Raw genomic sequence first — 115,343 nt, 5'->3', positions numbered from 1 at the left:
GCATTGGCAGCCTGGTCGAGATCGGCATCCGGCATGATGACCATGTGGTTCTTGGCGCCGCCGAAGCACTGGGCGCGCTTGCCGTTCATCGCGGCAGTGCCGTAGACATAGCGCGCGATCGGCGTCGAGCCGACGAAGGAAACAGCGGAAATATCTGGGTGCGTCAGGATCGCATCGACCGCGCCCTTGTCGCCATTGACCACGTTGAGCACACCGGCAGGCAGACCGGCCTCGATCATCAGTTCGGCGAGCCGGATCGGCACGGACGGGTCACGCTCCGACGGCTTCAGGATGAAGGCGTTGCCGCAAGCGATCGCCGGCGCGAACATCCACATCGGGATCATGGCCGGGAAGTTGAACGGGGTAATCCCGGCACCGATGCCGACGGCCTGGCGGATCGAGTACATGTCGATGCCCGGACCGGCGCCCTCGGTGAACTCGCTCTTCTGGAGATGCGGAACCCCGATGACGAATTCGCAAACCTCAAGGCCGCGAACGATATCGCCCTTGGCATCTTCGATCGTCTTGCCGTGCTCGCGCGAAAGGATTTCGGCCAGCTCGTTCATGTTTTCGTTGAGAAGCTGGACGAATTTCATGAAAACGCGGGCGCGGCGCTGCGGATTGGTGGCAGCCCACTTCGGCTGTGCCGCCTTCGCGCTTTCGACCGCTGCGGCGAGTTCCGCGTCGCTTGCAAGCGCCACGGTTCCCTGAGCCTCACCGGTCGCAGGGTTGAAGATGTTGCTGGTACGGCCGCTTTTGCCGGCGACGCGCTCGCCGTTAATGAAATGTCCGATTTCGTACATTGGATGCTCCTCCTGGTCTTGATCGTGGGCACATGATCGCACTACGATTTCAACAATTCAATTTCCGAAATTCAGGAACCGTTGTGCAAAAATTGAAGCCCATGGGGACAGCAGCATGGACTGGGACGATGTCAGAGTATTTCTCGCGGTAGCGCGAACGGGGCAAATTCTCGCCGCCTCGAAGAGGCTCGGCATCAATCACGCCACCCTCAGCCGCCGGGTGACGGCGCTTGAGGAAACACTGAAAACGAGGCTTCTCGTCCGGCGTCCGAACGGCTGCGAGCTGACGGCCGAAGGCGAAGTCTTCCTTGCCGCCGCCGAGCGCATGGAAACCGAGATGCTCGCGGCGCAGTCGCTGATCGGCCGGATCGACACGGCGATCGCCGGCACCGTACGCATCGGCGCGCCCGACGGTTTCGGCGTCTCCTTTCTTGCGCCGCGTCTTGGGGCGCTTACGGCGCGCTACCCGGAACTGAAGCTCCAGCTCGTTCCGGTGCCGCGCTCCTTCTCGCTTTCACAGCGCGAAGCCGACATCGCGATCACCATCGAGCGCCCGGAACAGGGACGTCTCGTTTCGTCCAAGCTGACCGATTATACACTGGGGCTTTACGCATCGGCAGATTATCTTGCCCGCCATGGCACGCCTCGAACGATCGACGATCTCAAGGACCATCGCCGCATCGGCTATGTCGAAGACCTGATCTTCACACCGTCGCTCAATTTTTCCGCCGAAATCATGCGCAGCTGGGATGCTTCTTTCGAGATTTCCAGCGCAACGGGACAGACGGAAGCCGTCCGTTCCAGCGCCGGAATCGGCATCCTGCACAACTACATTGCCCGCCAGGTTCCCGAGCTCAAACGGATCCTGCCGGGAACGACCATCCGGCGCGCCTATTGGACGACCTATCACGAAAGCGCGCGCGATCTCGTGCGCGTGCGCACGGTCGTGTCGTTTCTCCAGGAGCTGGTAGCCGCGGAGCATCAGTTTTTCGTCTAGGTGCAGAGCCAGTTGAGTGCATGCCTCGGCATGCGTTGCAGGGGCCGGGTACGGCGACATCCAGAACGTTACCCAAAAGGACGATGTGACAGGACAGAGCCAATCTGCTATTTAGAACAACCTAAAATTGCCAGGCCTTAGATGAGAAATTCCATCCTTAACCCGCAAACACAACGTTAAGCCGGGGCCACCCCCGGCATGGGGGAAACATGGCCACGGTTACCTACTCCTTCCCAGGCGGAATATATCCCAACCAATACAACCCGCCGATCGCGGGATTCGATTACAACGGGTCCTTCGCCGAATTGGTCGACATGCACACGGCCTTGCGCATCAGCGCAAGCAGCACACAGGTGCTTTTCGGGCTGGGCAACGGCCTGAAATTAAAGCTTGTCGGCACAGGGTTCGCGTTCGACGCCGGCGGATATCCGATCGGCGGGACGATCTCTTCCATCCAGCTGCTGCAAAACAACGGAACGACGCTCGTCCAGACAGTCAGCGGCCTGAGTCTGTCGCTCGAACTGTTCCAAAACGCTGCCACAGGATTTGACAGATGGGGACTGGAAGGGTGGCTTCTGAACAAAGCTGACACGGTCAACGGCTCTGCCGGAGACGACTCGATGCAGGGCCGCGGCGGCAATGACGTTTTAAACGGCAATAACGGCCATGATTTCATATGCGGGGGCGAGGGCGATGACACGTATAACGGCGGCCTTGGCTTTGATGTCCTCAGTTTCGACGACGCCTACTTCACGCCCTCAGCTGTTCGCGGCATCAGTTTGAACGCATCCACCGGGACGGTGATCGACCCTTACGGCTTCTCCGAGACGTTCAGCAATTTCGAGGAGTTTCGCGGCACGCAATTCGCCGACACGTTTGTCGGGTCTGCGTTAGCCGAAGAATTCATGGGGCTTGGCGGAAGGGACACGATCAACGGCGGCGGCGGTGTCGACACAGTCCGATATCACAGGGACACCAACAGAGGCGGCAACCTCGGCGTCAACGTGAATCTCACCACCGGAGTAGCCAAGGATGGTTTCGGCACGCAGGACACATTGACGAACATCGAGAACGTGCGCGGGACTGATTTCGCCGATACGATCGTTGGTAATTCCGTTTCAAACTTTCTCAGAGGCCAGGCAGGCAACGATTCGCTCAATGGCGCCGGCGGTGCCGATGAAATGCGGGGCGGCCAAGGAAACGACATCTACGTGGTAGATAGCACCGGCGACATCATCGACGAGAACGCCGACAGCGGTGCCGGCGCGGATACGGTTCGCTCATCGATATCTTTTAATCTCGGTAACGCCGCCGTCATCAGAGGCAGCGTCGAAAATCTCGCCCTGCTTGGAACCGGCAACATCAGCGGCGCCGGGAATGGCTTGAACAATGCGTTGACCGGGAACACCGGCAACAACAGTCTTAATGGCGGCGCTGGCAACGACCTGATTAACGGCGGGCTCGGCAACGATGTCCTGACCGGTTCTACCGGTCTGGACACGTTTTTCTTCAACACCGCGCTCAATGCCACGACCAACGTCGACACGGTCAATGGGTTCACCGTGGCGGACGACACCATCCGGCTGGAAAACGCCATTTTCACAGCGATTGTCGGTACCGGCGCACTGACGGCGGCGCAGTTCGTCGCGAATACAACGGGCCTTGCTGCCGACGCCAACGACCGGATCATCTATGAGAGCGACACCGGAAAGCTGCTCTACGACAGCAACGGAAATGCGGCCGGTGGATCCGTTCACTTTGCGACGATCGGAACGAGTCTCGCGCTCACTGCAGCCGATTTTTTCATCGTCTGAGATCGCAGCGGGCGCGGTTTCTCTGCGCCCGTTGCTAAATCAAGAAATTCTGCGGAATTTCATCGCCCACATGTTCGCAAGCGAGACGTTCCGGGACTGCGCAGTGCGATGCGCCACGGTCCACATGATGCGGAACGACTTTTGATTGGAAGGCGACAGGTCGAGTTGAAGAAAAATGGTACGGTTGGGTGGTCTCGAACCACCGACCTCAGGTGCCACAAACCTGCGCTCTAACCAACTGAGCTACAACCGCACTCGGGATGCGACATGTGTCGCTTGGCGGCTCACATACGGGCACTGCCGCTGATTTGCAAGCCTTAACTTCAGATTATCCAGCAAAAAGACCGGAAGGCAAGCCACCCGGTCTTCGCATCGATTCCGATGGATACGGCGCCGTCGATCAGGCCTTCTTGAAGTTCGACATTGCCTTTTCGGCGGCGTCCTTGCCCGGCTTGGCAACGTTCTCGGCGACCTTCTTCGTCGCTTCCTGCATGGTCTTCGCCTGCTCGACGGCAAGCTCGGCCTGCTTGCGGATGAACGTCGTCTGGAGTTCGACCAGCTCCGAAAGCGACTTCACGCCGAGCAGCGCTTCCATGTGCGAAAGGGAGTTCTCGGCATTGGTGCGGAGTGCATCGATGGCCTTGAGACCGAGTTCGATGGTGCCGGTCTGAGCGCTCTCAACCGTCGCTTCCACGGTCTTGGTTGCTTCTTCGGCAGCGGTCTTCATCTTGGCGTAAGCATCCTTCGACTGCGCGGCGCCCTTTTCGGCGAACTCGCGGAAGCTGTCGGCAAACTTGGCCGGATCGAAGGAGGAAAGGGAAAATGCGTCGTCGGTCTTCTTGGTAGCCATGATATGCGCTCCTTGGTGTGGCCCTCTTCAGAGGCGCCGATTGGTGATGCCGCTTATATAAGCGATTCCTTTGTGCATTGCAACAAAAATTGTGCATTGCACAAATCCCAGACCTATTAACCTTGCGCGGCAAAAGGCGTTGCCGACGCCGCGCCTTTGCTGGACCCTCGCAGATGGGCCGGGTATTAATAGACTGTTAACGCGCAAGCGATCCGTCAATAGGCCTGCCCATGCCCGAGAGACAGTATCCCTTCATCGACATTGCCGTGCATGCACGGGTGCGCGATCATTTTGCCAAGGGGGATGCGTCTGTCCTGTTTTCGAGGGATCTCGGCCGCGTCCTGTGGGCCAACGACCAGGGCGCGAGCCTGTTCGGCATCGCCTCCGTCTACGATTTCATCGATGCTGCTCTCGATGCGAACGATCTCTCGCTTCGCCAGCTGCGTGCAGCAGCAACGCAGCTTTCAGCGGTCGGCGACCGCCGGCAACTGCTGGTTCGGATATCCTCCGGCTTCCGGCGCTTGCCCCTAAATGCGTCCGTGGAACTGATCCGCATCCGGCCGGGTGAAGATGCGGTGCTCTTCACCACGCCGCATAACGGGAAGGCATTGACGACCGAGGAGCGGGCCGCCCGGATGATCGCAGGCCTCGACGGGCCGGACACGCATATGGCCGTGCTCGACGGCGACGGCGCGATCCTTGCGCAGTCTTCCGGTTTCGATGAACTGGGACTGTCAGAGGAGGTTCGCCGCACACTCGTCTCGGACGTCGCGCGCGATAGAGACCGGCTGATCAAGCGTCCGGTCCTGACCAGGAAGGGCGAGCTTCCCGCTGCCATCGGCAAGATATCCGACCACCCGGCCCTGCACCTTCTGTTCGCGGTGGAAGCCGCTTTTGAGGATCTCGATGCCGAAACGGCACCGGAAGGAGCAGACAACGACCTGCCATCGCCGATAGAAAGCGTCGATCAATCTGCCGCCGACGACCTGCCGCCGAAGGAGGAGCCGCGCCCGGAACTCGCGGGCACGGCGACAGTACCGACGGACGCGGAGCAGGATGCGAATGATCGTGCGGGCGCGCCGGACGATCAAGGTGAATTGGCGCTTGGGACCGACGAAACGACACCAGCCCCCGCGGAGCCTGTCAACCCCGATGAGCCTGCCGCGGCAACCGAGCCCACCGCAAAGCGCGACGATGCGGGCGAGAACCATGCTCCCGACTTTGCCTTCACGCCCGGCGGCCGTGCCGTCCGCTTCGTCTGGAAAATAGACGCGGAAGGGCGATTCAGCGAGATCTCGGAGGAGTTTGCCTCGGCCGTCGGCCCCAAGGCTGCCGATGTGATCGGCGAGACATTTGCCGATCTCGCTCACCGCTATGACCTCGATCCCGACCATCGGATCGGCGAACTCCTGCGCCGGCGCGACACCTGGTCGGGCAAGACGATTCTCTGGCCGGTCGAGGGAACGAGCCTGAAGGTGCCGGTCGACCTCGCCGCACTTCCCACCTATTCGCGGTCCCGGGAATTCGACGGCTTCCGCGGCTTCGGCATCGTCCGGGTCGCAGACGCGGTCATCGACGAAAGGGCCAGCGGGATGGACCTCGGCCGCACCGCCGAGCTTCGGCCGGCCGGCCCGCCCCCGAAGAGCGAGGACGAGATCACCGCTCATGGTGAGCGGACGGAGACCGGTTCCGACGTCGCGGCCGCCGACGAGGCGCCCGATCGCGACGAGAAATGGGTGGACTTTGACTCCGCAACGGATTCGGCCGTGCCGGAAGATCCCTTCCACGGCGAGCGTCCGGCACTGCGCGTCGCGGACACGCCCGAGCGCCCATCATCCGGCAAGGTCGTGGACCTCGACGAGCGCAGGCCGGGGACGGCCGGGACCCTGACGCGAGGCGAACAAGCCGCATTTCGCGAAATTGCGCGACAGCTCGGCGAACATTTCGGAACACCCGCTGAGAACGAGGACATCGAGAAACCGGCCCCCGCATCCTCGCCAAAGGAGACGCCCTCGAGCGCCATAGCCGACGCCAAGGAGAGAGACGAAGCGGAAGCAATCGTCGAGCAGGGTAAAGTGGCGCCTTCAGCCGACGATGAAGCGCTTCCTGGCTCGCGCCCTGCCGTCGGCATGAGCAGCGAGATCCTCGACCGCCTGCCTGTCGGTCTTCTCGTCCACTACGGCGACGAGTTGCTGCATGCCAATCCGGAATTCCTGCGACTGACGGGGTATCGCGATCTTGAGAGCTTCTCGCGGGAAGGCGGCCTTGACGCGCTCTTCGCCCACGGCGACGACATCGTCGATGAGCCGGACGGCACGATGACGCTGATCCGCCAGAACGGACAGCTTGCATCGGTGAACGCGCATCTTCATTCGATCCGATGGGAAGGGAAAAGCGCGCTCATGCTGGCACTCGCCCCGGCGAGCGGGAATGACAGTGCAGAAGCGGCACGTGACGACGACGGAACGGCGGGCGAAGCAAGCCGCCTGCGGATGCAAATCGACGAACTCCGCTCCATTCTGGAGACTGCGACCGACGGCGTCGTCATCCTCGGGCAGGAAGGCGACGTGCGGACGATGAACGGCTCGGCGAGCGCGCTCTTCAACTACGACGAAGCCGAGATCCGCGGGAAGCCTTTCGCGGCACTCTTCGCTCATGAGAGCCAGAAGGCGGTGCTCGACTATTTGCAGGGTCTTGCCGGCCATGGCGTCGCGAGCGTGCTCAACGACGGCCGCGAAGTCATCGGCCGCGAGGCGAATGGTGGCTTCATTCCTTTGTTCATGACCATCGGGCGACTTTCTTCGTCCAACGGCTACTGTGCCGTCATCCGCGACATCACGCAGTGGAAGCGGACCGAGGAGGAACTGCGCAACGCCAAGCGCGCCGCAGAAACGGCCAACGCGCACAAGACGGAGTTCCTGGCAAGGGTAAGCCATGAGATCCGCACGCCGCTGAACGCCATCATCGGTTTTTCCGACATGATGGCGAGCGAGCATTTTGGCCCGGTCGGGCATCCCCGCTACATCGAATATGCCGGGGACATCGGCCGCTCCGGCAGGCACGTCCTCGACATCGTCAACGATCTGCTCGACATCTCCAAAATCGAAGCCGGCGAGATGGATCTCGATTTCAGTGCCGTGGATATCAATGATGCGGTTTCCGAGGCCGTGTCGCTGGTACAGCCGCAGGCCAACAGCCAGCGCGTGATCATCCGCACCTCGCTCTCGGCGTCGGTTCCGACGGTCGTCGCGGACGGCCGATCCATCAAGCAGATCGCGCTCAATATCCTTGCGAACGCCATCCGCTTTACCCCGTCCGGTGGCCAGATCGTCGTCTCGACCTCCTACGAGGCGAACGGAAGCGTCATCCTGCGGATCCGCGACACCGGGATCGGCATGACGCGCAGCGAACTCGATCAGGCGATGAAGCCCTTCCGTCAGGTAACGACCGGCGGGCGCAAGCGCGGTGACGGCACCGGCCTCGGTCTGCCGCTGACCAAGGCCATGACCGAGGCGAACCGCGCACAGTTCTCGATCAACTCCACGCCGAACGAAGGCACGCTCGTCGAAATTTCCTTCCCATCGCAACGCGTCTTGGCGAACTGAGGACGAATGCTGTAAGGAAATGTTGACTCGCGGGAGCCAGTTTGCCGGTTCCGGCCAGCCGTTACCTTGCCGCTTCGCCTCGGAACAGATCGCTTGCAGTCCACATCCAAGAGCTTCAGAAGACGCTATGCCCGTTCCGGAGCGGGCCTTGGTCATCCGTTGCTCGCAATCTGGGCCGTGCTCGCCTCGGTGATCGTGCTGATGCCGATGCTCGCCATCGGCTGGCTTGCCGTTTCCGGCGGCAGCGCCGATTGGCCGCATCTTGTCGCGAACGTCATCCCGCGCGCAACGGGGCGAACGCTGCTGCTCGTCGCGCTGACGGGTGCAGCAACAGCTGTTATCGGCATCCTGACCGCATGGCTGGTGGCGAGCTGCGAATTTCCGTTGCGCCGCTTCCTTTCTGCCGCCCTCGTGCTGCCGCTTGCGATACCCGCCTACCTCGCGGCCTATGCCTTCGGCGAACTCCTCACCTTCACCGGTCCGGTCCAGGGCCTGATCCGGCTCGTCTTCGGATTCCAGACGAGCCGGGACTACTGGTTTCCGGACGTGCGCTCGCTCGGCGGCGCGGTGCTCGTGCTGAGCTCGGTGCTCTATCCTTATATCTATCTCGCCTGCCGCTCGATGTTCCTGATGCAGGGGCGCGCGGCCGCAGACGTTGCGCGCACGCTCGGCGCCGGCCCGCTCAAAGTGTTCTTCCGGATCCAGATCCCGATGGCACGGCCTGCCATCATGATCGGCCTGACGCTCGTCGCCATGGAAACACTGAACGACATCGGAGCGGTCGAGTTCCTGGGCGTCCAGACGCTGACCTTCTCGATTTTCGATACCTGGCTTAACCGCGGCAGCCTGGCCGGCGCCGCACAGATTGCCTGTATCATGCTGCTCTTCGTCGTCGCCCTGATGATGGTCGAGCGCGCCGCCCGTCGCAGGCAGCGCTTCTCCAGCCAGAAGACAACGGCCGCCGTCCACGATCTTGCGAGGCTTACACTGTCGGGCTGGAAAAAATGGGCGGCAACGATCGCCTGCCTGCTGCCGGTACTCTCCGGCTTCGGCGTCCCCTTCTTCATTCTCGGAAATTACGCGCTGAAACGCCTGGATCAGTTTTTGGCCTCGCGCCTCCTGAACGCGCTCTTGCACAGCATCCTGGTTTCCGCCCTGACAGCGCTCGTCGCGGTGCTTCTGGGATTTGTGCTTGCCTATGCCGCCCGCACCGGGCGTTCACGAACCACGGAAGCAGCCGGGCGTTTGGCGTCCTTCGGCTATGGCGTGCCCGGTACGGTTCTCGCGATCGGCGTGCTCTTTCCGCTGGCAGCACTCGACAACGCTGTCGATGCGCAAATGAGAGACACGTTCGGATTTTCGACCGGCCTCCTGATGAGCGGCACCGGCTTTGCCATCGTCTACGCCTGTACGGTCCGCTTCCTAACAATGGCGGAAGGCACACTCGAAGCCGGTTTCCAGAAACTGTCGCCGCATCTCGACATGGCTGCGCGCGCGCTCGGACGTACGAGCGGCCAGACGCTGCGGACGGTACTCCTGCCGATGATGCGCCCGGCCGTGCTGACGGCGGCCCTGCTCGTTTTCATCGAGACAATGAAGGAACTCTCGGCAACGATCATGCTGAGACCCTTCAACTTCAACACACTCGCCACTCTGGTCTACGAGGACGCGTCGCGCGCCAAGGTCGAAGATGCCTCCGTCGCGGCGATGATCATCGTCATCGCCGGCATGATCCCGGTGATCCTGGTGTCGAGATCGCTGGAACGCCGTTCCTGATGGTCGCAGCGGATGGCGGCCGCTCGCAAGCAAGGCAGACAAAAAAAGAGGCAGCCGAAAGCCGCCTCTGAAGTCAATGCTAACCAACAAATGCTCGAGAAAAGGTGACATCATGTCTGCGGCAACATCGCTGCTGCGGCACCGGCCCTTGACTGGTCGGCCTCAAGTTGGTTCGACCATGCACCCCCAAATGTAAACAAGATCTTACTTTTTGATCCGACAATCTTACGCAGTGGCACGCAACTCCGACGTTTTGGTTAATTCGCGGGACGCGAACTGGTTAACGCGCGATCGCATGACCGGCCCATTGGACAGCAAGACGGGAAGGCGCAGAAGCCGCCGTCCCGCTCGAACAGTCACCTTTTCAATGCATCGAGCCCGGCAAACAGCTCTAGCGCCTCCGGGTTCGCAAGCGCTTCCTTGTTCTTGACCGGTCGGCCATGCACGACGTCGCGAACGGCAAGCTCGACGATCTTGCCCGATTTCGTCCGCGGAATATCGGCGACGGCAATGATCTTCGCAGGCACGTGACGCGGAGAAGCGCCGGTGCGGATGCGGCTCTTGATCGCCTTCGTCAGTTCGTCGGTCAATTCCACACCCGGCGCCAGCCGGACGAAGAGGATGACCCGGACGTCGTCCTCCCAATCCTGGCCGATGCACAGCGCCTCGGCGACCTCTTCCATCTGCTCGACCTGATTATAGATCTCCGCCGTACCGATCCGCACGCCACCCGGATTGAGCGTCGCGTCGGAACGACCATGAATGATGATGCCGCCATGCGCCGTCCATTCGGCAAAATCGCCATGGCACCAGACGTTGTCGAAGCGCTCGAAATAGGCCGCGCGGTACTTGGCGCCCTCGGGATCGTTCCAGAACATGATCGGCATCGACGGAAAGGCCCGGGTGCAAACAAGTTCCCCTTTCTCGCCGCGCACGGATTGGCCCTCGTCGTTCCAGACGTCCATGGCAAGCCCCAGGCCGGGGCCTTGGATTTCGCCGCGCCAGACCGGCTTCAGGGGATTGCCGAGCACGAAGCAGGATACGATGTCGGTGCCGCCGGAGATCGAAGCGAGTTGGACGTCCGACTTGATGCCCTCGTAGACGAACGAAAAACCTTCCGGAGAAAGCGGCGAGCCGGTCGACGTCAACAGGCGGAGCGTCGACAGGTCATGCGTGCTCACCGGCGTGAAGCCGCCCTTGCGCACGGCGTCGATGTATTTCGCCGACGTGCCGAAAATCGCGAACCGTTCCTCTGCCGCATAGTCGAAGAGTACGTTGCCATCCGGATAGAAGGGCGAGCCGTCGAAGAGGCAGAGCGTGGCGCCTGCTGCCAGACCCGATGCCAGCCAGTTCCACATCATCCAGCCGCAGGTGGTGAAGTAGAAGAGCCTCTCGCCTTCCTTCAAGCCGCAGTGGAAGCGGTGTTCCTTGAGGTGCTGCAGCAAGGTTCCGCCTGCAGAATGCACGATGCATTTCGGCACGCCGGTGGTACCGGAGGAAAACAGAATGTAGAGCGGATGGCTGAATGACAGCCGCTCGAACGCCAGCGGCTTCACGTCGAAGGGGGCGATGAAATCGGCCAGCGTGACGCCGCCTTCGGTGGTCGCCGCCACCGAGGCGCTGTCACCCGCATAAGGAACAATGACGGTCGGCACGCCCAGCGTGGCGGCGACGGCGCGCACCTTGCCGGCGACGTCCTGTCGCTTGCCGTTGTACCAGTAGCCGTCACAGGCGATGAACAGTTTCGGGCCGATCTGGCCAAAGCGGTCGAGAACACCCTGCTCGCCGAAATCGGGCGAACAGGACGACCAGATGGCGCCGATCGAAGCGGTCGCCAGCATCAGTGCGATCGTCTCTGGCATGTTCGGCATCATCGCAGCGACGCGGTCACCGCTGCCGATGCCCTTGGCCTTCATTGCCTGCTGCAGGCGCGACACCAGGGCGCGCAAATCGTCCCAGGAAAGACGATAGCCGGCCTTGTCCTCACCTCGAAAGACCAGCGCGTCGCCATCACCGCTCTTGCGCAGCAGGTTCTCGGCGAAATTCAGCGTTGCATCGGGAAAGAAGCGGGCATCGAGCATCCGCTCGCCATTGATGAGCGCCCTTTTCCCGCGGTCGCCAACAACCCCGCAATAGTCCCAGACCGCGGTCCAGAAGTCGCCTCGCTCGGCCACGGACCAGTCATGGAAAGCGTCGTAGTCGGCAAAACTCCGGCCGAAACGTTGCCCGCACCACGCCATGAATTGCGCCATCGGGCTTCGCTCGAGAATCTCGGCGCCAGGAACCCACAAAGGTCGATCTGCTTGCATGCTCTCCTCCACTCCTCTGCGTGTTTCTATACCATGCTGCAACGCAAAATAAACAGCACGGGCCCAGGTTCGGCATCGTGATGACGACATTTCCATGCCAGCCGCATTTGCTTTCTCCAAGCCGAAGGCCTATCCAGACGGCTTGACCCGAGAGGCAACGGCAATCCGACCGAAATGACGAGACAAATCCTGCAGATATTGCGCAGTTCCGGCCTCTGGTCGCGGATCGGCCGCCGCCACCTCGTCTGGTCCGCCGCGATCGGCGTCGGCCTCGCCATTGCCTATAACGCCGCGCTGCCGCTGGTCATTTCGACCACCGATGCCCGCGCGACGATGGAACGAATGCTCGACGCCTGGTCGGGCGGCAAAAGCAGGATTGGAGGCGAACCCGAAGTCCGGTTCTGGCCGGAGCCTGAACTCACTCTGCCCGAGGCAACGATCGAATCGAACGAGCCCAATCCGCGCCCGCTTGCACATATCGGCCGCATCACTGCATCCTTCAGCCTGCTAGCAGCCCTTCGCGGCGAGCAGGAACTGGACGATATCCGCTTCGTCGATCCGGTCGTCACCATCGAGCGCGCCGCCGACGGAACGGTCAACTGGAAACGGCCGCACTGGCTCAGTCTCGCCGAAACGACGACCGAGGAAGATACACCCTTCGGCAACATAACGATCGAAAACGGGCGGGTACGGATCCTCGACCAAATGGCCGAAGGTGGCCTGGACATCGACATTCCGGCCATTTCCGGAACTGTCAAATGGCCATCCTTTGCCGAGCGCATCAGCGCACAGCTTTCGACGAACATCGGCGGCGAGGCGATTGACTGGGCGCTGATCTGCGACCAACCGCTGGCCCTCTTTGCCGGCGGCAATGCGTCGCTCAGGACCTCGCTGACCTCTGCCCCGTTGACCTTCTCCTTCGAAGGTATCGGTAATCTTTCAATGTATCCCTTTGCCTCCGGCCATCTGCAGGCATCGGCCCCCTCGCTGTCAGCGCTTCTCGCCTGGTATCGAGGCGGTTCATCGGAAATGCTTCCTGCGGGTGCTTTCAGCATCGACGCCATGGTGGCGACCGGCGAGAAAACGCTCAAGCTCGATGATCTGCAACTTGCGGTGGGTGGCGCCACCGCAACTGGCGTCCTGGACGTGGCGTTTCCCACCGACGACACGCCGCGTGTCGAAGGAACGCTCGCCTTCGACAGCATCGATCTCAACGGCCTCAGCTTCCCGAGTGCGAAGCCTGCGGACGCAAACGCCCCCCAATGGCGGATGGCGGAAAACCTGACCGGCGTCTGGCGCGCAGATGTGCGGCTTTCTTCGCAGGAAGTGCTCGTCGGTCCGCTGCACCTCACCGACGTAGCAGCCGGTGTCATGATCAACGGCAGCCGGGCATCGCTCGACATCGGCGACAGTACCTACGCAAACGGTGTTCTCAGCGGCCGCTTGGTGCTCTCGAACAAGGGGCTGGAACATGGCGGCAGGCTGCAGATGAGCCTCAAGGATGCCGACTTTGCGGCCGTACTTGAGAGTTTCGGCCTGAAAGGCCCAACACCGAGCGGCAGGGGCACGCTCACCCTCGACCTTGCGACGGACCAAGCCGTTTGGGCGACCGGCGCTGCCGATCTCTCGGGCAACCTGACTCTCTCGCTGGCAAATGGCAGCCTCGCCGGATTCGATGTGAATGCTTTCATCGATCTCATCCGAAGGGGGGAGTTCTTTTCTCTGTCGCAGGCAAGTGCCGGGGTGTTCGACTTCCAGGCGGCCGAGATTGACGCCACCTTCGGCGGCGGGGTGGCCCGGCTGAACCGCGCGAATTTCGCCGGACCGTCCGGTAGCCTGTCGGTCACTGGCGTCATCCCTAATCGCACAGGAAGCCTCGCACTCGCCGGAATGCTGGAAAACACGGAGACGACCAACCAACCGCTGCGTTTCTTCGTCGGTGGGTCGTGGCCGAATGCGGTCATCTCGCCGCTCTCCGTCCTCGTTGAGCCGCAATAGGCCCAAGCGTCAAGACCACTGCCCATGCAGCATTTCAATTTACCGCCGCGACCTTTGCGCGTCTGAAAAGACGCACGGTGCTGTAGGCGATCAGCCGACCATCGCAAATGCGGCGCGCTCGTCCCTCTCCCGCTGCACCTCTCGACGCTTCGTCACGATCGACGCGACGAGCACGCCAAGCGCGACGACGCCGATCAGGATCGTGCAGATCGCGTTGATTTCCGGCGTTACCCCGAGGCGCACCTGGCTATAGATCTTCATCGGCAGAGTGGTGGCACCAGGCCCGGTCGTGAAGCTCGAAATCACCAGGTCGTCGAGCGACAGGGTGAAGGCAAGCACCCAGCCCGAAAAAACCGCCGGCGAAATCACCGGCAGCGTGATTGCGAAAAACGTCCTCACCGGCGTCGCGCCGAGATCGAGCGCTGCCTCCTCGATCGACTGGTCGAAGCTCAAGAGACGCGACTGAACAACCACCGCGACGAAGCACATGGTGAACGTGATGTGGGCGAGCGTGATCGTCCAGAAGCCACGATCGAACCCGATGGCGACGAACAACAGCAGCAGTGACAGGCCGGTGATCACCTCCGGCATTACCAGCGGCGCGTAGACCATGCCGGAAAACAGCACCCGGCCGCGAAAGCGTGTGTAGCGCACGAGTGCCAGCGCCGCCAGCGTTCCAAGCACCGTCGCGCAGGTCGCCGACAGCAGCCCGACGCGAATGGTGACCCAGGCTGCATCAAGCAGGGCCTGGTTGTGCCAGAGCTGGGCGTACCATCGCGTCGAAAAGCCAGCCCAGACAGTGACGAGTTTCGACTCGTTGAACGAGAAAATCACCAGAAGCACGATCGGCAGGTAAAGGAAGCCGAAGCCGAGGACGACCGAGACGATGTTGAAGCGCGACCATTTTGTCATCGTCTATCTCCCCTCGCTGTCGGCCTTCGCCTGCACGTTCTGGAAGTAGACGATCGGGAGCACCAGGATGAGCAGGAGGATCGTGGCCACCGCCGAGGAAACCGGCCAGTCGCGATTGGCATTGAATTCGTTCCACAGCGTCTTGCCGATCATGAGGGTCTCCGATCCGCCGAGCAGGTCCGGGATGACGAACTCGCCAACCGCCGGAATGAAGACCAGCAGGCAGCCGGCCACGACGCCCGCAAGCGACAGCGGGAACGTTACCCGCCAGAAGGCGGTGATCGGCGTGCAGCCGAGGTCTTGGGCCGCCTCCGTCAGCGTCTGATCCATCTTCTCGAGTGCCGAATAGATCGGCAGTACCATGAAAGGGAGATAGGAATAGACGATGCCTATGTAGATCGCCCAGTTGGTGTTGAGGATGATGAGCGGCTGATCGATGACGCCGATGGTAATCAGGAACTGATTGAGCAAGCCTTCCGGTTTCAGGATCGCGATCCAGGCATAGACCCGGATCAGGAAGCTCGTCCAGAAGGGCAGGATCACCAGCATCAACAGCGTCGGACGGATGGAACGCGGCGCCTGTGCCATTCCGTAAGCGATCGGATAGCCAATCAGAAGCGTCAGGAAAGTGGAAACGGCGGCGATGACGACGCTCGAAACATAGGCGTTGAAATAGAGTACGTCCTCGGTCAGCCAGATATAGTTGTCGAGGGAAAACTCGCGCACTCCCTCGAGGATGCCCGAAAGGCCGTCGGCCAGATCGAAGACCGGCGTATAGGGCGGCATGGCGACTGCCGTCTGCGAAAGCGAGATGCGGAAGACGATGAAAAAGGGAATGAGAAAGAAAAAGAGCAGCCAGGCATAGGGAATGATGATGACCAGGCGGCTGACGAAGGCTGACGCAATTTTTGCCATGGCTTCAATCCTTCAACACCACGCCCGCGTCTTCGCTGAACGAGACCCACACCTGCTGGTCATAGCCAAGCGGATCCTCGACGGCGCGCATGGCATTCAGCGACGATGCCTTGATGACCTTGCCGTCCTTCAAGCGAATGTGGAAGACCGTCATGTCGCCCAGATAGCCGATGTCCCAGATCTCGCCTTCGGCTGCGTTGAGCGGCGCGTGGGCAGGCGCCTGCCGGGTGACCCGGATCTTTTCCGGCCGAACGGCAACGGCAGCCTTGGCTCCCGTCGACAGCTTCTCCGGCGACGCCATGCGGATCGGAACGCCACCCGCCGTCTCGACGCGAACCCTGCCCTCTTCCGCCGCGGCAACCGTGCCGTCAAAAATGTTCACGTCGCCGATGAAGTCCGCGACGAAGCGCGAATTCGGCGCCTCATAGATTTCCGCCGGCGTCGCCACCTGAATGACATTGCCGTGGCTCATGACGGCGATGCGGTCGGCCATGGTCATGGCCTCTTCCTGGTCATGGGTGACGATGACGAAGGTCAGGCCCAATTCCTGCTGCAGGTCCATCAACTCGAACTGGGTTTCCTCGCGCAGCTTCTTGTCGAGAGCGCCCAGCGGCTCGTCGAGCAACAGCACCTTCGGGCGCTTGGCAAGTGAGCGGGCGAGCGCCACGCGCTGGCGCTGGCCGCCGGAAAGCTGGTGCGGCTTGCGCTTGGCGAATTTCTCGAGCTTGACGAGCTTCAGCATCTGCGCAACGCGCTCGGCAATGTCCGGCTTTGCCATGCCGTCCTGTTTCAGACCGAAGGCGATGTTGCTTTCGACTGTCATGTGCGGAAACAGCGCGTAGGACTGGAACATCATGTTGACGGGTCGTCGATACGGCGGAATGCCCGCGAGATTCTGGCCATCGAGAATGATCTCGCCCGACGTCGGCTGCTCGAAGCCGGCAAGCATGCGCAGCAACGTCGATTTTCCGCAGCCCGAGGCACCCAGAAGCGCGAAAAACTCCCGGGTGTAGATGTTCAGCGAAAGGTCGTCGACGGCGGTGAAGTCTCCGAACTTCTTGGTTACGTTCTTGAAGGAAATGAATGGTTTGGAGGCCGGATCCGCCCATGGGGCGAAGGACCGCCGGATACTGCCAAGAGACTTCATCGTCTATCCCCAAATGACACCGCCGATGGGCGCACGGTCCCCACCTCGATGCCCATCGCAATCTTACCCCGAGCGGGAGCCGGGCCAAAAACAACGCCACGTCTTTCCCCGTCCCGCTCCAAAAAAATTGCCCGGATCTTGGGGCCGGGCAATTCGCTTCTGGTCTTACTGGCCGGTGACGACCTTGGTCCAGAGCCGGGTCAACACCCGCTGCTCCTTGGGCTCGAAAGGCGTGATGGTGAACAGCTTCTGCATCACCTCGTCCGACGGATAGATAGCCGTGTCCTCCAAGACTTCCTTGTCCAGGAACTGCTGAGAAGCCTTGTTGCCATTGGCATAGAAGACATAGTTCGAGGCCTTGGCAATGACCTCCGGTTTCATCATGTAATTGATGAACTCATGCGCTTCGGCAACATGCGGCGCGTCGGCGGGAATCGCCAGCATGTCGAACCACATCTGCGCGCCTTGCGCCGGGATCGAATAATCGACCGTCACGCCGGCTTTCGCTTCCGCAGCACGGTCCCGTGCCTGGAAGATATCGCCGGAGAAGCCGACGGCCAGGCAGATATCACCGTTTGCGAGCGCGTTGATGTATTCGGACGAGTGGAACTTGCGGACGTAGGGGCGGATGCTCGTCAGCAGTTCCGCGGCCTTTTCGAGTTCAGCCGTCTCGTGGCTGTCGGGGTCGAGTCCAAGATAGGCAAGCGCCGAGGGGACGACGTCGGTCGGGGAGTCGAGGACATGGATGCCGCAATCCTTGAATTTCGCAGCCAGTTCGGGCTTGAAGATGACATCCCAGTTCGGCTTCTCGTCCGTGCCCAGGATTTCCTTCATCTTGTCGACATTGTAGCCGATGCCCGTGGTGCCCCACATGTAGTCGACGGCATATTCGTTGCCGGGATCGTACTTCGCCGTACGCTCCATGATGACGTTCCACATGTTCGGCAGGTTCGGGAGCTTCGACTTGTCGAGTTTCTGGAAGACGCCGGCCGCGATTTGGCGCTGCAGGAAATACGCCGTCGGCACCACGACGTCGTAGCCGGAGCCGCCGGCAAGCAGTTTCGTCTCCAGGATTTCGTTGGAATCGAAGACGTCGTAGACCACCTTGATGCCGGTCTCTTTGGTGAAGTCCTCGAGAATGCTGCTGTCGATATAGTCCGACCAGTTGTAGACGTTGACGACCCGCTCCTGCGCGGAAGCGAGCATGGTCGATCCCGCCAGGGCGGCGGCGGCCAGTGTTGCGATCACGATTTTGGACATTCGTTCCCTCTTTATTATCGGTTCTCGACAAGAGCCGCTGAGCCCTGCGAGCCAGCCGATCTTGATCGGTCCGGAGCCGAGGTTAGGCATCTTTCTCGCCAACCTCAAGCGCTTTCGCTCGGGATTCAGGCACGATCCCGTGTCTAATGCATTTTGGCAAGCGCAAGCAAAAACGGGCACTTATGACGGTGCGCCTACAGCGCCGCGCGTCTTACCAGACGCGCGAAGGACGCTGTACCACTTTGAATGCTGCATGTTTTTATCCTCAAATCGGCTGCGATTTAAGGAAACATGCAGTTGGACACCCTGTGCCAAGCAGAGACGACCTGCGCGTTAACCATCGCGCAAACATGCCGACTCACGGGCCGCGTTTACGATTGATTAACCTTAGTGGAAGTGCAAGTTTGCCCGCGGTTGTGTATCAGCGTCCGGACCACGTCATGAGCGAGCGAAACCGCAGGATCGATCCGAGGGAATTGAAACGCCTCTCGGTTCTGCAGCCGAGAAAAACACTGACGGCAATCGCCACGGACTGGGCCATCATAACGGCGGCGATCACCGTCAGCGAATATGCCGGCAATATCCTCGTCTACGTGATCGCCATCGCCGTGATCGCCGGGCGAATGCACGCTTTCGGCTGCATGGTGCACGAGGCTGCCCACTACCGCATCATCCGCGATCGCAAGCTCAGCGACTGGATGAGCGACATTCTGCTGGCCTGGCCGGTGCTGGCAACCGTTGACGGTTATCGCCAGAACCATCTTGCCCATCACCGGCACGCCAACACCGATGACGACCCGGACTGGGTCGCGAAGCGCGACCTGGCACAATTTACCTTCCCGCAGAAACTGGCACGCGGCATTGCGCAACTGCTCGGCTATCTCGTCGCGGTGAATTCGGTTCGCGACCTCATTCACATGGCCAAGAGGATCTCGAAGACGGATCGCTCGACACCGGCCTACAAAGCGCTGCGGCTTGGTTTCTACCTTTCGGCCGCTGTCGTTTTCACGGCCCTCGGCATCTGGCGCGAATTCGTCCTCTACTGGCTCGCGCCCTTCTTCACCTTCTTCTGCCTGTTTCTTTATGTCCGCAGCGTCGCCGAACACTTCGGCAGCATGGATTACGGCGACGAACTGACGAGTTCGCGCACTGTCTATCCGTACGCCTGGGAGAAGCTCTTCTTCGCTCCGCACAACATCAACTACCACCTCGAGCACCACCTCTATCCCGGCGTGCCTTACTACAACCTGCCGGAACTGCACGCGATCCTGATGCGAAACAAGGCCTATGCGGAGAAGGCCCACATCACCCGTGGCTATACCACCGGGCTCGCCGCGGAATGCTTCGCGCCCGAGGCGCCGCTGTTGCCCAATCAGCACCCGGCCAGTTACTAGCCGACTACTGAAAATCGAAAACGCTGAGGCCTGTCGCCATCTCGTCGAGGCCGAGCGGGCGGGTTACAGGTGGTTCGGCGCGCGCCAGACAGCCTTGCCGCTCGCAGAGGCGGCAGGCTGCACCGACGGGTACAGGCGGCATCCGCGAAGCACCGTAGACGACTTCCTCCGAAAAGCCGGCATCACAGCCGATCAGCAGCGCCGTGCGCCTCACCCGCTCCTGAAAGCCCGCTTGCGGTCCGTCGAGCGTCCGCGAAACGACAAGGTACTCGCTGCCCTCGGGCATTTCGACGCGGTCGACGAGAACCTGGCCGGGCACGGCGAAGGCGGCATGGATGTTGAGCTTGGGACAGGCGCCGCCGAAGCGGGCACCAGGAAAGCCAAGCGCGCCCGCGCGGCGCAGCCGATGGCCGGCATTGTCGATCTCCATAAGGAAAAACGGGATGCCCGCGGCGCCGGGGCGCTGCAACATCGTCAGTCGATTGGCCGCCTGTTCGAAGGACACCTGAAAGCGGGATCGCAAGATATCGATGTCGTATTTCGCGCGCTGCGCCGCTGCTAGAAACGCTTGATAGGGCATCATCAAGGCATGGGCGGCATAGCGCGCGAGTTCGAAGCGACCGATGCGGCGCGCCTCGGCGGTCGAGAAGCGGAATTGCTGCAGCTCGGCGTCGATCGCCTCGTGGCAGGCGATCGACGCCACTTCCATGGCGATTTCCCGCGTCTGGTCGAAAGGCGACAGGCGTTCGGAAATAAAGAGCCGCATCGAGTGCCGGTCGAAACGGCGACGCAGGTTCGGCATGGCGTGCATCGGCAGCGTTCTGACGACGAGGCCATGCTCCTTCTTGAGCCAGGCCTTCAGCGCTCCAGTGAGATCGTCTCCGGGCGAAAGCGCGGCGTGAAACGCCTCCATGGCCTCCTCGATCCGCGCGAAATGATTGGGCCGCGACTCGAACGCCTCGCGCATCTCATCGATCGGCAGCCGCGTGCCCGAAAGCGCCGCCATGTGCCCCTGTCCCGCCAGGAGATCGGCGAGATCCTTCAGGCGTGACGCCTGCTCGCGATAGGCACGATAAAGCTTGACGATGCCTCCGGAGGCGTTGGGCGCCGCTTCGGCAATTTCGATCAGTTCCTGATCACCAGGCAGTTCGCCGGCCAGGAGCGGATCGGCGAATACCTCACGCAACTGCGCAAGACCGCCACCGCTTTCGCCCTGCAACTCGTCGAGGTCCACCTTATAGACCGAGGAGAGCTTGAGAAGAAGCTGCACCGTCAGCGGCCGCTGATTGCGCTCGATGAGATTCAGGTAGGAAGGGGAGATGCCGAGCGCCTCCGCCATCGCCGTCTGCGTCAACTGAAGACCATTGCGAATACGTCTGACGCGCGGCCCGGCGAAGATCTTGTTTTCGGCCATTTGTAACTCCCTTTACAAATCCGGCTCGGTAATCGCTTTGACATTTTTTACAAATTTACCGATTTCCACTGTCAAACACAAGACAAGATAACCCTTTTGAATTCGGCATATATGCGTTTTCCGTGGCGTTCTCATGCACTGCAATGTAAAAAAAGTCACATGATCTTATGACCAAGACGGGCGTGAGACCAAAGTCGAAGAGCTATCTGTTTTTACGAGGAGGCAAGAATGACTGATTTTTACAAACTGATTCCCGGCGCGCCGCAGGGACGTTTCGACGGTATCCAGCGACCCTATACCGCCGAAGATGTAAAGCGGCTGCGGGGATCGGTGGAAATCCGTTATTCTCTTGCCGAGATGGGTGCCAACCGCCTCTGGAAGCTCATCCATGACGAGGATTTCGTCAATGCGCTTGGCGCGCTTTCCGGCAACCAGGCCATGCAGATGGTTCGCGCCGGCTTGAAGGCGATCTATCTCTCCGGCTGGCAGGTCGCCGCCGACGCCAACACGGCCTCGGCGATGTATCCGGACCAGTCGCTCTATCCCGCCAATGCGGCACCGGAATTGGCGAAGCGTATCAACCGCACGCTGCAGCGCGCCGATCAGATCGAGACCGCCGAAGGCAAGGGCCTCTCGGTCGACACCTGGTTCGCGCCGATCGTTGCCGACGCCGAAGCGGGCTTCGGCGGGCCGTTGAACGCCTTCGAGATTATGAAGGCCTTCATCGAGGCTGGTGCGGCAGGTGTCCACTACGAGGATCAGCTTGCGTCGGAAAAGAAATGCGGCCATCTCGGCGGCAAAGTGCTGATCCCGACCGCCGCGCATATCCGCAACCTGAACGCCGCGCGGCTTGCCGCCGACGTCATGGGAACGCCAACGCTCGTCATCGCCCGCACCGATGCGGAAGCGGCGAAGCTGCTCACCTCGGACATCGACGAGCGCGACCGGCCGTTCGTCGACTACGATGCCGGCCGCACGGTTGAGGGCTTCTATCAGGTAAGGAACGGCATCGAGCCCTGCATTGCGCGCGCCGTCGCCTATGCGCCGCATTGCGACCTCATCTGGTGCGAAACCTCGAAGCCGGATCTGGAGCAGGCGCGCAAATTCGCCGAAGGCGTACACAAGGCGCATCCGGGCAAGCTGCTCGCCTACAATTGCTCGCCATCTTTCAACTGGAAGAAGAACCTCGACGATGCGACGATCGCCAAGTTCCAGCGCGAGCTTGGAGCAATGGGCTACAAGTTCCAGTTCATCACGCTCGCCGGCTTCCATCAGTTGAACTACGGCATGTTCGAGCTTGCGCGCGGTTACAAGGACCGCCAGATGGCCGCCTATTCGGAGTTGCAGGAAGCGGAATTCGCAGCCGAGGCCAACGGCTACACCGCAACCAAACACCAGCGCGAGGTCGGCACCGGCTACTTCGATGCCGTATCGCTGGCGATCACCGGCGGCCAGTCGTCGACCACCGCCATGAAGGAATCGACCGAGCACGACCAGTTCCGCCCGGCAGCAGAATGAAAGACGCAGAATGAAAGCCGGGGCGCGCGGCATCCCTGCCCGTCGCGCGCCCCGGAAATAACAGAACCTCGAACGGAAAGCGGGACGCAGTGCCCCGCATCCGGCTCTAACCTCCGAAGGAGCAACGCCAATGACAGTACAGACACGCGTCAAGGAACGGGCCGAGGAACAGTCGTCGGCCATGACCCCGGACCAGCAGGCGGCGATCCGCATGGTCGCGAACGACCTGCATCGGCTCAATCAGTCGGTCATGAAGGCGGTCGACGCCGGGGTTTCGGTTGAGCTCGTGCGCTCGGCACGCCATCATGGTGGCGAAGGCAACTGGGGCGACCTGCTCATTCCGGTCATCGTCACACAAGGACGGTCGTGATGTTCGAACTGGCGGCAGTCGCGCTCGTCCTCACGCTTTCGGGCATCTACTGGCATGGCGCGCTGCCCGGCAGACAGCGGATTCCCGTAGCGGTCTTCCGCAGTCGAAGCCGGCCGGGTAGCCGCTCCCGTTAAGAGACTAGATCGCCGACCAACTGCAAAGTCGGCCGGTGGTCCTTTGCGGTGCTACATTGATGAGGTTCGCCGCGGGCGCTTGCCGGCAAACAGGTCCACGTGGCTGCGCAGCAATCGCGTCATCCGGTCGACCACAGTGCGGATTTCCCGCCGGTGTCGGTCCTCGTTGTTCATGACAATCCACTGCCGATGTCTGAGCGGCTCTATTTCCTCGCCTGCGCGCTCGAGCAGCGGATCGAGATCGCCGACAAAGCAGGGCAGAACCGCCCTTCCCGCCCCGGCACGCGCGAGATCGAGCAAGGACCGGGGGCGACCGACCGTCGCAACGATGCGGCCGGCCGCCTGGTCGTGCGGCCAGCGCAGATAGGCCGAGATCGCCTCTTCCTCCGCAACCGCGACCCAGCGCTCGGGCCCGCCGCCGGGCGCATTCTTCTGCCGGTAGGCAGCGTAGGCCACTTCGCCGATCAAGCGCGACGCCAGATAAGTCTCTTGCGGCTCGAAGGCGCGAATGCCGATATCGCTCTCCCGATAGGCAAGATTCGCCCGCGCCTCCCCGATCGAAAGCGATATGGCAAAGGCGTCGCGCTCGGTGCAGATCGCCGGAAAATTTTCCGCGATCAACCACGCATTCCACGTTCCGGCCGCGATCCGCACGACCGGCATCCCCTCGCCTTCCTTTTGCCAGCTCTCAACCTTGCGTGCCGCCGCCTCCATTTCCTGCAATTGCTCGAACAGGAGGCGTCCGTCGGCGGTCAGCACGTAGCCAGTCTGGCTGCGCACGAAGAGCGAGCGCCCGGTACACTCCTCGATCTCCAGCATCCGGCGGCCAATGGTTGCCGGACTCAAGCCGGTCACCTGCGCCGCACCGGTCAGGCCGCCGGCACGCGCCACAGTCATGAAACAACGGTAGATGTCCCAATCCATGTTTTTCATGGCTGAAAGACATATGGGGAATTGAGCTGTATGTAAAACAGTTTTGAATGCATAAAAAAGGAGATGCCCGAAACGAGGAGCATCACCATGGACCTGATGGCAATGGCCTTTCTATTCGACATGCTTTCCAAGAACCGCCGCTGGGACGAGGCCCTCGGGCCGCGCCGGCCGCAGCGCAAGGCCCTCATGGGCCGCCTGTTTTCCGCAATCACCCGGAAGTCGCCGCCGGAAAAATGCCGCACAGGCTGCGGCCCGGTTTGAGGGCTTCGCACCGCGGGCGACCCCAAATGACAACGCCGTGCGCCCGGTCGAGCGCACGGCGTTCGGTCTGTGCATTGCCGCAGGCGCGCAGGCCCGCCGCGGCTGGTCGCTACCGCTCAGGCGGCGCGGTAGGTTTGGCCGGTCGCCACTTCCGGCTCCAGCCGGAATTGCTCGACGAGCATCATCAGCGTATCCGCCTGGCTTGCGAGTGCGCGGCTGGTGGCCGTCGCTTCCTCGACCATCGATGCATTCTGCTGGGTCATCTGATCCATCTGGTTGACGGAGCCGTTGACCTCGTTCAGCGCCGCCGCCTGGTCGCGGCTCGCCGTTGCGATCATTTCCACATGCTGGCTGACGGAGACGATCTGGGCGCTGATCGAAGCAAGCACCGCGCCGGTCTCCTTGACGAGATGAGAGCCGGAATTGACCTCTTCGGTCGACTTGTTGATCAGCCCCTTGATTTCCCGCGCCGCCTCGGCGGACCGCTGCGCCAGTTCCCGGACCTCCTGCGCGACGACGGCAAAGCCCTTGCCCGCCTCGCCGGCGCGTGCCGCCTCGATGCCGGCGTTCAGGGCCAAGAGGTTGGTCTGGAAGGCGATGTCGTCGATGACCTCGATGATCTGCTCGATCTGGCGTGAGGCCTCTTCGATGCGGCCCATCGCGGCGATGGCGTTGGTGACCACCGTCGCCGAGCTGTCGGCGCTCTTCTTGGTCTGCGAAACGGCGAGGTTCGCCTCATGTGCGCGCTCTGCCGAGGAACGCACGGTCACCGTGATCTGGTCGACTGCGGCCGCGGTCTCCTCGAGCGAAGCCGCTTGGGCTTCCGTGCGCTTGGAGAGCGAGTCGGCCGAATGATGCATGTCCGCGCCGCTCTGCTGGATCGCCTGGGCGTTCGTCCGGATCTGGGCGAGCGTATCCTGAAGCCGGATGAGCGATCCGTTGAAATCCGTGCGCAGCTGCTCGAGCCGACCGTGGAAGGGTACCTCGATCTGGTGCGAGAGATCGCCTTGCGCCAGACGTCCGAGGCCGGCGGCGAGTTCGCTGACCGCAAGATCGATCTGCCGGTCCAGCTCGCGCTTCTCGGCGTCGTTGCGGCTGCGTTCCGCTTCGGCACGAGCGCGCTGCTCTTCGCTTTCCGCCTCGATGCGCACCTTGGAAAGGGCGTTTTCCTTGAACACGCCGAGGGCGCGCGCCATGTCGCCGATTTCGTCGCGCCGCGCGTCGCCGTCGATCGCCGTATCGAGCACGCCGTCGGCAAGGCGGCGCATGGCGGCGGTGATCTGTCCGATCGGTTTCTTCAGCGTCAGCGTCAGCGCGATACCGGCGAGCAATGCGATGATGACGCCGCCGACGGTCGCAGCAACGGAGATCTGGTTCGCTTCGTCTCGTTCGGTACCGGCCGCGACTTTCTGCTGTTCGGCGAACTCCGTCAGATCACCCCAGATCTCGTTGATCGATTCACCGGCAGCATTGAACTCGGAGTTGCGCTTGTCGGAACTCGCGACCAGCGCAACACTATCTTTCTTCATTACGTCGAGGATCGACAGAAGGGCATCCGATGTCGTTTCGAAGAAGCTCATTCCGGTGGCGACGCCGCGCAGGGTCGTCAAATTGGCCTGAACGGCAAGGAACTTATCCAGAAGTCTCTTGCGATTTTCCTCGGTCGAGCTGCCGAGGAAGGCCGCCGCGGCGATCTGGATATCGGTGATCGACGTGGAGAGCCTGCGCGTTGCGGTCAGCACGGATTCGGTGCTCGCAATCTTTTCGTCGAGCTCGCTGAAGATCTGGGTAGCTTCGCGCATCTTGCCGACGGAGGCGGCTTCGAGGCGGAAGCTCGCGGTGCGGAAGCGATCGACGTACTTCGAAATGCTGCCCAGTGTTTCGGGTCCGACCGGGGCCTTGATCAGAGAGCCGATCTCGCTCGAGGCTGAATTCACGGTGTCGGCGAGGGACTTTTCGCCCTTCGGCAGCAAGGTGAAGATCTCGCGCTGCGTGCGGCCGACCATCGGGAAGCGATCCTTGACCTGCTTCAGCTTCTCTTCGACCGTGGTCGCCTTGGCAACCTCCGTGCCGAACTCCGCGAAGAAGCGGCCGGCGCGAAGGAGCTTTTCGGCGTTCCGGAGCATCGTCTTCGCCGCGTTCTCGTCCTTGCGCACGGCATATTGCAGCCGGTTCGTCTCTTCATTGATCTTCGATTGCTCGGCCACCAGGCGCTCGATATTGGCCGTCGTGGCCGCGCGCAGCTCCTGCTCGCCGACATGCAGCGTCCAAAGACCCTCGATACGCGCCTCGATATCGCTGGTCGCGGCGATCGCAGCGGTCAGCTCGTCCTGCCCGTTCTGGCCGGCAACCTGTGCGGCGGTATCAGCGAGGATGTCCTTCTGCGCAGCGATCGTGGCGCGAACCGCATCGCGGCTTTCCTCGGTCGTCTTGTACAGGAAGTTATTCATCCCGGCGTAGACGTCCTTGAAGCCGCTCAGCGTTTGCAGGACGCTGTTTGAAATCTCCATGCGCCCCTGCAGCAGGCCCGATGCGTAGAGGCCGGTGATGCCGACAGCCGAGATGCTGACGACAAACGGCAGGATGAAGAACAGAACCTTCGTCTGAATCTTGAACCGGGCAAGAATTCTATCAATGAACATTGAAAACACCTTGGCTCGCAGCTCGCGTTTCGCTTCCCCCGATGGCCCGACGTACCGCCCCAAGCGATTGCTTGCGGAGGAACAGCCACCCGATGCGCAAACAGGCTGATGTTTTTCGGGAAATCATGCGGCGCACGCCGCTAGTCCGCCGGCAATCATTGCGGGGCCCACGCTGCCTCTTACTGCATATTTCCTTTGCGCGTCTGAAAGACGCGCGGCGCTGTAAGGCGGCGAGGCCCTGACGGGACTCACTCGGGCGCCATAGTCAATTTGAACGATTAAGATTTGTATAAGCGGCCGGCGGTTTTGACGCGGCGATGGGGCGAGGACGATTTTGCGACAACGGGCACGCGGTTTCGGCCGGATCACAGGCGCCGCAGTTTAGATCAGGTAAACGCGCTTCACCTGGAAGGCGCTTCCGCCCTCCTGACCTGCATTCAGAACGCGGCGAACGTCGCGAAGGTCACAATGAGAAAGAGGGCGATAACAGCACCGAAAGCAATGAGCTCATGGTGGAAGTGGCTCTGCTCGGTCCGGGCAATCGCAACAGCGCGGGGACGGCGGCGTGAGTGGGGCATGGCATCCTGTCCTTGTCCTGCAGTGCCGCACGTTTTCCGACGCACAAAGGACACTGCAACCCTTGAATTGCTGGCAGCCAACCCGGCTACCATACGCATCATGGTGCCCTCATCCTGCGGCCAAGGAAAGTCCATGAAATGGAAACAGTGTGGTTTCCGTTTAGGGACCGCCCCCAGTCCTGTGCAGGCCGTGCAGCCATGAATTCAGGTTCAGCCATTTCCGTTAACAATGGCTGAAAAGGCAAATCACCAATTCTTCCGCATGGTCACACCTCTTGACCGGTGGCGAAACCGGAGGCCCAGGCCCATTGGAAATTGTAGCCGCCTAGCCATCCGGTGACATCGACGCATTCGCCGATGAAATAAAGCCCCGGAACTTCCCTCGCCTGCATCGTTCGGGAATCCAGCGCGCGGGTATCGACCCCGCCGAGTGTAACTTCGGCGGTCCTGTAGCCCTCCGACCCGGCGGGCTTCAGCGTCCAGTTCTGGATGGAAGCCGACAGCGCGTCGATGGCCTTGTCGGAAAGGTCGGCGAGCATCCGTCCCGCCAGCTTTGCTTCTTCCGCAAAGAACTGCGCCAGCCGTCGCGGCAGGATGTCGGCCAAGGCGGTATGCGCAGCCTGGCGCCCGTTCGTTCGGCGCATTCCCTTGAGAATAGACGCGATATCGATGTCCGGCATCAGCCGCAGGACGATCTCCGCGCCCTCCCGCCAATAGGAGGAGATCTGCAGGATGGCGGGTCCGCTCAAGCCGCGGTGGGTGAGCAACACCGCTTCGCGGAAGGCGGCCTTGCCGCAGCGCGCCTCTGCATCGGCGGCAACGCCGGCCAGTTCGCCGATCTTTTCCAGTTGCGCCGGATCGAGGGTCAACGGAACCAATGCAGGCCGCGTTTCGACGATCGGCAGACCGAATTGTTCGGCGATCCTGTAGGCAAAACCCGTGGCACCCATTTTCGGAATCGACTTGCCGCCGCTTGCGACCACCAGTGACGCGGCCTCGACGGGTCCATCATTGGTTGTCACCCGGAAGCCGGATGCAACTCTCTCGATTGCCGAGATCGCCGTTGCAAGCCGGAGCGCCACGCCCGCCTCCTGCATCTCGGCAAGCAGCATGCGGATGATGTCCTTCGCCGAATGATCGCAGAAGAGCTGCCCAAGCGTCTTCTCATGCCATGCAATGCCGTGCCGCTCGACCAGCGCGACGAAGTCCTGCGGCCGGTAGCGTGCCAGCGCCGACTTGCAGAAATGCGGGTTCTCGGAGAGGAAGTTCTTCGGTCCGGCGTGAATATTGGTGAAGTTGCAGCGGCCGCCGCCGGAGATGCGGATCTTCTCGCCGGGTGCCTTGGCGTGATCGAGCACGAGCACGCGGCGTCCGCGTTTTCCCGCTTCGATCGCGCACATCATGCCGGCGGCACCCGCGCCAATGACCACCACGTCGTGTTTTTCTGCCACGGAAGACCCTTTTCGCGTTTCAGCCTTCCTTCCCGAGGGCGGAACCAAAAGTCAATCGCGAACCGCCGAAGCCGCTCTAGCCAATCGCCAAACTCCGGGTATGATGCGCAATCCGAAGCCAAAACCGGTGATTTATGCCCTCCAAGAGAAGTGTCGCCCAACAAGCAGCAAAGATCAGCAAAAGTTCGAAAATACCCGCCGCCCTGCATTCGCCGCGAGGCGTGAAGACCTGGAAGGAAGCGGTCGACTGGCTCAGGATCCGCGGCATTGAAGACATCGAGTGCATCACGCCCGACCTTGCCGGCGTACCGCGCGGCAAGATGATGCCGACCTCCAAGTTCACCTCGAACACCTCGCTCGCTCTGCCCTCGGCGATCTACCGTCATACGATTTCCGGCGAATATCCCGACGAAACCGACCAGTTCCGCTACGATTCGCGCGACAGCGACATCAAGCTACTGCCCGATCTTTCGACCCTTTCTATTGTTCCTTGGGAGTCCGACCCGACGGCGCAGGTGATCTGCGACATCGTCGGCTCGCAGGGCGAGCAGATCAACTATACGCCGCGCAACGTATTGAAACGCGTGGTCGACCTCTACCGCCAGAAGGGATGGAAGCCGGTCGTCGCGCCCGAGATCGAATTCTATCTCGTCGCCCAGAACGACGATCCGGACTATCCGCTGCGTCCGCCGAAGGGCCGCTCCGGCCGCTCGATTCTCGGCGGCCAGGGCTATTCGATCGCCGGCATCAACGAATTCGACGAACTGATCGACGATATCTACCACTTCTCCGAAAAGCAGGGCCTCGAGATCGATACCCTCATTCACGAAGAGGGACCGGCGCAACTCGAAATCAACCTCAGGCACGGCGACCCGATCGAGCTTGCCGACCAGGTTTTCCTGTTCAAGCGGACAATTCGCGAAGCGGCACTGAAGCACGGCATCTACGCGACCTTCATGGCGAAGCCGATGCAGGGCCAGCCCGGCTCGGCGATGCACATTCACCAGTCGGTCGTCGAGATCAACACCGGTCGCAACCTCTTCTCGAATGTGAACGGATCGCCATCGAAGGAGTTCTTCTCCTTTATCGGCGGCATGCAGCATTACGTGCCGCGGACGCTGGCGATGATGGCGCCCTACGTGAACTCCTACCGGCGACTGACCCCCGACATGTCGGCGCCGGTAAACACCGCCTGGGGTTACGACAACCGGACGACGGCGTTCCGCATCCCTGTCTCGGATGCGGCGGCCCGACGCATCGAGAACCGCCTGCCGAGTTCGGACGCCAATCCCTATCTGGCGCTCGCGGCCTCGCTCGGCTGCGGCTATCTCGGCATCATCGAGGGCCTGCAGCCTACGCCGCCGACCGAGGACACCGCCAACGAAGGCGAAATCGATCTGCCGCGCGGCTTGCTCGAGGCCGTGTCGCTGCTTGAATCCGCACCTTCGCTCGCCGACGTCTTCACGCCCGAATTCATCGCCATCTATGCCGGCGTGAAGCGTGGCGAATTCGAGACCTTCATGCAGGTCATCAGTCCGTGGGAACGCGAATTCCTGCTTCTGAACGTCTGACCGAAAGGCGCCCTCATGCCCTGGCAAAGCCCGATCTCGCCCGGAATTTCCTGGTATGAGGCGACGATCCCTGAGCGTCCGGTCTATCCAGCGCTGGCAGGTTCGCGGAAAACCGGCGTCGCCATCGTCGGTGGCGGCTACACGGGTCTCCAAGCCGCCTACAATCTCGCGAAAAGCGGAACAGACGTCACGTTGATCGATGCCTGCCGTTTCGGCGACGGCGCCTCGGGTCGCAACGGCGGCCAGTGCGGCACCGGCCAGCGCGCATGGGCGGAGGACATGGAGGAGGCGCTCGGCCGCGAGCGTGCCAAGCTGCTGTTCGAGATGGCGGAAAACGCCAAGCGCTACCTCCTGGACTTCGCCGGCGACCACGGAATCGACATCGAATTCGTGCCGGGGCAGCTTTCCGTCGGCCACAAGAAAAGTCTCGAGAACGACTACCGCCGCCATGTCGAGGCGATGGCGGAGCGTTTCGGATATCCGCACCTCTCCTTCATGGAACGCGACGAGACCGCAAGCCGGCTCGGATCGCACCATTATCACTTCGGCATCCGCGACACCGGCACCGGGCACATCCACCCGATGAAACTGCTCGTCGGCCTTGCAACGCATGCGGCCCGTGCCGGCGCCAGCCTCCACGAGCAGACGAAGGCGCTGAAGATCGAGAAAAAGGGGGCCGCGGTCGTCATCGACACCGATCGCGGCGCGATCACCGCCGACCGGGCGTTGATCGCCTGCAATGCCTATATCGGCAACCTGGAGCCCGTGACCGCCAGCCACGTCATGCCTATCCGCTCGTTCATCGGCGCGACAAAGGTCCTGTCCGGCCATCCGGATGTGCTGCCCGGCGGCGAATCGGTCGACGATTCCCGTTTCGTCGTGCGCTATTTCCGCAAATCGAAAGACGGTCGGCTGCTCTTCGGCGGACGCGAAGCCTATACGGCCGACAATCCACGCGACATTTCAAGCCACATCCGCCGACAGATCAGCGAGGTCTATCCGGCACTCGCGAACGTCGAGATCACCCACGCCTGGGGCGGTTCGGTCGGCATCACCATACCGCGCCAGCCCTTCTGCAGGGAGGTCATGCCCGGGGTCACGAGCATCGGCGGCTATTCCGGACACGGCGTCATGCTGTCCAACTATTGCGGCAAGCTCTATGCTGACTTGGTCTTGGGGAAACAGACGGAGCTGGATCTTCTCAAGGCCTTGAAAATACCAGCTTTCCCGGGCGGAACGCGATTCCGTTCGGCGCTGCTGTTTCTCGCGCTCAGCTGGTATGCTTTGCGCGACCGGTTCTAAAAAGCCGCGTGCGGCGCATTTTGTTGCGTCGCACCCTAGCCTTTTTAAATCGATTAGATTATACCTCCCCTGACCTGAAAGAGATCGAGATATCCCATGAGCAGCCAGATCATTCCCGTTGACCCGTTTGACTATGTGGTGTTCGGGGGCACCGGCGATCTTGCAGAGCGCAAGCTTCTGCCTGCGCTCTATCACCGGCAGATCGAAGGTCAATTCAGCGAGCCGACGCGAATCATCGGCGCATCACGCGCGGCACTGACCCACGAGGAATACCGCACGTTCGCGACCGATGCCTTGAAGGAGCATCTGAAACAGGGCGAATTCAACGAAGCGGAAGTGGCGAAGTTCACGGCCCGGCTCTACTACGTCTCGGTCGACGCCAAATCCGATCAGGGCTGGGACGAGCTGAAGAAGATCCTCGAAGAGGGAAAGGATCGCATCCGCGCCTTCTATCTCGCTGTCGGTCCGGCGATCTTCGGCGATATTTCGGAAAAGATTCGCGACCACAAGCTCATCACCAAGAACACCCGGATCGTCGTCGAAAAGCCGATCGGACGAGACCTCGCCACGGCGACGGAACTCAACGACACGATCGGCAAGGTGTTCCGCGAAGAGCAGATCTTCCGCATCGATCACTACCTCGGCAAGGAGACGGTACAGAACCTCATGGCCCTGCGCTTTGCCAATGCGCTTTACGAGCCTCTGTGGAACTCGGCGCATATCGACCACGTGCAGATCACCGTTTCGGAGTCCGTCGGACTTGAAAACCGCGCCGGCTACTACGACAAGGCGGGCGCGCTCCGCGACATGGTGCAGAACCACATCCTGCAGCTCGTCTGTTTCGTCGCCATGGAAGCGCCGACCTCGATGGACGCGGAGGCCGTGCGCGACGAAAAGCTCAAGGTGCTTCGCGCGCTGAAGCCGATCACCGCGACCAATGTCGAGCAGGTAACGGTTCGCGGCCAGTATCGTGCCGGCGCATCCGCCGGCGGTCCGGTAAAGGGCTATCTCGAGGAGCTCGAAGGCGGCGTTTCCAACACGGAAACCTTTGTCGCGATCAAGGCCGAAGTCAGCAACTGGCGCTGGGCCGGCGTGCCCTTCTATATTCGCACTGGCAAGCGCATGGCGGGCCGCATGTCGGAGATCGTCATCACCTTCAAGCAGATCCCTCACTCGATCTTCGATCACAGTGCCGGACGCATTTCGGCGAACCAGCTTATGATCCGCCTCCAGCCGAACGAAGGCGTCAAGCAATCGCTTATGATCAAGGACCCGGGACCGGGCGGCATGCGGCTGCGGAACGTCCCGCTCGACATGAGCTTCGCGGAAGCCTTCGCCGTGCGCAACGCCGATGCCTACGAGCGGCTGCTGCTCGATGTCGTCCGCAACAACCAGACGCTGTTCGTGCGCCGCGATGAAGTGGAAGCCGCCTGGCAATGGATCGACCCCATCCTCAAGGCGTGGGAAACGACCGGACAGCAAGTGCAAGGCTATACGGCCGGCACCTGGGGGCCGAGCCAGTCGATCGCGCTCATCGAGCGCGACGGCCGCACCTGGAACGATACGATCTAGGACCGGCTCATGAGCACCACCCTGCACACATTCGAGACTGGAACCGCATTGGCGGAGGGACTGGCGGATGCCGTCAGTGCGAAGCTCGCCGCGGCAATCGAAGCTCGCGGCGCTGCGAGCATCGCGGTCTCCGGCGGATCGACGCCTAAAGCCTTCTTCCAGGCCCTGTCGCAGCGCGAACTCGACTGGACGAAAGTGACCGTCACCCTTGTCGACGAACGGTTCGTGCCGCCGGAAAACGAACGCTCCAACCACGGGCTGGTCGCCGCTAATCTGCTGCAGAACAAGGCGAAGGCGGCAAAGTTCCTGCCGCTCTACCACGCCGCAGCGACAGCCGAGGACGCCGCAGTGAAGGCAAGCCGGGCGGCGGCCGCAGTCGGCGCGCCCTTCGATGTCGTTGTTCTCGGGATGGGAACGGACGGGCACACCGCCTCGTTCTTCCCGGGAGGGACGCGCCTTAAAGAGGCGATCGATCCGGCGACGCCACGCGGCGTGATCACGATGGAGGCGGACGGCGCGGGCGAACCGCGGCTGACATTTACCTTTTCCAGCCTCGATGACGCCGGGCTGCTCGTCCTGCATATCGAGGGCGACGGCAAGAAAGAGGTTCTTGCCCGAGCGGAGGCGCCCGGCGACGAGGCGGAGATGCCGATCCGCGCCATGTTGCGGCGCGCAACCTCGCCGCTGCAGATCTACTGGGCACCGTGACACGGCGGGCGACCCATCGGGGAACGCCCGCCAAGGCAGATAGCGGCCCGAACCACAGCTTTCCTTGCGCGTTCTCCCGAGTGCGCAGGTCGTGTTGAGTGATTTATCCTCATTTCGCGATCGAACTGAGGCCAGGTTACTCAGCAATTCAAACTGTTACAGCCGCCGATGCGGTGCCGCACGGCCGCTGTAGACCGATGACAGGATGAAGACAGGGGCCCTCAAGGCTCCGGAACAGGATGTATCATGTCCGCCGATTCCCGCGTTGCCGCCATCACCGCCCGCATCGTCGAGCGTTCGAAACCCCAACGCGAAGCCTATCTCGATCGCGTCCGCAGCGCCGCGGCAAACGGGGCGCATCGCAGCGTGCTCGGCTGCGGCAACCTTGCACACGGGTTTGCCGTCTGTTCTCCCGCCGAGAAGGCGGCGCTCGCGGGTGACCATGTCCCAAATCTCGGCATCATTACCTCCTACAACGACATGCTCTCGGCGCACCAGCCGTTTGAGACCTACCCGGCACTGATCCGGGAGGCTGCTCGCGAGGCGGGCGGCGTGGCGCAAGTCGCCGGCGGCGTGCCGGCGATGTGCGACGGCGTCACCCAGGGCCAGCCTGGCATGGAGCTGTCGCTCTTTTCGCGCGACCTGATCGCGATGGCCGCCGGCGTCGGCCTGTCGCACAACATGTTCGATGCGGCCGTCTATCTCGGCGTCTGCGACAAGATCGTGCCTGGCCTCGTGATCGCGGCGCTGACCTTCGGTCACCTGCCCGCGGTCTTCATTCCCGCCGGGCCGATGACCTCGGGCTTGCCGAATGACGAGAAGGCCAAGGTCCGCCAGCTCTTCGCCGAGGGCAAGGTCGGTCGCGACGAATTGCTCGAGGCGGAATCCAAGTCCTATCACGGCCCCGGCACCTGCACCTTCTACGGCACCGCCAACTCCAACCAGATGCTGATGGAGATCATGGGCTTCCACCTGCCCGGCGCCTCCTTCATCAATCCCGGCACGCCGCTGCGCGACGCGCTGACGAAGGAAGCAGCCAAACGGGCGCTCGCCATCACCGCGATGGGCAACGAGTTCACCCCCGCGGGCGAGATGATCGACGAGCGTTCGATCGTCAACGGCGTCGTCGGCCTGCACGCTACAGGCGGCTCGACCAACCACACCATGCACCTCGTTGCGATGGCGCGCGCCGCGGGCATTCTGCTCACCTGGCAGGACATCTCCGAGCTTTCCGACATTATCCCGCTTCTGGCCCGTGTCTATCCGAACGGGCTCGCGGACGTGAACCATTTCCACGCCGCCGGCGGCATGGGCTTCCTGATCGGCCAACTGCTGAAGAACGGATTGCTGCACGATGACGTCCGGACGGTGTTCGGCCGGGGGCTCGAGGCCTATGCGATCGACGTCAAGCTCGGCGCCAATGGTGGCGTGCACCGCGAGCCGGCTCCGCAAGAGAGCGCCGATCCGAAGGTGCTGGCAACGATCGATCAACCATTCCAGCACACCGGCGGGCTAAAGATGCTCGCCGGCAATCTCGGCAAGGCGGTCATCAAGATTTCGGCCGTCAAGCCGGATCGTCATGTCATCGAAGCGCCGGCGAAGATCTTTCACGACCAGGCCGAGCTCAACGCGGCGTTCAAGGCGGGCAAGCTGGAGGGCGATTTCGTTGCCGTGGTCCGCTTCCAGGGTCCGAAGGCCAATGGCATGCCGGAACTGCACAAGCTGACGACCGTGCTCGGCATCCTGCAGGACCGCGGCCAGAAGGTGGCCATCCTGACCGACGGCCGCATGTCCGGTGCCTCCGGCAAGGTCCCGGCAGCCATCCATGTCACGCCGGAAGCCAAGGACGGCGGGCCGATCGCGCGTATCCAGGAAGGTGACATCGTCCGCATCGACGCGATTGCCGGAACGATCGAGGTGCTGGTCGAAGACATTGCGCTGAAAACGCGCGTGCCGGCCCACATCGACCTCTCCGACAACGAATTCGGCATGGGCCGCGAGCTTTTCGCGCCGTTCCGCCGGATCGCCGGCGCAGCGGATCATGGGGCAAGTGTCCTGTTCTAGATCATTTCATTGTTTCATTGAAACAGTGAAATGATCTAACTCGTTGAAACTACGCAATTCCGGACGGAAAACCGTTACACACTTTTCCTGGAATTGCTCTAGAGCGACGTCGGACATCTGCTGCCGTTCAGCTACGGGAGCGGTCCCGGAGGCATATCGTTTCGGCCGTCGTACCGTTCGATTTCGAGCGTGAATACATCGACGCCCTCGATGCAGCGGGCGTTGAGCGAAACGCGGTCGCCCGGATAGCCGCTTCGCATGATCGCGGTGCCACATGTCGGGCAGAAGTGATGGCCTTCGGCGATGCCGCGCCAGATGTAGCTCGACAGGCGGCGCTTTTCGGTGATCAGCCTGACAGCGGCGGCATCCACCTTCCAATGCAGGAAACCGGAACGCCGGCACGTCGAGCAATTGCATTCGAGCAACCGCGATAGTTCAGCGTCGACTTCGACGCAGATGTCGGCGCAATGACAAGAAAGCCGATAGGGTCGCTGCATAACGGTCCTCTCACTTCAATCGCAGTCGATTTGAGAGTTGCCACAGCTCGAGTCTTGACGAGGCAGTTAATCCCGTCAAGACGCAGTGCAATGCACACACGAGCGCCAGACACGGCGCACGTTTTCACCGTCAGCGATAGATATCGAGCGTGCGATTGCGGTGGTTCGGATGCGTGCTGTAGACGAAAATCCGGTTCAGATCGCGATCTGTCAAAAGCCGCAGGAAGCGAGCTTCGATGATATTGTTGCCGTGGACACGCTTGAGCAGGCACCCAATCAAGGGGATGCGCGCGCTCGGGATATCGAGATAGAAGTTCCGCGGCAATTGGAACTGCGTCATGATGCCTATGAGTGCGCTGCTTTTGGAAAGCTTGATGATCTCGCAGCGGCGAGACGAGAGGTGCTGCATGCCCTTCTCGGTGAATTCGATGCGCGCCTCGTTGCGAGTGTCCTCCATTGGGAAATTCGCTTCCCGATCGTACATGAAGGACTCTTCCTTGTTGAGGAAGTGCTGGGCCGCGCCGCTCATCGAATTCGCCTTTCGCATTTCAATCTGCGGCCACGCTAACCCATGAAATTTAACAGAGAGTTTGGCTTGCCAGGCACATGCGGAAAACCCGTCCGGCAGCGCCGGACGGGTGAGATATGGTTAAATCTACCTAACTGAAGCGCGCGCTCTTTCCCCGATTCCGCCGCACCACCGGTGGCATAAACTAGGCGCGATAGCTCCGTCCTTCGGCATCGAAGAGGTGAAGCTTCGCCTTGTCTGCGGTGAAGCGCACCTTGTCTCCCCGGTTGACCTGCGGGATGCCCGGGATCTTGGCGATGAGCGGCTCGTTTTCGACCAGTCCCTCGATATAGAGCAGGGTTACTTCACCGAGCGCCTCAACGATCGAAACCGTTCCTTCGAACAGGAAGTCTTCGGACTGCGTCGCCTGGAGGTCTTCCGGCCTCACGCCGAAGCTCGCCTTCTTTCCTTTCTCGGAAGCGTTCGTGGTTATGTCGAGCGTCACCGACTTGCCGCCTGCGAGTGTCACGGTCGTCTGCGGGCCGGTGGCAGCGACCGTCGAAGGGATGATGTTCATTGCCGGCGAGCCGATGAAGCGGGCGACAAAAAGGTTCGCCGGGCGCTCATAAAGTTCGAGCGGCGCGCCGACCTGCTCGATATGACCTGCAGAAAGCACGACGATGCGATCAGCAAGCGTCATCGCTTCCACCTGGTCATGGGTAACATAGATCATTGTCGTATCGGCCATCTGCTCGTTGAGCTTGGCGATTTCGATCCGCGTGGCGACGCGAAGAGCAGCGTCGAGGTTGGAAAGCGGCTCGTCGAAAAGGAAGACCTTGGGATCTCGGCAAATCGCCCGCCCGATCGCGACGCGCTGACGCTGGCCGCCGGAGAGCGCCTTTGGCAAACGGTCGAGATAGGTCGTGAGCTGGAGGATTTCCGCCGCCGAGCGCACGCGGCGGTCGATCTCCTCCTTCGACTCCTTGGCGATCCGCATGCCAAAGGCCATGTTGTCGTAGACCGTCATGTGCGGGTAGAGCGCGTAGGACTGGAATACCATGGCGATGCCGCGCTTCGATGGCGGCACATCGTTGACCCGGTCGCCGTCGATGAACATGTCGCCGCCCGTTATCTCCTCAAGGCCGGCGATCATCCTCAGCAGGGTCGATTTCCCGCAGCCCGACGGTCCTACGAAGACGATGAACTCGCCCTGCTTGATGTCGAGGTTGATGCCGTGAATGACATCAACGGCCCCATAGGACTTGCGGATATCTTTAAGCAGCAGGCCTGTCATCGCACCCTCCCCTCGCTGTCTCTTCACAATACATTTTCTTCATGCGAACCAGCGTCCGCTTCGCCTGAAGATGCTTAGGCCAGACGCGCAAAGAACGCGCCCCAGCCCGGAAGATTGATCGTGTTGTCCTTCATCTCCGAAACGAAACCGTGTCCTTCGAGCGGTTCCAGCGGTTCGGTCGGCACGTTCGCCGTCGCGAGCCCTTCGCTCATGTTGAACAGGCAGAGCAGTTTCTCATTACCATGTGTGCGCAGGAAACCAAGAAGCGGCGCCTCAGTCTCGAAAAACTCGATCGCGCCCTTTGCAAAAGCCGGATGCGCCTTCCTGAAGTGCAGGAAGCGACGATAGTGCTGCATGACGGAGGCCGGATCGGCCTCCTGAACGGCGACGGCCTGGGCCAGGTGGTTCTCGGGAACCGGCAGCCACGGCCTGGTGTCGCTGAACCCGCCGTCCGGCATGCTCTCCCATACCATCGGCGTGCGGCAACCGTCGCGGCCCTTGAAGTCGGGCCAGAACTGGATGCCGTAAGGATCCTGGAGATCCTCGTAGGCAAGCTCCGCTTCTGGCAGCGCCAGTTCCTCACCCTGATAGATGCAAACCGAGCCCCGCAGCGACATCAAAAGGCTTGCCAGCAACTTGGCGTGGGCGCCGTAATCGCTGACGCCGTCGGCCCAGCGGCTGGCGTGCCGGACGACATCATGGTTGGAGAATGCCCAGCAGGCCCACCCTTCGGGCGCCGCCTTCTGAAAATCAAGCAGCACCTCGGCCACGCGGCGCGGCGCCAAGGGATCGGGCGCCAGAAACTCGAAGGCATAGCACATATGCATCTTGTCGCCGCCGGAGGTGTATTCGCCGGCGATCTCAAGCCCGCGCTGGCTGTCGCCAACTTCGCCGACGGCGGCGATTGCCGGAAATTCGTCCATCACCGCCCGGAAGCGCTTGAGGAATTCGAGGTTTTCCGGCTGGTTCTTGTCGTAGAGGTGTTCCTGGTAATTGTACGGATTGACCGCCGGTGCCGTCGAGGCATTGCGTCGCTCCGGCACCAATGCCGGATTGTCGCGCAATTGCTTGTCGTGGAAATAGAAGTTGATGGTGTCGAGCCGGAAGCCGTCGACGCCGCGCTCGAGCCAGAAGCGTTCGACGGCAAGCAGCGCCTCCTGCACCTGCGGATTGTGCAGGTTGAGGTCCGGCTGCGAGGTCAGAAAGTTGTGCAGGTAATATTGCAGCCGCGTCGGATCCCAAGCCCAGGCCGAGCCGCCGAAGATCGACAGCCAATTGTTGGGCGGGGTTCCGTCGGGCTTGGAATCGGCCCAGACGTACCAGTCGGCCTTGGCGTTGTTGCGGCTCGACCGGCTTTCGGCGAACCAGGGATGCCGATCGGACGTGTGCGACAGGACGAGATCGATCATGACCCGCAGGCCGAGCCGATGCGCCTCGGCGATCAGCGCGTCGAAATCCTCGAGCTTGCCGAAGATCGGATCGACATCCCTGTAGTTGGAAACGTCATAACCGAAGTCCCTCATCGGCGAGGTGAAGAAGGGCGAAATCCAGATCGCATCGACGCCGAGCGCCGCGACATACGGCAGCCGGGCGGTGATGCCGTTGAGGTCGCCGATGCCATCGCCGTTGGTGTCCTGAAAGGAGCGCGGGTAGATCTGGTAGATCACCGCCCCACGCCACCAATCCCTGTCGGGCTTGAGGATGGAATCGGTCGTTGCTGTCATATTCATTCGTGTAGAAGGTCCTTGTCCTGAAATCTGTCAGCCGCCCTTGACGGATCCCGCGAGCAGACCGCGCACGAGATAGCGCTGCAGGGCGAAGAAGACGATCAGAGGAACGACGATGGTGATGAAGGCGGAAGCGGTGAGGATTTCCCAGTTGCCGCCGCGAGAGCCGAGCAGGTTGACCAGCCGCCCCGTCAGCACGAGCTGGTCCTGGCCGGTACCGAGAAAGACGATCGCGACCAGGAGATCGTTCCAGGTCCAGAGGAACTGGAAGATCGCGAAGGATGCGAGCGCCGGGAAAGACAATGGCAGGATGATCTTGACGAAGATGTCGAAATCGCTGGCGCCGTCGACGCGCGCGGATTCCATGATCTCGCGCGGCAGGCCGGCCATATAGTTGCGCAGGAGATAGATCGCCAGTGGGAGACCGAAGCCGGTATGGGCGAGCCAGATGCCCATATAGGTCTTGGCCGGGACACCGAAGAATGCGCCAACGCCGTTGTAGAGCTTCAAGAGCGGAATGAGCGACATCTGCAACGGCACGACCAGCAGCCCGACGACCACGGCGATCAGGATTGCGCGCCCCGGAAACGGCATCCAGGCCAGGGCATAGGCTGCAAAAGCAGCGATCAGAATCGGGATGACCGTCGATGGAACGGCAACCGTCAGCGAGTTGATGAAGGACGCACCGATGCCCTCCGCAGTCAGCACCTCTTTGTAGTTGTCGAGGGTGAAACGCGGTGGTGCCGCGGCGGTGAAGAAGATGCGCTGGCCGCGCGAGCCTTCCATCCTCGTATCGGAGACGATTTCGAAGGTGCCGTCCGCCTGCACCGTCAGCTTCTCGCCGCCGGTCAGTTCCGCGGTCTCACCGGCCTTGAACGCCGCCGGTTCGCGGCTGGAGAAGCCGAAGGCCGAGATCTGCCCGGCCTGACCGTCGAGAACGTTACCGGAGATGACGAACTTGCCATCACGTTCGACCTGGCTGTCGGCCGACGGGGCGCGCGCGACATCATTGCGCGACGAAGTGGCAAGAGCCGTCCACCATCCGGAAACGGCGAGTTGGTCCTTGTCGCGCAGCGACGAAATCAGGAGGCCGGCGGTCGGCATCGTCCAGAGAGCGACGATGAGAAGCACCGAGAGATGGACGGCCCACATCAGCGGGGAGCGCGTGGCTGGGGTCATCTCAGTGGCTCCTCATTTCCTTGGCCGCGTTGCGGATGTTCCAGATCATGATCGGGACGACGAGAATCATGATCACCACGGCAATCGACGCGCCGCGGCCGAAGTCCCCGCCACCGCGGAACATCCAGTCGAACATGAGGTTGGCGAGCACCTGGCTCTGCCATTGCCCGTTCGTCATCGCCAGGACGATGTCGAAAACCTTGAGCACCAGGATTGTGATGGTGGTCCAGACGACGGCGATCGTGCCCCAGATCTGCGGCACCATGATCTTGAAGAAGATCTGCCAGCCATTGGCGCCGTCGATCACCGCAGCCTCGATGGTCTCCTCCGGTATGCCGCGCAGGGCCGCGGAAAGGATGACCATCGCAAATCCGGTCTGGATCCAGATGAGGATGACCATGAGGAAGAAATTGTTCCAGAAAGGCAGCGTGATCCAAGCCTGCGGCGCGCCGCCTAGGGCGACGACGATGGCATTCAAGAGCCCGATCTGCTCTGTTCCCTCCGCACGGTAGTCATAGATGAACTTCCAGATGACGGCCGCGCCGACGAAGGAGATTGCCATCGGCATGAAGATCAGCGTCTTGGCGATATTGCCCCACCAGATGCGATCGGTGAGCGCGGCAATCACCAGGCCGAAGAAGGTGGACAGCGCAGGCACGACGAGCAGCCAGAGGAAATTGTTGAAGATCGACTGGCGGAATTCCCCGTCATTCATCATCCAGCCGTAATTGCGCGCGCCAACGAAATTCTGGCCGCCGCGGTCATGAAGGCTGAGCCACACGGATTCGACCACCGGATAGAGGAGATAGATCGTCAGCGCGAACAATGCAGGCGCCAGAAATAGCCAGGGTCTGATGGCGTTGGTGATGCGCAGGTTGCGGGACGCGGCCTTACCGGAGAGGCCCTTCGATGGGAAAATCCGGTCGAGAATGAAATTGGTGCCCCAGAAGTAGGCTGCGCAAGCCAGGACACCGGCAATCATCGTCAAAATGGCAGCGAGTAGCTGCTGCATGACACATCCCTCCCCTTAAACGCGCTCCGGAGCAGGATCTCCAAGCGCATTGTGTGATGGCGGCTACCGCTCTTGATTGGGATTACCCCGATTGCTGAGGCAATCCGGAAACGAAGGAGCGGCGGACGATCTACAGCGCCGCGCGTCTTATCAGACGCGCAAAGGACGCTGTAGCACTTCGAGTTGCTGCATGTTTTCACCCTTAAATCGGCAACGATTTAAGGAAACATGCAGTAGGCATCGTCCGCCGTCTTTATTTGATCTTACTTGATGGCGTCCCACGCCTTCTGCACGCCGGCTGCGACGTCGGCAGACGATTTGCCGCCTACGTAATCGACCATGCCCGTCCAGAAAGCGCCCGCACCGATCTTGCCCGGCATCAGGTCGGACCCGTCGAAACGGAAGGTCGTGGCGTTAAGCAGGATTTCGCCCTGCTTCTTCAGCGGCGGGTTACCGTAAGTCTCCACGTTGACGCTCTTGTAGGGCGTCAGGAAGCTTGTCTGGGCCATCCAGACCTCGTGCGCAATCGGCGTCTTCAGGAATTCGATGAAGGCGCGTGCGGCCGGCGTGTCCTTGGTGATCAACGCAAGCGTGCCGGCGCCGAGCACCGGATTGCCGAGGTCCTTCTTGCTCTCATAGGGAGGCATGTAGAAGAAATCGGCGTCCTCGCCGATCACCGTGCCTTCCGGGAAGAAGGACGGAATGAACGAAGCCTGATGGTGCAGGTAGCACTTCGGCGGCGAGGCGAAGAGGCCCTTCGGGCTGTCACGGAAGTCAGCAGAGGCCACAGCCGCAGCACCGCCGTCGACGAACTTGTCGTTACGCGCGAACCAGCCGAATTCGTCCAATGCGCCGGTGACCGCCGGATCGGTGAACGGGATCTCGTTCTTGACCCACTTGTCGTAGACATCGGCCGGCTGCGTGCGCAGCATCAAGTCCTCGACCCAGTCGGTCGCCGGCCAGCCGGTCGCGCCGCCCGAACCCAAACCGATGCACCACGGCTTTTGGCCGTCGGCGGCGATCTTTTCGGTCAGCGCCTTCAGCTCTTCCATGGTCTTCGGCACTTCGTAGCCGGCGTCTTCGAAGTTTTCCGGCACGTACCATACCAGCGACTTCACGTCGATCTTGTAGGGGAATGCATAAAGCGCCGCTTTGCCGTCCTTGCCGTTGTAGGTGGAGAGGTCGACCCAGGACTGACCGGCGGCATAGTTATCGAGCAACCATTGCTTGGTTTCGTCGCCGAGCGGCGTCAGGTAGCCCTTCGAGGCAAGGTCGGCGATGAGACCCGGCTGCGGCAGGATTGCGACGTCCGGCGGGCTGCCGGCTTGCGTGTCGATGACGATCTGCTGCTCGTAGTTCTCGGAGGACGAATACTTGAGATCAACGCCGGTCGCCTCGACGAAGTAAGCATAGACGCTCTTGAAGAGCGCCTCGTCCTCGCCGCGCCAAGGGCCGAAGATCGTCAGCGTCTGCCCCTTGAGGTCGTGACCCTTCTTGAACTCCTCGAAGCTCGCCCAGTTGAACTTGGAGTCCTCGCCGGGCTTGAATTTCAGCTCGGCAGCATCGGCAGCCCCCACTACCAGGGCGAGCGCAGCCACGCCCATCAGGAATGATCTCTTCACGTTATCGTCCTCCCAACATGAACCCGGACGTTACGCCGCGGGCGGATCATCTACGCGCAATTCAAAGCGCTTTGAGTTCGCTAAGAAATCATCGCCGCGGACGAAGAGTCAAGCGCTTTCCTTCGGCTCGCCTCGATGCGACGTGGATATTGCTATGCATCAACATTTTGCGCCGCGAAAACACGGTTTTCCGCTTTTTCCGGCACCGAACGGGTGGTAGAGGACATTGGGGGCGCTGACCGGAACATCCTAAATGAAAGGAGCATCCAAAGCGCTTTGGGAGGAGGCCATGCCGGTCAAACTTAAGCAGCTAGCGGAACTGCTCGGCCTGTCGCAGACGACGGTCAGCCGAGCGCTCAATGGCTACCCGGAAGTCAACGCCAAGACACGTCAGCGAGTCCTGAAAGCGGTCCGCGAGACGGGCTATAGGCCCAACCGTGCCGCGCAGCGGCTCGCGACCGGCAAGGCCTACTCCATTGGCCTCGTGATGCCGATCGCATCCGGCATCGGATCGGACATTCATTTCGGCGAATTTCTCGCCGGTCTCGCAGAAGAGGCCGTCAAGCATGATTTTCATTTCGTGCTGAACCCAAGCGCGCCCGAGGATGAAGAGTCGACGTTCCGACGGCTGGCGGCTAGCGGCAATGTCGACGGCCTATTTCTTGCCCATATGCGCGCCAGTGACCCGCGCATCGCCATGCTGAAGTCGCTGTCCATCCCTTTTATCGTGCATGGCCGATCGATCGGCGGCTCGAAAGACTATCCGTTCCTAGACATCGACAACACCGCCGCCTTCTACGAGGCGACGAGGCTTCTCATTCAACTCGGCCATCGGCGGGTCGCACTCATCAATGGGCAGGAGCACCTGGCCTTCGCCATTCGCCGGAAAAAGGGGGTGACGCGCGCGCTCACGGAGTGGGGTCTCGATCTCGACGAAACATTGGTCCACCACTCGGTGATGACCGATGGATACGGCTATCGCAGCATGCAGCGCTTCTTGATGCAGCCGAATCCGCCGACCGCCGTTCTCTGCTCGAGCACCGCTCTGGCACTCGGCGCCGTGCGCGCGATCAATCAAGCCGGTCTCACGGTCGGCACGGACATCTCGATCATCGCTCACGACGACGTTTTGCCGATGCTGAAGCCGGAAAATTTCAGCGTGCCGCTGACGACGACGCGCTCGTCCCTCAGGGCCGCCGGCGCACGCGTCGCCTGCCGGCTGATTGGCGGCATCCTGGAACGCGGCGCCTACCCCGATCAGGAGCTTTGGCACCCGGAACTGATCGTTCGGGCCTCGACGGGGCCCGCGCCAGGCAAATAGGAATCGAAGTGTGGGCGGCAGGGACCGCCCCACCCATATCGTCTTAGAACTTCGGTGGCTTGCGACCGGCCTTGCGGCAGGCGGCAATGATCGTGTTCGCCATCAGCATGGCGATGGTCATCGGACCGACACCACCGGGGACCGGCGTGATCACGCTCGCGACCTTGGCGCTTTCCTCGAAGGCGACGTCGCCGACGAGCTTTGTCTTGCCTTCACCACGTTCCGGCGCGGGGACGCGATTGATGCCGACGTCGATCACCGTCGCACCGGGCTTCACCCAATCGGCCTTGACCATTTCCGGGCGGCCCACGGCGGCAACCAGAATGTCGGCATTGCGGCAAACGGCAGGCAGGTCCTTCGTGCGCGAGTGCGCCGTCGTGACCGTCGCGTTGGCGGCAAGAAGCAGCGCCGCCATCGGCTTGCCGAAGAGGTTCGAACGGCCGATGACGACGGCGTTCAATCCGGAAAGATCCTCGCCATGCGTGCGGCGCACGAATACCATGGCCCCGGCGGGCGTGCACGACACGAGCCCGCCTTCGAGATCTCCGGTCGCAACCTTGCCGGCATTGACGACATGCAAGCCGTCGACATCCTTCTCAGGGAGAATGGATTGGATGATCGGCTCCGAGCGAAGATGCTTCGGGAGAGGCAGCTGCACGAGAATGCCGTGGATGGAGGCGTCCGCGTTGAGTTCGGCCACAAGCGCCGCCAGTTCCTCCTGCGATGTTTCCTGCGGCAGCGTGTGCTGGACCGAAAGGAAACCGCATTCCTTGGCCATCTTGCTCTTCGCCGACACATAGGTATGGCTTGCCGGATCGTGTCCGACGATCACCACCGCGAGCCCGGCGCGCACGCCGGTTTCCGCCTGCAGCGTCTTTGTGGCGGATTTCACGGTTTCGATGACCGAAGCGGCAACGGCCTTGCCATCAATCACAGTCGTCACGGCGTATCTCCCGGTTTGTCCTTCACACACGGCACACTCTAGTTCGCACGGCATCAAGCGATTGCCTGCATGCGCCCTATGCTGTTCCAAACGCATAAATGCAAGAGCCGACGAGGCCGGAACAGCGATCCGACGAACGACCGCCGCATTTCCTTGCATCGCTGAAAGATCGGGATCCGCCCCGCCTGCAACGTCGTGAGGGATCCGGCGGCACCAGCGAGAACTTTTTCGACGTCGGTCAACGACGATTGTCCAGCAACGGAATCATTCGCGCGAGATGCGGCGACTGCCGCGATACGCCCCTGGTGACAGTTCGAAATGTTTCGGCCCGGACGCATTGGCGAGGTCGCGCTCTATCGGCCTCCACCGAAAGGCGTGATAGGTGCGCGGCCGCCCAAGCTCGGCCATGCGCCGATAGATCCGTTCGAGCCAGCGAAGGAGACCGGGCGTGCAGGAAAATTCCCGAGAAAAATAGTCGCCAACGGTGATGACGAGCCGGCCGTGCTCGGGTGCAATATTTCGATCGACCCATTTCTCCTGTTTCGAGCTCTCGATCGCCACGAGAAGAATATCGGGCCGGAGCGCGCGTACTTCGCCGAGGGCGTTCGCCTCACCGGAAATGCCACCGAGGGCGATGAATTGGTGCCAGGGCGCGTGGCTGCGGAAATTTTCGGCGGCGCGCTCCGCAACATGTCGGTCCCAGCCGATCACCGCGACACGCATCGGCTTTTCGATGTAGGTCAGCAGTGCGGGCACGAAAGCCATCGCATCCCGACTGGTCGGAAACATGCGGTCGGTCACGACCGCATGCCACTTGGGTCGTGAGACGACCGTGTCGGCGAAAGCCAAGGCATCGGCCCAACCGAAATCGCGAGGCGGCGTGCTGGAAGCGATTCGCTTGAATGTAATAGCGGCAATGCGCGAAACGGCGTTCATCATGATCCGCCTCGGGTCCTGCCGATCGAATCGGCGACAGGCCATTGCCAAATGCTTTCCGCCGCACCGAAGTGCGAGGCGGGATTTGCCATCGGCGCGATAGAAGAAAGCGGTATCGGAGACATGTTGCCACACGGGATCAGAGACTATTTTTCTCATTTTAGCCGCTTGCAGTGAAACCGCGTTTAAGGCTCTCATTCAAAAGCCGTTTTCCGGATTCAACATCTGTTTAGGAAGTTTTGCTGTAGTGCTTGCCGGCTATCTGCGCGCACAGGTCTCAAGATGACGCCGAACGGTCAGGACATCACCGTCTATTTCCAGACCGAGCGGGAAGATGCGGCGGATATCGAACTTGTGGTCGTCGTACCGACCTTCCGCCGGCCCGATCATATCGTCAAGACGCTGAAAACCATTGTTTCGCAACGGCCTGACGTTCCTTCCGCCACGATCGTGGTGGAGAGCGACGCCGATGGCCTTGACGGCGCGGAGGTGGCGAAAGGCTTCTTCCTCGGGCATCCGTCCGATTCCGCCGTTGTCGTCGTTCGCCGCCGCGGACACGCCCATGCCTGCAATGCCGGATGGGCGGCGGCGCTCGATCTCTATCCCAACCTCCGCGCGCTCGCCGTCATCTATGACGATGAAGTTGCCGCTCCGGAATGGCTCGATTGCCTCGTTGCAGTCCAGGAAACCCACGGGGCCGATATCGTCGGCGGGCCACAACTGCCCGTGTTCGAGGATCCGCGCGAACAGAAGTGGAAGCGGCACCCCGTTTTCACGCCTCCTTACAATGAGAGCGGACCGGTACCGATCCTCTATTCGGCAGGCAACGTCCTCATAACCCGGGCGGTGCTTGATGGGATGGCGCGGCCGTTTCTGGATCCGGCACTCAATGTCGTCGGCGTCGGCGACGCGGATTTCTTCGATCGATGCAAAGCGAAGGGGTTCACGTTCGCTTGGGCAACGGAAGCCTGGGTCGCGGAAACGGTTCCAGTGCTTCACACCACGAGGTCATGGATCCGCGCCCGCAGTCTCGAGAACGGCGCGATCTCGGCACTCCTGGAGCATCAGCGCGATCCGACATTCACCGGTCGGTTGAAAGCGCTCGGTAAATCCCTTGCGCTCATCGCCACCTCTCTGCCGGTCGGCCTCAAACTTTGGGCGGAGACCGGGCTTGCCGCTGCAAGCCTCTATCCGCTCTACGTCGCGGTTGGCCGGCTGACGGCGAAGATCGGCTCCGCCGAGGCGCAAGACCGGACGCGCAAGGTCACCTAGATCATTTCATTGTTTCATTGAAGCAGTGAAACGATCTAACTCTTTGAAATAACACAATTCCGGACGGAAAACCGTTACACACTTTTCCTGGAATTGCTCTAAGGCCGGCTCGCAAACAAAGTGCTAAAGCGAACTTAGCGCGTCCAATTGGACGCGCGGCGCTATAGGACCGGTCAATGGGCGCTGCTATTCGCCTTCACCGCCCCTTCGGGGATCTTGTCCGCGGCGATGTTGCCATTCTTGTCCACGACAGGAACCGGCTTTTGATATGGCCTGTTCTGGCTGTTGGCGACGCGCTCGACATCATCCTTGGTGAGATATTCGAGCTGTTCCACCAGAACCTCGGTAATCACTTCATTACCGAGCTTCTTGTTCAGCCCATCCTTCACCGCGACCTTGAAGGTCGGCAGATCGAAGGATCCGGTGTCGGCGAGGTCGACGAACTTCGAGCCGACGAGCATGTCGTAAAGCTCGTCCGTCACGACCTGCCGAAGCGGTGCGTGCAGCTTCGCAATGCCTTCTTTGGTGGCCGAAAAGGACAACTTCGCAAGGAAGTATCCCTGCACTGCCCCTTCCTTGATGACCGGGACCGTGATGATCTCCCCCGGTATGTATTCCTCGGATGCGCGTCTGTCCGCGTCGGCTTCCGATACGACAGGCGCGGAAGCATATTGCATCGAGAAATAGACGGATCCGAGCGTAACGGCGCAGACCCAGACCCCGGTGAGAACGAGCTTCAGCATCAGAAATCGCTATAACGGAACTGCGCTTCGGTGTAGATGCCATCCGCGTCGGCATCCTGGGCAGCCGTCTTGAGAAGATCCACCACGGAACGCACCGCCTCCAGATGCGCCTCGACCTTCTGGGAGTTGATCTGCAGCTTGTTGCGCAAATGGCGCGTCTGCGAAACGAAGGCAGGCGAGATTTCGCCGGGAACGGCATCCCGGTGGAGCATCGTCAGTTCGTAGAGGCAGCGGCTCTTGTGGGCGTTTGACGTCTTGATATCGAAATCAGGGTCCACGCCGATCCGGCTGTTCTCGTTGTCGATGATCATTTCCAGCCGGCCGAGAACATTGCGAATCCGTACGTCATTCGATGCCGCAGCTTCCATAAAAATAAACTCCCAAAGTAAATCCAAGGCACGATGCAGGCGGAAACCGCCGGATATGCTCGTACGCTCTAGGACAATTCCAGGAAAAGCTCTTAGCGGTTTTCCGTCTGGAATTGCGTAGTTTCAAAGGATTAGAGCTTTCACTGTTTCAGTGAAAAACAGTGAAAGCTCTAAGCTTGCTTCTTCTTTTCATCGTTGGTCAAAAAGCCGGAGAGAGCCTTGCGCTCATATTCCTGGACCATGCTCGTCGCGAGGTTGTGGCTGTTGCCGTCGACGGATGCATTCACCCGACCGGTCGCATCGTCTCCGACCAACTGATCGGCAATACCGATACCGCCGCCTGCGGCAAGAACATCGCCGATCTGCTCGGCCATCATGCTCTTCCAGACGTCGCCGGCTGTGCCCTTGCCATAGACGTTTTCACTCTCGCTCGGCAGCATGGATTTTACGAAATTCTGCAGCACCATCGCCTCGAATTTGCGATAGGTCTCGGGAATCTTCTTCTGCTCGACCCGGTTGTTGATGTCGCCCAGTCCCGTCGATCCCTCGGAGGGGTCGAGAACGGAAACCGCCGCGGCAAAGCCGTTGCCGTTTTCCGCGAGGCTCGTTGCCTGGAAGGCGGCTCGGTTGGCCTTGAGCCTTGCCTGAGCCTCCTGGATTTCCGCCGGATCGGCCGCACGGACAACGTCCATCACAAGGTCGCTGGGCGGGGAAATAGCCATGTCAGATCCTCTCGAACCGAAGCGCCCGCAATCCTGCGCGGCCGCAAATGTCCCGAACCGGGGCTTGCCCATCACTGGAAGGTGAGCCCCCGATGGCACACTATCGCCCTTCAACCTTACCGGAAGCTGGCGGAGCGAAGTGCTGGTCGAGCAGATCGAGGATCGCATTGTCGGCCGCTTCGCGGTCCTCGGCGAGCCGGGCATCCTTCATGTGCTCTTCAAACCGGTCGCCCTTTGCGCGTTCTCTCAGCATGCGCGCCTCGTGAACCTGCTGAATGCCGAGCAGCATCTGATCCTTCTGTACCAGGCGCCCGAGGTGGGAGGCGTAATGCCCTGAGAAAATGCGATGCATCGGATGAGCCGAACCCATTGCATCGACGACCACGTCGATCGTTTCGGCAAGAACGGCGCGCTGGCGCGCAGTCTCGGTGAACTCGCTTTCCGCCATCCGCTCGAGGTGCCGCTGGACGGCGACCAGGCGCTTTAACTTTTCCGATCGCGTCTTCACGCCTAGCCTCCCTGCATTACCGGCGCGAAGCCGTCGGCGAAGAGCCGCAGCATTGCGGCGATCCCGAGATAGAGCAGGAACATGCCGCCCATGATGAGGTAGGGCTGGGAGATGAAATAGACCGGAATCTGCGGGGCGAGCTTATTCACCATGCCGATCGCGACGTTGAAAAGCAGGCCATAAATCAGGAACGGGCTCGCGAGCCTGAGCATGATCATGAAGGTCTGCCCCAGCGAGTTGGCGAGCGTGATCAGCATGCCTTGCGGATCAAAGCCGCTGCCGATCGGCATCACACGGTAGGATTGGGCGACCGCCTCGATCATCACATGGTGGAAGTCCAGCATGAATAGGATCATGAGCCCGGCGAAGCTGATCAAGCTGGTGAGCTGGTTTTCGGCCGTATCTTCGAGCACGTCCGCCGTCGGCGGCGGGCTGAAACCCATCAGCATGGTCGCGGCCGTGCCGGCGAACTGCAGGCCAAGCACATAGTAACGCGCGACGAGACCGATGACGGCACCGACGATCGTCTCGGTGGCGATGAGGTAGATGTAGGTATGGCCCTTTCCGGTGACCTGCGGGTAGATGTCGTTCCACATGATCGGCAAGATGGCCATCGAGATCGCAACGGCGATGAACAGCCGGACCTGGACGGGAACGCGCGCGGCTGAAAATCCCGGCATGATCATGATGCAGGCGCCGATTCGGCAAAAGGCCGCAAACAGCGCCAGGACCGTGCCCTCCGGGTCGGTGATCATGAAATCGAGCCGATGATCTTGATCTCAAGGCCTTTGGCGAGCTCGACATGGGAGAGCACGGGCAGCGTGGCGAAAAGGCGTTCGATGATCATGCGCACATAAGAACGGGATTCGGGCGAACTTACCAGCACGAAGGGCATGCCGCGATCGAGATGTTCACGGATAACTTTGGTCGCCTGCTCGCTGAATTCCTCCAGGTGACGGGGATCGATGTCGAATTCGACGATTTCTCCCTTGGCATCGCGTTTGAGCGCCTGGTGGAAGACCACGTCCCATTTGTTGCCGAGCCGGAGAACGCGGAGAACGCCGTTGTCGGCGAGGTCGCCGCAGAGCTGTTGCGACATGCGCACGCGCACATGCTCGACGATCTGCTCGGTCTTGCGCACATGCGGTGCAAGCTCGGCCACGGCTTCGAGGATGAGGTGCAGATTGCGGATCGACACGCGCTCTGCAAGCAACAGCTTCAGGACCGCCTGCAAACCCGAATAGGACATGTGCGACGTGCAGATCTCGTCTGCGAGCTTTCGGTATTCCGGGTCGAGCCGCTCGATCAGCACCTTCACGTCCTTGTAGGAGAGGAGCTGCGGAAGATTGTTGCGGATGACCTCGCTTAAATGGGTCAGCACCACCGAGACGTTATCGATCGGGTGGAACCCTTCGCGCTTTAGGTCTTCCGTAAAGGTTTCCAGGATCGAGACGGCCGGCATGCCGAAGGCTGGCTCCCTGATCTCGTCGCCGGGCACGCTCGGCCGGCGGCCGCCGCCGGTCACAACCAGCACTTCGCCGACCCGCACCGTGTTGGACGCGATCGTCGTGCCGTGAATGCGAATGTGGTAGGCCTTGTCCGGGATCGAGATATCGTCGGAGACCTTGATTTCCGGAACGACGAGGCCGTATTGGCCGGCAAATTTGCGGCGCATCTTGCCAACACGGAAAGCGAGTTCCTGATGCGCGCCGAGCAGCCGCGTCGACACCTGCTTGCCGAGCAGAAGTTCGATCTCCGCCGTCTTCAGCACCGACTTGACCGAATCCTTGTCGCTCTCCTTGGTCTCCTGCGCCTTCATCGCCTCGTGCGCCCGCTTCTCCGCGTCGGCGGCCTCGAGCTGCTTCGGAATGAGCCAGCCGAGGAAGGCCATGCCGCCGCCTAAAGCTGCGAACGGCAGGAATGGCAGCCCCGGCATGACCGAAAGCAGGATGATAAGGCCGGCGGCGACCGTCAGCGCCCGCGGATAGCCGCTGAGCTGGCCGACGACCGCCTGGTCGGTGGAGCCGGCGGTGCCGCCGCGCGAGACGAGCAGGCCGGCGGCGAGCGAGACGATCAGCGCCGGGATCTGCGAGACGAGGCCGTCGCCGACGGAGAGCTTGACGAAAACGTCGGCCGCCTCGCCGATCGGCATGCCGTGGCGGAGATAGCCGATGATGATGCCGCCGAAGATGTTGATCGCGGTAATGATCAGGCCGGCGATCGCGTCACCGCGGACGAATTTCGACGCACCGTCCATCGCGCCGTAGAAGGAGCTCTCCTCTTCCAGCTCGCGGCGGCGCCGCTGCGCCTCCTTCTCGTCGATCAGGCCGGCCGAAAGATCGGCGTCGATCGACATCTGCTTGCCGGGGATCGCGTCGAGGGTGAAGCGGGCGCCGACTTCGGCGATACGCGTCGCACCCTTGGTGATGACGATGAAGTTCACCGTGATCAGGATCAGGAAGACGATCAGACCGATGACGAAATCGCCGGACATCACGAGGCTGGCGAAACCGGAAATGACCCCGCCCGCAGCGCCATGGCCTTCATGCCCGTGCGAAAGGATGACGCGCGTCGTCGCGATATTCAGCGACAGGCGCGTCATCGTGGAAATCAAGAGGATGGTCGGAAAGGAAGAAAACTCCAGCGGCCGCTGAATCCACAGCGCGACCATCAGGATCAGCACCGAGAAAGCGATCGAAAACGCCAGCCCCATATCGATCAGGAACGGCGGAATCGGCAGGAACAGGATCGACAGGATCATCACGATCCCGAGCGCAAAGCCTATGTCCCTGCTCTTGGGTGCGAGTTTCGGGATGGTCAGCGTCGCCTGTTGTGCCATGTCTCTTCCGTCTCTTCATGAGAGGCGGGCAGCAGTCCGCGAAAGCTGCCCAAGCTATGGCAAAGACTTAAAGCCTCAAGCTTGCGCGAAGGTGGTACTACAGCGCCGTGCGTCTTTTCAGACGCACAAGGTCGCTGTAGCGCTTTGAGTCGCTGCATGTTTTTTGCCTTAAATCGAATACGATTTGGGAAACACGCAGTAGGCGGAGATAATCAGAATCCGGACTGGATCCGGGAGAAGATGATGTCGGTGAAGATGGAGATCTGCGCACCGACGAAGGGTGCGGAAACGGCGACGGTGATCATGACGGCCAGGATCTTCGGCACGAAGGTCAGCGTCATTTCCTGGACCTGGGTCAGGGCCTGGATGAACGCAATGACGACACCGACCACCATGGCGGCAAGGACGGCGGGACCGGAGGCCACGATCACGGTCCAGATCGCAGCTTGCACAATATCAAGGGCGTCCGCCTCGTTCATACGGAAATCACTTCACTTTGACGCCGGGTCCGATGACGAGCTCCTTGCCCGTATCCAGTACGGCGATGATTCCGTCAGAGTATAGTTTGACTTCCTTGACGACACCAGTCGTCTTGCCGTCGGCGCTGGTCACCGTCTTGCCGATAACCGCGTCCGCTTCGCTGAGCGACGTCCGCTGCAGCAGGCTTTCGAGGTTCTTGTTGGTCTTGATCGTCTGCTCCACCTGCGAGAAGGTCGCGAGCTGGGCGATCTGCTGCGTCGCGTCCATCGGGCTGGTCGGATCCTGGTTCTTCATCTGCGCCACGAGCAGCTTCAGGAAACTCTCGTAGTTCAGCGTCGCGGCGCTCGCGTCGTCCGTCGATTCCGTGGCCGAAACTGTCGGCGTATAGCCCGTCGAAGTCGAGTTGACGCCACTTACCGCCATGGTGCAATCTCCTTGCGAATCTGCTCGACCGTTGCCGGCGTGATTTCCTGCGCGTTGAGAATACGGTCTTCGATCGGATAGAGCGCCCGGATCGCCTTCAGCGCCTCGAAGGCGCGCCCTTGCGTGACGAGACCGTCGATCCGCTTCAACTCGGCCAGAACCTCTTCGTTCTTGAAGCAGTTGAGCAGCATGACGATCGATTTGCGGAACATCGCCGTCGACTGTTCGGCGCCTTCCGGATTGATCAGGATCATCTGGGCAATGAAGTAGAGTTGCTTCAGAGGGGTCGTCGCGTCTTCCGGCTGCAGCACGTGGTTTTCCAGGAGGAAGGTGACGTCGTTCAGGAACTCGACCGCGACCTTGCGGTCAACGCGAAGCACCGCGCCGTTTACAAAAATCCTTTCGCCCGACTTCAGCGAGATACGCAGTGTGCTCTTCATTTCAGTCCATCCCTGATGATGGTGGTAATGTCAATGATGCCTTGGAAGTTGGAAGATTCGCGTTTGCGGATCTTCTCCGTCTCGTTCAAGATCCAGATGGCGATCGAAATAAGATTGGCGCGTAGCTCTTCGTTGAGCTGGTTATCCGGCGTGCGCAAATCCTCGATGAAGCGGATCCAGACGCGCCGGGTAAAATAGATCGCCTCGATAGCCTCCCTCGAATACCCATTCTGCTGTTTCGCCGCCTCCAAAAGCGCGATCGAGCGATCGAGTACCTGCCGTTCGCGATCTTTGGAATCGGCGACGCCGTCCTCCATGATCTCGGCATACGAAAACTGATACATTCAGACATCCTTCATGTTTGTCCGGCTCCTCTCGATCAGAGGAAATTGAGCAAGCTCAACTGCTGAATCCGCGATGTGAGCGTGTAAGATGTCTCAAGCTGCGTTTTCAGAAGGTTTATGCGCGTCGACGCCGCCTCCTCGTCGATGCCTTCGATGTCGCCGATATGCGTGGTGACGAGTTTGATCTGTGCTGCCAGGGAGTCGTTTGCCTTCTTTACGCGAGCCTCGGCGACGCCGAGTTTGCTGCGTTCGGCGTCGATGCCGGTAATACCCTGCTCGACGTAATCGATGGCTGCTTCTCCGATCGCATTGCGGACTTCCGAAGTAACGCCCTTGTCCATCAGTTCCGAGGCGATAACACTCGCGAGCGCGAACATCCGCACTCCGGTCGTGTTCACGTTCGTCGAGCTTTCGACGACTTCGGACGTGCTGATGCGGCTCGTCATGTTCTGGCTCGATGCATCGGACCAATTGGCATCCCATTGCGCGCCGGTGTACATCGGCTCCACGACCGTGGTGATGAAATCCTGCATCTGCGTGACGGAGAACTGGTCCATCGCCGTCAGCGGCGGGACCTGGGCAGCCATGTATGTCGAGAGCGCCGTGTTGAACGCAGCCTTGGCCGTCGAGGTTGCCGCGGAGCTATAGTCGGCGAGCGGCTTCACGTCCGAATTGATTCCCGAGAACAGGAACTCGCCGTTGAACGAGGTATTCGCCGCTGACGTGAAAAGCGAAAGAGCGCTGTCGATTTCCGTCTTCTGGATCGCCAGCTTGTCGGCGGAATCATTGCCCTTGAAGGTCACGAGTGTGTCGCGGACCTTTTGTGCAGCACTCGCCATGGTCTCAAGTGCCTCCTGGGAGGCAGAGAGCCGCTGGTTGACGATCGAGTTCGTGCTCGTCAGCGAGTTCATTCGCGCGAGCTCGCGTTGCAGGTTGAGCGAGCGCGAGGTCGTCGCTCCGAGCGTGAGGCCGACATCGGCGTGGCGGCCCGTCGTCAGTTCCTTTTGAAGATTAAGCATCTCCGCCTGCTGCTGCTGAATGGTCAGCCGCATGGCGTTCTGTACCGCCAGATTCGAAACGAAGGACGTCTTCATAATTACCTCACGGCTTCGAGAAGGGCCGCCATCATGGCGTCCACCGTACTGACCAGCTTGGCCGATGCTTTGTAGGATTGCTCCAGGTCGAGCAGCAGGGACAATTCCTCGTCGATGCTGACGCCGGTTTCCTTGCTCAACGCTTCCTGCGTGCGAGCGAGAAGCGCAAATTTGTTGTCGCTGGCGATCGAGGCGGTGCTGCGCAGTTGCTCCAGCCAACCGACCGACGATGTTGCGAAATCGAGGATCGAGCTGCTTCCGTCGAGACCCGTTGCCGGGTCGAAAGCCATGTCCTCAGCCATGGCGTCGATAAAGCCCTCGAGCAGGGCGGTGTAGCCCGCATCAGGCGTTGCCGCTCCGCCCGGATTGGACACGACGCCGTTGAAACCGCCGTCACGCAGCAGCATCGGATTGGCTTTTGCCAAGGGATTGACGGCGAGCGTCGCTGCAAGGCCGGGAACGACCGTGCCCGCCGGCGGAACCGTGCCACCTGCCCAGGTGAAAAGTCCTGGCGCATAGGGGATCGGCGGCACGCCGGACGGATTGCCCTCCTGGAAGAGTGTCACCAGACCGCGGGCGATTTCGTCGAGCTGCGACTGAAATTTTGGCGCCACGTCGTCGCGCAGTTGAAGCAAGCTCGCCAACTTGCCTTCGGCCGTCGTGTTGGCTCCGGAACCCGCAGCAACCGGTACACCGTCGACATAGATCTTGTTCCCGGTGATCGTCGCGTCGTAGGCTGCTTTCGGGGCGAACGTGACAGCTCGGGGCATGGTCTCGAAGAGTACCGTGCCATCCGCCGTGTAGATCACCGTGTCGTTATTGGCTCTCGTCACCGTCGAGATGCCGATGATCTCCGACACCTGCTTTAGGATCTTGTCGCGTTGGTCGAGGGCTTCGCTCGCGTCCTGCCCCTGGGCGGTGGCCGACTTGACCGCATTGTTCGCCTTTTCGAAATCGGCGAGTAGGCTGTTCAGCTTCTCGACCTCGATCGCGATCTCCTTGTCGGCATCGGCGCGCAAACTCTGAACGGCGTTCGCCGTCGTGCTGATCGAGTTGGCCAGATCACCGGCATCCGATACCGCCGAAGCGGCCATCGAAGGGTTTCCGGGAGTCGACGCGAATGTCTGCAGGCTGTCGCGGAACGCCGCCAGGAATTTCGCCGGCGACGTTTCATAGTCGTTGCCGCCGAGCGACGATTTCAGAAGCTCCAGGCCGGAGAGGAGGCGGCCCTGGCCCGAGGCCTGGCCGATGCTGGCGATGCTTTGCTTGAGCAGCGCCTCGTTCTGCGCCCGGTAGATCGAAACGACCTGTGCTCCGTATGGCGTCGTGCCCAACAGCGCCATCCGACGCGAATAGTCCGCGTTGCCCGCATTCGCGATGTTCTTCGACACGATGGCCGTTTGAGCCGCCGTAGTGTTGAAAGCGGATTGCGCGATTGTGATTGCGGTGGACAGCGACATAACGCGGACCGTCTCTCTTTCGATTACCGTTTCAGGTTGACCAGAACGTCGAGCAGTTCAGAGCCGGTCTGGAAGACCTTGGAGTTGGCCGTGTAGTTGCGCTGCGACTCGATCATCGCCGTCAGTTCTTCGGCGATATCGACGTTCGAGCTTTCAAGCGCGCCGGAAAGAATGTTGCCGAAGTTACCGCCGCCAGCGAAGCCGGTGACGATGACGCCGGAATCAACGCCCTGCGAATAGACATTGCCGGACTCCGGCAGCAGCTTGTCCGGGCTCTGCACATTGGCGAGCGCGATGCGATAGCGGGGGTCGAGGTCGCCGTTCTCGTACTTGACGTAGACAATGCCATCGGCATCGATCTGGAAGCCTGCGACCTTGCTCGGCTTGTTGCCGTCAATGTGACCACCGTCGGAGTTGAAGTCGTAACCGAGCTGAGTGGTTTTGGTCAGGTCGATTGTGAGCGCGGCGAGATTTGCGCCGGTCCCGGGTAGGCCCGTCATTGCCGTGGTCGTGACCGTTGCCGGAGAAGTCGTCAGCGCACCACTTGCATCAAAGGTCAGGGCCGCGGTGCCGAGCACGCCGGTGGCGGGCGGACCGGCCGTATAGGTGGCGCGATCGCGGATTTCGAGCGACCAGTTGTTTGCTGCGGTTTTGGTGTAGATGAAGTCGAGGATGCGTGTGTTGCCCTGACTATCGTACACAACAAGCGACGTGGGATGCGCATCGCCTACGGCCGCTCCCGATGGAAGATTGCCGCCCATGTCGCCCTTAGTCGAGCCTTTGGCGATCAGCCCTTCGGAGCTGAGGTTCACCTTGGTCAAACCGTCGAAGCCATTAACGACAACCGTCGGATCGACACCAGCCTGGTATTCGTAACCCATCAGCGTGAAGCCGCCGTTGACGAGATTGCCTTCCTTGTCCGGTACGAAGGCACCGGCACGTGTCAGGTATTCCTGGCCATTGGCACCCTGAACAATGAAGAAGCCGCCGCCATCGATGGCGAGATCGCTGCCTGACGTCGTGTAGACTGGTGCTCCCTGCTCGGAGATGCTGTAGCGGACCTGCGTTTCCACGCCGCCGGAGTTGTAGGCACCATTGCTCGACGGCAGGATCATCGATGAGAATTCCGTCGACGCGCGCTTGTAGCCGGTCGTATTGGCGTTCGCGATATTATCAGCGACCGTGCTGAGCCGGTTCGATTGGGCGTTCATGCCTGAAACGCCGGTTCTCATGGTACCGTAGAGACTCATATCGGATCCTCAATTCCTCGTTGCGGCGACACTAGGAGCCGGGCCTTGCGTGAACCTGTCTTGAGGCGCCCGGATCGCCGCCGGGCACTCAATTCCAGTCGATGCAGTAGCCAAGGAAACGCTTGGAATCGATCGGGTCGAAACCGAGCTTCTTGCGCAGTTTCTTGCGCAGCTTGCTGATGTGGCTTTCGACCACGTTCTCCTCGACGTCCTCGTCGAAGATGCCGTAGATCGCGTTGAAGATCTGGGACTTCGATACGCGGCGGCCGCGGTTGGCGACCAAGTACTCGAGAATGCGCCGCTCACGCCGCGGCAGGGCGAAGACTTCGCCATTGATTTCCGGATCGCGGCCGTCGGCGAAAACGCGGATCGGTCCGATATCCGTATAGTTGGTGATGGCCTTGAGGCGTCGGCGGATTGCGGCAACCCGGGCGAGTATCTCCCGCGGGTGCACCGGCTTGCGCACGACGTCGTCGACCCCGCAGTCGAACAGCGCCAGGGTGTTTTCGAGCGAGGGTGTGTCGCTCATCGCGATGACCGGCGCCATCGAGCGGTCACGGATCGCGCGGGGCAGGCTGAATGCGCTGTCGCCCTGCCCGATCAGAAACGCCTCGACCGCATCGATATCCGAGTCCGCAGCCGTGTTTACCCACTCGCCGAATTCCCTCGGATCAAAGCCCGTCGAGGGAATACCTTCGCGCCCGAACAAGGACGTGTAGCCATCCTTTACGAGCTCTCTATCATCAACCACCACGATCATTCGTCCGCCTCCGAATCAATATGGGTGCCTCGTTGATAAAGAGGTACGAATCGAGGGATTCACGAACAACTAGAGGAAGTTAATGGGAGATTTTAATAATTGATTAGGGATTGCGTGCCGATTTGATCTATATCTAGTAGGTATTTGTTAATCATGGCACTAAAATCGTGTGGAAAAGTTAACGAGCCGCAACAAATCCGCTTGCCATCACAATCCGTCCGCATTGTCGCCATAATGTGGCCGCGGCCCTGCTGAAGCAATCTCAGGTTGATTATTGACAGAACTGCGTGGCGTTCGGCGTCCACTTGCCGTAGCCCGTCGCGACGAGATTCGCGATCACCCGGCAGACGTATTTTTTCTGTGCCGGATCGTTGTTCGGGCCGGCATGATAACGCGCGACGGCCATCGTCCAGCTCTCGTGCCTGGCGCGCAGATTGGATAGGAAGCGGGCGGCATATTCGACATTCTTGCGCGGATCAAGCATTTCCTCCGGCGAACGGAAATTCTCGCCGTGGAAGTAATAGTTGATCTGCATACAGCCGAGATCGATGAGCTTGGCCCCTTGCGCCCGCGCCGTGCCGAAGCGTGCCAAGACGTCCTCAACGCTGGTGCCGAAATACGCTTTGCCCTCGATGTTCATCGCGTAAGGCTGGAGCGATCCTTTGCGGCCGGTCTCGGTCAGGCCCACGGAATAGAGGATACCCGTCGGAATGCCGTATTTCGAAGCGGCAGAAAGGATCTCGCGCTCGCAGATGCCGGCGCTTGCCCAGGCGCTACATGTAGACGTAGCCAGCACGATTACGCTCAGCGTCAGCCGGCGCATCATCCAGTCCATCATTGCCCGCCCACCTTTCTGTCGCCGCTGCCTGCGCGCCATCCTGTCTCTGGCGCTCCTGCCCGCTTCCCTCGCCGGCGTGTTCGCGTCCCTGCTGACCGGGGGCTGTTTGCGCCTGTTGCTGCGCATTGCCGCCGGATGAAGCGTCGCCGCCGGCATTGAACACGATATTCACCTGGTCGACCGCGAAGCCTTGGGCGCGCAAGGCTTTCACCATCTCGCCCTGATCGTCACGCAACTGGCGGAACGCCTCGCCGGACTCCACCTTCAGATCGACCTGCAACTCGTCGTCCTTCAACCGCAAGGTCGCCGTCACCGTGCCGAGCTCGATCGGATGCATCTGGATCTTGAGCGTGTTGAGCGTCTTGCCGACTTGGCTCGAGGCGTCGGCTTGCGCCAAGGCTGTGCTCGATTGCATCAACTGCGCCCATCCACTGTCCCCTGCAATCGCGCCGGTCACCGACGCGGCGTTGGGGTTCATGGCCAAGCCGAGATAACGGCGCGCTTCCAGGACAGTGACGTTTTCCGCCTTGGCCGTGGTGGCCGGCTTGGCGTTATCGACGACAGCCTTCTCCCCGTCGCGCGAAATCGCCATCGACACGGCCTGGCCCTTACCGTCTGCACGGGCAAACCGGAAGAGCTGATCAGACTCGGACACGTCGCTCTCGCCGTGCAAACCGTCGTCCGGCGTCAAGTCGGCCAAACCTTCGCCGGCTTTGATTCGGGCCGCGTTACCCGGCACGGTGCGATCGCCCGACACGCGGCCCTCGCCTTCCGGCTGCTGCAGAGCCGCGGTTATCACGGCCGCCGCGCCGAGCATCGTCAGCAGATCGTCGACGGTTCCCTTCGCCGGCTCGGTCGTGCCGAAAGCATCCTCTTGCTCGGCGCCCGCCCGCGCTTCAGGCGTTGCCGCGGCGCCCGCCCTTGCCTGCTCGCGCGCGAGGGCAGCCATCTTCTGCGCCAGCGCATTCATGTCTTGCTCGCCGCCAGGATCTCTGCCCGAGGGCGTACGTTCCTTGTTCGCGAGGCCCATGCGCTGGAGACGCTTCATCGCCTGCTCGCGAACGGAACGCGCATCGGATGTCGATCGATTGGCGGCTGCGTTCTTATCTTCCGCACCGCCATTGCCGAGGTCGTGCAATGTTTCCGCGTCCCAGCTGCCGTCTAATCCGTTGCGCCCGATCGAGGCACGTATTTTACGACCGTCGGCTGCCGTGACGTTGTCAGTAGGTGCTTGCGAGCCGATCTCAGGTGGATTGTCCGTTTGCTGCTTGGCGTCGCTAGTGGCCGGGCCCCGCCCCGGTGCTTTCTGGCGGCCGGCGTCGGCAATCGCGTCTTCGAAGGCGCCGGACGCTTGCCCGCTCTCTTCCCTTCCGCCGTGCCTGGACGCCGCCTTGCCTGTCGGCGCCGGAGTCGGGCCGCGCAAACTCTCTTCAAGAGGTCTCATAGTCCTTCCTCCTTCAGGAGCGCATCGATCTCGGCGATCTTCGAGCGACCGTTGGTGAGGAACCCGTCAAGCGCAGGCTCCGCAGGGGGGGCCGCTCCGGCACCGGTCTTGTCACCGTTGCTCGACCCGCCCGATGGCTCAACCGTCTCGCCGAATGGGCTCATCCCGCTTCCCGTCTCCTCGGACACGGCCTGGTCCTCTTCTGCGGCGATTCCATCCGGTATAGGCGCTGACGCTTGCGTGGAGCTTTCATCCTGCGGTAGTTGCACAACCGCGTCCGCAATCGCCTTGGCCGCATCGCGGAGCGCCCGATCGCGCGGGGACAGCTTTTCATCGGGAATTGCATTAATGGTTTCGGCAGCCGCGAACACGTCCGCAGAGGGCACCGCGGCAAGCCCCTCATAAAAGCTCGCAAGTACCTGCGACTGCGAAGTGCTGTCGTCAGCGAGACCTTCGGCCCGTTTCGAGGCAAGCCGCGCGAGGGCCTCGTTGCCGCCGATCGCCGCACGCCGGGCGACACGAAGATAGACCTCGCGCTGGCGCGGTTGATCCATGAAAGCCAGGACTTCGGAGATCTTCTGCTCGGCCGCTTCATCGAAATGCGCAACCGCGAGTTCGACGAACACGTCCGCGAACTGGCTCGCATAAGGCGACGTCAGGTAACGCCGCGCGTAGCTCAAGGCATATCGAAACCCTTTATCCGGTTCGTTCGCCTTTGCGGCCAGAAAGACGGAGCGGCGCAGCGCCGCCTCCTCGATGATCGTGCCCGGCGCAGTCAGACGGGCCCAATCGTAATATTTCATCGCAGCCATGGGGTTCTGCTGCGAGGTCGCATTGCCGAGGATCAGGAAAAGATAAGGGCCAATGCGGGCGTTCTTGTATTCCGGCGCGGCCTTGGAAAGGGCTTCGACGATAAGCGCTCCTTTGCCGCCCAGATATTGCCGCAACGCTTCCGTCACCCGGCTGTCGAAATTTCCTTCGATGTCGCGGTCGGCCAGATAGTCGAGCGTGTCGGGATTGCCGCCGCTCATGACGTAGACGAGCGCCGCATCGACGTTGCGCGGATCGCGGAAGGCCGATTGCTCGACGGCCCTCAGCCGCTTGTCGATCGCACCCAGCATGAAGCGCTGCATCTCGATTGCGGAATGATCGCCGAGCACGACCGAGTCCTGAACGAATTGCAGCGACCTTATCATCTTGAAGGGCGCGAGCTCCTCCGCCGCGCTCGCCCGGGCAAGCCCGGTGGCAAGCGGGAGGGCCAGAACCGACGTCAGGAGGATGGCGTGCAGCCGTTTCAGCATCCGATCAACCCTGTCCCGACTGCAACAGGATTTCGATGCGCCGGTTGCCGGGCGCGTAGGGATCGCTCGGGACCTGGAGGCGCCGATCCGCGAAGCCGCTGATCTGGCCGACACGGTCTTCCGTCAGCCCGCCGCGGACGAGCATGTAGTATGCGCTCTGCGCGCGGGCCGCCGAGAGGCGCCAGTTGTCGTAGGTTCCGTCCTTGAACGGGCGGCCGTCCGTGTGGCCGCGGATTGCCACGGCACCCTTGCGCGCTGCGAGCAGCCGACCGATCTTTTCCATGGCGAGCACGAGTTCCTTCTGCGGCACGGCGGAGCCGACCGCGAACATCGGCGCGTCCGTCTGCTCGCTGATGGTCACGAGAAGGCCACCCTCTGCAGGGGTCACCATCAGCCCCTCGATGAGGCGCCCCGCACTTTCGCCGAGTTCCTCCTTGATTTCGGCTTTAAGCGCCTCTGCCTCTTTCTGCTGGTCTTTTCCGTCGAGTTCGGGCTTGGATGCGTCCGCGCTCGCGGCCGCCTGGCCTTCGATCTTGGCCGGCATCTGGCCGTCGGCGGCCGGCTTTTGCTCGGCTGCTCCGAGCTGGCCGGGGTTCGTCGCGGCTGCTACGTCGCTTGTCGCGGCATTGCCGGCTTCCTTGATCTCGACCTGCTTGGTCCAGAAGTCCGGATCGAAAGGATCGCGGTAGGCTTCCCCGCCTTCGGCACCCGTCGCCGGACCCGCCTGCGCCGCGCCGCCATCGCCCTTGACGCTGATATTCGCCTGCTGGCCGACTTCCTTGGCGATCTCGGAAAGCACCGAATAGGGGTTCTCGAAGAAGTCGGCGTCGGAATACTTTGTTTCCTCGCCGGAGGTTGCCGTCAGCTGGTCGCCCTTCTTGGCGGTGCCGCCGGACTTCGATTGTTCGCCGTCAGTCTTCGACCGCTGCTGCGTCTGCTCGCCCTGGGCGTCCTTGGCCGGATCCTTGAGCCCCTTCTCCGAGGGCTTCTGGTCGGTGAGTTGCACCGGGTTGAAATAGGATGCGATCGCCGCCTTCGTCTCTTCGTTGGCGGCGTTGATCAGCCACATGACCAGAAAGAAAGCCATCATCGCCGTCATGAAGTCGGCATAGGCGATCTTCCACGAACCGCCGTGATGATCGCCGTGGCCGTCCGACGAACGCTTGACGATGATGATTTCGTTCTTGCCGTTATGATGGCTTTCGTCACTCATGCCAGAACTTTCCGGACGGTATCGGACCAGGCGGCCATTCTGGTCACCAGCACGGCGTCACCCATTTCGACCGCGAGATCGATGTCGTTGGTTTCGATATGGCGGAAAAGCGCCGCGCCATCCGGCATGTGCCGCTTCAGCACCTCGAAAAGCGACAGCGGCCCCTTGACCGTGATCAAGCAACCCTCGCCCGCAGCGAGCCCCTGTCGGACCATATGCCCCAGGTCTTCGATGGCGCGCTTCAGCAGCGCCTCCTCCATGACCGGCGCAAGCACGCGCGCCGTCTGGTCACCAAGGCCGAGGGCAAGCCGCTCGGTCATTTCCGCGACCTTGCTTGCCAATCTGCCTGCAACTTCCTCTTCGAGGCGCAGCGTTAACGCTTCCAATTCCTCGGCGTGGCGCGCCTTGAGTTCGGCAATCTCTCTTTCATGCTCGAACACGAGTTCGGCACTGGCCTCGGCGCGACCCTGGGTAAAGGCGTCGCGCCGCTCGGCATCGACATCGATCTCCGGCATGGCAGGCCTCCCACCGGAACGGTCCACGGCTGGAACGTCGGCGTCGATGTCCGGGAAATATTTCGGCGGCATCCTCGACAACTCGATCTTCGGTGCGCTGAAATCCTTGAGGTACCGGGAAAGCTGCGCGCTCATCGGCGCGCCTCCCATGGTCGCACGGCCGACGTCGGCGTGTTTCGCCCGTCCCACGCACGCTGCCTCACGGCCCGGAAATGCAAAGAGCCTGACACGTTTGCAATGTCTCCCTCGGTCCCGACCGCCCGAGACAGCGACAGGACCCAACATTCTCGATGCGCAACGGCTCCTTGCGAAAGCGGAGCTGGCAAGACCGATGCAAGCGGCGGCGCAAAACTCATCTTGGCCGGCAGTCCACTAGAGCGCCGTGCGTTCAAATGAATGCATAAAGGACGCTCTAGCACTTTGATTCTAGAGCATCTTATCCGCCTTCAATGATTCCCACTTGAAAGCGGGATGCTCTAGACTGCGATGGGAGGCTATTCGGTCAAACTTGCGCGAAAATGGTTGGACCGCGCCAGGGCAAGTAGCGCGGTCCAACGGTTTCCGCCGATGCCGATGACCGGCGGCACGGCGGAAGGCGACGCCGCTGACTTTCGTGCAAGCGGACGGAGTGCGACGTCATTTGCGCGTCGCGCGGGTGACACCAGCGCTTACTGCTGGAAGAGGCGCAGGATGTTCTCGGAGTTGGTGTTGGCGATCGACAGCGCCTGGATGCCGAGCTGCTGCTGCGTCTGCAGAGCCTTGAGCCGCGTCGATTCCTCGTTCATGTCCGCGTCCACCAGGCGTCCGACGCCCTTGTCGATCACGTCCATCAGGTTCGCGACAAAGCTTTCCTGCATGTCGATGCGGGTGGTGATCGCCCCGAGCGTGGAGGCGGAATCCGTGAGCTTGCTCAACATTTTGTCGACGACGCGGATCATGTCGTCCAGCTGCGCGCTCGTCGTCGCTCCCGTCAGCTTGATCTCTGTGCTCCCGGCGACAGGCGTGGCCGGGGGTGCAACGATGAGGTGGAAGAGCCTTGCGGTGCCTGACGGCGTGGCCTGCAATTGATCGGCGTCGTAGCTGTTGGTCAGCAGGCCTCGGGTGGCATCAGCCGTGTCGATCAGCATCGACTGCGCCGTGTCGAAGTCGAGCGTCGTCACGGAGACATTGCCGTTGCCGCTGCGGTTGAAGGACGCGACGATCGATTTGGTTCCGACCGCTGCAGCGTTGGAATTGTAGAGCCAGTTCTCGCCCGAGAAGGATGCGGACTGCGCCGCGGACAGGAGCTGGTTCTTGAGCTCGCTGATTTCCTTGTCGATCTTCAGCTTGTCTACACCAGGCTCGCGCGCAGCAACGAGCTTCGCCTTGATCTCGCTGATCACATCGATCGACGTGTCCATGGCGGCATAGGCGGTATCAACCTTGGCGGCGCCGAGGCCAAGTGCGTCCTGAACGGTGGAAAGGGCCGCATTGTCGGACCGCATGGTCGTTGCGATCGACCAGTAGGCCGCGTTGTCGCCGGCGGTCTGCACGCGGTAGCCGGAGGAAATCCGGTTCTGCACCTCGGCCATGTTGCTGTTGATCGAGCGCAATGTCTGGAGCGCCGCCATGGCGGCGGCATTGGTCATGATGCTGGTCATAGATCGTTTGCCCTGAATGATTTTGCAAAGGACATTCCGGAGTGCACCGGCGGCGACGGGACCAGCGTCATGCGAACCGCCCCTGATTTGCCCTGAAGAGGCGGCCCCTCGCTCTTAACGAAGATGTAACGATTTGATGGTTAACAAAGCGTTAACGCGCTTTACGAGTAAGTAATAAAAATAAACGAAAATAAACGAAGATGGACAAGACCTTAACCAAACACTTGGCAGGCAAGAGAGCGGAAAGCCGCGCTGCTCGTCGAGCGGCGCGGCCTTCCTGTCGGTTTAAGCTGTAGCTCGTTCCGATTAACGGAACAGCGACAGGATGTTCTGAGAGTTGGTGTTGGCGATCGACAGCGACTGGATGCCGAGCTGCTGTTGCGTCTGCAAGGCCTTGAGGCGCGTCGATTCCTCGTTCATGTCGGCATCGACCAGACGTCCGACACCCTTCTCGATCGAGTCCATCAGATCGGCAACGAAGTCGTTCTGCATCGTCACGCGGCTGTTAAGCGCACCGAGGTCCGAAGCCGCGTCGGTCATGGTCAGCAGTGCAGCGTCGACGCCGGAGATGGCTTCGGCCAGATCGCCAACAGTCATGCTGGTGATGTCCATCTCGAGCAGGTTGTAGCTCAACGTGACCGTCGTCGTTCCGTCGGTGTCGGTGTATTCGAGGTCGCTCGAAAGCAGACCAGAACCGTTGGTGACATAGTCGCCAGCCGAGTCGACTTCGATGAGCGAGCTCTTGGTCGTGTCGAACTGGAGCGTCGTCAGGCTGACATTGCCGTTTGCGTCGCGGTTGAACGAACCGACGATCGACTTGGTGCCGGCAACGTTGTTGTTGTCGTTGTAGATCCAGTTTTCACCGGAGAACGAAGCGGACTTGGCGATGCTGATCAGCTGGTTCTGAAGTTCGGTGATTTCCTTCTGGATCTTGCTCTTGTCGACGCCCGGCTCGCTGGCTGCAACGAGCTTTGCCTTGATTTCATCAACGACGTCGATCGAGGATTCCATTGCGGTGTAGGCAACGTCGGTCTTGGCGGCGCCGAGGCCGAGGGCATCCTGAACGGTCGAAAGCGCCTTGTTGTCCGAACGCATCGTGGTTGCGATCGACCAGTAAGCGGCGTTGTCCTGCGCGGCACCAACGCGATAGCCGGAGGAAACCCGGTCCTGGGTCGTTTCCATCGAGGAGTTGATCGAACGCAGGGTTGCGAGCGCCGTCATTGCGGCGGTGTTCGTCATGATGCTTGTCATTGGCTGAGTGCCCCTTGGTGACAGTTGAAAGAAAAAGGGACATTCCGGGATTACCGGGAAACGGCGGTCAGCTTCATGCCTGCTAACGCGTTAATCTTGTTGGTTAACCCGCCGTCTCGATGGCCACAGCAAACACCAACATAGTTAACGAAGCCTGAAACGGATCCTTGTTCCGTCAGAATTTTTTGAGCAACGCCATCGACCCAAAAGCAGAAGCCGCGTTTCCTGCGAAACGCGGCCTCGATTGTCTGTAGCGGGGTGCAGATGTCGCCCGCCCCAAGGGAAACTCGCTTAGCGGAACAGCGACAGGACGTTCTGCGAGTTGCTGTTGGCGATCGACAGCGACTGGATGCCGAGCTGCTGCTGGGTCTGCAGGGCCTTCAGGCGCGTCGATTCCTCGTTCATGTCGGCATCGACGAGCTTGCCGACACCCTGTTCGATCGAGTCCATCAGATCGGCAACGAAGTCCTTCTGCATGTCGACGCGGCTGTTGAGCGCGCCGAGATCGGAGGCTGCATCCGTCATCGTCTGCAGGGCGGCATCGACGCCGGAGATGGCCTCGGCCAGGTCACCCTCGGTCATGCTGCTGATGTCCATCTCGAGCAGGTTGTAGCTCAAGGTGACCGTCGTCGTACCGTCGGTGTCGGTGTATTCGAGGTCGCTCGACAGCAGGCCCGAACCGTTGGTGACATAGTCGCCAGCCGAGTCGACTTCGATGAGCGAGCTCTTGGTCGTGTCGAACTGAAGCGTCGTCAGGCTGACATTGCCGTTTGCGTCGCGGTTGAACGAACCGACGATCGACTTGGTGCCGGCGGCGTTGTTGTTGTCGTTGTAGACCCAGTTTTCGCCGGAGAACGAAGCGGACTTCGCGATGCTGACGAGCTGGTTCTGAAGCTCCTTGATTTCCTTCTGGATCTTGCCCTTGTCAACGCCCGGTTCGCTGGCGGCAACGAGCTTCGCCTTGATTTCGTCGACGACGTCGATCGAGGACTTCATTGCCGTATAGGCAACGTCGGTCTTGGCAGCGCCGAGACCGAGGGCATCCTGAACGGTCGAAAGCGCCTTGTTGTCCGAACGCATCGTGGTCGCGATCGACCAGTAGGCGGCGTTGTCAGAGGCCGAACCAACGCGATAGCCGGAGGAGATGCGGTCCTGGGTCGTTTCCATCGAGGAATTGATCGAGCGCAGGGTCGCGATTGCGGCCATTGCCGAAGAGTTCGTCATGATGCTGGTCATTTGAGTTGTCCCTTTTTTACTGAATACTGTTGGGGGACATACCGGACTGCGTACACTACCGGTGATGACGGACCGGCTTCATGCCTCTCGGTTCCAACAAACATCCTTGGAAGAAACCAAACCCGTCATGTGGAGACGAATATCGAGGCCAATACTTGCGAATTCATTAAATGCGGGCGACTGTTCCAGATGACTCCGTTCATGCTTAACATATGGTTAAATATTTGATCTCATGTAGCTTTTCTTGCGTGTGCAAGATCGAAAGTCGCAGCCGGAGGTGCAGGCCAATCAGTCTTGGAGTCACGCCTGAGGCAAGGTCCGAGGACGACACTGTTGCGTGAAACATGTCGATCGAATCAGGACCGGAGCGGCAGAATGCCGGCCGCGATCCGAACTATGCGACGGAGCCGAACTTGAACGCGCATGCCCTCTTCACGAACGCCTCCCGGCAATATCAGAAAGGCCAGTACACCGAGGCGCTCGACCAGCTTAACCACCTCATGAACATCAGCAGGGAGGCCAAGACCTACGTCTTGCTGGCGAAGGTTCTTTTAAAACTCGGCTTCAAGACCGACGCGGCGCGCGCCTATCAGTTGGCCGGCGAGGAAAAGGGTTCACGTTCGGAGCATTACTTAACTGAAGCGATGAAGCTGCATTTTGCGTGCGGCAACGAGGACGAGGCGCTGAGCATCGGCCTCCCGCTTCTCGAAAAGGCGAAAACCGACGCGGAAATCGCGTTCATCATCGCGTCCATTTTCCTGAAGCGGGACCAGAAGGAGATTCTCGGCCTGTTCAAGGCGCCGCTTTCCACCAGCGCAAATATCCAGCATCAATCCCTTGCCTTCAAACTTCTGACGGCCGATATCGACGACGCGCAGGATCGCGATGCAGTCGTGAATCTCTTTAGGAAAAATCCAAAGAGCACTGTGCTACGGGCAGCCTATCTCGTCTTCGCCCGCGAGACCAACGACTACGCCGAGATCGAAAAGTACTATCCGGATGTCCAGAAAGCGCTGGATGCCGCAAAGTACGAGATCCTGGCGGCCGAATCCCCCTACTACCACGTTACGTGGTGCGGCGATGAAAAGCTTAACCGTTGGGCCGGCGCAAGGAGCCAACCCTTTGCTCCCGCAATTACCGAGGCGCGGCGCAACATGCCGCATCAATGGGCGAAAAAGATCCGCATCGGCTATCTTTCGGCGGACTTCTGGGATCAGCATGCAACAATGAAGCTCCTGCAGGCCGTATTGGAACTGCACGATCCGGAAAAATTCGAGGTCACGCTCTTCTGCCATACCAAGGAGAGTAATCTGGCCCGCGACCGGGGTAATCGCGGCAATTGGGGACGAATTATCCGCATCAACGATTTGTCCGATGAGGCGGCAGCCAGCGTCATTCGCACAGAAGGCATCGATATCCTGGTCGACCTGAAGGGCCACACGCTCGATAACCGCCTGAAGATCCTTAACCATCAGGCTGCACCGGTTCAGGTCTCCTGGCTCGGCTTTCCGGGAACCACGACAAATATCGATGTCGATTATGTTATCGGCGACCCGCACGTACTGCCTGAGGGAAGCCAAAAGCACTACTATGAGAAGTTCTGCCGGCTGCCGGAAACCTACCAGCCGAACGACCCCTATTACCGTCCTCGGCCTTACGGCATCGCGCGAAAGGACCTCGGCCTTCCGGACGACGCGTTCGTCTTCGCGTCATTCAACGCCAGCAGAAAGATTTCTTTGCAGACCATCAATCTCTGGATTGAGATCCTTCGCCGAACACCGGACAGCGTCTTGTGGCTCATGTGCAAGAGGGACGCGCAGGCCAACATTCTGCGCAAGCTCCAGAGCGGCGGTATCGCCTCGAAACGCATCATCCTGTGCAGCAAGACCGCCTATGCGGAGCACATCAACCGCCTGCCCGCCGCCGATCTCGGTCTCGACACCTATCCCTATAACGGCCACACGACCACTTCGGAACAGCTCTGGGCGGGTCTGCCGGTGCTCACCTTCACGGGTACCAACTTCGCCTCGCGCGTGAGCGAAAGCCTGCTCAACGCGATCGGGCTGCCGGAGCTGGTGACGCCTGGGCCCGAAGCCTATGTGGACGAAGCGGTCGCACTCTATGAGAACCGCGAGAAAATCGCCGAATACAGGAAGGCGCTCTCGGAAAACCGCTTCCGGATGCCGTTGTTCGACGCGGAGCGCTTCTGCCGGCACCTCGAGCACGGCTACGAGATGATGGTGGATCGCGCCAAGCAGAAGCTGCCGCCTGATCACATCGATGTTCCCGCCCTTCCGCCGCGCGAGGCCTCCTTCGAGCGATAGATCGGCACTGCAGAAAACGCCCAATGGAAAAGAGGCAGCGGTTCCACTGCCTCTTTTCCATTCAACGATGGCCATACCAGTCAGCGGCGTGCATTTCGCAAGAACTTGCGCGCGTCCCGCAGGACGCAGCGGCCCCGGTCTTACTCGATTGTCGCCGAGCAGGTCAGGTGAAGGACCGCACCAGGCTGCCGACGAGCAGATTCCAGCCGTCGATCAGCACGAAGAAGAGGATCTTGAACGGCAGCGAGATCGCCGTGGGCGGCAGCATCATCATGCCCATCGCCATGGTGATGGTCGCGACGATCAGGTCGATCACCAGGAACGGCAGCATGATCAGGAAGCCGATTTCGAAGCCGCGGCGGATCTCCGAGATCATGAAGGCCGGCACGACGGCCCTGAGATCGACCTTGTCGTCGACCACGACCGTCTGGCCCTTTTCCTTGGCGATATCGATGAAGAGCTGCAGGTCCTTGTCGCGCGTATTGGCGAGCATGAATTCGCGGAACGGCTCCGCCACGCGCGGCATGGCCTCGGTTTCCGAGATTTCATTCTTGAGGAGCGGGTCGATACCTTCGCGCCAGGCGCGATCGAAGGTCGGCGCCATCACATAGAAGGTCATGAACAGGGCGAGCGACACCATGATCATGTTGGACGGCGTGGTTGCCAGTCCCATGCCCGACCGCAAGATTGCGAAGGCGATGACGAAGCGCGGGAAGCTCGTCACCATGATCAAAATGCCGGGTGCCACCGACAGAACGGTGATGAGGCCGAAGGTGCGAATGATCCACGATGCGACAGAGCCATCGACCGGCGTGTTCAGAATGTCGGCGGGAAAGCCTTGCGCCCCGGCAATTCCCGACATCGCCACCATGGCGACTATAAAGGCAGCAATCCGGAGCATCGAGGGGCCTGAACAAAATGGATGAATGAATAGGTCCCGACGCTACCGAATCATTGGATGACGAAGGTTCGGAACATCACATTCGTTACGCGTCCGTCGGAGCGCAGGTCAACCCGCTCCTGAATGTCATCCCGGAGATATTGAAAGCCGCGCGGCCCCTGGATCTGCTGGAGCGACACAGTCTTGAGATAGGCTGCAATATCCTGGTGTATCTGCTCGGCCAAGGCAACGTCCGGGATGCCATTGAACTGCAGCGCGACTTCCAGGCGGACCCAGTTTTCGGAGGGGTAAGCGAGGTTCGTCGTTATCGGTTCCAGCTGCACGACACCATTGGCCTCGGTGGCGATTTTCGGAACCCCCTCGGCACCGGTGGCGTTCGGCGCGACTTCGGCAACGGCCTCGGCCTTCTCCGTTGCGGGCGGCGGCGCCAGCAACTGGCCGACGAGCCACCCGCCGCCGCCGGCGACGACGGTCAGCACGACCAGGGCGGCAATCGTCATCACCTTGGATTTGGAGGACTGCGCGCTATCGATCTGTTCCATCGTGCCATTCCGTGCCGGTTGGCCATGGCGCCACAGCTAGTCGAGGAGACAGGCGGCGTCGTGGCACTTTGATTTGTCTTCTGCCCCGATCAGATCGGCGAGAGCAGGTCTACGACTTGCTGCCCCCAAGGCGGCTGCTGCACCTCGGTCAGGCGGCCACGGCCGCCATAAGAGATGCGGGCCTCGGCGATGCGGTCGTAGGAGATGATGTTGTCGGCGTCGACATCCCGCGGCCGGACGATGCCTGCGACGTTGAGGATGCGCAGTTCATGGTTGACGCGAACTTCCTGCGAACCGCTGATCAAGAGGTTGCCATTCTCGAGCACCCCGGTCACGACGGCGGCGACGAGCAGGCGCAGCTTTTCGGACCGCTCGGTCGTGCCATCGCCCTCCGTCTTGGTGTTGGAGCCGTATTTGAGATCGCCCGACCATTCGAAGTCGCTGGTCTGCGACGCGCCGCTGGCCCCGATGTTGAAGCCGCTCGAATTCTTGCGGCTGCGATCCGTCTTGTTGTCGAAGGTCGCCTTGTCGTCGATCCTGATATCAACTGTCAGGATATCGCCGACATTGATCGCACGCGCGTCCTTGAAGAGGGCGGCCTGCTGATCGTTCCAGAGCGAATATCCGTTCGTGATCTGGTGCGGCTGCTTTGGATACGCAGCGAGCTGCGGTGTCTGCGTGTATTGCAGGCCGCTGCCGATCGGGCTCATTGACGGGGCCTGGCCGATCTCCCTGAACGCCTGGTTCTGACATCCCGCAAGGAGGCCCGCGGCCAAGACGGCCGTAAAATGCTTTCTCATGATGGCTCCTTCGAGGTGTTGGGATCGCTCGCGCTCGAAATGATGTTGGTCAGCACCGCTGCCTTGTCGTCGCTCATCTCGCTGAGGATCAGCGAGGATTGGCGCGGTGGCAGCTTCATGACGATTGCCGCGGCGATCTCCGGGCGCACCATCTCGAGCTTGCCGGCGGCGGCATCGGGTTTCATCGCCTTGTAGATATCGACGAGCCCGAGTTCCGCCTGCTTGAGGAAATCGTTGCGGCGCTTCAGCCAGTCCTCATATTCCGCGCGCCGCTTCTCGAGCGTCGAGATGCGCTCGTCGACGTTCGCCTGGAGAGTTTCCAGTTCCTTGCGTTGCAGAAGGTAGCGCTGATCACGCGCTGCATCGGCGATGTTGGTGCAGAACTGCTGGATCTCGTTGGCGCTGCCGCTTTCCGCCGGCGGCGCCGTCACGTCCTGCGCGAAAGCCCCCGGCAGCGCCAGCATTAATGCGCCAGCGGCCGAAATCACGAGCATGCGCGGCGATTTTCCGAGAAGTTCGTCCAAGTGTCCGGTCATTGCAGAACAAGCTCCGCCTGAAGGGCTCCCGCCGTTTTGATGCTCTGGAGGATGGCGATGATGCCATCCGGCTTGACGCCAATGCTGTTGAGGCCGGCGACCAGGGAACGGAGGCTCGAGCCATTCAGGATCGCGACCGTGCCGCCATCCGCTTGCGCTTCGATCGTGGTGTTCGGTTCCACCGCTGTCTCCCCACGCGAGAACGGCGCCGGCTGCACGACCGTCGGCGTCTCGGTCACCTGTACGGTGAGGGTGCCGTAGCTCACCGCGACCTCGGCGACGCGCACGTCCTGGCCGATGACGATCGTGCCGGTCCTTTCGTTGATGACGACGCGCGCCGGCACATCGGTTTCGATCACCAGGTTTTCGACGTCGGCCATCAGGCGCGCGAGATCGGCCATCTTGGGCTTTTCGACCAGCACCGACTGCGAATCCTTGGCTTCGGCGATGCGGCCGCCAAACTGTGCGGCGGCATATTTGTTGATCGCCGCCGCCATGCCGACAGCCGTGGAGAAATCCGGGTTGCGCAGCTGCAGTACGAGATTGACGCCGTCCTTGAACCGGGCCGGTAGCTCCCGCTCGATAATGGCACCGTTCGGCACGCGTCCGGCCGTGGTTACGCCCTGGTTGAGGGTGGCGGCATCCCCTTGCGCATTGAAGCCGGTCACGACGACCGAGCCTTGCGCCACCGCGTAGATCTGGCCATCGGCGCCGGAGAGCGAGGTCATGACCAGCGTGCCGCCGCGCAGCGACGTGGCGTCACCCAGGGAGCCGACCGTCACGTCGACGCGGCTGCCGGGGCTCGCGAAGGGCGGCAGCGTTGCCGTAACGAGCACCGCCGCGACGTTGCGGGTGCGCGATTGTCCACCCTGCGTGGAGATCCCGAGATTCTCCAACATGGCGCGGATCGACTGATCGGTGAAGGGCGAGGAGCGCAGGCTGTCGCCGGTTCCCTGAAGGCCGACGACGAGACCATAGCCGATCAGCTGGTTGTCCCGCCCGGCCTGCAGCGATGCCACGTCCTTGATGCGGGAGGCGCCGTGGGCAAGCGTCAGCGTCGCGGCGAAGGCCGCAACGAGCGCCAGGAACAACTTACAGATATGCCGCTTCATTTCGCCACCACATGGATAGTGCCGTCAGCCATGACGGTGCCGGAAACGATGACGCCGGTATCGACGTTGCGCGCGCGGATCAGTTCGCCGACCGCGGCATCCTGCAACGGCGAACCAGCCGCCGTGATCGTCAGGCCACCATTGTTGAAAACGAGCCGAACCGTCGAGCCGCGCTCGACGGCGTATTGATCGCGCAACGCCGAGGTGAGGATCACCCGCCCGGGAAGCAGCGTTCGTTTTGTGACCTTGCCCTCGATCTCCTCGATGGAACGGACATAACCGTCCGCGAGGTCGGGATTGGTCACGTCGACGACCTCGACGAGGGTCTCGTCGAGGGTCTCGCCGGGATAGATCGTCTGCTTGGGGATGACGGCGGTCGACCGTTCCGCGAAAACAGCAGCCGGCGCCAGAAGGGCAGCGACAGCCGCGGCGAATGCCACGGTTCGCACCCAAAACCGGGAACCGTTTAGCGGTTTGTTTGCGGCGGATCGGCGAAACATCATGTTTGCCCCTGTTTCACGTTACCTGAGGTTCTTGCTGACCGTCGCCGCCATCTCGTCTGCGGCCTGAATGATCTTGGAATTCATCTCATAGGCGCGCTGGGCCGAGATCAGGTCGGTGATTTCCTTGACCGGATCGACATTCGAGGCCTCGAGATAGTTCTGCTTGATCTGGGCAAAGCCAGGATCCGCCGGCGTTCCGATGATCGGCTCGCCGGAGGCCGGCGTCTGCTTGAAGAGGTTCTCGCCTTGCGGCTCGAGCCCGGCCTCGTTGACAAAGTTCGCGATCGTCAGCTGGCCGATTTCCTGCAGTTCCGTGTTGTTGCCGATGCGCACAAGCACTTGGCCCGAAGAGGTGAAGGTGATTTCGCTCGCATCCTGCGGCACGGTGATGCCGGGAACGACGGTGTAGCCGTCAATGGTGACGAGCTGGCCGGTGGCATTGGTGTTGAAGGCGCCCGAACGGGTATAGGCCGTCTCTCCGTCCGGCGTCTCGATCTGGAACCAGCCACGGCCGACGAGCGCCAGATCGTAGTCGTTTCCGGTGTTGACGAGGCTGCCCTGGATATGGAGGTTGCGCACGGCCGAGGTCTGGACGCCGAGGCCGATGATCGCGCCTTCCGGGACGATCGCCTGGTTGGCGCGGTTGGGCACGCCCTGGGCGCGCTCGGTCTGATAGAGCAGATCGGAAAACTCGGCGCGCGCCCGCTTGTAGCCCGTCGTGTTGATGTTCGCGATGTTGTTCGCGATGACTTCCAGGTTCAACTGTTGGGCGTTCATGCCCGTGGCGGCGATGGAAAGGGCCTTCATGTCTCGTTCCTTCAGATCTGCATGCGCGCGATTTCGAGATAGGCGCTCACCACCTTGTCGCGAATGGCGAGTGCGGTCTGCAGCGACTGTTCCGCATTCATCACCGCGTCGATGACCTCACGGGTATTGGCTTCGCCACGGACGGCCTGGAGCGATGCCCCTTCGGCGGACTTCATCGAACGGATGGCGTCGGTGGTCATGTTGCCGAGGACCTCGGCGAAGCTCTGCGACGGCGGAACGGAAGCGCCGGCACCCGGCGCGATGAGCGAGCTGGAAGCGGTAAGGCTCGTGCCTTCCGTCTCCTTCATGGCCGAAAACGCGCCGACGGACTGGATTGCATCGATCATTATTGCGAAGCCCTCAACAGGTCGATTGTCTGGGAGATAAGATCGCGAGACTGCTTGATGGTCTGCAGGTTGGCCTCATAGGCGCGATTGGCCTCGCGCATGTCGGCCATTTCGATCAGGACGTTGACATTCGGCATCTTGACCATGCCCTTTTCGTCGGCTGCCGGATTGCCGGGATCGAATTCGATGTTGAAATTCGAGTCGTCCGTGCCAAGACGCTGGATCTCGACGAGCGATGCGCCGCTCGCCCGGTCGACCTCCGCCGCAAAGCTGATGGTCTTGCGGCGATACGGCTCGGCACCGGGCGTGTCGCCGGTCGAGCGGGCGTTGGCGATGTTTTCCGAAACGATGCGCAGGCGGGTCGATTCCGCCTGCAGGCCTGAGGCCGAAACCTTGAGGGCCGAAGTCAAAGGATCCATGATTCTTATTTCCGTACCGTCATGAGCATCATCCGGTGGAAGGCCTTCACGAGCCCGGCATTGAGCTCGTAGTCGCGCTTGATCTCACCGGTCTTCATCATTTCCTGTTCGATCGCGACCGTGTTGCCGGACTGCTGCACCTGCACGTCGTCGATCATGCTGACGTCGGTGACTTGGGCGGCGTCCGGGCTTTCGGTGAAGTGCGCACGATGCGTCGCGGCCATCTGGATGCCGGTGTTCTGCAGCACGCTTTCAAAGGGCTCGACGTCTTTCGCCCGGTAGTGCGGCGTATTGGCGTTGGCGATATTGCCCGCCACGACGTTCTGACGAACCGTCAGCCATTGGGCCTGGCGTGACGCAAGTTCGAAAAGCTGAATCGGTTCCATCAAAAGCTCCTGCCTGATGGTTACGAACCTAGGCAGGTAATCTTGCGTGGGACTTGTCGGGAGCGCGGATTTCTGGCTGCGCCACAATCAAGCTCCAAAACGGCTTCAATTCAAGGAAACATGCAGGAGCGGCTCATTATCGAGCACGGCACAGAAACCGAGCTGTCGGCAGCTAAAGCAGCGGCGCGCTGCCGCTTTCCGCCGTATCCTCCTGATCGCCGGTCTACTGCTCTTCGTAGATCTCGCCCTTGGAGGTGATCATCACCCAACGGCCATTGCGCTCCTGAAACGTCGCAAGGCGACTGTTGTCAGGCAGGATCGATCCTACGCGGACGATATACATGCCGCTTGCGTCCTCGATCAGGGCGCGGCCGTTGATGACATGCATCAGCCTGAAACCAGACGGCCCCGGGAACGGCTGTTCCATCCCTGCTTCCGCATCCGGCCGCCCATGACCGGGCACATCGCCAAGTCCAGGCACGGTCGCTGTCGTCAGACGATCCACGGCGGCGGCCGTGTCGCTGTCCATATCCTTCATCGCCTGGGGCGAAACGGACAGCACATCGCGGCTCGGGCGTTCCGGCAAGTCGCGCGCCGTTCCCTGCCACAGACGCGGCATCGAGAACTCGCCCTGATGGACGAAGGCGTACCACGGAAAGAAGGTCGCGAAGGCCGCCATCGTCAGTCCGATGGCGGCCAGGAACTTGTCGATCAGCGGCATCTTTGCCTCGCGACGGCGCTGCTGAACGATTTCGTCTGCGTCGTAGTCGGTCACCCCTACCCCCTCGGTCGCATGCCGGCGGAACCCGGTTGATTTCCCATCGCGGCCGCCTTCAACGCATTGGCAAGATCGGTGAAGGCGTCGAACGCGGCCCGCTCGCCGGGTGTCTGCTTGAGTACCTCATAGATGACCGGCACCTGCTTGATCGCCATGTCGAGATCGGCATCGCCGCCTGGTCGGTAACCGCCGATCAGGCGAAGATCGCGCGTTTCCTCGAAGCGATGGATCAATGCTTTGAGGCGTGCCACCAGCTTTTCCTGATCCGGAGTCCACGCCTTACGCGCCAGGCGCGAGATCGAGGCGAGCGGATTGATCGGCGGATAGCGACCCTCCTCCGCCAGGCTGCGCTCCAAGACGATGTGCCCGTCCAGAATGCCACGCGTCGAGTCGGCGACCGGATCATTGTGGTTGTCGCCATCCACCAGGATCGAGATGATCGCCGTGATCGTCCCAGTCCCTTCGACGCCGGGGCCGGCGCGCTCGAGCAGGCGCGGAAGCTCGGTGAAGACGGAAGCCGGATAACCGCGCGCAATCGGAGGCTCACCCGCGGCCGTCGCCACCTCACGGATTGCATGGGCAAAGCGCGTCACGCTATCGACGATGAGGAGCACGTTGTCGCCGCTGTCGCGGTAGTGCTCGGCAATCGTGACGGCCGTGAGCGGCGCCATCTTCCTGAGCATAGGGCTTTCGTCGCTGGTGGCGACGACGGCGACCGATTTGGAAAGATTGTCGCCGAGTGTGTCCTCGATGAATTCACGCACTTCGCGGCCGCGTTCGCCGACAAGCGCGATGACGACCTTGTCGAAGGCATCCGCACGCGCCAGCATCGAAAGCAGCGTCGATTTGCCGACGCCGGAGCCTGCAAAGATGCCAAGGCGTTGGCCGAGGCAGAGCGGCGAGAAAATGTCGATGGCACGCACGCCGGTCTTGAAACCGTGCTCAACGCGCTTGCGCGTCATGGACGGCGGCGCGGTGTTGGAGATCGAGCGGCGAACGTCGCCTTGCAACAGCGGCCCGAGGCCGTCGATCGGCTCCGCCAGGGCGTTGATCGTGCGACCGCACCAGTTGTCGGTGGGTGCTATCCGGAAGGCGCCTTTGCGAATGACCGTATCGTGAATGCCGATCGGATCGCCGGGTTCGATCGGGCAGACAACAACCTGCTCCGGCTCGACACGGACGACTTCGCCAAGATGGGTGCCGGTCGCACTCTTGTGCGCGACGAAGTCGCCGAGCCGAACGTGGCGCGAAAGACCGGTAACGGTGTAGTGCCCGGGCGCGATCGTCTGCACGTGACCGCCCGGCGCGATCGAAAACTCCGGCTTCGAATAACGCTCGACCAGCCCCGCAAGCGCCGCCAGCGATGTCGATGCAGCAAGGGTCTCGGGGCCCTCGCGTTCCATGGTTTCCGTCATTTATCAGCTGCCGCCCAGCGTCTTGATCGCTTCTTCCAGCGATCCCTCGCTGTCGCGCATCAGCGCGGTGATGTTATCGAAGGCGCGGGTGACCATGATAAGCTGCGACATTTCCTGGATGGCGTTGACGTTCGACTCTTCGAGGAACCCCTGCATCACGCCGACATCGAAACGGTCGACGACCGGCTCCGGCTGAATTGCCGGCATGACGGCGCTATTGTCGTAGCGCATGAAGCCGTTGCTGAAGTCCGCCTCAAAGAGGCCAAGCAGAGCGACCTGATTGCCGTTCTGGTGGATGGCGCCATCGGCGCCGACGGTGATCTCGCCTGCTCCGCCGTTCAGCTGGATCGGCGCGCCGCCGGCGTCGAGCACCGGATACCCCTTGATGGTGACGAGCTCGCCGGTCTCCGTCAGCGTGAACCGACCGTCGCGAGTCAGGGCCGGCCCGCCGGGCGTGTCGATCGAAAACCAGGCGTCGCCCTTGATCGCAAAGTCGAGCGAGGCGCCGGTGCGGGCAAGCGACCCGGTGTTGGTGTTGAGATATTCCTCGCCTTCCGACACGTAGGAAACCTTGGTCGGCTTGGTGTCGCCGAGCATCTGGTTAAACTTCACTTCAGCGCCGCGAAAGCCGACGGTGCCGGAGTTTGCGATGTTGTCGGCGATCGTGTTCAGGCGCTTTTCGAGCGCCATCTGCGACGAGATCGCCACATAAAGACCGGTCTGCACGTCAGCGTCCCCCGAGTTTCAGGCTGTTGATGGACAGGAGCAGATCGGAGGAAATGCCGTAGCCGCTCGATGAACCGAAGACCGCAAGCGGATCGTAGCTGTCCGTGGAATTGTTGACTTCCCAAAGCGCGGTGAAGCGGTCGAGAAACGCCGCCAGCTTCTCGGGATCCTGGAAGTCCTTAAGATCGATCGCCGCCTCATAGGCCTCGGCCTGGCGATCGACATCGGTCGCTGCGAACTCGTCGGGCAGCTGCAGGGCTGTTCGCGCGACCTGTGCCAACGCCTCGTCGGCGATGATGGCGTATCCGCTGGTGATCGTCGGCGCCATGCGCGAGAAGTAGAGCGCCAGCCGCACGCCGGCATTTTCCTCGCCGGCATTCTGTTCCAGCGTCTGGCGGGCGTATTTGTCGGCAACACCCTTTTGCGCGCGATCGAATGAGCTCGCCGCCTCGCCGTTGCGGGCAAAATTCAGGGATTCGACCAGCGCCTTGTAACGGCCATCCGTCAGCTTGTTGGCAAAGGCGTCGTCGCTGTCGATGCCCTCGGACAGTACCTTGCGCATGAAGGCCTTCGCATAGGCCATGTCTTCGAGGCCATGCGCCTTCATCGCGTAGTTGTAGAGCCGGCTGTCGGCGAAGAAATCGTCGATGGTTTTGATGCTGCCGATCGTCGCCAGATAATATTCCGTCTCGCGGGCAACGTCCGGCTGCTCGGAAACGCGCTCCAGCGATTTCGTGAGATCGGCGGTGATCAGCTTGTAGCTCGTATAGGTCGTGGTCACGATCGCGTCGCCCTGTCCGGAATGAAGCCGGGCGCGACTTCGCCCGACGTCGCAAATCCTGACCTGACTGGCTTGCGCGAACCTGTTCCGCGCGCGGGTTTCAAGGGGGCTCTACGAACAGCCTCACGCAAGGATGAAGCCCTATTCCGTCAACTGAAAACCACGATCGCGACAGGTATCGACAATGAACATCATCATCGGGCTTCTTGTGACCTTCGGCTGTATCCTCGGCGGATACCTCGCGATGGGCGGGCACCTGGAGGTGCTGAACCAGCCTTTCGAGCTGATGATCATCGGCGGGGCCGGCATCGGCGGTTACATCATGGCCAACTCGATGAAGGTCGTGAAAGACACCGGCAAGGCGCTTGGCGAAGCCTTCCGGCACAAGGTGCCGAAGGAGCGCCACTACCTCGACACGCTCGGCGTGCTCTACAGCCTGATGCGCGATCTCAGGACCAAATCCCGCAACGAGATCGAGAGTCACATCGACAACCCGGAGGAATCCTCGATCTTCCAATCCGCACCGACCGTCCTGCAGAACAAGGAACTGACCGCCTTCATCTGCGACTATGTGCGACTGATCATCATCGGCAATGCCCGCTCGCACGAGATCGAGGCGCTGATGGACGAGGAAATCCAGACGATCACCCATGACAAGATGAAGTGCTATCACGCGCTGACGACCATGGGCGATGCGCTGCCGGCGATCGGTATCGTCGCAGCGGTTCTCGGCGTGATAAAGGCGATGGGCGCCATCAACGAGGCCCCGGAAGTGCTTGGGGCCAAGATCGCCGCCGCACTCGTCGGAACCCTGCTCGGCGTCTTCCTTTCCTATTCGGTCGTCGGCCCGCTTGTCGCCAACATCAAGGCCGTGCGCGAGAAACAGAACCGCCTCTACGTCATCGTCAAGCAAACGCTGCTTGCCTACATGAACGGCTCGGTTCCGCAGGTCGCCCTCGAATATGGCCGCAAGACGATCTCCGCCTATGAACGGCCGTCCATCGACGCGGTCGAGCAGGAGATGATGAACCCGGGCGGCGGCAGCGAAAGCAAGGCGGCATAACATGAACCCGAGCACGGCATCGAACGTCTACGCATTCGACAAGAGGCTGCTTGCGCGCATGATCGGCGCACTCGGCGACGACAAGACCATCGGCCGGACCGCACTCGAACTCGGCCAGGTCTTCGGCGAATTGCTTCCGGGCATATATAAGGCCGAGACCGGTCACGACATTGCAATCGGCTATGCCGGTTTCAAGACCGGCCTCCGGAACGAGCTCATTGCGGGCCTTGGGGACGGCGTGCTGCTAACCGAGGCTTCGCTGCGCAACTGGTGCCAGGATTTCCAGATCGGTTGTGACAGCCCGGTTCTCATCACCCTCGTCGAAGCCCTGCTCGGCGCCGAGCCTACGAACATCGGAGAACCGGAGCCCCGGTCGATGTCGCAGATCGAGATCGACGTCGCGGTGCCGATCTTCGAAAAGATCGCCGATGTGCTGCGCCTGGCGGTGAACGCGCCGGGTGGCTTCGAGCCTGTCGTCGGCCGTCCATACAACAGCGAAACGCACCCCAAACCCGATCCGACGATGGAGGATGTTTACGCGGCCTCCATCAATATGACGGTCGGCCTTGGGCCGGTGCTGTCGACCTTCTCGGTGATCGTTCCCCAGAGCGTTCTCCTCAAGACACAGATCGTCCCACCCAGGGGTGCCGACCAGGCTGATAAAGGCAAGACGGAATGGACGGAGCAGATCGAGGAACAGGTTCGTCGCTCCGCCGTGACGCTCGAGGCACGCATCCGGCTGGAAAGCCTGACACTCGATACGATCAGCCGCCTGCAGCCGGGAGACGTGATCCCGTTTCATGACGGTCAGGACGTTCGCGTGGACGTAAACGCCAACGGACGCGAGCTCTATGTCTGCGAGTTCGGGCGCTCGGGCGCGAAATACACGGTCCGGGTCAAGGATACGCACGGTTCCGAACAGGACATTCTTCGCCACATCATGAGCTAACAGCCCGCCTCTCTCGGTAGAATGCCTGAGGCAAGCTTCAACTGGAATAATTCGCACATGGCACCCAAGAAAGCAGCACCCATCCAAGAACAGGCCGCATTCGCCGTCGAAGACACGGAGCTCGACCAGGCGATCGACGACCTGCGCGGCGTTCTCAAGAAGGATGGCGAGCCCGCGGCGGATTTTGGCGCGGACTTCGCCTCCACCGGCGCGCTGGACATGGCAACGGAGTTCGGCGGCGACTTTGGTGGCACGACCGATAGCACAGGCGCATTCGGTGGCGACTTCGGGGCGGATAGCTTCGGCGGCGATTTCGCCGACGCGGGAATGACCGGCGCCTTCGATGCCGGTAGCGCTTTCGGCGGTGGCGGCTTCGACGCTGCCGAGCCGGCAATCGAATCCGCGCCGGGCAGCGGCATGACGGCCAATCTCGATCTGATCATGGACATTCCGATCGATGTTCAGATCGTGCTCGGCACCAGCCGGATGCAGGTTTCCGGGCTCATGGGCCTGGCCGAAGGCGCGACGATCGCGCTCGACCGCAAGATCGGAGAGCCGGTCGAGATCATGGTCAACGGCCGGGTGATCGGCCGCGGTGAAATTACCGTACTCGAGGGCGACGTGACCCGGTTCGGCGTCAAGCTCATCGAGATCAAGGGCAGCAAGAACACATAGGCCCAATGAATGGGCGAGGGATAAATCCATGATGGATTTCGAAAGTTTCGGGGCACAGACGCCGGCACATCCGCTGAGCCAGACAGACAAGGCGGCCGCCGTATTGCTTGCCATGGGCAAGTCCGTGGCTGGCAAGCTCTTGAAGTTCTTCACCCAGAGCGAGCTCCAGGCGATCATCGCGGCGGCGCAATCGCTGCGCGCCATCCCTCCCCACGAACTCGAAGCGCTCGTCAACGAGTTCGAGGACCTTTTCACCGAAGGTGCGGGTCTGATGGACAATGCCCGCGCGATCGAAAGCATTCTGGAAGAAGGGCTGACCCCGGACGAGGTCGACGGCCTGCTCGGCCGCCGCGCCACCTTCCAGTCCTACGAAGCAAACATCTGGGATCGTCTGCAGGAGTGCGATCCGGTCCTCGTCGCCCAGTCGCTTGCCAAGGAACACCCGCAGACGATTGCGTACGTCCTGTCGATGATGCCTTCGAGCTTCGGCGCCAAGGTGCTGTTGCAGCTTTCGGAAACGCAGCGACCGGATATCCTCAACCGCGCCGTCAACATAAAGAACGTAAGCCCGAAGGCGGCCGCCATCATCGAGGCGCGCGTGATGGAAATGATCGACGAGATGGAAGCCGAGCGCAACTCGCCCGGACCGGCCAAGATCGCCGAGGTCATGAACGAACTCGAAAAGGGACAGGTGGACACGCTGCTCGCCTCGCTCGAGACGATCAACACCGACTCGGCCAAAAAGGTCCGGCCGAAGATCTTCCTCTTCGACGACATTCTCTTCATGCCGCAGAGAAGCCGCGTACAATTGTTCAACGATGTCTCCACCGACATCATCACGATGGCGCTTCGCGGGTCGGCGCCGGAACTGCGCGAGTCGGTTCTCGCGTCGATCGGCGCCCGCCAGCGCCGTATGATCGAATCGGATCTGGCGGTCGGCGACACCGGCATCAACCCCCGCGACATCGCGATCGCCAGACGGTCGATCACCCAGGAAGCGATCCGCCTTGCCGCCGGCGGACAGCTGGAGCTCAAGGACAAGGAAGCGGCGGCCGCCTGAGGCCCGCCGCGACTCCATAATTCCTGTTGACCCGGCCCCGCCCGCGTCGTCGCCCCCTTGCGCGTCAGAAATTCCCGGTTCACGACAGCGGGAGAGCGTCGCCGCAGGCTTGCCTGATCGCGTGACGTTCGATCGGGCAATTGCCGGGAGCTTCCTGTTTCATGTCGGAAGATCAGGACAAAGACAGCAAGACCGAGGCGCCATCGGAGAAGAAGCTCTCCGATGCCGCCGACAAGGGTAACGTCCCATTTTCCCGCGAAGTGACGGTGTTCGCCTCGACGCTCGCGATCTACATCTTCGTCGTCTTCTTTCTGTCGGATGGTGCGGCCAGTGTCGCCGAGGCTCTCAAGGACATTTTCGAGCAGCCGGAAGCCTGGCGGCTGGACACCTCGACCGACGTCGTCGCGCTGATTTCGCACATCGTCATGAAATCCGGGGCGCTGCTCGTCCCGATCTTCGTGCTGCTCATCATCTTCGGTGTCGGATCGTCCATCTTCCAGAATCTCCCCCGCCCCGTCCTCGATCGCATTCAGCCGAAGATGAACCGCATATCGCCGGCGGCCGGCTTCAAACGCATCTACGGCGTGCAGGGATTGGTCGAATTCGGCAAGTCCCTGTTCAAGATCGTCGTCGTTTCGACCGTCGTCGTCGTCGTTCTGTGGAACGACTATTTCGCCACGCTCGACCTGATGTTCTCCGATCCGGTGACGATTTTCACGGCGATGACGTCCGATCTCAAGCAGATCATGATCGTCGTGCTGCTGGCGACGGCTGTGCTTGCGATCGCCGACCTCTTCTGGACGCGGCATCACTGGTACACGGAACTCATGATGACGAAGCAGGAGGTAAAGGAGGAACTCAAGCAGTCCCAGGGCGACCCGATCGTCAAGTCGCGGTTGCGCTCGATTCAGCGCGACCGGGCGCGCAAGCGCATGATTTCCTCGGTGCCGCGCGCCACACTGGTGATCGCCAACCCGACGCACTATGCCGTCGCCTTGCGTTACGTTCGTGAAGAGAACGATGCGCCGGTCGTGGTCGCCATGGGCCAGGACCTGGTCGCGCTCAAGATCCGCGAACTTGCCGAAAAAAACGGCATTCCGGTTTTCGAGGATCCGCCGCTCGCGCGCTCCATGTTTGCACAAGTCTCGGTGGATAGTGTCATTCCACCGGTGTTTTACAAGGCGGTCGCCGAACTCATTCACCGGGTTTATGCAGCTCAGCCGCAACAAAAACGGGTGACGTGACCTCGATGAAAAAGTGCGAATTCTCCGAAAAACGCGAGCAATTAGTGGCGGAAGCAATCCGCCCGGTGGCGACGGAACTGCGTCTGGTCGACGCCGCGGACTTCATCGCGCTCTTGCGGTTCGAGTCTCATGCGAGCCTCGCCGACCTCGTCGAGTCTGCCGCCGAGCTCTACTTCCTTCCGGGCACGGTGAATTTCGGTCTCGGCGGCAACTATAATCTGGATTGGGACAGCAACCCCGAGATCGTTCTCGACCTCGAACTGAAGCCGCGTGGCGTTACGGTCTATGCGCGGCTGACCCTCGGCAACGACACCGCCGGGGTCGAGATCAGCCATATCAGCTTCCAGCACCCTTCCACGGATCCGGACGAAAACACCGCCTTCCTCGCGAAAAGCCTCGAAGAGGCGAAATTCGTCAAATCCTACGCCCTTCCACTCGCGAGCTAGGACCGAAGGGCCACCGCGCCCAAAGTCGTCAACTGATATAGCCAAGGCGTATCGCCTTGGCGATCGCCTGGATGCGATTGACGGAGTCGAGCTTCGTCGTTGCCGCCCCGAGATAGGCATTGACCGTGTGCACGGAAAGCCCCATCTTTTCGGCGATTTCCTCGCTGATGTGCCCATCGCCGGCCATCTGCAGGCAGGCGATCTCGCGGTCGCTGAGCGCTTCCGCCTGAAACAGCCGCCTTTCGTCTGCGGCAAGCATATCCGTCATGATGTGGCAGCTCTGCGCATGCAGATCGACGACCTGCTCGCTGGACGCATCGATATAGCTGCCGGTAAAGACGACATAGCCGTTGCCCTGGGCGCCGAGTCGGACCGGGAAGGCGATCCCAGAATAGGCGAGTTTTCGTCCCGCCAGCCGCTGCGCGAACGGGCGGACATCGGAGGCTTCGGCGGCCTGATGCTCACCCAGGCCATCCCACAGGACCGGCAGTAGAGAACGATCGAGATGTGCCAGCAGCTCCTCGCCATAGACGCCAATGAGATCGCGGGCGTTCGCCTCGCATGCGGCACCCCAATTGTGAAGGACGCAGGTTAGCTTGCGCGCCGCCGGCGTGCCTCTGCCGTTGACGCGCAGAACAGCGAAATTCTTCGCGTTGATCTGCCGCTGCATCGCCTGCAGCCGTGTCACCAGGGTCGCCGCGCGCGCAGCTCGCCCATTCCTGCTCAGCCGGCCATCGTCGTCGGGACGACCGCCTGTGACGAAATGAACCATCGGTGCCTCCCCTAAACCAGATTGTTGCGAACGGCGTGGGCGATCGCTTCCGACCTCGTTCGCGTCGCAGTCTTTCGCATCACGCTGGTGATGTAGTTATTGATGGTGTTGCGGGATATGCCGAGAATGACGGCGATCTCCTCGCTCGTCTTGCCTTCGGCGATCCAGAACAGGCATTCGATCTCGCGCTCGGTCAAGTCGCATTCGCGCTCTTGCCGCGCATCGTCGCTGGTCTTGAGGCTTGCGACATAGGCGGCAAGCAGCGCGATATCACGCAGCCCCGCCTGCGACAGGATCACGTCCGCCGGGAACAGGAGCATCAGCGAGAACCGCGTTCGTCCGACGTTGAAAACAACGGCGCAGTATTCCCTGCTTACCCCGCGAGGCAGGTCTACATCATCCGGCATAGTGTGAAAGCACGGCTGCAGAACCGCTAGGCACTTCTCCAGTTCGGTCGTCTTGGCATTCAGGCCCATGACGATTCCCGCCAGCCGCCGCACGACATCAAACGGCCAATCGGAGCAGACGACGCTGTCAAGCCCGCCGTCCTGGGAGAGCTCGTGGCGCGCAAGCAGATAGTGGGTCGCACCAACATAATCGGTCAGCGCCGCAAGTGCGTTTGCAACCCCCCCGCGCTCGGCGGTTTCAGCCAGCCGCCGGATCAATTGTTCCCTTGAAATTTCGCGCCCGCTTTTATGCGGCGCAGCCGTCTGCAAAGGCCAGACGGCCCCTGCCTGCGAAATGTCCATAGCCTCAGCCCCCGTGCCGAATTCGACGCCCTGGACATGCGCTTGTTATCGCCGCCGACAGCCCGGCCGGAACCGATATTCACCGCCATCCGCAAATCAGGACGCGAATCAGTTCCTAAACACTACATCGCGTCTGCGGAAAAACCACTGGCCCCCTCTGGCCGTTTACTTCAGCAATGATCGATGAAATCATTTGCGATTACCTGGTCCGCGATCGATCAGGCAAGAGGCGGACCGAAAAGCCTCATTGAATATACCGCATTGATATCCAACATTTTTCTACGCAATTTCGTTTCCTCGACACATAACGAAAGCGCGTCTGAACTTGCGCATGAGCGCGATTTTTGCGGAGCTCAAGCCCTTTTTTTACCAAAACGCTGCCAACAAAATAAAAGCAAAATTTACTTTACCTCAGCCCCTGTTGCCAAAATGCACCAATTCCGACACAGTCTGCGCGTAGGAGCTTCATGAATAAAAGTCAGCCTCTTTTCGATTTTATTTGGAATCCTCCAAACTATATTTGCCGAAAACTTAGCATCGGACATAGAACTGATCAGTAGACGCACCGCCGGGCGGGGCATCGATCGCGGCCGCGAATCTACAAAGGTTGCTTTATTGTTAATTTTCATACCGGACATTGCGGCCGAGACTCCGAGGGCGGCGGCGGATTCTTGATGTCGAGTCCCGACCCGGTCGCCAATACACGCCGGACTCAACCAATATTTCAGCGATAGCCTCAATTCGCGTTGAGGATTTCTGGGGCGTCACGCAGGCCGAACTGATCCGGCCGCACTAAAAAATCCCGCCACTCGGGCGGGACTTTTCTGCAAACTGTCTGTTGCCTTGCCGAATGTTCGTCAGGCGGCGCGGTCGAGGGCCCATTTGCGCAGGATCTTCGCGGCGCGCTCCTCGCTGATCTCCACCATGCGGGCGAGCCGCCGTTCCGGTCCTTCCTTGACGCGCCGGTTGAAGTTGCCCTCCTCGCCGAGGTTGAGCAGGTCGTCGGTGCTGTCGAAACCGAAGTCCGCGCCGAAGCCTTCCATGAGCGCACCCCCGGCACCGGCGCCGACCGGCGAGAAGTCGGGCAGTTCGAGACCGGCCGCCTCGCCTTCCAGCTGCCCCGCCTTGCCGCCGAAACCCATCTGGCGAGCGAGAGGCCGCATGCCCATCCAGACAACCAGGAAGGCGACCGCGACGAAGGCAAGCGAGTTGATGATGCCGCCGAGATTGCGCGTCAGCATTTCCATGACGCCCGGGCCGGATACCGGCTGGTCCAACAGCTGCGTCTCGACGAAATCCATAGCGTTCAGCGTGACGACGTCACCGCGGTTGGCGTCGACGCCCGCGGCCGACGAGACGATCTTCTGCATCTCCTGGAGATAGGCGTCGATCTTTGCTTGATCGGCCGGTTCTCCGACCATTGCCGCGAGACGACCGCGGTTGACGACGACGGCGATCGACAGCCGCTCGATCGAATAGCTGTTCTTGACGGTGGCGATCGTCTTGCTGTTGATCTCGTAGTTGGTCTGCTCTTCCTTCTTTGCCGCCTCGTCGCTGGACTGCGGACCGGCGCCGCCGCGCGGTGCGGCTTGGGGCACGTTCTGCTGCACGGTTGCGGCATTGTCCGGCTGTTGCTGGCTGGACTTCTGCTCTTCCTTGGTCACGCGGGTCGAGCGCTCGACACGCGACTCGGGGTCGAAGACGGTTTCCTGGATCTGTTGCGCATCGGTGTTGAGCGCCGCCGTCACGCTCGTGCGGAAATTGTCCATGCCGAGGAACGGCGCAAGCGCATTGTCGATCTTCTTTTCAAGATCCGTCTGGACATTCTGGACGACGCCGAGCGACTGGTTGAGTGCGCTGTTCGCCGGGTCATCGCCGGAGGCGAGAAGCTGTCCGGTGGAGTCCAGAATGGTAACGTCGTCAACATCAAGGCCCGGCACGGAGGATGCGACGAGATGGCGGATCGAGGCTGCGGCACTCCGGCCCACGGTTGCGCTCGCGCGAATCATGACCGATGCCGTCGGCGTCTGGTCGGCCTTGCGGAAGCTTCCGCGCTCCGGCATCACGATATGCACGCGTGCCGCGGCGATACCAGAAATCTGCTGGATGGTGCGGGCAATTTCGCCTTCAAGCGCACGAACGCGCGTGACTTCCTGCATGAAGGAGGTGAGGCCAAGCGAGCCGACATTGTCGAAGAGTTCGTAGCCGGCATTGGCGCTGCTGGGCAGACCGCGTTCGGCGAGCAACAGGCGGGCCTTACCGGTCATGCCGACCGGAACCTGAATGCTACCGCCATCGGACCCGACGTCGAAATCGATGTTCGCTTCGGCGAGCGCAATGCTGATCTGGGTCACATCGCTGCGCTCAAGGCCGACATAGAGCGTCTCATAAGAAGGTCTGTTGACGTAGATGCCGGCTGCAAGGACGAAGCCGACCGCAACGATACCGGCCACGGCGAGCGCGATCAGTTTGCTTTGCCCCAGACTGCCGAGGTTTTTCGTGAACGTCGAGAATTGATCGAACAGATTCATTCTGTTTCCGCACCCAGTATCGCAAGACGGCCAGCCGGTCATCCGGCCTGCGCCATGCGCAGATCCAACATTCGGGTTCGCTGGGTATCGGCTTGCGCTCAGCCGATGTCCAATACGCGCGAATCTACCAGCCCCGGATGCGAAGCTAGGCAGCGAAACTTGCGCGAACTTGGTCAGGCCACATTGCGTCGGCTAAAACAACCTCGTGGTTGTTTCCCAGGCATGTAGCGGAAACTGCCGGCTACGGGTCAGAATGCCTCGAAGTCGCCGGAGGCTCTCGTCAGCGGCTGCGAGTGGCCATGGCGCAGCATGCCATTGCTCAACGCCTTCTTCATATCGGCAAGCTTGATCAGGTTGACCGCAGTCGTAACGTCGATGAGCCAGGTGTCGGGGATGGATGCCGTGATCGTATCGATAAACTCGGCCAGCCCCCGCGTCTTCTGGACGGCCAGATCAATGCCCTGAAGCACCATCATCTGCTCGGACTCGTCCGCCGCGGCCACGCCACGATTGCCGTAGAGCTGCGGCTCGATGCGTTCGATGAGATAGGCGACGTCATGGAGCTCTGTGACGATGCGCATCAGCACACCGGGCAGGGATTCTTCGGCGTGAGGCATATGGCTCTGATGGTCGATCTGCATGGTCTGTTCTCACGTCGTCTGCGAATTCGGAATTGCGTTTTTCTCTGCCTGCCCATGGGCGAGCATGATCAGAAGAATTCGATCGAGCTTTCAGCCGGCTTCGGCACGGGCATGGGCCGCTGATCCAACTGGATCGCCCGCTGGGCTTCGACGCCCGTCAAAGCATATTGGCGGGCACGCCCGGACGATGGCCAATATTCCAGCTTGCGACCGTGTTCCCCTCCCGTGCTCTCTCCGACGATGCGGATCCCTTCGTCCAGCAGGAACTGGCGCGCAAAAGCGGCATTCTGCTCACCGACATTCGAGAATCTTGCAATCGTCTTGGCGCCACCGAAGATCTTCGCTTCCAAGCGGTCGCGACGTGCTCCTTGCTTCAACAGGCCGTTGATCAGGAGTTCCATCAGGTGCACGCCGTAGCGCGTGGCATCACTGCCGGAGCTTGTCGCGGAGCCGGGCAAGAGGAAATGATTCATGCCGCCGACACCGATCACCGGATCGCGCAGGCAGGCGGCCACGCAGGAGCCGAGAATGGTCGAAAGAACGATATCCGGATCGTTGACGACCTTGAACTCGCCCTGGATGACGTGAACGCGCCTGCCGGCAGCAGCCGCGGTCGTCATTTCAGTGCCCCGAACACGGCCTCGATAGCAGCCTTCATCTTTTCGATCGTGAACGGCTTGGCGAGCACGTTGTTGGCACCGAGGGCAGCTGCCTTCTGCACCAGCGCGCGATCGCCCTGGGCGGTCAGGATGATGAAGGCCGCCTTCTTCGTCGTCGGGTTCGACCGAACGGCCTGCAGCAGCCCCAGACCGTCCATCTTCGGCATGTTGAAATCCGAGATAACCAGATGGTGCGGGTTCTGGGCCATGATCTTCATGCCCTGCTCCCCGTCGCCGGCTGCGGTGATCTGCTTGAAACCAAGCTGCTGCAGGGCGTCGCCGAGTAGCAGTCGGCTCGTGACCTGATCGTCGACGATCAGAACTTTTATTTTTTCGGCGATGGACATTATTCGCTTCCTTCTTTTCGGGCTGCTGCGGTCTTCAGGATCTCCTCCCCGATCGATCCGAGGGGGAGCTGCGTTTCGACAGCACCCAATTCATAGGCAACTCTAGGCATGCCGTAGACGACACAAGTCTTTTCGTTTTGTCCGAAGGTGCGTGCCCCGGCATGTCGCATCTTGAGGAGGCCGGACGCGCCGTCGCGGCCCATTCCGGTCAGGATGACACCGATCGCATTGCGGCCCGCGAGCTCGGCGACCGAGTCGAACAGCACATCGACCGAGGGGCGATGGCCGTTGACAGGGGCGCGTTCGACGAGGCGGCAGCAAGGCGCGGCGGCATTGGCCACCTGAAGGTGGCGTTCGCCGCCCGGTGCCAGGTAGATCTTGCCGATCTCGAGGCGGGCGCCATCGGTCGCCTCCTGCACGGTCGGCGCGCAAAGGCGATTGAGCCGCTCCGCGAAGCTCCTGGTGAAAGTGTGCGGCATATGCTGCGTGATCACCGTCGGAGGGCAATTGGCCGGGAACTTCTGCAACACCGTTATCAGCGCTTCGACTCCGCCGGTCGATGCACCAATGGCGATGATCTTGCGACCGGCCCTGTAGTCGGAAGCGGCATTGGCATTTGCCGCGGCGGGCGCAGCCGCCTTGTTGCCGGTGATGATGAGCTTGCGCTGCGACCGGGCGGCCGCCTTCACCTTGTCGACCAGATCGCCGAAGGGATGGGGGTCGCCCGGATGCGGTTTGCCGACACAGTCGAAGGCGCCGATCTCGAGCGCAGCGATCGACGCTTCCGCACCCTTGTGGGTCAAGGTCGAGACCATGATGACCGGCATCGGGCGCAGGCGCATGATCTTGTCGAGGAACTCGAGCCCGTTCATGTTCGGCATCTCGATGTCGAGGGTGACGACGTCGGGATCGAGCTGCTTGATCGCCTGGCGCGCCTCGATCGCATCGGCCGCCTGACCGACGACCGTGACCTCCGGATCCGCATTGAGCACGGCCGTGATCAGGCCGCGCATGGTGGCCGAGTCATCGACAACGAGGACGCGTGCGGGAACACTCATGCCCGAACTCCATGAAACTTGCCGGTATGGCGATAGGTCGTGATGCCGATATTGTCGAACTGCGACTTGGCGTCTCCCGACACGCGCTCCGAATGGCCGATGTAAAGATGTCCGTTGGTGTTCAGCACGCCGGCAAAGCGCGACCAGATCTTCATCTGCGTCGGCTCGTCGAAATAGATCACCACATTGCGGCAGAAGATGACGTCGAAGGGCCCCTTTACAGGCCATTGCGCCATCAGATTGAGTTCGTTGAAGGTGATCAGCCGCTTGACGCGATCGTCGATCTGCCACTTGAAGCGGCCGCCGACATTGACCTCGCTGAACCACTGCTTGCGCATCACGGGGTCGATCGTTTCCAGCGCCGTGGCGTCATAGGCACCGGCCCGCGCAAGTGCCAGGATCTTCGGGTCGATGTCCGTCGCGAGAATGCGGAAGTCATAGTCCGTCGCGTTGGGCAACAGCGACAGAACCGTGAGCGCGATCGAATAGGGTTCCTGACCATCCGAGCACGCAGCCGACCAGATGCGAACGCGCCCACCATTCCTCGCGCGGGCGATGAGGTCCGGCAAGACTTCGGTCTTCAGGTGTTCGAAGTGGTGGTTTTCGCGGAAGAAGCGGGTGAAGTTCGTCGTCAGGTGCGAGAGCATGTCGCGCCGCGCCGCTGCGCCGGCCGGCGAGGCGACGAGCTGGCAATAGTCGCGAAAACCCCTGAGCCCGAGATTGCGGATGTGCTTCGAAAGCCGCGAATAGACGAGCGACGCCTTGGATTCGTTGAGGTAAATGCCGGCGTCCGCATAAATCATTGCAGCGATTTCGCTGAGATCGCGGCGTGTCAGCGGATACTCGCCGCTTGCAAGACATTCGTCCGGCGACAGCTTCGGTTCGAGAATGGCCTGGGCTCTCATGCCGCCTCCCTTTCTTCCTGGGGGAAGACCGCTTCGAGTTCGATCAGGCAGATCATCCGGCCTTCGATCGCCAATACGCCTCGGGCAAAGCTCTTCTCGAATTCCGACGAAATGTCCGGCGTCGGCTGGATCTCCTCGTCCCTGACGGTCAGGATGTCGGATACGGCATCGACCAGAAGTCCGACCATCTGGCTCTTCACCTGGGCGACGATGATCACATGCCGAACGGTCGGCTCGGCAGGCTTCATGCCAAGACGCGCTGACAGATCGACGATCGGCAGCACTGCGCCGCGCAGATTGATCACGCCGAGCACATAGGATGGCGCATGCGGCATCGGGGTCGCCGGGGTCCAGCCGCGAATTTCGCGGACTGCCATAATGTTCACGCAGAATTCCTGATCTCCGACGCGGAAAGCGATGAGCTCCCGTCCGCCAGTCGTCAGATTTTTTGCGGCATAGGTCATGAGTGTTATCCGGCTGCAGCAAGCGACATTTCAGGTTTCAGAGACTGTCCGCGCGATGCGGCTACGATGGCGTCGACGTCGAGGATGAGCGCCACGCGGCCGTCGCCGAGGATGGTCGCCGCTGCGATCCCTGGAACATGGGTATAGTTTGCCTCCAGGCTCTTGATCACCACCTGCCGCTGCCCCTGGATCGCATCCACCATAAGGGCGCGCTGGCCGCCACCCTCGGACTCGACGAGCAGCGCCACGCCCTCGACCGGATTGGCCTGCGTCGCGCGGAAGTTCAGGATCCGGCCGACATCGACCAGCGGGCAGAAGGAGTTGCGGATCGAGATCAGGCGCTGGGTGGCGCCGAAGCTGTGGATCGCGGAAGCCTCGGGCTGAAGCGTTTCGACGATGGCAGTCAACGGCACGACCAGCGTCTGGTTGGCGACCGTCACCACCATGCCGTCAAGGACGGCGAGCGTCAGCGGCAGGCTCATCGTGAAGACCGAACCCTGCCCGGGCTTCGATGAGATGTTGATGCGGCCGCCGAGCGCCTGGATCGAGCGCTTGACGACATCCATGCCGACGCCGCGGCCGGAAATGTCGGAGATCTTGTCGGCAGTCGAGAAGCCCGCGTGGAAGATCAGGTTGTCGATTTCCTCGTCCGAGAGGTTGGCGTCGGCGGCGATGAGGTCGTTGTCGATCGCCTTCTGGCGCACCTTCTCGCGATTGATGCCCGCGCCGTCGTCGGCAAGCTCGATGACGATGCGGCCCGAACGGTGCTTGGCCGTCAGGCGCACGGTGCCTTCGGCGCTCTTGCCCGCGGCAAGCCGCTTTTCCGGCGTTTCGAGGCCGTGGTCGACGGCGTTGCGGATCATATGCGTCAACGGTTCGGCCAGCTTGTCGATGACCGTCTTGTCCACTTCTGTATTCTCGCCCTCGGTGACGAGACGAACGGACTTGCCGGTCATGTCAGCGATTTCGCGGACGATGCGCGACATGCGCTGGAAGACGGGCTTCACCGGCTGGGCGCGGATCGCCATGACGCTGTCCTGGATCTCGCGGGTGAGCTGTTGCAGTTCCTCGAGGCCCATGTTGATCGACGACGTGCCGTTCGTGTCGTTCTCGATCACGCTCTGCGACAGCATTGCCTGGTTGATCACCAGTTCGCCGACGAGGTTGATCAGACGATCGACGCGATCGAGGTCCACACGGATGGTCGGGGTCGCGGCCGAGGCGGCCTGCTGGGCGGCCGCCGCGGCCGCCGCATTCCGTTGAGCTTCCGCAGGAGCCCGGTTCGAGGACTGAGCCATCTGCAAGACATTGCTTGCCGTCTCGGCGGCAGAAACGGCGGCATCGCGGTCGCGGGTGGCAATTTGCTCTTCCCCGTCAGCCGAACCGGCCGGTGCCTCGTCCAGCATCGAGAGATCGAAGGGAACAGGCTGCATCGGCAGTTCCTCGCCCGCATCGACCGCACAGCCGCCGGCCAATGCGATATCAAGGTCGCAATCCCATTCGGCGAATTCGAACACAGAGCGGATCGCCTCTTCGCCCTTGTCCGTCTTCAGCGAAATCTTCCACGAGAAGTAGGCCTCCTCCGGATTCATCCCGTCGAGCGGCGGTAGGCCATCCTTATCGCAGTGAATGCTCATCTCGCCGAGGCGCGACAGGTCGCGCAAAAGCAGCGTCGCATCATTGCCCTTGGCATAAAGTTCGGATTTCGGCCTGAAGACGATCTCGTAGCATGTCCCCTCGATCAGAGCCGGTTCGTCCGCCTCGAAATCCTCGAAGGAAAAGGCAACGGGCTGGAAGCCTTCCTCGTTCACAGGTGGCGAGACAACGGCCGCAGGGACTGAGGCTTCTGCCTTGGGCGCCGGCTCTGCAGCGGACGCCCGCGGCAGCTCGCCATTCGCGAGCGCCTCGAGTTCCTTGATCAGCTGGCGGCTGCGGGCCTGATCGACACTGCCGCCATCGCGCGCAGCATTGGTGAGGTCAGCGAGCACGTCCGCCGACTTCAGCATGACCTTCAGAACGTCCTGATTGGGCTCCAGCCTGTTGGATCGAACGCAGTCGAGCGTCGTCTCGAACACATGTGCGAAAGACACGAGATCATCCAGCCCGAACGCGCCGGCGCCCCCCTTGATGGAGTGGACCGCGCGAAAGACGGCGTTGACCGTTTCCGGATCACGATCACCGTCGTTGAGCTTCAGGAGACCCGACTCCAGTTCCGCGAGCTGCTCCTCGCATTCCTGGAAGAAAATCTCTTTGATTTCGTTCATATCCATTGGAGGCTGTCCTCGGATTTCAGGCCGTTACGCGCTCGATTGCATCGATCAGCTTGGTCGGGTCGAACGGTTTGACGATCCAGCCGGTGGCACCTGCCTGCCGTGCGCGGTTCTTCTTTTCAGCATCGCTCTCCGTGGTCAGCACGAGGATTGGCACGGCGCGGTAGCGGTCGTTCTTGCGCACGCCCTCGATGAAACCGAAGCCGTCGAGGCGCGGCATGTTGATGTCCGTGACGATGACGTCCGGATTGGCCTCCTCGAGGACCTCGAGACCTTCGACGCCGTCCTCCGCCTGAATCGTTTCGAATCCGGCATTGTTGAGCGTGACGAGAAGCATGTTCCGGATCGTCCGGGAGTCGTCGACAGTCAGAACTCTCTTCTTCATTTCTCAAATCTCCTTTGCCATCAGGGGATCGATGTCCACGCCGATGAGCTGTGTCGTTTTAACGAAGGCGTCCGACACCTTTGCAAAGGTGAAAGACAGCTGCTGTTCTTCCCAATTTCTTGCGCCGGCGATCAGCACCTGAACGCAGAGCGCACCGATCCGCTCGACAGCGGAGGCATCGATGGCGACTGCGTTGCCTTTCAGCGCCAGCAGCTTTTCATGCAGCGCCGTCGCCTCGTTCAGATCGAGCACAGGAGCGAGCCTGAGCGTCTTCTGAGCGGTCTTCTTGCTGGCCATTTCGGTTTCCTCGCCTGCCTGCTTTAAATCTCTTGCCCAAGACTAGTGGTGCCGTCCCGCAACATGTCGTCCGGTGACAGCGCCGTCGTCGAACAGAGCGATCGCGTCGCCGTCGCTAGCCTGCCCCGGCGCGCGCTGCGATGCGGGCGAGAGAGCCGGGCTGCGGGTCGCCGCTGCCCGTCCCGTCTGAGGCTGTTCGAGACGGAACCTGCGGACCGTCCGGCCGAGTTCCTCGATGACCGCACTAAGGTCGCCTGACGATCTCGCAGCGTTTTCCGCCAGCGCCGCGCTTTGCTGCATCGCTTGCGAGATGCCGCCGATTTCGGTGGTGGCGGTACGAAGATCGCTCACCTGGTCTTCGGCGTCGCGGGCGATGCCCGAGACCGCCGCGTTGATGGAAATCACCTGCTCGACGATGCTGTTGATCGCATCCTGCGTTCGGCCGACCATCTCGACGCCGGCCTCGACCTGGGCCTTGGTTCCGGTAACAAGCTGCTTGATCTCGCGCGCCGCCTCGCCGGAGCGCTGGGCAAGTGCGCGGACCTCCTGGGCGACCACCGCGAAGCCGCGGCCGCTCTCGCCGGCGCGCGCCGCCTCGATGCCGGCGTTGAGAGCCAGAAGATTGGTCTGGAAGGCAATTTCGTCGATCACGCCGATGATCTGACCGATCTTTTCGGCAGACGCCTCGATGTCGGCCATCGCCGAAATCGCCTGACCGGCAACCTCACCGCTCCGCTCTACGGCAATGCGCGTCTCGTTCGCCTTTGCCTCGGTTTCACCGATGCGCGCCGATCCGGCTTGCATGCGTCCGGTCATGCCGTCGAGCGTTGCCGCCTGACGGGAGAGCGCCTCGGCTTCGCCTCCAGCCCTGCCGGAGAATTCAGCCGCGCGGGCGTGCAGTTCCGAGATCATCGCTTCTGCCGCTGCGCTACGCTCGTCCGCGGATTTCAGCGCCGCCTGAATCTGATCCAGGGACGCATTGAGGCGTGCGACAATCGGTTGATAGGCATCCGAAGCGTCTTCTGGCAGGCGGGCGGCAAGGTCACCGTCACCGAGAGCTTCCAGAAAGCTTGAGAAAAGGTCGCTGACCTCCGTCTCGTCATCCCTGCGCTGCTCGGCCATTTGCCGTTGATGCTGCTGGCGCAAGGCGTTGAAACGCAGCGACACCGCGATCTCCGTATCGACGAAGGCGGTGCGCACGAGCGCGGCGACGAGATTGCAGAGTTCCTTCTTGCGCGCCTTGCCGAAGGGAAGCAGCGAGCTGGGCCACGCGTCCTCGACGAGGCCGGTCAGCAAATGCTCCAGTACCACCGCGTGACTTGCGACCTGCCAGCGGGGGTCGAGCCCCATGCGGCCTTCCGTATCGGCAAGCACTTTCACGCGCTCCGCATAAAGCCCATCGAAACGGGCATCGGTCAGCACATTCCAATGCGACGATTGCAGGTCGTGCAGACGATCGAGCTGGCGGTCACTTTCGAAGTGGCGGACGGCCTCCGGATGGGTTTGAAACCGTTGAAAGAGATCCCGTAGCGCAAGCTCGATGCGCGGCGAGAGGGCCTGGCGGTGGTGGCGCAGAAGCGCGCAGCCGTCTTCGTCGAGCCCGGCAAAACGCAGGCGCTCAAGCAAGCTTCCCGCTTGGCCCCTTCTTGCCTGTTCTGACGACGCGTCGTGCTTCACGCTAATCCCCGGCCTGGTACGCAATCGAAACTGACTTGGGGATCTGACCAGCCAGAAGGCCAGCGGTGGTTACGCCCGATCGATGCGATCAGCGCGCCGCAGCGTCTGCCATCGTCCATCCCGCAAGTAATTTCGGTGAAGAATAGATACCGGACCGGAACCGGTACGGCGGGGCGGCGTCATGCCTTGAGGAGTAGCTGAGACTTTCCTATTCCGACGTGTGCGACCATGTTTATGGTTAATTCGTTGCTTGAAAGTTAACGGTTCCTGGCCCCCTAATTGGAATGGCTAAAATTCACTGGACTTCCGGCCGGCCTTATTTTTGCACTGCAGCGAAACTGCACTATTCGATGCGTGCAACAACAGGTTTTCAATCACAAGAGTTTAGAGTTGTGCTTCTACTTGCGATCTCGTATCGAAAGCGACAGTGAAAAAGGCGCGGGCCGCCGGCAGTAACTTTCACACGGGCTGGGCGACATCATGATGGTGCGCCAACAGGAAATGAACAATGATTGTTCTTGGAATAGGCGCCGCCATCACTGCAATCCTGACAATGGCGGCAGTTTCGATTGTCATCAATCTGGAACATAACCGGTCGCTAAACCGGAACGCGGTTTTCTGATTGGTTTACGCAACGCGACCGTTCTACTTCGCGCGTCCATCACATTACATCGGGTAGACTTTAGGCGTCGACTGCGCGCTCTACGTGCGCCGCAGTGAGTGCGCGCCATTCCTCGGCGTATCTCGCATAATCATCCGAGACGCTACCCTTGAAACGTTCTGCCCCTGTGTGGACGCGAACGCCGGTCACGAGGCAGGCCGCACCAAGGCTGGTTCCGGTGGCGCTGTGGCTGTCGGCAAGGACCTGTCTCCCGGTGGCCGCGGCGAGCATCCGCAAATAGGCGGCGTTGGCGGCAAAAGGCCCTTCGACAACGATCTCGCCCCTTGCTCCGATGAGATCAAGGCATGTCGCCGTCATCAGTGCAAGATGAAAGGAAACGACGGCAAGCCGCTCGGCCGGAGCAAGCGCCCTTTCGTCGGTCGTCCAGCGCGCGCTGGTCGAAGGGAAAGGGCCGGAGCCGACCGGCACCGACGGCAGCAGCATGTGGCCCGCAGCCAGAACCTTGCCTTCCGCCTCCAGCGAACCGGCGGGCGGATTCTCGCCCATAAGGGTCGAGAAGGCGCGGCCGCCCATGAACCGGGCCGAGGGCACCGGATCGCCGAGCGCGTTGACGTTGATCAGCGTGTCGCGCTTCTCATCGAGTTCCACCCGGTCGCCGCCGACCGACAGGATGACAACCCAGGTCCCGGTCGAAACGACCGAGAAGGGTGCGTTGCGCGTCAGCAGATGCGGTAGCAACGAGGCATTGGAGTCGTGGATCCCGCAATAGACCGGCAGATTTCGCGGCAAGCCCGTTTCATCCGCCAAATGTTGCAGCAGCCCGCCAAGCACGTCGCTCGCTTTGCGCACGGGTGCGAAGAGTTTGCGCCAGCCGAGTGCCTCGACCATCGAAGAAAAACCTGCGGCCTTCGGATTCCAGAGGTCGGTGTGGCAGCCGAGCGAAGTCAATTCGTTCGCTCTGACGCCTGTCAGCCGGTAGGACCAGTACTGCGCATAGGTCACGATCGTCGTGACCTTCGCGAAGTGCTCCGGAAACATGCGCTCCTGCCAGAACAGCTGTGCGCCGACATTCAGGCCCATCGGCAGGCGCGCCGAGCCGGTCTCCGAGAATGGCGCACGAACGCGGTCGTAGTCCTCCGCGCGCGCGTCCGGTCCGGCGAATTCGTAATCCAGGACCGGCAACGCAAGATCGCCGGCATCGTCAACCAGAACCGCGGTCGCCCCGTGTGTGGTAACCGATATGGCGTCCACCCTGTGCTCGCGATGAAGTGATGCGAGGCTGTCGAGAATGAAGCGCCAAAGGTGCTCGATATCGAAGTGCGGGTAGAGGCCGCCGTCGATGACGCCGTTGCCCGTCTTGCGCACGGCGATTTCCTCGAACCGGTCGAGATCGACCAGCGCGACCTTGGCGTTCGTCTTGCCTATGTCGATGACAGCGACCGTCTTCATCATCAGCTCAGATGGAAAACGGTCTTCAACGGCACGGCAACCGGCTCGTTGTCGGCGCGGGTCTCCATGACGTCCGCCATATAGGCCCACCATTTCCGCATCACCGGATGCGAGGGAAGCTCCGCCATCCCGTGCGTATCGGTCCGCCAGAGCACGCCGAAAAGCAGGTTGGTCTCTTCGTCGAGGTGGATCGAATAGTCGGAAATTCCCGCTTCCTTGAGCAGGACAACCAGCTCGGGCCAGATCGCATCATGGCGTGCCTTGTATTCGTCGGCCATTCCTGGGTTGAGCCGCATGCGGAAGGCGTATTTTTCCATGGAAGAGACCTCAATGTGCAAGACGACGGCGGGCGCGCTGCCAAAGGATCGGAAGCGCGATGACCGAGATTAGCAGCAGGCCGATGAAGATCGACATGACGATGCCGGGCACATTCAAGAGGCCAAAGCCGAATGTCACCATGCCCATGATCAGCGCCGCCAGCACGACACCGGGAATGGTGCCCGAGCCGCCGAGAATGTTGACGCCGCCGAGGACGACCATCGTTACCACCTCCAGCTCCCAGCCGAGTGCGATCGAGGGACGCGTCGAGCCAAGGCGGGAGGTAAGGCAGATCGAGGCGAGCCCCGCCATCAGCCCGGTGAGCAGGAAGAGGATGAACTTCACCCGCGCGACGCGCACGCCCGAAAACAGCGCTGCGGTCTGGTTGTTGCCGATGGCATAGACAGCGCGGCCGAAATTCGTCTTGTGCAGGAGCACGCCATAAACGACGGCGAGCAGCACGAAGAGCGTGAACTCGAACGAGAAGACCCACCAGACATAGCCCTGCCCGAACCAGGCGAAGCTTTTGGGATAACCGGTAAAGGCCTGGTCGCCGAGGACGATGAAGGAGAGCCCGCGAAACAGGCTCATCGTGCCGATCGTCACCACGATCGACGGCAGGCCGAGGCCGGTGATCAGCAACCCGTTGACCATGCCGCAGATGAGCCCGACGCCAAGTCCGATCGCGACGAGTGCCGGTGTGTCCACGCCCAATTGCACGGCATAGCCCATTGCCGTCGAGGCGAGCGCGATGATCGAGGCGACCGACAGATCGATCTCGCCGGAGATGATGACGAGCGCCATGGCGAAGGCAATCATCGCCTTCTCGGTGAAATTGAAGGTGGCGTCGGAGAGGTTCCACGGATCGAGGAAATAGGGCGACGCCAGCGAATTGCCGAGAAAGATCGCGATCGCGACGACAAGCAGCAGGCTTTCCCAGCTCTTCAGGATGCGGGCACCGCGGCCCTGCAGCCGGTCTGGAATGTGGCGGGGAGAAAGGTGAGCGTCCGTCATCAGACCGCCTCCGCTTTTCTAAGAATGACCCGGCCCTTGCGCTTTTCGGCACGGGCGTTGACGGCGACCGCGATGATGATGACCGTTCCGGAAATCGCCATCTGCGCGAAGGGGGAGATGTTGATGACCGGCAGTGCGTTCTTGATGACGCCAAGGAATAGCGCGCCGAGTACGGCGCCTGCCACCGAGCCGATTCCGCCGGCAATCGAGATGCCGCCGATGACGCAGGCCGCGATGATATCGAGCTCGAAGCCGGCAGCGATGTCGACATAGGCGACCGCATAGCGCGACACCCAGAGATAGCCGGAGAGGCCGGCGAGCGTGCCCGAAAGGCAATAGGCGAAGAAGCGCGTGCGGCCGACATCGATACCCGTATAGACGGCGGCATGCGGATTGCCGCCGACGGCATAGAAGGCGCGCCCGAGCGGCGTGCGGCCCATCACCAGGAACATCAGCGCGATCATCAGAAGCGAGAGCCAGGAGAGCACCGGCATGCCGGCGATCTCAAGACGCGGCAGGCCCTTGAAGGCATCGCTCATCTCGTGCGCGTTGATCCACTTGCCATCCGTCAGGAGGAAGATCAGACCGCGATAAATCGTCAGCGTTCCGAGCGTGACGACGATCGGCGGGATGTCGAGTTTCCACACGAGCGTTCCGTTGACCATGCCGAGCAGGCCGCCGAGCGCCATCGCGACAAGAATGACCAAAGGAATCGGCAGCCCGGGAAAGGCGGTGTTCAACATGGCCGCGACCATGCCGCTCAACGCAAGGTTTGCAGCCATCGACAGATCGATACAGCGGGTCAGGATCACCGCCATCTGTCCGAGCGCCAGAATGATCAGAATAGAGGTGTCGTTGTAAACGCGGGCAAAGCTTGCCGGAGTTACAAAAGCGGGGAAGCGCAGAGCGATCAGGGCGACGAGTGCGACGATGGCGACGACGAGCAGGATTTCGCGATTCTTCAGGAGCTTCGCCATCATGCGGCCCTACCGTTCGATTGCGTTTCGATGCCGGCCGCCGCGCGCACCAGCTTTTCGGCGGTCAGTTCGGCGCGCTCGAAGCGTCCCGCGATCCGCCCCTCACGCATGACGATCACGCGATCCGACATGCCCATGATCTCGGGTATTTCCGAGGACACCATGATGACGCTCAGGCCTTCGGCGGCAAGTTCGCTCATGAAGGCATGGACGGCGGCCTTGGAGCCGATATCGATGCCCTTGGTCGGCTCGTCGAGGATGATGACCTTCGGCCTAGTTGCGAGCCACTTGGCGATCACCACCTTCTGCTGATTGCCGCCGGAAAGTGTGCCGACGTCCTGGTCGAGCGACGCGGCGCGGAGATCGAGCCGGGAAGTGTATTCGCGTGCGAGGGCGAATTCGTTGGCGAGTTTCAAGAAGCCGGAGCGCGACGTGTGTGACAGAGAGGGCAAGGTGACATTCTGGAAGATAGGCATGCCGATGATCGCGCCCTGCCGGCCGCGTTCCTCCGGCACATAGACGATGCCGGCGCGGATCGCCTCGGCGGGGCTTCGGATCACCCGCACCTGCCCGTCCAGCTTGACCGCACCGGCCGACGGCCGGGTGATGCCGATCAGCGACTGCATGAATTCCGAGCGGCCAGCGCCGACGAGACCGTAGAAGCCGAGGATTTCGCCGCGCCTCAGTTCAAAATTGATGTCCTCGAATTCGGTTGGGTGGCGATAGCCGGAGACGGTGAGCACCGGCTCGCCGATCGCGACCTCCTTCTTCGGATAAACGGAGCCGACGGCGCGACCGACCATCATGCGCACAAGATCGTCCTGGCTGACGTCGGCGATCAGGCCCTCGCCTACCATGGTTCCGTCGCGGAAGACCGTGTAGCGGTCGGCGATCCGGAAGATCTCGTCGAACTTGTGGCTAATGAAGAGGATCGCCTTGCCGTCGGCCTTGAGCCGCTCGATCAACGCATAGAGTTCGTGGATTTCCTTGTGCGACAGGGCGGCCGTCGGCTCGTCCATGATGACGACACGCGCATCGACCGACAGCGCGCGGGCGATCGCCACCAGATGTTTCCGGGCGATACCGAGATCGCGGAGCCGGATCGTCGGATCGAAATCGGCGCCGGCGCGGTGCAGCAAAGCCCGTGCATCGGCATTGAGCTTCTTCCAGTCGATGAAGCCGAAGCGATTGCGCGGCGCATGCCCGAGGAAGATGTTTTCGGCAACGGAGAGCTCGTCGAAAAGGACCGTCTCCTGATGGATTGCGGTTACGCCGGCGCGGGCCGCAGCAAGGGCGGTTGGAAACGTCGTTTCCTCCTCCACCACACGGATGACGCCGGCATCCGGCTGATAGATGCCGGTGAGGATCTTGACGAGGGTCGACTTGCCCGCGCCATTTTCGCCGACAAGCGCCGTCACCGACCCAGGATAGAGCGCGAGCGAAACATCGGAGAGAGCGCGCACGCCGGGAAAGGACTTCGATATGCCCTCGAGTGCGACGGCGGGCTTCATCCGCGATGTGGTTGTGTCCTGCAACAAGAGAGGGTCCACCAGTTCAGTCGTTTCAATTGGGCGGCGGTCGTTCGTTCAAGCGCCTTCGCCGTGAGGCCTCGGCAGTGAGGTTGCCCCTCACCCTAACCCTCTCCCCGCTCGCGGGGAGAGGGGACACCTCAGGCCGCCGGATACCTCAACGTTCGTGAGGGCGAGGCGGCGCCGCTTGTTCCCTTCTCCCCGCCTGCGGGGAGAAGGTGGCCGGCAGGCCGGATGAGGGGCAATACCCTCCGCGGATCAGAAGATCTTCGCGAACTCTTCGACGTTCGAGGCATCGTAGACGAACGGATCGGCCATGGCGCCTTCATTGTTGTCGTCGAGCTTGACTGTTCCCATGCGGCCCATCTTCAGTTCCGCGCCGGGCTTGGCTTCGGCGCCGTTGACGAGGCCGTAAGCGATCATCGTTGCCGAGTAGCCGAGGTCGATCGGGTTCCAGATCGCGAAGGACTTCGATGCGCCGGACTTCACGTGTCCCGCCATTTCGGAAGGCAGACCAAGGCCGGTGACGTTGATCTGGCCGATCTTGCCGGCGTCCGTAACCGCCTGGGCTGCCGCGACGATGCCGACCGAGGTCGGTGCGATGATCGCCTTCAGGTTCGGATAGGACTGAATGAGGCCTTGGGTCTCACGGTAGGATTTGTCGGCAAGGTCGTCACCATAGACGGTGGTCACAACGTTGATGCCCTTGTAGTTGCCCTGGACCTTCTTCATTTCGGCGATCCAGGTGTTCTGGTTGGTTGCCGTCGCCGAGGCCGAGAGCACCGCGACGTCGCCACCTTCGGGCAGGTTGTCAGCAGCAAGCTTGATGATCATGTTGCCGATGAGAGGGCTCGAGGACGGGTTGAGATGCATCAGGCGGCCTTCCTTGGCGACACCCGAATCCCACGAAATGACCTTGATGCCGCGATCCATCGCCTTCTTCAGAGCCGGCACCAACGCATCGGTGTCGTTGGCGGAAACGGCGATCGCATCGACCTTCTGAGCGATCAGCGAGTTGATCACCTCGATCTGGCCCTCGGCGGTCGTCGACGTCGGTCCGGTATAGATGACCTCGACGTCACCGAGTTCCTTGGCGGCTTCCTGCGCACCCTTGTTGGCAGCCTCGAAGAAGCCGATGCCGAGCGCCTTGACGACGAGCGCGATCTTCTTGTTTTCCGCATGCGCGGCATTGGCCATGAGTGCCATCGCGACTGCAGCCGTGACCATCAATGATTTCATAATCTTCATGACTTTCTCCTCCCTTTGAGCCGCGCGCATTCGGTATGAATGCATCGGTCCGGCCCCCTATCTGCGGCCGACCCGGACATGCCCGGGCGCCGCAACGTCCCACTCCCCTCTCCTCCGCCCGCGTCAGGCGGACGATGAAGCACTTTCCGCGTCAACGGCGGGCTTCGCCTTGGCGATGACCAGATTGACGCCGGCGCCTTCGAGCATTGCGGCATGCCTGTCCTCGATGCCCGAATCCGTGATCACAGTGGCGATGCGCTTGAGCCCGCAAAGTATGAGGCTCGAGCGCCTGTGAAATTTCGAGGAATCGACCAGCACGACCAATTCGTCGGCCTGATCGATCAGTTTTTGTTCGGCCTGGATCAGAAGCGGATCCGCCTCCATCAACCCGAGGGGCCCGAGCCCCTGTGCCCCCATGAACATGCGGCGCGCATAGAAATTGCGCGTCACGTCGTTGTCGAAGGGGCTCAATATGATGTTCTGCTCACGGTAGATCGTGCCTCCCGAAAGCATCACGGTGTTCTTCGAGTGCTTCAGCAGGTGCTCGGCGATCGGGAAGGAATTGGTGAAGACCTGCATCCGGCGGTTTGCGAGAAAGTGCACCATCTGGAAGGTCGTGGTGCCGCCGTTGATGATGATCGGTTCGCCGTCGGCGCACAGCGCCACCGCCTCCTTTGCGATCGCCTGCTTCTCGCGGGCATGCAAGCCCTCGTTGACGCTGAAGGGCCGGCCGGCGAGACCGACGAATTGTGGCGGATTGATCGCCTCGGCGCCGCCGCGGACCCGGCGCACGCGTTTTTGCACGTGAAGAGCGGCGATATCGCGCCGGATCGTCGCCTCCGAACTGTCGGTCAGCTCGACGAGTTCGGGCACCGTCACGACCGGTTTTTCCTGAACCGCAGACAGGATGACCCTATGTCTCTCTTTCTCGTGCATTCGCTCCTCCGAATGCCCGCATGCTTCCATCAGTCCCGAGCATTGTCAATCAGTATCAATCATATTTTTTCATTGTGCAGCGCAATATGAACGATTTTGATCGTTTTTGATTGACATTCGCGCGCCGACCGTGTGATCTGATGCCAATCATGTCGCCGCGGTCCTACTGCCGCCGGATAGCTTACCGGGAGGAATTCAACATGCTCGACAAGCAACAAGGCGCACGCCTGGCCAATCTCTGGGACGAGGGCAAGGCGGCGGGAATGACCGAGCCGGAGAAGCTTCTTTACCGATCGAATCTTCTCGGATCGGACAAGCGCATCACCAATTACGGTGGCGGCAATACATCGGCCAAGGTCCAGGAAAAGGACCCGCTGACGGGCGAAATGGTGGAGGTCCTGTGGGTCAAGGGGTCGGGCGGCGACGTCGGCACCATCAAGCTTGACGGCTTCGCGACCCTTTACATGGAAAAGCTCAATGCCCTGAAGGGGATCTACCGGGGCGTCGAATTCGAAGACGAGATGGTCGGCTACCTGCCGCATTGCACCTTCAACCTCAACCCGCGCGCGGCCTCGATCGACACGCCGCTGCATGCCTATGTGCCGAAGGCGCATGTCGACCATATGCACCCGGATGCGATCATCGCGATCGCCGCTTCCCGAAACAGCAAGGAACTGACGCAGAAAATCTTCGGCGACGAGATCGGCTGGCTGCCCTGGAAGCGGCCGGGCTACGAACTCGGCCTGTGGCTCGAAAAATTCTGCCTCGAAAATCCGAAGGCACGCGGTGTTGTCCTGGAAAGCCACGGCCTCTTCACGTGGGGCGATACGGCCAAGCAAGCCTATGAGACGACGATCGAGATCATCAACCGCGCGATTGCCTGGTTCGAGACAGAAAACACGGCACCAGCCTTTGGCGGGGCGGTAAAGCCGACGCTGGCTGGCGCCGAACGCGCCGCGATCGCCAAGCGACTGATGCCGGTAATCCGCGGGCTGATCAGCGCGGAAGAGAAAAAGGTCGGGCACTTCGACGACAGCCAGGCCGTACTCGATTTCGTGGCATCCAAAAATCTCGAGCCGCTGGCGGCACTTGGTACAAGCTGCCCCGACCATTTCCTGCGGACGAAGATCCGCCCGCTCGTCGTCGATTTCGATCCGGCCAATCCCGATATCGACAAGACGCTCGCCGGGCTTTCCGAGGCGATTGCCGCCTATCGCGCCGACTATGCCGCCTACTACGAGCGCTGCAAGCGCACCGACAGTCCGGCGATGCGCGACCCCAACGCCGTGGTCTATCTGGTTCCCGGCGTCGGCATGATCACCTTTGCCAAGGACAAGGCGACCGCGCGGATCTCCGGCGAATTCTATGTCAACGCGATCAATGTCATGCGCGGCGCCTCCGGCGTGTCGACCTATGTCGGCCTGCCCGAACAGGAGGCCTTCGACATCGAATACTGGCTCTTGGAGGAAGCCAAGCTGCAGCGCATGCCGAAGCCGAAGAGTCTCGCCGGCCGCATCGCGCTCGTCACCGGCGGCGCCGGCGGCATCGGCAAGGCGACGGCCAACCGGCTGATGCAGGAAGGTGCCTGCGTCGTTCTCGCGGACATCGACGAGACAGCGCTCGAGGCCGCTCAGGCCGAGCTTGCCGGACGATACGGCAAGGATTTCGTCCGCTCCGTCAACATGAACGTGACCAGCGAGGCGGCGGTCGAATCAGGCTTCGGCGATGCGCTCCTCGCCTTTGGCGGTCTCGACATTCTCGTCTCCAATGCCGGGCTCGCCTCGTCGGCGGCGATCGAGGATACGACCTTGGCGCTCTGGAACAAGAACATCGACATTCTCACGACCGGCTATTTCCTCGTCTCTCGCGAAGCCTTCCGCATCTTCCGCAACCAGAAAGCCGGCGGCAATGTCGTATTCGTCGCCTCGAAGAACGGCCTCGCGGCCTCGCCCGGCGCATCCGCCTATTGCACGGCGAAAGCGGCGGAGATCCACCTTGCCCGCTGCCTCGCGCTCGAAGGGGCGTCGGCGCAGATCCGCGTCAACGTCGTCAATCCGGACGCGGTACTGCGCGGGTCCAAGATCTGGACCGGCGAATGGAAGGAGCAGCGCGCAGCCGCCTACAAGATGGACGTCGACGACCTGGAGGCGCACTATCGCGAGCGTTCGATGCTGAAGCTCAGCGTCTTCCCGGAAGATATTGCCGAAGCCATCTATTTCCTCGCTTCAGATATGTCGGCAAAATCCACCGGCAACATCGTCAATGTCGACGCGGGCAATGCCCAGTCGTTCACGCGCTGATCCGGAGGCTGCCATGACCGAGATGATCAGCAAGGTCGTTGTCGAGGCCGAAAATGCAGGCCGCCGGGACGCACTCAACCGAGACTACGACAGCCTCGGCGAAAGGCTTGCCCGCCGCGGCATCGAAATCGATACGATCAAGAAGAAGGTCACCGCCTATGGCGTTGCCGTTCCCTCCTGGGGGGTCGGCACGGGCGGCACGCGTTTTGCCCGCTTCCCCGGCCAGGGCGAACCGCGCAACATCTTCGACAAGCTCGAAGACTGCGGCGTCATCCATCAGCTGACGCGGGCGACGCCGACCGTTTCGCTGCATATCCCGTGGGACAAGGTTTCCGATCTCCAAGGGTTGAAGGAGAAGGGTGCCGCGCTCGGCTTGGGTTTCGATGCGATGAACTCGAACACCTTCTCCGACGCGCCCGGGCAAGCCCACTCCTACAAGTTCGGCTCGCTCTCGCACAGCGATGCGGCGACGCGGCGCCAGGCGGTCGAGCACAATCTCGAATGTATCGAGATCGGCAAGGCGCTGGGGTCGAAGGCTCTGACGGTGTGGATCGGCGACGGCTCCAACTTTCCGGGGCAGAGCAATTTTACGCGCGCCTTCGAGCGTTATCTCGAAGCGATGAAGGCAGTCTATGCCGCGCTTCCGGACGACTGGCGCGTCTTCACCGAGCACAAGATGTACGAGCCGGCCTTCTATTCGACCGTGGTGCAGGACTGGGGAACGAACTATCTGATCGCGCAGGAACTGGGCCCCAAGGCCTTCTGCCTCGTCGACCTCGGCCATCACGCGCCGAACGTCAATATCGAGATGATCGTCGCCCGGTTGATCCAGTTCAGGAAACTCGGCGGCTTCCACTTCAACGACTCCAAATACGGTGACGACGATCTCGATACGGGGTCGATCGATCCCTATCGCCTGTTCCTGGTGTTCAACGAACTGGTGGACGCCGAGGTGCGCGGTGCGGAAGGCTTCAATCCCGCGCATATGCTCGACCAGAGCCACAACGTGACGGATCCGATCGAGAGCCTGATGACCAGCGCGATGGAAGTCTGCCGCGCCTATGCCCAGGCCCTTCTCGTCGATCGCAAGGCGCTCAACGGCTATCAGCAGGACAATGATGCGCTGATGGCGTCGGAAGCGCTCAAGGCCGCATTCCGGACGGACGTCGAACCGATCCTGGCGATGGCGCGCCTCGAGCATGGCGGTGCGATCGCGCCGGTCGCGACTTACCGCGCGAGCGGCTACCGCGCCAAGGTGGCGGGCGAGCGGCCGGCGGTCGCCGGCGGTGGTGGCGGCATCGTCTGAGCAACCAACTGCACGTCCCTTAGATCGGAGCCGATTCAAGGGAGCGTGCAGCCGGCCGGAAATCGGTGCAAAATCGCCGCGCGATGAAATTGCCCCCTATCTGATTTCAAATCCTGTTCTATCTTTTCCTATGGATCCAACGGAGAGGAGCGATTCATGGGTATTGAAAGCATCCTGGTGTTCCTGATTGTCGGCGCTGTTGCCGGCTGGCTTGCCGGTCTGATCGTCAGCGGCTTCGGCTTTGGCCTGATCGGCAACATCGTCGTCGGCATCGTCGGAGCTTTCATCGCCGGCTATCTCTTTCCCGCGATCGGGATCAGCCTCGGAACTGGCATCCTTTCCGCGATCATTCACTCGACGATCGGCGCGATCATCATCCTGGTGCTGATCCGCATCGTCAAACAGGCGTAAGCCTGCCGAAGAAACGTTTGCGATCCGCACGAAAGCGCGGACCGCCTCTTGCAAGGGCGACTGCAAGTTTCCTTAAATCGGAACCGATTTAAGGATAAAAACATGTAGCAATTCAAAGTGCTACAGCGACCTTTGCGCGTCTGAAAGGACGCGCGGCGCAGTAAGCGGAGGCAACCATGAGCGAACTCTACGCTGCAAATATCGAGACGGCCCTCAAAACCTTCATCACCGACCATCGGGGCATGCTGACGCGCGAACAGGCGATTTCGACGATCCTCGAGAACTGGTTCGCGAGCCATGGCTACCTGCCGCCGCAGCAGGAAGGCCGGCGCCCTGAAGATCTTGACGCCTCGAACGACGATTGAAACACTGACGCCGCCTGCAGCGAGCGCGATTCCGGCGTGCCGCTACACATTCGTATTCTTTCCCGACAACCCTGTTTTGCCGCATAGATCGCCCGATGAGCCTTGCTTCCGTCAAACAGTTCTTCTCCGAACACGCCCCCGACATCGATGTCATCGAACTCGCACAAAGCACCGCCACCGTGGAGCTTGCAGCCAAAGGCCACGGTGTCGAGCCCGCGCAAATTGCCAAGACTTTGGCGCTCAAGGTCGGAGACGACGTCATCCTGATCGTCACGCGCGGTGACGCGCGGCTCGACAACAAGAAGTACAAGGCCCGCTTCGGCATGAAGGCCCGCATGCTGGGCTTCGACGAGGTAGAGGCGGAAACGGGCCATCCGGTCGGTGGCGTCTGCCCTTTCGGCTTGGCCAAGCCGCACAACGTCTATTGCGACGAGTCCTTGAAGGCCTACGACGTCGTCGTTCCCGCGGCCGGCGCGACCAACGCCGCCGTCCACATCAGCCCGGAGCGCATCGCGGAATTGACCGGAGCGGAATGGGTCGATGTTTCGGCAACGTGATGTTCCTGCCTTGGAATAGCCACAGAGCTTAACTGAAAACCTCGGACCCCGAGCGGACAGCGATTCGCCCGGTCGCCCGCATACCCTTGCGCTTCGACTTGAATAATTGAGCCGCTCTTTTCGGAGGAGAACACCGAGAATGAAAGCACTTGCCTGCGCGTTCGCCCTCGGCCTGTCGATGGCAGATCCGGCAGCCGCGATGGATCAGTCTCTGGTGCGGCAGTTCGAAAAGCTCGACCCGCAGACGCGCCTGGAGCAGCGTTGCGATACCGAGGCGATGGAACGGATCAGCGCGGACAAGACGTCGTACAGGCCGGACAAGGTGATCGCCTACACCTTCGCCGATCCAATCTTCAAAGGCGACAAGATGAAGGCGCCGGGCGCAGTCTTCCGAAGCGGGGGCGAATGGTACAAGCTCGCCTTCAAGTGCCGCACCAATGCGGCACACCTCGACGTGTTGTCGTTTGAATACAAGATCGGGGAACTCGTGCCGCGGGAACGCTGGGACCAGCTCTTTCTTTACCCCTGACACGGCAAGGAAAATACGATCGCGAGCCGGTCGATGCTGCCCACAAGACCAGAGCATTCTGCTTCCATGTGGGTTTCACTGAAAGCAGAAGGACCTCCAGGCTCAAAATCCTAGAGCACGACAATAAGGAACATCAGCGAGCCGAGCGAAAGCGCGGCCATGATGCTCATGAGCACTTTCATCATGTGTTCCGTCATTTCGTACATCCCAGCCTCATTCCCCGATGAACGAACCTAACAACCGGACCGGCGAGACGGTGCGTCCGACGCGCCGAGCCGGCGCGCCTGCCGGACAATGACAATTTTCTGACAAATCAGTTAATAAATCATCATATACATGGGGATTAGCCCGCTTGGGGTGCAGATCGGCACAGGCGACAACATCGGGAACCGCCTGCCTTGTCTCGGCCAGCTGCGGGGCACGTGCGGCCTACCTATAGTGCCTTGCGCTTGGTATCATGCGTTCCTCATGGGCCCCGCATGGACGCTTGCCGCCCAGCAGGAATGGATTGCATCGCATTGGAAACGACTCTGATGGGAAAAAAGGCGGCCGCGAACAGGCATCTCGCCGGTCACGGGGTGCTGCGCGTCGGCTTCATTCTCGCGCGGAGCTTCACGCTCAGCGCCTTTTCCCTGTTTGCCGACGCCTTGAGGCTCGGCAGCGATGTCGAGGACAAGTCGGGCCGGGTGAACTGCGACTGGGAGGTGCTCGGCAGCACGAGGAACTTCGTCATGTCCAGCTGTGGCATACAGGTGGCGCCCACGGCCTCGCTTCGCCCGCCGACCGAGTTCAGCTACATCGCCGTCGTTGGCGGGCGGCTCAACGTCGAAGAACCGATCGACCGTGAAACGATCAACTACCTTCATCGGGCGGCACGAGAGGGCGTTCCGATCATCGGTGTATGCACGGGAAGCTTCATTCTGGCCGAGGCGGGAGTGCTGGATGGACGTGCCGCCTGCGTCAGCTGGCTGCATCACAATGACTTTCGATCACGCTTCCCCGCAATCGAGGTGACGTCAAAGCGCATCTTTGTCGAGGATGGTAATGTGATCACCTGCGCCGGCGGCAGCAGCGTCGCCGACCTCGCCACCTACCTGATCCGCAAGCATGTCGGCGAGGAAGCCGAGCGCAACGCGCTCGAAATCATGCAGATCACACGCCGCAGAGACGCCACGGAGATGCAGACACGCAATCCGCTCGGCGCAGTCACCGTGCAGGACAAGCGGATCAGTCTCGCGCTCATGGTGATGGAGCAGCATCTTGAGGACATCATCGGCATAGACGATGTGGCGAACGCACTTGGCATATCGCGCAGGCAGCTCGAACGTCTGTTCCAGAACGAACTCGGTGCCACCCCGGTTTCGGTCTATCTGAAACTTCGCCTCGACGCGGCGATGCGACTGGTTGCATCCACCGAAAAGCCGTTGATCGACATTGCGCTCGAAACCGGCTTCGAGAATGTCTCTCACTTCATCCGGAAATTCAGGGAGGCGTTTTCGCTAACCCCCGGTACAGCGCGTAAGCAACTTGCGGCAGCACGGCGGCCGGCTTCCAGCCGCTGACTGCTGCAACCGCTTTTGAAAGACGTTCCGGAGGCGCTAGAGCGCCGTGCGTTCAAGTGAACGCACAAAGGACGCCCTAGGACCGATCGACATTCATCGTAGCCAGATCAGGATCGCAGCGAGGTAGATGACGCCAGTAAAGTGGAGTGTTCGGCGCTCGTAGCGCGTTGCGA

At 61.3% G+C, this 115,343-nt stretch carries 106 protein-coding genes and 1 tRNA gene (1 of these 107 running past the window's edge); 30 read left to right on the top strand and 77 right to left on the bottom strand.

The window, feature by feature from the left end; all coding sequences use genetic code 11:
- Positions 1-803, bottom strand: partial view of a CoA-acylating methylmalonate-semialdehyde dehydrogenase gene (locus tag QN222_RS26645; RefSeq protein WP_283961552.1) — the 5' portion only. Its footprint begins 694 nt before the window's first position; the window shows 803 of its 1,497 coding nt (coding positions 1-803); it begins with the start codon at positions 801-803; its stop codon lies off the left edge, out of view.
- Between the two features lie 115 nt (positions 804-918).
- Here QN222_RS26645 and QN222_RS26640 point away from each other — a divergent pair, with 115 nt between their 5' ends.
- Both QN222_RS26640 and QN222_RS26635 read left to right on the top strand, forming a co-directional pair.
- Entirely contained in the window at positions 919-1,800 is an 882-nt protein-coding gene (locus QN222_RS26640) for a LysR family transcriptional regulator (RefSeq protein ID WP_283961553.1), read from the top strand.
- 209 nt (positions 1,801-2,009) lie between these two features.
- Positions 2,010-3,614: a calcium-binding protein gene (locus tag QN222_RS26635; RefSeq protein WP_283961554.1), complete on the top strand. Its 1,605-nt coding sequence runs from the start codon at positions 2,010-2,012 to the stop codon at positions 3,612-3,614.
- Positions 3,615-3,790: 176 nt separating this feature from the next.
- Here the strand turns inward: QN222_RS26635 and QN222_RS26630 are convergent.
- Positions 3,791-3,867: transfer RNA gene (locus QN222_RS26630), tRNA-His, on the bottom strand.
- 147 nt (positions 3,868-4,014) lie between these two features.
- On the bottom strand, positions 4,015-4,464 hold the full coding sequence (locus tag QN222_RS26625) for a phasin (protein ID WP_283961555.1): 450 nt from the start codon (positions 4,462-4,464) through the stop codon (positions 4,015-4,017).
- Positions 4,465-4,694: 230 nt separating this feature from the next.
- Between QN222_RS26625 and QN222_RS26620 the strand changes: the two genes are divergently transcribed.
- Both QN222_RS26620 and QN222_RS26615 read left to right on the top strand, forming a co-directional pair.
- A complete protein-coding gene (locus QN222_RS26620; protein ID WP_283961556.1) occupies positions 4,695-8,069 on the top strand; it encodes a PAS domain S-box protein in 3,375 nt (1,124 codons plus the stop codon).
- A 93-nt stretch (positions 8,070-8,162) separates the two neighbouring features.
- Positions 8,163-9,845: an iron ABC transporter permease gene (locus QN222_RS26615; protein WP_283961557.1), complete on the top strand. Its 1,683-nt coding sequence runs from the start codon at positions 8,163-8,165 to the stop codon at positions 9,843-9,845.
- Positions 9,846-10,201: 356 nt separating this feature from the next.
- Here the strand turns inward: QN222_RS26615 and QN222_RS26610 are convergent, their stop codons facing one another.
- Positions 10,202-12,154, bottom strand: coding sequence for an acetoacetate--CoA ligase (locus tag QN222_RS26610; RefSeq protein WP_283961558.1), 1,953 nt, complete (start codon positions 12,152-12,154; stop codon positions 10,202-10,204).
- Between the two features lie 174 nt (positions 12,155-12,328).
- Between QN222_RS26610 and QN222_RS26605 the strand changes: the two genes are divergently transcribed.
- Positions 12,329-14,152, top strand: a complete 1,824-nt coding sequence (locus QN222_RS26605) for an AsmA family protein (RefSeq protein WP_283961559.1) — start codon at positions 12,329-12,331, stop codon at positions 14,150-14,152.
- Between the two features lie 90 nt (positions 14,153-14,242).
- Here QN222_RS26605 and QN222_RS26600 read toward each other — a convergent pair whose 3' ends face one another.
- The 4 genes from QN222_RS26600 to QN222_RS26585 all read right to left on the bottom strand — a co-directional run bounded on the left by QN222_RS26600 (position 14,243) and on the right by QN222_RS26585 (position 18,386).
- Entirely contained in the window at positions 14,243-15,064 is an 822-nt protein-coding gene (locus QN222_RS26600; RefSeq protein WP_283961560.1) for an ABC transporter permease subunit, read from the bottom strand.
- A gap of 3 nt (positions 15,065-15,067) precedes the next feature.
- Positions 15,068-15,979, bottom strand: a complete 912-nt coding sequence (locus QN222_RS26595) for an ABC transporter permease subunit (protein WP_283961561.1) — start codon at positions 15,977-15,979, stop codon at positions 15,068-15,070.
- A 4-nt stretch (positions 15,980-15,983) separates the two neighbouring features.
- On the bottom strand, positions 15,984-17,126 hold the full coding sequence (locus tag QN222_RS26590) for an ABC transporter ATP-binding protein (RefSeq protein ID WP_283961562.1): 1,143 nt from the start codon (positions 17,124-17,126) through the stop codon (positions 15,984-15,986).
- A 165-nt stretch (positions 17,127-17,291) separates the two neighbouring features.
- Complete coding sequence (locus QN222_RS26585; RefSeq protein WP_283961563.1) at positions 17,292-18,386, bottom strand: polyamine ABC transporter substrate-binding protein; 1,095 nt, start codon at positions 18,384-18,386, stop codon at positions 17,292-17,294.
- A 440-nt stretch (positions 18,387-18,826) separates the two neighbouring features.
- On the opposite strand from QN222_RS26585, the gene QN222_RS26580 reads away from it, so the two are divergent.
- The gene (locus tag QN222_RS26580) at positions 18,827-19,780 is read left to right on the top strand and encodes a fatty acid desaturase family protein (RefSeq protein WP_283961564.1); all 954 of its coding nucleotides are present in this window, start codon (positions 18,827-18,829) and stop codon (positions 19,778-19,780) included.
- Positions 19,781-19,784: 4 nt separating this feature from the next.
- Here the strand turns inward: QN222_RS26580 and QN222_RS26575 are convergent, their stop codons facing one another.
- Positions 19,785-21,194, bottom strand: coding sequence for a helix-turn-helix domain-containing protein (locus QN222_RS26575; protein ID WP_283961565.1), 1,410 nt, complete (start codon positions 21,192-21,194; stop codon positions 19,785-19,787).
- Between the two features lie 228 nt (positions 21,195-21,422).
- Here QN222_RS26575 and aceA point away from each other — a divergent pair, with 228 nt between their 5' ends.
- Positions 21,423-22,712, top strand: coding sequence for an isocitrate lyase (gene aceA / locus QN222_RS26570; protein ID WP_283961566.1), 1,290 nt, complete (start codon positions 21,423-21,425; stop codon positions 22,710-22,712).
- Positions 22,713-22,842: 130 nt separating this feature from the next.
- Positions 22,843-23,082: a hypothetical protein gene (locus tag QN222_RS26565; RefSeq protein ID WP_180940222.1), complete on the top strand. Its 240-nt coding sequence runs from the start codon at positions 22,843-22,845 to the stop codon at positions 23,080-23,082.
- Positions 23,083-23,267: 185 nt separating this feature from the next.
- Here QN222_RS26565 and QN222_RS26560 read toward each other — a convergent pair whose 3' ends face one another.
- On the bottom strand, positions 23,268-24,149 hold the full coding sequence (locus QN222_RS26560) for a LysR family transcriptional regulator (RefSeq protein WP_283961567.1): 882 nt from the start codon (positions 24,147-24,149) through the stop codon (positions 23,268-23,270).
- 87 nt (positions 24,150-24,236) lie between these two features.
- Between QN222_RS26560 and QN222_RS26555 the strand changes: the two genes are divergently transcribed.
- Positions 24,237-24,410, top strand: a complete 174-nt coding sequence (locus QN222_RS26555; RefSeq protein WP_283961568.1) for a hypothetical protein — start codon at positions 24,237-24,239, stop codon at positions 24,408-24,410.
- Positions 24,411-24,526: 116 nt separating this feature from the next.
- On the opposite strand, the gene QN222_RS26550 is transcribed toward QN222_RS26555, so the two are convergent.
- The gene (locus QN222_RS26550; protein WP_283961569.1) at positions 24,527-27,052 is read right to left on the bottom strand and encodes a methyl-accepting chemotaxis protein; all 2,526 of its coding nucleotides are present in this window, start codon (positions 27,050-27,052) and stop codon (positions 24,527-24,529) included.
- A gap of 844 nt (positions 27,053-27,896) precedes the next feature.
- Positions 27,897-29,081, bottom strand: coding sequence for an NAD(P)/FAD-dependent oxidoreductase (locus QN222_RS26545; protein WP_283961570.1), 1,185 nt, complete (start codon positions 29,079-29,081; stop codon positions 27,897-27,899).
- Between the two features lie 134 nt (positions 29,082-29,215).
- On the opposite strand from QN222_RS26545, the gene QN222_RS26540 reads away from it, so the two are divergent.
- The 5 genes from QN222_RS26540 to edd all read left to right on the top strand — a co-directional run bounded on the left by QN222_RS26540 (position 29,216) and on the right by edd (position 36,298).
- Complete coding sequence (locus tag QN222_RS26540) at positions 29,216-30,652, top strand: glutamine synthetase family protein (RefSeq protein WP_283961571.1); 1,437 nt, start codon at positions 29,216-29,218, stop codon at positions 30,650-30,652.
- Between the two features lie 15 nt (positions 30,653-30,667).
- A complete protein-coding gene (locus QN222_RS26535; protein WP_283961572.1) occupies positions 30,668-31,954 on the top strand; it encodes an FAD-binding oxidoreductase in 1,287 nt (428 codons plus the stop codon).
- A 96-nt stretch (positions 31,955-32,050) separates the two neighbouring features.
- Positions 32,051-33,526: a glucose-6-phosphate dehydrogenase gene (zwf, locus tag QN222_RS26530; protein WP_283961573.1), complete on the top strand. Its 1,476-nt coding sequence runs from the start codon at positions 32,051-32,053 to the stop codon at positions 33,524-33,526.
- A 9-nt stretch (positions 33,527-33,535) separates the two neighbouring features.
- Complete coding sequence (gene pgl, locus QN222_RS26525) at positions 33,536-34,234, top strand: 6-phosphogluconolactonase (protein ID WP_283961574.1); 699 nt, start codon at positions 33,536-33,538, stop codon at positions 34,232-34,234.
- Between the two features lie 246 nt (positions 34,235-34,480).
- Positions 34,481-36,298, top strand: a complete 1,818-nt coding sequence (gene edd, locus QN222_RS26520; protein ID WP_283961575.1) for a phosphogluconate dehydratase — start codon at positions 34,481-34,483, stop codon at positions 36,296-36,298.
- A 131-nt stretch (positions 36,299-36,429) separates the two neighbouring features.
- On the opposite strand, the gene QN222_RS26515 is transcribed toward edd, so the two are convergent.
- From QN222_RS26515 to QN222_RS26485, 7 genes are all read right to left on the bottom strand, one after another.
- Positions 36,430-36,795, bottom strand: coding sequence for a GFA family protein (locus tag QN222_RS26515; protein WP_283961576.1), 366 nt, complete (start codon positions 36,793-36,795; stop codon positions 36,430-36,432).
- A gap of 130 nt (positions 36,796-36,925) precedes the next feature.
- Positions 36,926-37,324 (bottom strand): hypothetical protein, encoded by a 399-nt coding sequence (locus QN222_RS26510; RefSeq protein ID WP_283961577.1) that lies wholly within the window; start codon positions 37,322-37,324, stop codon positions 36,926-36,928.
- A gap of 184 nt (positions 37,325-37,508) precedes the next feature.
- Complete coding sequence (locus QN222_RS26505; protein WP_283961578.1) at positions 37,509-38,597, bottom strand: sn-glycerol-3-phosphate ABC transporter ATP-binding protein UgpC; 1,089 nt, start codon at positions 38,595-38,597, stop codon at positions 37,509-37,511.
- A 74-nt stretch (positions 38,598-38,671) separates the two neighbouring features.
- Positions 38,672-40,327, bottom strand: coding sequence for an alpha glucosidase (locus QN222_RS26500; protein WP_283961579.1), 1,656 nt, complete (start codon positions 40,325-40,327; stop codon positions 38,672-38,674).
- A 30-nt stretch (positions 40,328-40,357) separates the two neighbouring features.
- A complete protein-coding gene (locus QN222_RS26495; protein WP_283961580.1) occupies positions 40,358-41,503 on the bottom strand; it encodes a carbohydrate ABC transporter permease in 1,146 nt (381 codons plus the stop codon).
- A 1-nt stretch (position 41,504) separates the two neighbouring features.
- The gene (locus QN222_RS26490) at positions 41,505-42,515 is read right to left on the bottom strand and encodes a sugar ABC transporter permease (protein WP_283961581.1); all 1,011 of its coding nucleotides are present in this window, start codon (positions 42,513-42,515) and stop codon (positions 41,505-41,507) included.
- 263 nt (positions 42,516-42,778) lie between these two features.
- Positions 42,779-44,137, bottom strand: coding sequence for an ABC transporter substrate-binding protein (locus tag QN222_RS26485; RefSeq protein ID WP_283961582.1), 1,359 nt, complete (start codon positions 44,135-44,137; stop codon positions 42,779-42,781).
- 289 nt (positions 44,138-44,426) lie between these two features.
- Between QN222_RS26485 and QN222_RS26480 the strand changes: the two genes are divergently transcribed.
- Positions 44,427-45,458 carry a substrate-binding domain-containing protein gene (locus tag QN222_RS26480; RefSeq protein ID WP_283961583.1) on the top strand — a complete coding sequence of 344 codons (1,032 nt, stop codon included), beginning with the start codon at positions 44,427-44,429 and terminating at the stop codon, positions 45,456-45,458.
- A gap of 43 nt (positions 45,459-45,501) precedes the next feature.
- On the opposite strand, the gene folD is transcribed toward QN222_RS26480, so the two are convergent.
- Positions 45,502-46,401 carry a bifunctional methylenetetrahydrofolate dehydrogenase/methenyltetrahydrofolate cyclohydrolase FolD gene (gene folD / locus QN222_RS26475; RefSeq protein WP_283961584.1) on the bottom strand — a complete coding sequence of 300 codons (900 nt, stop codon included), beginning with the start codon at positions 46,399-46,401 and terminating at the stop codon, positions 45,502-45,504.
- A gap of 264 nt (positions 46,402-46,665) precedes the next feature.
- Entirely contained in the window at positions 46,666-47,340 is a 675-nt protein-coding gene (locus tag QN222_RS26470; protein ID WP_284005659.1) for a WecB/TagA/CpsF family glycosyltransferase, read from the bottom strand.
- A gap of 279 nt (positions 47,341-47,619) precedes the next feature.
- Here QN222_RS26470 and QN222_RS26465 point away from each other — a divergent pair, with 279 nt between their 5' ends.
- Complete coding sequence (locus tag QN222_RS26465; protein WP_283961586.1) at positions 47,620-48,609, top strand: glycosyltransferase; 990 nt, start codon at positions 47,620-47,622, stop codon at positions 48,607-48,609.
- A gap of 173 nt (positions 48,610-48,782) precedes the next feature.
- Here QN222_RS26465 and QN222_RS26460 read toward each other — a convergent pair whose 3' ends face one another.
- From QN222_RS26460 to QN222_RS26355, 22 genes are all read right to left on the bottom strand, one after another.
- Entirely contained in the window at positions 48,783-49,352 is a 570-nt protein-coding gene (locus tag QN222_RS26460) for a hypothetical protein (protein ID WP_283961587.1), read from the bottom strand.
- Entirely contained in the window at positions 49,352-49,720 is a 369-nt protein-coding gene (locus QN222_RS26455; protein WP_283961588.1) for a hypothetical protein, read from the bottom strand. The genes QN222_RS26460 and QN222_RS26455 overlap by 1 nt, the downstream gene beginning before the upstream one ends.
- Before the next feature lie 170 nt (positions 49,721-49,890).
- On the bottom strand, positions 49,891-50,442 hold the full coding sequence (locus tag QN222_RS26450; RefSeq protein ID WP_283961589.1) for a rod-binding protein: 552 nt from the start codon (positions 50,440-50,442) through the stop codon (positions 49,891-49,893).
- A gap of 100 nt (positions 50,443-50,542) precedes the next feature.
- A complete protein-coding gene (locus QN222_RS26445; RefSeq protein ID WP_283961590.1) occupies positions 50,543-50,950 on the bottom strand; it encodes a hypothetical protein in 408 nt (135 codons plus the stop codon).
- Between the two features lie 2 nt (positions 50,951-50,952).
- Positions 50,953-51,705: a flagellar biosynthetic protein FliR gene (gene fliR, locus QN222_RS26440; protein ID WP_283961591.1), complete on the bottom strand. Its 753-nt coding sequence runs from the start codon at positions 51,703-51,705 to the stop codon at positions 50,953-50,955.
- Complete coding sequence (flhA, locus tag QN222_RS26435) at positions 51,702-53,789, bottom strand: flagellar biosynthesis protein FlhA (RefSeq protein ID WP_283961592.1); 2,088 nt, start codon at positions 53,787-53,789, stop codon at positions 51,702-51,704. Before flhA ends, fliR begins: the two co-directional genes overlap by 4 nt.
- A gap of 212 nt (positions 53,790-54,001) precedes the next feature.
- The gene (fliQ, locus tag QN222_RS26430; RefSeq protein ID WP_136506065.1) at positions 54,002-54,268 is read right to left on the bottom strand and encodes a flagellar biosynthesis protein FliQ; all 267 of its coding nucleotides are present in this window, start codon (positions 54,266-54,268) and stop codon (positions 54,002-54,004) included.
- A 7-nt stretch (positions 54,269-54,275) separates the two neighbouring features.
- Positions 54,276-54,692, bottom strand: coding sequence for a flagellar hook assembly protein FlgD (gene flgD / locus QN222_RS26425; protein ID WP_283961593.1), 417 nt, complete (start codon positions 54,690-54,692; stop codon positions 54,276-54,278).
- Complete coding sequence (gene flbT, locus QN222_RS26420) at positions 54,683-55,132, bottom strand: flagellar biosynthesis repressor FlbT (RefSeq protein ID WP_153438395.1); 450 nt, start codon at positions 55,130-55,132, stop codon at positions 54,683-54,685. The genes flgD and flbT overlap by 10 nt, the downstream gene beginning before the upstream one ends.
- Positions 55,129-55,476: a flagellar biosynthesis regulator FlaF gene (gene flaF / locus QN222_RS26415; RefSeq protein WP_283961594.1), complete on the bottom strand. Its 348-nt coding sequence runs from the start codon at positions 55,474-55,476 to the stop codon at positions 55,129-55,131. The genes flbT and flaF overlap by 4 nt, the downstream gene beginning before the upstream one ends.
- Positions 55,477-55,511: 35 nt before the next feature.
- Positions 55,512-56,570, bottom strand: coding sequence for a flagellar hook-associated family protein (locus tag QN222_RS26410; protein ID WP_283961595.1), 1,059 nt, complete (start codon positions 56,568-56,570; stop codon positions 55,512-55,514).
- 2 nt (positions 56,571-56,572) lie between these two features.
- Entirely contained in the window at positions 56,573-58,030 is a 1,458-nt protein-coding gene (flgK, locus tag QN222_RS26405) for a flagellar hook-associated protein FlgK (protein WP_283961596.1), read from the bottom strand.
- 23 nt (positions 58,031-58,053) lie between these two features.
- Entirely contained in the window at positions 58,054-59,280 is a 1,227-nt protein-coding gene (locus QN222_RS26400; protein ID WP_283961597.1) for a flagellar hook protein FlgE, read from the bottom strand.
- An 88-nt stretch (positions 59,281-59,368) separates the two neighbouring features.
- On the bottom strand, positions 59,369-60,040 hold the full coding sequence (locus QN222_RS26395) for a transcriptional activator Rem (RefSeq protein WP_136506072.1): 672 nt from the start codon (positions 60,038-60,040) through the stop codon (positions 59,369-59,371).
- Positions 60,041-60,311: 271 nt separating this feature from the next.
- On the bottom strand, positions 60,312-60,866 hold the full coding sequence (locus QN222_RS26390) for a lytic transglycosylase domain-containing protein (protein WP_283961608.1): 555 nt from the start codon (positions 60,864-60,866) through the stop codon (positions 60,312-60,314).
- Positions 60,814-62,322 carry a flagellar hook-length control protein FliK gene (locus QN222_RS26385; RefSeq protein WP_283961598.1) on the bottom strand — a complete coding sequence of 503 codons (1,509 nt, stop codon included), beginning with the start codon at positions 62,320-62,322 and terminating at the stop codon, positions 60,814-60,816. Before QN222_RS26385 ends, QN222_RS26390 begins: the two co-directional genes overlap by 53 nt.
- Positions 62,319-63,623: a chemotaxis protein MotC gene (gene motC / locus QN222_RS26380; protein ID WP_283961599.1), complete on the bottom strand. Its 1,305-nt coding sequence runs from the start codon at positions 63,621-63,623 to the stop codon at positions 62,319-62,321. Before motC ends, QN222_RS26385 begins: the two co-directional genes overlap by 4 nt.
- A gap of 4 nt (positions 63,624-63,627) precedes the next feature.
- On the bottom strand, positions 63,628-64,836 hold the full coding sequence (locus QN222_RS26375) for a MotB family protein (protein WP_283961600.1): 1,209 nt from the start codon (positions 64,834-64,836) through the stop codon (positions 63,628-63,630).
- On the bottom strand, positions 64,833-65,486 hold the full coding sequence (locus tag QN222_RS26370) for a hypothetical protein (protein ID WP_283961601.1): 654 nt from the start codon (positions 65,484-65,486) through the stop codon (positions 64,833-64,835). Before QN222_RS26370 ends, QN222_RS26375 begins: the two co-directional genes overlap by 4 nt.
- 533 nt (positions 65,487-66,019) lie before the next feature.
- A complete protein-coding gene (locus QN222_RS26365) occupies positions 66,020-66,991 on the bottom strand; it encodes a flagellin (RefSeq protein WP_283961602.1) in 972 nt (323 codons plus the stop codon).
- Positions 66,992-67,297: 306 nt separating this feature from the next.
- Entirely contained in the window at positions 67,298-68,242 is a 945-nt protein-coding gene (locus QN222_RS26360) for a flagellin (RefSeq protein ID WP_283961603.1), read from the bottom strand.
- A 291-nt stretch (positions 68,243-68,533) separates the two neighbouring features.
- Positions 68,534-69,478, bottom strand: coding sequence for a flagellin (locus QN222_RS26355; RefSeq protein WP_283961604.1), 945 nt, complete (start codon positions 69,476-69,478; stop codon positions 68,534-68,536).
- Between the two features lie 344 nt (positions 69,479-69,822).
- On the opposite strand from QN222_RS26355, the gene QN222_RS26350 reads away from it, so the two are divergent.
- Positions 69,823-71,802, top strand: a complete 1,980-nt coding sequence (locus tag QN222_RS26350) for a glycosyl transferase (RefSeq protein WP_284005657.1) — start codon at positions 69,823-69,825, stop codon at positions 71,800-71,802.
- A gap of 163 nt (positions 71,803-71,965) precedes the next feature.
- Here the strand turns inward: QN222_RS26350 and fliP are convergent, their stop codons facing one another.
- The 14 genes from fliP to QN222_RS26280 form a co-directional block, all read right to left on the bottom strand.
- On the bottom strand, positions 71,966-72,703 hold the full coding sequence (fliP, locus tag QN222_RS26345) for a flagellar type III secretion system pore protein FliP (RefSeq protein ID WP_284005656.1): 738 nt from the start codon (positions 72,701-72,703) through the stop codon (positions 71,966-71,968).
- A gap of 50 nt (positions 72,704-72,753) precedes the next feature.
- Positions 72,754-73,245, bottom strand: a complete 492-nt coding sequence (gene fliL / locus QN222_RS26340) for a flagellar basal body-associated FliL family protein (RefSeq protein ID WP_283963637.1) — start codon at positions 73,243-73,245, stop codon at positions 72,754-72,756.
- Positions 73,246-73,334: 89 nt separating this feature from the next.
- Positions 73,335-74,045 (bottom strand): flagellar basal body L-ring protein FlgH, encoded by a 711-nt coding sequence (gene flgH / locus QN222_RS26335; RefSeq protein ID WP_180940177.1) that lies wholly within the window; start codon positions 74,043-74,045, stop codon positions 73,335-73,337.
- On the bottom strand, positions 74,042-74,581 hold the full coding sequence (locus QN222_RS26330; RefSeq protein WP_283963638.1) for a MotE family protein: 540 nt from the start codon (positions 74,579-74,581) through the stop codon (positions 74,042-74,044). Before QN222_RS26330 ends, flgH begins: the two co-directional genes overlap by 4 nt.
- Entirely contained in the window at positions 74,578-75,693 is a 1,116-nt protein-coding gene (locus tag QN222_RS26325; protein ID WP_283963639.1) for a flagellar basal body P-ring protein FlgI, read from the bottom strand. Before QN222_RS26325 ends, QN222_RS26330 begins: the two co-directional genes overlap by 4 nt.
- Positions 75,690-76,196, bottom strand: coding sequence for a flagellar basal body P-ring formation chaperone FlgA (gene flgA, locus QN222_RS26320; RefSeq protein ID WP_283963640.1), 507 nt, complete (start codon positions 76,194-76,196; stop codon positions 75,690-75,692). The genes QN222_RS26325 and flgA overlap by 4 nt, the downstream gene beginning before the upstream one ends.
- A gap of 18 nt (positions 76,197-76,214) precedes the next feature.
- Positions 76,215-77,003 carry a flagellar basal-body rod protein FlgG gene (gene flgG, locus QN222_RS26315; protein WP_173510901.1) on the bottom strand — a complete coding sequence of 263 codons (789 nt, stop codon included), beginning with the start codon at positions 77,001-77,003 and terminating at the stop codon, positions 76,215-76,217.
- A gap of 11 nt (positions 77,004-77,014) precedes the next feature.
- Positions 77,015-77,350: a flagellar hook-basal body complex protein FliE gene (locus tag QN222_RS26310; protein ID WP_283963641.1), complete on the bottom strand. Its 336-nt coding sequence runs from the start codon at positions 77,348-77,350 to the stop codon at positions 77,015-77,017.
- Positions 77,350-77,769, bottom strand: coding sequence for a flagellar basal body rod protein FlgC (flgC, locus tag QN222_RS26305; RefSeq protein WP_153438431.1), 420 nt, complete (start codon positions 77,767-77,769; stop codon positions 77,350-77,352). Before flgC ends, QN222_RS26310 begins: the two co-directional genes overlap by 1 nt.
- A 5-nt stretch (positions 77,770-77,774) precedes the next feature.
- Positions 77,775-78,155 (bottom strand): flagellar basal body rod protein FlgB, encoded by a 381-nt coding sequence (gene flgB / locus QN222_RS26300; RefSeq protein ID WP_180940171.1) that lies wholly within the window; start codon positions 78,153-78,155, stop codon positions 77,775-77,777.
- A 223-nt stretch (positions 78,156-78,378) separates the two neighbouring features.
- Positions 78,379-78,876 (bottom strand): flagellar protein, encoded by a 498-nt coding sequence (locus tag QN222_RS26295; RefSeq protein WP_283963664.1) that lies wholly within the window; start codon positions 78,874-78,876, stop codon positions 78,379-78,381.
- Between the two features lie 56 nt (positions 78,877-78,932).
- On the bottom strand, positions 78,933-80,336 hold the full coding sequence (fliI, locus tag QN222_RS26290; RefSeq protein WP_283963665.1) for a flagellar protein export ATPase FliI: 1,404 nt from the start codon (positions 80,334-80,336) through the stop codon (positions 78,933-78,935).
- Between the two features lie 15 nt (positions 80,337-80,351).
- Positions 80,352-81,074, bottom strand: coding sequence for a flagellar basal-body rod protein FlgF (gene flgF / locus QN222_RS26285; RefSeq protein WP_180940170.1), 723 nt, complete (start codon positions 81,072-81,074; stop codon positions 80,352-80,354).
- Position 81,075: 1 nt separating this feature from the next.
- Entirely contained in the window at positions 81,076-81,855 is a 780-nt protein-coding gene (locus QN222_RS26280; protein ID WP_283963642.1) for a DUF1217 domain-containing protein, read from the bottom strand.
- A 184-nt stretch (positions 81,856-82,039) separates the two neighbouring features.
- On the opposite strand from QN222_RS26280, the gene motA reads away from it, so the two are divergent.
- From motA to QN222_RS26250, 6 genes are all read left to right on the top strand, one after another.
- Positions 82,040-82,918, top strand: a complete 879-nt coding sequence (motA, locus tag QN222_RS26275; protein ID WP_283963643.1) for a flagellar motor stator protein MotA — start codon at positions 82,040-82,042, stop codon at positions 82,916-82,918.
- Position 82,919: 1 nt separating this feature from the next.
- Complete coding sequence (locus QN222_RS26270) at positions 82,920-83,867, top strand: FliM/FliN family flagellar motor switch protein (protein WP_283963644.1); 948 nt, start codon at positions 82,920-82,922, stop codon at positions 83,865-83,867.
- A gap of 57 nt (positions 83,868-83,924) precedes the next feature.
- Positions 83,925-84,542, top strand: a complete 618-nt coding sequence (fliN, locus tag QN222_RS26265; protein WP_283963645.1) for a flagellar motor switch protein FliN — start codon at positions 83,925-83,927, stop codon at positions 84,540-84,542.
- A gap of 28 nt (positions 84,543-84,570) precedes the next feature.
- Entirely contained in the window at positions 84,571-85,602 is a 1,032-nt protein-coding gene (gene fliG / locus QN222_RS26260; protein ID WP_283963646.1) for a flagellar motor switch protein FliG, read from the top strand.
- A 161-nt stretch (positions 85,603-85,763) separates the two neighbouring features.
- Positions 85,764-86,846, top strand: a complete 1,083-nt coding sequence (flhB, locus tag QN222_RS26255; protein WP_283963647.1) for a flagellar biosynthesis protein FlhB — start codon at positions 85,764-85,766, stop codon at positions 86,844-86,846.
- A gap of 5 nt (positions 86,847-86,851) precedes the next feature.
- Entirely contained in the window at positions 86,852-87,292 is a 441-nt protein-coding gene (locus QN222_RS26250) for a hypothetical protein (protein WP_283963648.1), read from the top strand.
- Positions 87,293-87,320: 28 nt separating this feature from the next.
- On the opposite strand, the gene QN222_RS26245 is transcribed toward QN222_RS26250, so the two are convergent.
- The 20 genes from QN222_RS26245 to QN222_RS26150 all read right to left on the bottom strand — a co-directional run bounded on the left by QN222_RS26245 (position 87,321) and on the right by QN222_RS26150 (position 108,140).
- On the bottom strand, positions 87,321-88,064 hold the full coding sequence (locus tag QN222_RS26245) for a transcriptional regulator VisR (protein WP_283963649.1): 744 nt from the start codon (positions 88,062-88,064) through the stop codon (positions 87,321-87,323).
- 11 nt (positions 88,065-88,075) lie between these two features.
- Positions 88,076-88,813: a transcriptional regulator VisN gene (locus QN222_RS26240; RefSeq protein ID WP_283963650.1), complete on the bottom strand. Its 738-nt coding sequence runs from the start codon at positions 88,811-88,813 to the stop codon at positions 88,076-88,078.
- Positions 88,814-89,670: 857 nt separating this feature from the next.
- A complete protein-coding gene (fliF, locus tag QN222_RS26235; protein ID WP_180940161.1) occupies positions 89,671-91,344 on the bottom strand; it encodes a flagellar basal-body MS-ring/collar protein FliF in 1,674 nt (557 codons plus the stop codon).
- A gap of 248 nt (positions 91,345-91,592) precedes the next feature.
- On the bottom strand, positions 91,593-91,985 hold the full coding sequence (locus QN222_RS26230) for a hypothetical protein (RefSeq protein WP_283963651.1): 393 nt from the start codon (positions 91,983-91,985) through the stop codon (positions 91,593-91,595).
- A gap of 68 nt (positions 91,986-92,053) precedes the next feature.
- A complete protein-coding gene (cheD, locus tag QN222_RS26225; protein ID WP_283963652.1) occupies positions 92,054-92,605 on the bottom strand; it encodes a chemoreceptor glutamine deamidase CheD in 552 nt (183 codons plus the stop codon).
- The gene (locus tag QN222_RS26220; RefSeq protein WP_034851752.1) at positions 92,602-92,991 is read right to left on the bottom strand and encodes a response regulator; all 390 of its coding nucleotides are present in this window, start codon (positions 92,989-92,991) and stop codon (positions 92,602-92,604) included. Before QN222_RS26220 ends, cheD begins: the two co-directional genes overlap by 4 nt.
- The gene (gene cheB, locus QN222_RS26215; RefSeq protein ID WP_283963653.1) at positions 92,991-94,049 is read right to left on the bottom strand and encodes a protein-glutamate O-methylesterase CheB; all 1,059 of its coding nucleotides are present in this window, start codon (positions 94,047-94,049) and stop codon (positions 92,991-92,993) included. The genes QN222_RS26220 and cheB overlap by 1 nt, the downstream gene beginning before the upstream one ends.
- The gene (locus QN222_RS26210; RefSeq protein ID WP_283963654.1) at positions 94,046-94,954 is read right to left on the bottom strand and encodes a protein-glutamate O-methyltransferase; all 909 of its coding nucleotides are present in this window, start codon (positions 94,952-94,954) and stop codon (positions 94,046-94,048) included. Before QN222_RS26210 ends, cheB begins: the two co-directional genes overlap by 4 nt.
- Positions 94,951-95,418, bottom strand: a complete 468-nt coding sequence (locus QN222_RS26205; protein WP_283963655.1) for a chemotaxis protein CheW — start codon at positions 95,416-95,418, stop codon at positions 94,951-94,953. Before QN222_RS26205 ends, QN222_RS26210 begins: the two co-directional genes overlap by 4 nt.
- Positions 95,419-95,423: 5 nt before the next feature.
- Positions 95,424-97,688, bottom strand: a complete 2,265-nt coding sequence (locus QN222_RS26200) for a chemotaxis protein CheA (RefSeq protein ID WP_283963656.1) — start codon at positions 97,686-97,688, stop codon at positions 95,424-95,426.
- A gap of 19 nt (positions 97,689-97,707) precedes the next feature.
- Entirely contained in the window at positions 97,708-98,073 is a 366-nt protein-coding gene (locus QN222_RS26195) for a response regulator (RefSeq protein WP_065784641.1), read from the bottom strand.
- Between the two features lie 3 nt (positions 98,074-98,076).
- Positions 98,077-98,370: an STAS domain-containing protein gene (locus QN222_RS26190; RefSeq protein WP_283963657.1), complete on the bottom strand. Its 294-nt coding sequence runs from the start codon at positions 98,368-98,370 to the stop codon at positions 98,077-98,079.
- A gap of 42 nt (positions 98,371-98,412) precedes the next feature.
- Entirely contained in the window at positions 98,413-100,047 is a 1,635-nt protein-coding gene (locus QN222_RS26185; protein WP_283963658.1) for a globin-coupled sensor protein, read from the bottom strand.
- A 682-nt stretch (positions 100,048-100,729) separates the two neighbouring features.
- Positions 100,730-102,124 carry an FGGY-family carbohydrate kinase gene (locus tag QN222_RS26180; RefSeq protein ID WP_283963666.1) on the bottom strand — a complete coding sequence of 465 codons (1,395 nt, stop codon included), beginning with the start codon at positions 102,122-102,124 and terminating at the stop codon, positions 100,730-100,732.
- The gene (gene rhaM, locus QN222_RS26175; RefSeq protein WP_283963659.1) at positions 102,121-102,435 is read right to left on the bottom strand and encodes an L-rhamnose mutarotase; all 315 of its coding nucleotides are present in this window, start codon (positions 102,433-102,435) and stop codon (positions 102,121-102,123) included. Before rhaM ends, QN222_RS26180 begins: the two co-directional genes overlap by 4 nt.
- Before the next feature lie 10 nt (positions 102,436-102,445).
- Positions 102,446-103,450, bottom strand: a complete 1,005-nt coding sequence (locus QN222_RS26170) for an ABC transporter permease (RefSeq protein WP_283963660.1) — start codon at positions 103,448-103,450, stop codon at positions 102,446-102,448.
- Positions 103,450-104,430, bottom strand: coding sequence for an ABC transporter permease (locus QN222_RS26165; RefSeq protein WP_283963661.1), 981 nt, complete (start codon positions 104,428-104,430; stop codon positions 103,450-103,452). Before QN222_RS26165 ends, QN222_RS26170 begins: the two co-directional genes overlap by 1 nt.
- On the bottom strand, positions 104,427-105,938 hold the full coding sequence (locus QN222_RS26160; protein WP_283963662.1) for a sugar ABC transporter ATP-binding protein: 1,512 nt from the start codon (positions 105,936-105,938) through the stop codon (positions 104,427-104,429). Before QN222_RS26160 ends, QN222_RS26165 begins: the two co-directional genes overlap by 4 nt.
- A gap of 276 nt (positions 105,939-106,214) precedes the next feature.
- Positions 106,215-107,204 (bottom strand): rhamnose ABC transporter substrate-binding protein, encoded by a 990-nt coding sequence (gene rhaS / locus QN222_RS26155; RefSeq protein WP_283963663.1) that lies wholly within the window; start codon positions 107,202-107,204, stop codon positions 106,215-106,217.
- A gap of 123 nt (positions 107,205-107,327) precedes the next feature.
- On the bottom strand, positions 107,328-108,140 hold the full coding sequence (locus QN222_RS26150; RefSeq protein WP_284005655.1) for a DeoR/GlpR family DNA-binding transcription regulator: 813 nt from the start codon (positions 108,138-108,140) through the stop codon (positions 107,328-107,330).
- A 200-nt stretch (positions 108,141-108,340) separates the two neighbouring features.
- Between QN222_RS26150 and QN222_RS26145 the strand changes: the two genes are divergently transcribed.
- The 7 genes from QN222_RS26145 to QN222_RS26115 all read left to right on the top strand — a co-directional run bounded on the left by QN222_RS26145 (position 108,341) and on the right by QN222_RS26115 (position 115,170).
- Entirely contained in the window at positions 108,341-110,440 is a 2,100-nt protein-coding gene (locus QN222_RS26145; protein WP_283965947.1) for a bifunctional rhamnulose-1-phosphate aldolase/short-chain dehydrogenase, read from the top strand.
- Positions 110,441-110,453: 13 nt separating this feature from the next.
- The gene (gene rhaI, locus QN222_RS26140) at positions 110,454-111,746 is read left to right on the top strand and encodes an L-rhamnose catabolism isomerase (protein WP_283965948.1); all 1,293 of its coding nucleotides are present in this window, start codon (positions 110,454-110,456) and stop codon (positions 111,744-111,746) included.
- 156 nt (positions 111,747-111,902) lie between these two features.
- Entirely contained in the window at positions 111,903-112,157 is a 255-nt protein-coding gene (locus QN222_RS26135; protein ID WP_283965979.1) for a GlsB/YeaQ/YmgE family stress response membrane protein, read from the top strand.
- Positions 112,158-112,333: 176 nt separating this feature from the next.
- Positions 112,334-112,522 carry a hypothetical protein gene (locus tag QN222_RS26130; protein WP_283965978.1) on the top strand — a complete coding sequence of 63 codons (189 nt, stop codon included), beginning with the start codon at positions 112,334-112,336 and terminating at the stop codon, positions 112,520-112,522.
- A gap of 95 nt (positions 112,523-112,617) precedes the next feature.
- Complete coding sequence (locus QN222_RS26125) at positions 112,618-113,079, top strand: YbaK/EbsC family protein (protein ID WP_283965977.1); 462 nt, start codon at positions 112,618-112,620, stop codon at positions 113,077-113,079.
- A 139-nt stretch (positions 113,080-113,218) separates the two neighbouring features.
- A complete protein-coding gene (locus QN222_RS26120) occupies positions 113,219-113,608 on the top strand; it encodes a DUF930 domain-containing protein (RefSeq protein ID WP_283965976.1) in 390 nt (129 codons plus the stop codon).
- Positions 113,609-114,141: 533 nt separating this feature from the next.
- Positions 114,142-115,170 carry a GlxA family transcriptional regulator gene (locus QN222_RS26115; RefSeq protein ID WP_283965975.1) on the top strand — a complete coding sequence of 343 codons (1,029 nt, stop codon included), beginning with the start codon at positions 114,142-114,144 and terminating at the stop codon, positions 115,168-115,170.
- The last annotated feature ends 173 nt before the right edge of the window (positions 115,171-115,343 follow it).

The sequence above is a fragment of the Sinorhizobium sp. 6-70 genome, from assembly GCF_030124375.1.
In the GTDB taxonomy this organism is placed as follows: Bacteria; Pseudomonadota; Alphaproteobacteria; order Rhizobiales; family Rhizobiaceae; genus Sinorhizobium.
This window is presented reverse-complemented; position numbering and strand designations above follow the sequence as displayed.

Excerpts from the sequence above, each read along its gene's own strand:
- QN222_RS26460 (WP_283961587.1), bottom strand. The coding sequence starts at position 49,352 with ATGCTGAAGCTCGTTCTCACCGGGGTCTGGGTCTGCGCCGTTACGCTC.
- QN222_RS26495 (WP_283961580.1), bottom strand. The coding sequence starts at position 41,503 with ATGACCCCAGCCACGCGCTCCCCGCTGATGTGGGCCGTCCATCTCTCG.
- QN222_RS26540 (WP_283961571.1), top strand. The coding sequence starts at position 29,216 with ATGCCCTCCAAGAGAAGTGTCGCCCAACAAGCAGCAAAGATCAGCAAA.
- fliN (WP_283963645.1), top strand. The coding sequence starts at position 83,925 with ATGGCACCCAAGAAAGCAGCACCCATCCAAGAACAGGCCGCATTCGCC.
- flaF (WP_283961594.1), bottom strand. The coding sequence starts at position 55,476 with ATGTATCAGTTTTCGTATGCCGAGATCATGGAGGACGGCGTCGCCGAT.
- QN222_RS26240 (WP_283963650.1), bottom strand. The coding sequence starts at position 88,813 with ATGGACATTTCGCAGGCAGGGGCCGTCTGGCCTTTGCAGACGGCTGCG.
- flhA (WP_283961592.1), bottom strand. The coding sequence starts at position 53,789 with ATGGCACAACAGGCGACGCTGACCATCCCGAAACTCGCACCCAAGAGC.
- QN222_RS26350 (WP_284005657.1), top strand. The coding sequence starts at position 69,823 with ATGTCGATCGAATCAGGACCGGAGCGGCAGAATGCCGGCCGCGATCCG.
- QN222_RS26510 (WP_283961577.1), bottom strand. The coding sequence starts at position 37,324 with ATGAGCGGCGCGGCCCAGCACTTCCTCAACAAGGAAGAGTCCTTCATG.
- QN222_RS26195 (WP_065784641.1), bottom strand. The coding sequence starts at position 98,073 with ATGAAGAAGAGAGTTCTGACTGTCGACGACTCCCGGACGATCCGGAAC.
- QN222_RS26245 (WP_283963649.1), bottom strand. The coding sequence starts at position 88,064 with ATGGTTCATTTCGTCACAGGCGGTCGTCCCGACGACGATGGCCGGCTG.
- edd (WP_283961575.1), top strand. The coding sequence starts at position 34,481 with ATGTCCGCCGATTCCCGCGTTGCCGCCATCACCGCCCGCATCGTCGAG.
- QN222_RS26355 (WP_283961604.1), bottom strand. The coding sequence starts at position 69,478 with ATGACCAGCATCATGACGAACTCTTCGGCAATGGCCGCAATCGCGACC.
- QN222_RS26250 (WP_283963648.1), top strand. The coding sequence starts at position 86,852 with ATGAAAAAGTGCGAATTCTCCGAAAAACGCGAGCAATTAGTGGCGGAA.
- QN222_RS26270 (WP_283963644.1), top strand. The coding sequence starts at position 82,920 with ATGAACCCGAGCACGGCATCGAACGTCTACGCATTCGACAAGAGGCTG.
- QN222_RS26230 (WP_283963651.1), bottom strand. The coding sequence starts at position 91,985 with ATGCAGATCGACCATCAGAGCCATATGCCTCACGCCGAAGAATCCCTG.
- flgH (WP_180940177.1), bottom strand. The coding sequence starts at position 74,045 with ATGAGAAAGCATTTTACGGCCGTCTTGGCCGCGGGCCTCCTTGCGGGA.
- QN222_RS26480 (WP_283961583.1), top strand. The coding sequence starts at position 44,427 with ATGCCGGTCAAACTTAAGCAGCTAGCGGAACTGCTCGGCCTGTCGCAG.
- QN222_RS26375 (WP_283961600.1), bottom strand. The coding sequence starts at position 64,836 with ATGAGTGACGAAAGCCATCATAACGGCAAGAACGAAATCATCATCGTC.
- QN222_RS26535 (WP_283961572.1), top strand. The coding sequence starts at position 30,668 with ATGCCCTGGCAAAGCCCGATCTCGCCCGGAATTTCCTGGTATGAGGCG.
- flbT (WP_153438395.1), bottom strand. The coding sequence starts at position 55,132 with ATGAAGAGCACACTGCGTATCTCGCTGAAGTCGGGCGAAAGGATTTTT.
- fliI (WP_283963665.1), bottom strand. The coding sequence starts at position 80,336 with ATGGAACGCGAGGGCCCCGAGACCCTTGCTGCATCGACATCGCTGGCG.
- QN222_RS26625 (WP_283961555.1), bottom strand. The coding sequence starts at position 4,464 with ATGGCTACCAAGAAGACCGACGACGCATTTTCCCTTTCCTCCTTCGAT.
- QN222_RS26585 (WP_283961563.1), bottom strand. The coding sequence starts at position 18,386 with ATGTCCAAAATCGTGATCGCAACACTGGCCGCCGCCGCCCTGGCGGGA.
- QN222_RS26205 (WP_283963655.1), bottom strand. The coding sequence starts at position 95,418 with ATGACCTATGCCGCAAAAAATCTGACGACTGGCGGACGGGAGCTCATC.
- QN222_RS26145 (WP_283965947.1), top strand. The coding sequence starts at position 108,341 with ATGCTCGACAAGCAACAAGGCGCACGCCTGGCCAATCTCTGGGACGAG.
- fliR (WP_283961591.1), bottom strand. The coding sequence starts at position 51,705 with ATGATCACCGACCCGGAGGGCACGGTCCTGGCGCTGTTTGCGGCCTTT.
- QN222_RS26400 (WP_283961597.1), bottom strand. The coding sequence starts at position 59,280 with ATGAGTCTCTACGGTACCATGAGAACCGGCGTTTCAGGCATGAACGCC.
- fliF (WP_180940161.1), bottom strand. The coding sequence starts at position 91,344 with ATGAATCTGTTCGATCAATTCTCGACGTTCACGAAAAACCTCGGCAGT.
- aceA (WP_283961566.1), top strand. The coding sequence starts at position 21,423 with ATGACTGATTTTTACAAACTGATTCCCGGCGCGCCGCAGGGACGTTTC.
- QN222_RS26295 (WP_283963664.1), bottom strand. The coding sequence starts at position 78,876 with ATGCCGCTGATCGACAAGTTCCTGGCCGCCATCGGACTGACGATGGCG.
- flgK (WP_283961596.1), bottom strand. The coding sequence starts at position 58,030 with ATGTCGCTGTCCACCGCAATCACAATCGCGCAATCCGCTTTCAACACT.
- QN222_RS26605 (WP_283961559.1), top strand. The coding sequence starts at position 12,329 with ATGACGAGACAAATCCTGCAGATATTGCGCAGTTCCGGCCTCTGGTCG.
- QN222_RS26115 (WP_283965975.1), top strand. The coding sequence starts at position 114,142 with ATGGGAAAAAAGGCGGCCGCGAACAGGCATCTCGCCGGTCACGGGGTG.
- QN222_RS26135 (WP_283965979.1), top strand. The coding sequence starts at position 111,903 with ATGGGTATTGAAAGCATCCTGGTGTTCCTGATTGTCGGCGCTGTTGCC.
- QN222_RS26560 (WP_283961567.1), bottom strand. The coding sequence starts at position 24,149 with ATGAAAAACATGGATTGGGACATCTACCGTTGTTTCATGACTGTGGCG.
- QN222_RS26465 (WP_283961586.1), top strand. The coding sequence starts at position 47,620 with ATGACGCCGAACGGTCAGGACATCACCGTCTATTTCCAGACCGAGCGG.
- rhaM (WP_283963659.1), bottom strand. The coding sequence starts at position 102,435 with ATGGAAAAATACGCCTTCCGCATGCGGCTCAACCCAGGAATGGCCGAC.
- motC (WP_283961599.1), bottom strand. The coding sequence starts at position 63,623 with ATGCTGAAACGGCTGCACGCCATCCTCCTGACGTCGGTTCTGGCCCTC.
- flgA (WP_283963640.1), bottom strand. The coding sequence starts at position 76,196 with ATGATGTTTCGCCGATCCGCCGCAAACAAACCGCTAAACGGTTCCCGG.
- QN222_RS26210 (WP_283963654.1), bottom strand. The coding sequence starts at position 94,954 with ATGAGAGCCCAGGCCATTCTCGAACCGAAGCTGTCGCCGGACGAATGT.
- QN222_RS26330 (WP_283963638.1), bottom strand. The coding sequence starts at position 74,581 with ATGACCGGACACTTGGACGAACTTCTCGGAAAATCGCCGCGCATGCTC.
- QN222_RS26125 (WP_283965977.1), top strand. The coding sequence starts at position 112,618 with ATGAGCCTTGCTTCCGTCAAACAGTTCTTCTCCGAACACGCCCCCGAC.
- flgB (WP_180940171.1), bottom strand. The coding sequence starts at position 78,155 with ATGGAACCGATTCAGCTTTTCGAACTTGCGTCACGCCAGGCCCAATGG.
- QN222_RS26310 (WP_283963641.1), bottom strand. The coding sequence starts at position 77,350 with ATGATCGATGCAATCCAGTCCGTCGGCGCGTTTTCGGCCATGAAGGAG.
- QN222_RS26550 (WP_283961569.1), bottom strand. The coding sequence starts at position 27,052 with ATGTTCATTGATAGAATTCTTGCCCGGTTCAAGATTCAGACGAAGGTT.
- fliP (WP_284005656.1), bottom strand. The coding sequence starts at position 72,703 with ATGCTCCGGATTGCTGCCTTTATAGTCGCCATGGTGGCGATGTCGGGA.
- QN222_RS26575 (WP_283961565.1), bottom strand. The coding sequence starts at position 21,194 with ATGGCCGAAAACAAGATCTTCGCCGGGCCGCGCGTCAGACGTATTCGC.
- QN222_RS26555 (WP_283961568.1), top strand. The coding sequence starts at position 24,237 with ATGGACCTGATGGCAATGGCCTTTCTATTCGACATGCTTTCCAAGAAC.
- pgl (WP_283961574.1), top strand. The coding sequence starts at position 33,536 with ATGAGCACCACCCTGCACACATTCGAGACTGGAACCGCATTGGCGGAG.
- QN222_RS26610 (WP_283961558.1), bottom strand. The coding sequence starts at position 12,154 with ATGCAAGCAGATCGACCTTTGTGGGTTCCTGGCGCCGAGATTCTCGAG.
- QN222_RS26165 (WP_283963661.1), bottom strand. The coding sequence starts at position 104,430 with ATGATGGCGAAGCTCCTGAAGAATCGCGAAATCCTGCTCGTCGTCGCC.
- motA (WP_283963643.1), top strand. The coding sequence starts at position 82,040 with ATGAACATCATCATCGGGCTTCTTGTGACCTTCGGCTGTATCCTCGGC.
- QN222_RS26455 (WP_283961588.1), bottom strand. The coding sequence starts at position 49,720 with ATGGAAGCTGCGGCATCGAATGACGTACGGATTCGCAATGTTCTCGGC.
- flgC (WP_153438431.1), bottom strand. The coding sequence starts at position 77,769 with ATGGATCCTTTGACTTCGGCCCTCAAGGTTTCGGCCTCAGGCCTGCAG.
- QN222_RS26130 (WP_283965978.1), top strand. The coding sequence starts at position 112,334 with ATGAGCGAACTCTACGCTGCAAATATCGAGACGGCCCTCAAAACCTTC.
- flgD (WP_283961593.1), bottom strand. The coding sequence starts at position 54,692 with ATGGCGGTAAGTGGCGTCAACTCGACTTCGACGGGCTATACGCCGACA.
- QN222_RS26600 (WP_283961560.1), bottom strand. The coding sequence starts at position 15,064 with ATGACAAAATGGTCGCGCTTCAACATCGTCTCGGTCGTCCTCGGCTTC.
- QN222_RS26120 (WP_283965976.1), top strand. The coding sequence starts at position 113,219 with ATGAAAGCACTTGCCTGCGCGTTCGCCCTCGGCCTGTCGATGGCAGAT.
- QN222_RS26360 (WP_283961603.1), bottom strand. The coding sequence starts at position 68,242 with ATGACAAGCATCATGACGAACACCGCCGCAATGACGGCGCTCGCAACC.
- QN222_RS26505 (WP_283961578.1), bottom strand. The coding sequence starts at position 38,597 with ATGACAGGCCTGCTGCTTAAAGATATCCGCAAGTCCTATGGGGCCGTT.
- QN222_RS26450 (WP_283961589.1), bottom strand. The coding sequence starts at position 50,442 with ATGGCTATTTCCCCGCCCAGCGACCTTGTGATGGACGTTGTCCGTGCG.
- QN222_RS26365 (WP_283961602.1), bottom strand. The coding sequence starts at position 66,991 with ATGACCAGCATCATGACCAATGCCGCCGCCATGGCGGCGCTCCAGACA.
- QN222_RS26635 (WP_283961554.1), top strand. The coding sequence starts at position 2,010 with ATGGCCACGGTTACCTACTCCTTCCCAGGCGGAATATATCCCAACCAA.
- QN222_RS26370 (WP_283961601.1), bottom strand. The coding sequence starts at position 65,486 with ATGAGCGCGCAGCTTTCCCGGTACCTCAAGGATTTCAGCGCACCGAAG.
- QN222_RS26200 (WP_283963656.1), bottom strand. The coding sequence starts at position 97,688 with ATGGATATGAACGAAATCAAAGAGATTTTCTTCCAGGAATGCGAGGAG.
- cheD (WP_283963652.1), bottom strand. The coding sequence starts at position 92,605 with ATGACGACCGCGGCTGCTGCCGGCAGGCGCGTTCACGTCATCCAGGGC.
- QN222_RS26595 (WP_283961561.1), bottom strand. The coding sequence starts at position 15,979 with ATGGCAAAAATTGCGTCAGCCTTCGTCAGCCGCCTGGTCATCATCATT.
- QN222_RS26640 (WP_283961553.1), top strand. The coding sequence starts at position 919 with ATGGACTGGGACGATGTCAGAGTATTTCTCGCGGTAGCGCGAACGGGG.
- QN222_RS26590 (WP_283961562.1), bottom strand. The coding sequence starts at position 17,126 with ATGAAGTCTCTTGGCAGTATCCGGCGGTCCTTCGCCCCATGGGCGGAT.
- zwf (WP_283961573.1), top strand. The coding sequence starts at position 32,051 with ATGAGCAGCCAGATCATTCCCGTTGACCCGTTTGACTATGTGGTGTTC.
- QN222_RS26160 (WP_283963662.1), bottom strand. The coding sequence starts at position 105,938 with ATGAAGCCCGCCGTCGCACTCGAGGGCATATCGAAGTCCTTTCCCGGC.
- rhaI (WP_283965948.1), top strand. The coding sequence starts at position 110,454 with ATGACCGAGATGATCAGCAAGGTCGTTGTCGAGGCCGAAAATGCAGGC.
- QN222_RS26390 (WP_283961608.1), bottom strand. The coding sequence starts at position 60,866 with ATGATGCGCCGGCTGACGCTGAGCGTAATCGTGCTGGCTACGTCTACA.
- QN222_RS26620 (WP_283961556.1), top strand. The coding sequence starts at position 4,695 with ATGCCCGAGAGACAGTATCCCTTCATCGACATTGCCGTGCATGCACGG.
- QN222_RS26220 (WP_034851752.1), bottom strand. The coding sequence starts at position 92,991 with ATGTCCATCGCCGAAAAAATAAAAGTTCTGATCGTCGACGATCAGGTC.
- QN222_RS26580 (WP_283961564.1), top strand. The coding sequence starts at position 18,827 with ATGAGCGAGCGAAACCGCAGGATCGATCCGAGGGAATTGAAACGCCTC.
- QN222_RS26150 (WP_284005655.1), bottom strand. The coding sequence starts at position 108,140 with ATGCACGAGAAAGAGAGACATAGGGTCATCCTGTCTGCGGTTCAGGAA.
- QN222_RS26190 (WP_283963657.1), bottom strand. The coding sequence starts at position 98,370 with ATGGCCAGCAAGAAGACCGCTCAGAAGACGCTCAGGCTCGCTCCTGTG.
- QN222_RS26325 (WP_283963639.1), bottom strand. The coding sequence starts at position 75,693 with ATGAAGCGGCATATCTGTAAGTTGTTCCTGGCGCTCGTTGCGGCCTTC.
- flhB (WP_283963647.1), top strand. The coding sequence starts at position 85,764 with ATGTCGGAAGATCAGGACAAAGACAGCAAGACCGAGGCGCCATCGGAG.
- QN222_RS26490 (WP_283961581.1), bottom strand. The coding sequence starts at position 42,515 with ATGCAGCAGCTACTCGCTGCCATTTTGACGATGATTGCCGGTGTCCTG.
- QN222_RS26500 (WP_283961579.1), bottom strand. The coding sequence starts at position 40,327 with ATGAATATGACAGCAACGACCGATTCCATCCTCAAGCCCGACAGGGAT.
- QN222_RS26470 (WP_284005659.1), bottom strand. The coding sequence starts at position 47,340 with ATGATGAACGCCGTTTCGCGCATTGCCGCTATTACATTCAAGCGAATC.
- fliG (WP_283963646.1), top strand. The coding sequence starts at position 84,571 with ATGATGGATTTCGAAAGTTTCGGGGCACAGACGCCGGCACATCCGCTG.
- rhaS (WP_283963663.1), bottom strand. The coding sequence starts at position 107,204 with ATGAAGATTATGAAATCATTGATGGTCACGGCTGCAGTCGCGATGGCA.
- QN222_RS26170 (WP_283963660.1), bottom strand. The coding sequence starts at position 103,450 with ATGACGGACGCTCACCTTTCTCCCCGCCACATTCCAGACCGGCTGCAG.
- fliQ (WP_136506065.1), bottom strand. The coding sequence starts at position 54,268 with ATGAACGAGGCGGACGCCCTTGATATTGTGCAAGCTGCGATCTGGACC.
- QN222_RS26395 (WP_136506072.1), bottom strand. The coding sequence starts at position 60,040 with ATGATCGTGGTGGTTGATGATAGAGAGCTCGTAAAGGATGGCTACACG.
- flgG (WP_173510901.1), bottom strand. The coding sequence starts at position 77,003 with ATGAAGGCCCTTTCCATCGCCGCCACGGGCATGAACGCCCAACAGTTG.
- fliL (WP_283963637.1), bottom strand. The coding sequence starts at position 73,245 with ATGGAACAGATCGATAGCGCGCAGTCCTCCAAATCCAAGGTGATGACG.
- cheB (WP_283963653.1), bottom strand. The coding sequence starts at position 94,049 with ATGAGTGTTCCCGCACGCGTCCTCGTTGTCGATGACTCGGCCACCATG.
- QN222_RS26515 (WP_283961576.1), bottom strand. The coding sequence starts at position 36,795 with ATGCAGCGACCCTATCGGCTTTCTTGTCATTGCGCCGACATCTGCGTC.
- QN222_RS26410 (WP_283961595.1), bottom strand. The coding sequence starts at position 56,570 with ATGAAGACGTCCTTCGTTTCGAATCTGGCGGTACAGAACGCCATGCGG.
- QN222_RS26385 (WP_283961598.1), bottom strand. The coding sequence starts at position 62,322 with ATGAGACCTCTTGAAGAGAGTTTGCGCGGCCCGACTCCGGCGCCGACA.
- QN222_RS26565 (WP_180940222.1), top strand. The coding sequence starts at position 22,843 with ATGACAGTACAGACACGCGTCAAGGAACGGGCCGAGGAACAGTCGTCG.